The sequence below is a fragment of the Flavobacterium soli DSM 19725 genome (assembly GCF_000422705.1).
GTDB lineage: Bacteria > Bacteroidota > Bacteroidia > Flavobacteriales > Flavobacteriaceae > Flavobacterium > Flavobacterium soli.
On record NZ_AUGO01000013.1, the window covers coordinates 1 to 115,343 of the forward strand.

The 115,343-nt window shown below is 36.3% G+C and carries 98 protein-coding genes, 1 tRNA gene and 1 pseudogene; 54 read left to right on the forward strand and 46 right to left on the reverse strand.

Features of this window, described 5'->3' with window-relative positions; all coding sequences use genetic code 11:
- Positions 1-103 precede the first annotated feature (103 nt).
- The 4 genes from cas2 to G508_RS19615 all read right to left on the reverse strand — a co-directional run bounded on the left by cas2 (position 104) and on the right by G508_RS19615 (position 6,558).
- On the reverse strand, positions 104-451 hold the full coding sequence (gene cas2, locus G508_RS0113270) for a CRISPR-associated endonuclease Cas2 (RefSeq protein ID WP_026705782.1): 348 nt from the start codon (positions 449-451) through the stop codon (positions 104-106).
- Complete coding sequence (gene cas1, locus G508_RS0113275; RefSeq protein ID WP_026705783.1) at positions 444-1,340, reverse strand: type II CRISPR-associated endonuclease Cas1; 897 nt, start codon at positions 1,338-1,340, stop codon at positions 444-446. Before cas1 ends, cas2 begins: the two co-directional genes overlap by 8 nt.
- Positions 1,341-1,342: 2 nt before the next feature.
- On the reverse strand, positions 1,343-5,407 hold the full coding sequence (gene cas9, locus G508_RS0113280) for a type II CRISPR RNA-guided endonuclease Cas9 (RefSeq protein WP_026705784.1): 4,065 nt from the start codon (positions 5,405-5,407) through the stop codon (positions 1,343-1,345).
- 335 nt (positions 5,408-5,742) lie between these two features.
- Positions 5,743-6,558 carry a helix-turn-helix domain-containing protein gene (locus G508_RS19615; RefSeq protein WP_084625988.1) on the reverse strand — a complete coding sequence of 272 codons (816 nt, stop codon included), beginning with the start codon at positions 6,556-6,558 and terminating at the stop codon, positions 5,743-5,745.
- 494 nt (positions 6,559-7,052) lie between these two features.
- On the opposite strand from G508_RS19615, the gene G508_RS19620 reads away from it, so the two are divergent.
- From G508_RS19620 to G508_RS0113310, 5 genes and pseudogenes are all read left to right on the forward strand, one after another.
- On the forward strand, positions 7,053-9,485 hold the full coding sequence (locus G508_RS19620; RefSeq protein WP_157486029.1) for an immunoglobulin domain-containing protein: 2,433 nt from the start codon (positions 7,053-7,055) through the stop codon (positions 9,483-9,485).
- Positions 9,486-9,990: 505 nt separating this feature from the next.
- Positions 9,991-11,973: pseudogene (locus tag G508_RS20615) on the forward strand (Ig-like domain-containing protein); the annotation flags it as partial.
- Positions 11,974-12,872: 899 nt separating this feature from the next.
- Positions 12,873-17,924, forward strand: a complete 5,052-nt coding sequence (locus tag G508_RS19020; protein WP_169628040.1) for an Ig-like domain-containing protein — start codon at positions 12,873-12,875, stop codon at positions 17,922-17,924.
- Positions 17,925-17,985: 61 nt separating this feature from the next.
- Positions 17,986-18,915, forward strand: a complete 930-nt coding sequence (locus tag G508_RS0113305; RefSeq protein ID WP_026705786.1) for a PorP/SprF family type IX secretion system membrane protein — start codon at positions 17,986-17,988, stop codon at positions 18,913-18,915.
- 12 nt (positions 18,916-18,927) lie between these two features.
- Positions 18,928-20,868: an OmpA family protein gene (locus G508_RS0113310; protein WP_026705787.1), complete on the forward strand. Its 1,941-nt coding sequence runs from the start codon at positions 18,928-18,930 to the stop codon at positions 20,866-20,868.
- A gap of 196 nt (positions 20,869-21,064) precedes the next feature.
- Here G508_RS0113310 and G508_RS0113315 read toward each other — a convergent pair whose 3' ends face one another.
- Complete coding sequence (locus G508_RS0113315; RefSeq protein WP_026705788.1) at positions 21,065-22,426, reverse strand: GH1 family beta-glucosidase; 1,362 nt, start codon at positions 22,424-22,426, stop codon at positions 21,065-21,067.
- A gap of 309 nt (positions 22,427-22,735) precedes the next feature.
- Between G508_RS0113315 and G508_RS0113320 the strand changes: the two genes are divergently transcribed.
- Complete coding sequence (locus tag G508_RS0113320; protein ID WP_026705789.1) at positions 22,736-25,027, forward strand: GH92 family glycosyl hydrolase; 2,292 nt, start codon at positions 22,736-22,738, stop codon at positions 25,025-25,027.
- Positions 25,028-25,181: 154 nt separating this feature from the next.
- On the opposite strand, the gene G508_RS0113325 is transcribed toward G508_RS0113320, so the two are convergent.
- The 3 genes from G508_RS0113325 to G508_RS0113335 form a co-directional block, all read right to left on the reverse strand.
- Positions 25,182-25,841 carry an IS1 family transposase gene (locus G508_RS0113325; RefSeq protein WP_026705790.1) on the reverse strand — a complete coding sequence of 220 codons (660 nt, stop codon included), beginning with the start codon at positions 25,839-25,841 and terminating at the stop codon, positions 25,182-25,184.
- Positions 25,842-25,989: 148 nt separating this feature from the next.
- The gene (locus tag G508_RS0113330; protein ID WP_084625989.1) at positions 25,990-29,388 is read right to left on the reverse strand and encodes a DUF6443 domain-containing protein; all 3,399 of its coding nucleotides are present in this window, start codon (positions 29,386-29,388) and stop codon (positions 25,990-25,992) included.
- 5 nt (positions 29,389-29,393) lie between these two features.
- On the reverse strand, positions 29,394-29,576 hold the full coding sequence (locus G508_RS0113335) for a hypothetical protein (RefSeq protein WP_026705792.1): 183 nt from the start codon (positions 29,574-29,576) through the stop codon (positions 29,394-29,396).
- 1,102 nt (positions 29,577-30,678) lie between these two features.
- On the opposite strand from G508_RS0113335, the gene G508_RS0113345 reads away from it, so the two are divergent.
- Entirely contained in the window at positions 30,679-31,632 is a 954-nt protein-coding gene (locus G508_RS0113345; protein WP_026705793.1) for a hypothetical protein, read from the forward strand.
- 57 nt (positions 31,633-31,689) lie between these two features.
- Here G508_RS0113345 and G508_RS0113350 read toward each other — a convergent pair whose 3' ends face one another.
- The 3 genes from G508_RS0113350 to G508_RS19630 all read right to left on the reverse strand — a co-directional run bounded on the left by G508_RS0113350 (position 31,690) and on the right by G508_RS19630 (position 37,346).
- The gene (locus tag G508_RS0113350) at positions 31,690-32,505 is read right to left on the reverse strand and encodes a DUF4249 domain-containing protein (RefSeq protein WP_026705794.1); all 816 of its coding nucleotides are present in this window, start codon (positions 32,503-32,505) and stop codon (positions 31,690-31,692) included.
- A gap of 18 nt (positions 32,506-32,523) precedes the next feature.
- Entirely contained in the window at positions 32,524-34,899 is a 2,376-nt protein-coding gene (locus tag G508_RS0113355; protein WP_026705795.1) for a TonB-dependent receptor, read from the reverse strand.
- Between the two features lie 143 nt (positions 34,900-35,042).
- Positions 35,043-37,346, reverse strand: coding sequence for a hybrid sensor histidine kinase/response regulator (locus G508_RS19630; RefSeq protein ID WP_211223392.1), 2,304 nt, complete (start codon positions 37,344-37,346; stop codon positions 35,043-35,045).
- A 422-nt stretch (positions 37,347-37,768) separates the two neighbouring features.
- Here G508_RS19630 and G508_RS0113365 point away from each other — a divergent pair, with 422 nt between their 5' ends.
- From G508_RS0113365 to G508_RS0113390, 6 genes are all read left to right on the forward strand, one after another.
- A complete protein-coding gene (locus G508_RS0113365) occupies positions 37,769-39,922 on the forward strand; it encodes a TonB-dependent receptor (RefSeq protein WP_026705796.1) in 2,154 nt (717 codons plus the stop codon).
- Positions 39,923-40,054: 132 nt separating this feature from the next.
- Positions 40,055-40,684: a tetratricopeptide repeat protein gene (locus G508_RS0113370; RefSeq protein ID WP_026705797.1), complete on the forward strand. Its 630-nt coding sequence runs from the start codon at positions 40,055-40,057 to the stop codon at positions 40,682-40,684.
- A gap of 24 nt (positions 40,685-40,708) precedes the next feature.
- Positions 40,709-42,067, forward strand: coding sequence for a 2TM domain-containing protein (locus G508_RS0113375; RefSeq protein WP_245569872.1), 1,359 nt, complete (start codon positions 40,709-40,711; stop codon positions 42,065-42,067).
- An 11-nt stretch (positions 42,068-42,078) separates the two neighbouring features.
- Complete coding sequence (locus tag G508_RS0113380) at positions 42,079-42,393, forward strand: 2TM domain-containing protein (protein ID WP_026705799.1); 315 nt, start codon at positions 42,079-42,081, stop codon at positions 42,391-42,393.
- Positions 42,394-42,405: 12 nt separating this feature from the next.
- Complete coding sequence (locus tag G508_RS0113385) at positions 42,406-42,723, forward strand: 2TM domain-containing protein (protein ID WP_026705800.1); 318 nt, start codon at positions 42,406-42,408, stop codon at positions 42,721-42,723.
- A gap of 92 nt (positions 42,724-42,815) precedes the next feature.
- Positions 42,816-43,571, forward strand: coding sequence for a LytR/AlgR family response regulator transcription factor (locus G508_RS0113390; protein ID WP_026705801.1), 756 nt, complete (start codon positions 42,816-42,818; stop codon positions 43,569-43,571).
- 95 nt (positions 43,572-43,666) lie between these two features.
- Here the strand turns inward: G508_RS0113390 and G508_RS0113395 are convergent, their stop codons facing one another.
- The 3 genes from G508_RS0113395 to smpB form a co-directional block, all read right to left on the reverse strand.
- The gene (locus G508_RS0113395) at positions 43,667-43,849 is read right to left on the reverse strand and encodes a CsbD family protein (RefSeq protein WP_026705802.1); all 183 of its coding nucleotides are present in this window, start codon (positions 43,847-43,849) and stop codon (positions 43,667-43,669) included.
- Positions 43,850-44,007: 158 nt separating this feature from the next.
- Positions 44,008-45,054 carry a Fic family protein gene (locus G508_RS0113400; protein ID WP_026705803.1) on the reverse strand — a complete coding sequence of 349 codons (1,047 nt, stop codon included), beginning with the start codon at positions 45,052-45,054 and terminating at the stop codon, positions 44,008-44,010.
- A 63-nt stretch (positions 45,055-45,117) separates the two neighbouring features.
- Positions 45,118-45,570: an SsrA-binding protein SmpB gene (gene smpB / locus G508_RS0113405; protein WP_026705804.1), complete on the reverse strand. Its 453-nt coding sequence runs from the start codon at positions 45,568-45,570 to the stop codon at positions 45,118-45,120.
- A 147-nt stretch (positions 45,571-45,717) separates the two neighbouring features.
- Between smpB and G508_RS0113410 the strand changes: the two genes are divergently transcribed.
- On the forward strand, positions 45,718-46,404 hold the full coding sequence (locus G508_RS0113410) for an OmpW/AlkL family protein (RefSeq protein ID WP_026705805.1): 687 nt from the start codon (positions 45,718-45,720) through the stop codon (positions 46,402-46,404).
- An 81-nt stretch (positions 46,405-46,485) separates the two neighbouring features.
- On the opposite strand, the gene rho is transcribed toward G508_RS0113410, so the two are convergent.
- Positions 46,486-48,273, reverse strand: coding sequence for a transcription termination factor Rho (gene rho / locus G508_RS0113415; protein ID WP_026705806.1), 1,788 nt, complete (start codon positions 48,271-48,273; stop codon positions 46,486-46,488).
- A 185-nt stretch (positions 48,274-48,458) separates the two neighbouring features.
- Between rho and G508_RS0113420 the strand changes: the two genes are divergently transcribed.
- Together G508_RS0113420 and G508_RS0113425 are read left to right on the forward strand one after the other, a co-directional pair.
- Positions 48,459-48,872: a DUF4293 domain-containing protein gene (locus tag G508_RS0113420; RefSeq protein WP_026705807.1), complete on the forward strand. Its 414-nt coding sequence runs from the start codon at positions 48,459-48,461 to the stop codon at positions 48,870-48,872.
- 239 nt (positions 48,873-49,111) lie between these two features.
- Positions 49,112-50,338 (forward strand): O-antigen translocase, encoded by a 1,227-nt coding sequence (locus G508_RS0113425; RefSeq protein ID WP_051197653.1) that lies wholly within the window; start codon positions 49,112-49,114, stop codon positions 50,336-50,338.
- 309 nt (positions 50,339-50,647) lie between these two features.
- Here G508_RS0113425 and G508_RS0113430 read toward each other — a convergent pair whose 3' ends face one another.
- Entirely contained in the window at positions 50,648-51,553 is a 906-nt protein-coding gene (locus tag G508_RS0113430) for a glycosyltransferase family 2 protein (RefSeq protein ID WP_026705809.1), read from the reverse strand.
- A 49-nt stretch (positions 51,554-51,602) separates the two neighbouring features.
- Here G508_RS0113430 and G508_RS0113435 point away from each other — a divergent pair, with 49 nt between their 5' ends.
- Together G508_RS0113435 and G508_RS0113440 are read left to right on the forward strand one after the other, a co-directional pair.
- Complete coding sequence (locus tag G508_RS0113435) at positions 51,603-52,694, forward strand: glycosyltransferase (protein WP_026705810.1); 1,092 nt, start codon at positions 51,603-51,605, stop codon at positions 52,692-52,694.
- Between the two features lie 9 nt (positions 52,695-52,703).
- Entirely contained in the window at positions 52,704-53,099 is a 396-nt protein-coding gene (locus G508_RS0113440) for a sugar 3,4-ketoisomerase (protein WP_026705811.1), read from the forward strand.
- A gap of 3 nt (positions 53,100-53,102) precedes the next feature.
- On the opposite strand, the gene G508_RS0113445 is transcribed toward G508_RS0113440, so the two are convergent.
- Genes G508_RS0113445 through G508_RS0113455 form a run of 3 tightly spaced genes read right to left on the reverse strand, consistent with a single transcriptional unit; the run spans position 53,103 to position 55,886 of the window.
- The gene (locus G508_RS0113445) at positions 53,103-54,044 is read right to left on the reverse strand and encodes a glycosyltransferase family 2 protein (protein ID WP_026705812.1); all 942 of its coding nucleotides are present in this window, start codon (positions 54,042-54,044) and stop codon (positions 53,103-53,105) included.
- 1 nt (position 54,045) lies between these two features.
- Positions 54,046-55,152 carry a glycosyltransferase gene (locus tag G508_RS19030; protein ID WP_051197642.1) on the reverse strand — a complete coding sequence of 369 codons (1,107 nt, stop codon included), beginning with the start codon at positions 55,150-55,152 and terminating at the stop codon, positions 54,046-54,048.
- Positions 55,153-55,202: 50 nt separating this feature from the next.
- Positions 55,203-55,886, reverse strand: coding sequence for a cell division ATP-binding protein FtsE (locus tag G508_RS0113455; protein WP_026705813.1), 684 nt, complete (start codon positions 55,884-55,886; stop codon positions 55,203-55,205).
- A gap of 190 nt (positions 55,887-56,076) precedes the next feature.
- On the opposite strand from G508_RS0113455, the gene G508_RS0113460 reads away from it, so the two are divergent.
- The 9 genes from G508_RS0113460 to G508_RS0113500 all read left to right on the forward strand — a co-directional run bounded on the left by G508_RS0113460 (position 56,077) and on the right by G508_RS0113500 (position 65,934).
- A complete protein-coding gene (locus G508_RS0113460) occupies positions 56,077-59,094 on the forward strand; it encodes a tetratricopeptide repeat protein (protein WP_026705814.1) in 3,018 nt (1,005 codons plus the stop codon).
- Positions 59,095-59,127: 33 nt separating this feature from the next.
- A complete protein-coding gene (locus G508_RS0113465; RefSeq protein ID WP_026705815.1) occupies positions 59,128-60,924 on the forward strand; it encodes a TonB-dependent receptor in 1,797 nt (598 codons plus the stop codon).
- Between the two features lie 78 nt (positions 60,925-61,002).
- Entirely contained in the window at positions 61,003-61,455 is a 453-nt protein-coding gene (locus G508_RS0113470; protein ID WP_026705816.1) for a hypothetical protein, read from the forward strand.
- Positions 61,456-61,685: 230 nt separating this feature from the next.
- Positions 61,686-63,302 carry an asparagine synthase B gene (asnB, locus tag G508_RS0113475; protein WP_026705817.1) on the forward strand — a complete coding sequence of 539 codons (1,617 nt, stop codon included), beginning with the start codon at positions 61,686-61,688 and terminating at the stop codon, positions 63,300-63,302.
- Between the two features lie 211 nt (positions 63,303-63,513).
- Entirely contained in the window at positions 63,514-63,663 is a 150-nt protein-coding gene (locus G508_RS20140; protein WP_157486033.1) for a hypothetical protein, read from the forward strand.
- Positions 63,664-63,692: 29 nt separating this feature from the next.
- Complete coding sequence (locus G508_RS0113485) at positions 63,693-63,917, forward strand: hypothetical protein (RefSeq protein ID WP_026705818.1); 225 nt, start codon at positions 63,693-63,695, stop codon at positions 63,915-63,917.
- 157 nt (positions 63,918-64,074) lie between these two features.
- The gene (locus G508_RS0113490; RefSeq protein ID WP_026705819.1) at positions 64,075-64,926 is read left to right on the forward strand and encodes an aldose 1-epimerase family protein; all 852 of its coding nucleotides are present in this window, start codon (positions 64,075-64,077) and stop codon (positions 64,924-64,926) included.
- Positions 64,920-65,471, forward strand: coding sequence for a GNAT family N-acetyltransferase (locus G508_RS0113495; RefSeq protein ID WP_026705820.1), 552 nt, complete (start codon positions 64,920-64,922; stop codon positions 65,469-65,471). The genes G508_RS0113490 and G508_RS0113495 overlap by 7 nt, the downstream gene beginning before the upstream one ends.
- Positions 65,472-65,523: 52 nt before the next feature.
- Positions 65,524-65,934 (forward strand): hypothetical protein, encoded by a 411-nt coding sequence (locus tag G508_RS0113500; RefSeq protein ID WP_026705821.1) that lies wholly within the window; start codon positions 65,524-65,526, stop codon positions 65,932-65,934.
- Positions 65,935-66,067: 133 nt separating this feature from the next.
- Here G508_RS0113500 and G508_RS0113505 read toward each other — a convergent pair whose 3' ends face one another.
- Positions 66,068-66,304: a VF530 family protein gene (locus tag G508_RS0113505; protein WP_026705822.1), complete on the reverse strand. Its 237-nt coding sequence runs from the start codon at positions 66,302-66,304 to the stop codon at positions 66,068-66,070.
- Between the two features lie 56 nt (positions 66,305-66,360).
- Here G508_RS0113505 and G508_RS19035 point away from each other — a divergent pair, with 56 nt between their 5' ends.
- On the forward strand, positions 66,361-66,840 hold the full coding sequence (locus G508_RS19035) for a SixA phosphatase family protein (RefSeq protein ID WP_084625991.1): 480 nt from the start codon (positions 66,361-66,363) through the stop codon (positions 66,838-66,840).
- 45 nt (positions 66,841-66,885) lie between these two features.
- On the opposite strand, the gene G508_RS0113515 is transcribed toward G508_RS19035, so the two are convergent.
- The 6 genes from G508_RS0113515 to G508_RS0113540 all read right to left on the reverse strand — a co-directional run bounded on the left by G508_RS0113515 (position 66,886) and on the right by G508_RS0113540 (position 72,250).
- Entirely contained in the window at positions 66,886-68,016 is a 1,131-nt protein-coding gene (locus tag G508_RS0113515; RefSeq protein ID WP_026705823.1) for an endonuclease, read from the reverse strand.
- Between the two features lie 97 nt (positions 68,017-68,113).
- A complete protein-coding gene (locus G508_RS0113520) occupies positions 68,114-69,328 on the reverse strand; it encodes an RsmB/NOP family class I SAM-dependent RNA methyltransferase (RefSeq protein ID WP_026705824.1) in 1,215 nt (404 codons plus the stop codon).
- 80 nt (positions 69,329-69,408) lie between these two features.
- The gene (locus G508_RS0113525) at positions 69,409-69,777 is read right to left on the reverse strand and encodes a four helix bundle protein (protein WP_026705825.1); all 369 of its coding nucleotides are present in this window, start codon (positions 69,775-69,777) and stop codon (positions 69,409-69,411) included.
- A 105-nt stretch (positions 69,778-69,882) separates the two neighbouring features.
- Complete coding sequence (locus G508_RS0113530) at positions 69,883-70,410, reverse strand: KdsC family phosphatase (RefSeq protein ID WP_026705826.1); 528 nt, start codon at positions 70,408-70,410, stop codon at positions 69,883-69,885.
- Positions 70,394-71,155 (reverse strand): Rossmann-like and DUF2520 domain-containing protein, encoded by a 762-nt coding sequence (locus tag G508_RS0113535; protein WP_026705827.1) that lies wholly within the window; start codon positions 71,153-71,155, stop codon positions 70,394-70,396. Before G508_RS0113535 ends, G508_RS0113530 begins: the two co-directional genes overlap by 17 nt.
- A 198-nt stretch (positions 71,156-71,353) precedes the next feature.
- Positions 71,354-72,250 (reverse strand): pirin family protein, encoded by an 897-nt coding sequence (locus tag G508_RS0113540; protein WP_026705828.1) that lies wholly within the window; start codon positions 72,248-72,250, stop codon positions 71,354-71,356.
- A gap of 305 nt (positions 72,251-72,555) precedes the next feature.
- On the opposite strand from G508_RS0113540, the gene ccsA reads away from it, so the two are divergent.
- Complete coding sequence (gene ccsA, locus G508_RS0113545; RefSeq protein ID WP_026705829.1) at positions 72,556-75,708, forward strand: cytochrome c biogenesis protein CcsA; 3,153 nt, start codon at positions 72,556-72,558, stop codon at positions 75,706-75,708.
- Between the two features lie 144 nt (positions 75,709-75,852).
- On the opposite strand, the gene G508_RS0113550 is transcribed toward ccsA, so the two are convergent.
- Both G508_RS0113550 and G508_RS0113555 read right to left on the reverse strand, forming a co-directional pair.
- Positions 75,853-76,650 (reverse strand): anti-sigma factor, encoded by a 798-nt coding sequence (locus G508_RS0113550; RefSeq protein WP_342662969.1) that lies wholly within the window; start codon positions 76,648-76,650, stop codon positions 75,853-75,855.
- Positions 76,647-77,177 (reverse strand): RNA polymerase sigma factor, encoded by a 531-nt coding sequence (locus G508_RS0113555; protein ID WP_026705831.1) that lies wholly within the window; start codon positions 77,175-77,177, stop codon positions 76,647-76,649. Before G508_RS0113555 ends, G508_RS0113550 begins: the two co-directional genes overlap by 4 nt.
- Positions 77,178-77,362: 185 nt before the next feature.
- Here G508_RS0113555 and G508_RS0113560 point away from each other — a divergent pair, with 185 nt between their 5' ends.
- A complete protein-coding gene (locus G508_RS0113560) occupies positions 77,363-77,956 on the forward strand; it encodes a glutathione peroxidase (protein ID WP_026705832.1) in 594 nt (197 codons plus the stop codon).
- A 93-nt stretch (positions 77,957-78,049) separates the two neighbouring features.
- Here G508_RS0113560 and G508_RS0113565 read toward each other — a convergent pair whose 3' ends face one another.
- Positions 78,050-78,547: a GNAT family N-acetyltransferase gene (locus G508_RS0113565; RefSeq protein WP_026705833.1), complete on the reverse strand. Its 498-nt coding sequence runs from the start codon at positions 78,545-78,547 to the stop codon at positions 78,050-78,052.
- Between the two features lie 98 nt (positions 78,548-78,645).
- On the opposite strand from G508_RS0113565, the gene menD reads away from it, so the two are divergent.
- Positions 78,646-80,301, forward strand: a complete 1,656-nt coding sequence (gene menD / locus G508_RS0113570; protein ID WP_026705834.1) for a 2-succinyl-5-enolpyruvyl-6-hydroxy-3-cyclohexene-1-carboxylic-acid synthase — start codon at positions 78,646-78,648, stop codon at positions 80,299-80,301.
- Positions 80,302-80,306: 5 nt separating this feature from the next.
- Here menD and G508_RS0113575 read toward each other — a convergent pair whose 3' ends face one another.
- A complete protein-coding gene (locus G508_RS0113575) occupies positions 80,307-80,567 on the reverse strand; it encodes a DUF2024 family protein (RefSeq protein ID WP_026705835.1) in 261 nt (86 codons plus the stop codon).
- A gap of 61 nt (positions 80,568-80,628) precedes the next feature.
- Positions 80,629-80,862, reverse strand: a complete 234-nt coding sequence (locus tag G508_RS0113580) for a hypothetical protein (protein ID WP_026705836.1) — start codon at positions 80,860-80,862, stop codon at positions 80,629-80,631.
- A gap of 100 nt (positions 80,863-80,962) precedes the next feature.
- Here G508_RS0113580 and pdxR point away from each other — a divergent pair, with 100 nt between their 5' ends.
- The 5 genes from pdxR (at position 80,963) to G508_RS0113605 (ending at position 86,288) form a co-directional block, all read left to right on the forward strand.
- A complete protein-coding gene (pdxR, locus tag G508_RS0113585; protein WP_026705837.1) occupies positions 80,963-82,378 on the forward strand; it encodes a MocR-like pyridoxine biosynthesis transcription factor PdxR in 1,416 nt (471 codons plus the stop codon).
- Between the two features lie 69 nt (positions 82,379-82,447).
- On the forward strand, positions 82,448-83,275 hold the full coding sequence (locus G508_RS0113590) for a hypothetical protein (RefSeq protein WP_026705838.1): 828 nt from the start codon (positions 82,448-82,450) through the stop codon (positions 83,273-83,275).
- A gap of 573 nt (positions 83,276-83,848) precedes the next feature.
- Positions 83,849-84,715 (forward strand): alpha/beta hydrolase, encoded by an 867-nt coding sequence (locus G508_RS0113595; RefSeq protein ID WP_026705839.1) that lies wholly within the window; start codon positions 83,849-83,851, stop codon positions 84,713-84,715.
- A 3-nt stretch (positions 84,716-84,718) separates the two neighbouring features.
- Complete coding sequence (locus G508_RS0113600) at positions 84,719-85,693, forward strand: hypothetical protein (RefSeq protein ID WP_026705840.1); 975 nt, start codon at positions 84,719-84,721, stop codon at positions 85,691-85,693.
- Positions 85,694-85,763: 70 nt separating this feature from the next.
- Positions 85,764-86,288 (forward strand): hypothetical protein, encoded by a 525-nt coding sequence (locus tag G508_RS0113605; RefSeq protein ID WP_026705841.1) that lies wholly within the window; start codon positions 85,764-85,766, stop codon positions 86,286-86,288.
- 207 nt (positions 86,289-86,495) lie between these two features.
- Here the strand turns inward: G508_RS0113605 and G508_RS0113610 are convergent.
- Positions 86,496-86,570 (reverse strand) — tRNA-Pro (locus G508_RS0113610).
- A 158-nt stretch (positions 86,571-86,728) separates the two neighbouring features.
- Between G508_RS0113610 and trxB the strand changes: the two genes are divergently transcribed.
- A complete protein-coding gene (trxB, locus tag G508_RS0113615; RefSeq protein WP_026705842.1) occupies positions 86,729-87,676 on the forward strand; it encodes a thioredoxin-disulfide reductase in 948 nt (315 codons plus the stop codon).
- A 51-nt stretch (positions 87,677-87,727) separates the two neighbouring features.
- On the opposite strand, the gene G508_RS0113620 is transcribed toward trxB, so the two are convergent.
- The 6 genes from G508_RS0113620 to G508_RS0113645 form a co-directional block, all read right to left on the reverse strand.
- On the reverse strand, positions 87,728-88,564 hold the full coding sequence (locus tag G508_RS0113620; RefSeq protein WP_026705843.1) for a GIN domain-containing protein: 837 nt from the start codon (positions 88,562-88,564) through the stop codon (positions 87,728-87,730).
- 65 nt (positions 88,565-88,629) lie between these two features.
- Positions 88,630-89,364, reverse strand: a complete 735-nt coding sequence (locus G508_RS0113625) for a head GIN domain-containing protein (RefSeq protein ID WP_026705844.1) — start codon at positions 89,362-89,364, stop codon at positions 88,630-88,632.
- Between the two features lie 2 nt (positions 89,365-89,366).
- Positions 89,367-91,109: a PspC domain-containing protein gene (locus G508_RS0113630; RefSeq protein WP_026705845.1), complete on the reverse strand. Its 1,743-nt coding sequence runs from the start codon at positions 91,107-91,109 to the stop codon at positions 89,367-89,369.
- A gap of 6 nt (positions 91,110-91,115) precedes the next feature.
- Positions 91,116-91,445 (reverse strand): PadR family transcriptional regulator, encoded by a 330-nt coding sequence (locus G508_RS0113635; protein WP_026705846.1) that lies wholly within the window; start codon positions 91,443-91,445, stop codon positions 91,116-91,118.
- A gap of 51 nt (positions 91,446-91,496) precedes the next feature.
- Positions 91,497-92,252: a GIN domain-containing protein gene (locus G508_RS0113640; RefSeq protein ID WP_026705847.1), complete on the reverse strand. Its 756-nt coding sequence runs from the start codon at positions 92,250-92,252 to the stop codon at positions 91,497-91,499.
- A 110-nt stretch (positions 92,253-92,362) separates the two neighbouring features.
- Positions 92,363-92,815, reverse strand: coding sequence for a DUF4870 domain-containing protein (locus G508_RS0113645; RefSeq protein WP_026705848.1), 453 nt, complete (start codon positions 92,813-92,815; stop codon positions 92,363-92,365).
- 142 nt (positions 92,816-92,957) lie between these two features.
- Here G508_RS0113645 and G508_RS0113650 point away from each other — a divergent pair, with 142 nt between their 5' ends.
- Both G508_RS0113650 and G508_RS0113655 read left to right on the forward strand, forming a co-directional pair.
- Positions 92,958-93,410: a DUF4442 domain-containing protein gene (locus G508_RS0113650; RefSeq protein ID WP_026705849.1), complete on the forward strand. Its 453-nt coding sequence runs from the start codon at positions 92,958-92,960 to the stop codon at positions 93,408-93,410.
- A gap of 116 nt (positions 93,411-93,526) precedes the next feature.
- Positions 93,527-94,438: a TIGR01777 family oxidoreductase gene (locus G508_RS0113655; protein WP_026705850.1), complete on the forward strand. Its 912-nt coding sequence runs from the start codon at positions 93,527-93,529 to the stop codon at positions 94,436-94,438.
- A gap of 54 nt (positions 94,439-94,492) precedes the next feature.
- Here the strand turns inward: G508_RS0113655 and G508_RS0113660 are convergent, their stop codons facing one another.
- Positions 94,493-95,152, reverse strand: a complete 660-nt coding sequence (locus tag G508_RS0113660; RefSeq protein ID WP_026705851.1) for a YceI family protein — start codon at positions 95,150-95,152, stop codon at positions 94,493-94,495.
- Between the two features lie 295 nt (positions 95,153-95,447).
- Between G508_RS0113660 and G508_RS0113665 the strand changes: the two genes are divergently transcribed.
- From G508_RS0113665 to G508_RS0113715, 11 genes are all read left to right on the forward strand, one after another.
- A complete protein-coding gene (locus G508_RS0113665) occupies positions 95,448-96,026 on the forward strand; it encodes a nucleotide exchange factor GrpE (protein WP_026705852.1) in 579 nt (192 codons plus the stop codon).
- Positions 96,027-96,097: 71 nt separating this feature from the next.
- Positions 96,098-97,228: a molecular chaperone DnaJ gene (gene dnaJ, locus G508_RS0113670; protein WP_026705853.1), complete on the forward strand. Its 1,131-nt coding sequence runs from the start codon at positions 96,098-96,100 to the stop codon at positions 97,226-97,228.
- A gap of 187 nt (positions 97,229-97,415) precedes the next feature.
- Complete coding sequence (locus tag G508_RS0113675) at positions 97,416-98,336, forward strand: ABC transporter ATP-binding protein (RefSeq protein ID WP_026705854.1); 921 nt, start codon at positions 97,416-97,418, stop codon at positions 98,334-98,336.
- Positions 98,337-98,341: 5 nt separating this feature from the next.
- On the forward strand, positions 98,342-99,646 hold the full coding sequence (locus G508_RS0113680; protein WP_026705855.1) for an ABC transporter permease: 1,305 nt from the start codon (positions 98,342-98,344) through the stop codon (positions 99,644-99,646).
- Between the two features lie 3 nt (positions 99,647-99,649).
- A complete protein-coding gene (locus tag G508_RS0113685) occupies positions 99,650-100,489 on the forward strand; it encodes a mechanosensitive ion channel family protein (protein ID WP_026705856.1) in 840 nt (279 codons plus the stop codon).
- Positions 100,490-100,668: 179 nt separating this feature from the next.
- A complete protein-coding gene (locus tag G508_RS0113690) occupies positions 100,669-101,832 on the forward strand; it encodes a sigma-54-dependent transcriptional regulator (protein ID WP_026705857.1) in 1,164 nt (387 codons plus the stop codon).
- Positions 101,833-101,924: 92 nt separating this feature from the next.
- Positions 101,925-102,572: a DEAD/DEAH box helicase gene (locus G508_RS0113695; protein ID WP_026705858.1), complete on the forward strand. Its 648-nt coding sequence runs from the start codon at positions 101,925-101,927 to the stop codon at positions 102,570-102,572.
- 40 nt (positions 102,573-102,612) lie between these two features.
- Positions 102,613-102,831 (forward strand): putative signal transducing protein, encoded by a 219-nt coding sequence (locus tag G508_RS0113700; protein ID WP_026705859.1) that lies wholly within the window; start codon positions 102,613-102,615, stop codon positions 102,829-102,831.
- A gap of 5 nt (positions 102,832-102,836) precedes the next feature.
- Entirely contained in the window at positions 102,837-103,361 is a 525-nt protein-coding gene (locus G508_RS0113705) for a GNAT family N-acetyltransferase (protein ID WP_026705860.1), read from the forward strand.
- Between the two features lie 8 nt (positions 103,362-103,369).
- The gene (locus G508_RS0113710; protein WP_035694796.1) at positions 103,370-104,179 is read left to right on the forward strand and encodes an alpha/beta hydrolase; all 810 of its coding nucleotides are present in this window, start codon (positions 103,370-103,372) and stop codon (positions 104,177-104,179) included.
- A gap of 129 nt (positions 104,180-104,308) precedes the next feature.
- Positions 104,309-105,943 (forward strand): ABC-F family ATP-binding cassette domain-containing protein, encoded by a 1,635-nt coding sequence (locus tag G508_RS0113715; RefSeq protein ID WP_026705862.1) that lies wholly within the window; start codon positions 104,309-104,311, stop codon positions 105,941-105,943.
- A gap of 137 nt (positions 105,944-106,080) precedes the next feature.
- On the opposite strand, the gene G508_RS0113720 is transcribed toward G508_RS0113715, so the two are convergent.
- The 6 genes from G508_RS0113720 to G508_RS0113745 all read right to left on the reverse strand — a co-directional run bounded on the left by G508_RS0113720 (position 106,081) and on the right by G508_RS0113745 (position 111,048).
- Positions 106,081-106,737, reverse strand: coding sequence for a carboxypeptidase-like regulatory domain-containing protein (locus G508_RS0113720; protein WP_026705863.1), 657 nt, complete (start codon positions 106,735-106,737; stop codon positions 106,081-106,083).
- Entirely contained in the window at positions 106,734-107,675 is a 942-nt protein-coding gene (locus tag G508_RS0113725; RefSeq protein ID WP_026705864.1) for a hypothetical protein, read from the reverse strand. Before G508_RS0113725 ends, G508_RS0113720 begins: the two co-directional genes overlap by 4 nt.
- 2 nt (positions 107,676-107,677) lie before the next feature.
- Entirely contained in the window at positions 107,678-108,178 is a 501-nt protein-coding gene (locus G508_RS0113730; RefSeq protein WP_035694798.1) for an RNA polymerase sigma factor, read from the reverse strand.
- A 156-nt stretch (positions 108,179-108,334) separates the two neighbouring features.
- Positions 108,335-109,339, reverse strand: a complete 1,005-nt coding sequence (locus tag G508_RS0113735; RefSeq protein ID WP_026705866.1) for a LamG-like jellyroll fold domain-containing protein — start codon at positions 109,337-109,339, stop codon at positions 108,335-108,337.
- A gap of 201 nt (positions 109,340-109,540) precedes the next feature.
- Positions 109,541-110,128, reverse strand: a complete 588-nt coding sequence (locus G508_RS0113740; protein ID WP_026705867.1) for a phospholipid scramblase-related protein — start codon at positions 110,126-110,128, stop codon at positions 109,541-109,543.
- Between the two features lie 77 nt (positions 110,129-110,205).
- Entirely contained in the window at positions 110,206-111,048 is an 843-nt protein-coding gene (locus tag G508_RS0113745; protein ID WP_026705868.1) for a DUF6929 family protein, read from the reverse strand.
- A 159-nt stretch (positions 111,049-111,207) separates the two neighbouring features.
- Between G508_RS0113745 and G508_RS0113750 the strand changes: the two genes are divergently transcribed.
- Positions 111,208-112,086 carry a PPK2 family polyphosphate kinase gene (locus tag G508_RS0113750; protein WP_026705869.1) on the forward strand — a complete coding sequence of 293 codons (879 nt, stop codon included), beginning with the start codon at positions 111,208-111,210 and terminating at the stop codon, positions 112,084-112,086.
- 70 nt (positions 112,087-112,156) lie between these two features.
- Positions 112,157-112,777 (forward strand): hypothetical protein, encoded by a 621-nt coding sequence (locus G508_RS0113755; protein ID WP_157486034.1) that lies wholly within the window; start codon positions 112,157-112,159, stop codon positions 112,775-112,777.
- A gap of 172 nt (positions 112,778-112,949) precedes the next feature.
- On the opposite strand, the gene G508_RS0113760 is transcribed toward G508_RS0113755, so the two are convergent.
- A complete protein-coding gene (locus tag G508_RS0113760) occupies positions 112,950-113,489 on the reverse strand; it encodes a hypothetical protein (protein WP_026705871.1) in 540 nt (179 codons plus the stop codon).
- Positions 113,490-113,754: 265 nt separating this feature from the next.
- On the opposite strand from G508_RS0113760, the gene G508_RS0113765 reads away from it, so the two are divergent.
- Both G508_RS0113765 and G508_RS0113770 read left to right on the forward strand, forming a co-directional pair.
- Complete coding sequence (locus tag G508_RS0113765; protein WP_026705872.1) at positions 113,755-114,198, forward strand: GNAT family N-acetyltransferase; 444 nt, start codon at positions 113,755-113,757, stop codon at positions 114,196-114,198.
- Positions 114,199-114,200: 2 nt separating this feature from the next.
- Positions 114,201-115,274, forward strand: coding sequence for an alanine racemase (locus tag G508_RS0113770; RefSeq protein WP_026705873.1), 1,074 nt, complete (start codon positions 114,201-114,203; stop codon positions 115,272-115,274).
- The last annotated feature ends 69 nt before the right edge of the window (positions 115,275-115,343 follow it).

A 115,343-nucleotide genomic window follows, 5' to 3' on the forward strand; every position in this document is an offset into this window, starting at 1 on the left:
TGTTTGATATGTTGGTTGTTATGGGTTATTGTAGAAAATGAAAAAGAATAGGTATTATTTCTTGTAATGCAAGTGAGGAACTATTTTTTGAATTCTACTAGTTTTAGAACAATTCTAATTGTTGAGAAGGTTTATCCGTTTCTACAGGTTTTTTGCCATAAAATAATTCCATCATCCCAAATTGCTTATCGGTTATTTGCATCACGCCAATTTTACCATGTTCGGGGAGATTATTTTTTATTCTCTTAGTATGCACTTCGGCATTTTCTCTACTGGCACAAAAACGCATATAGATCGAGAATTGAAACATAGAAAAGCCATCGTCCAATAATTTCTTGCGAAACGTACTGGCAATTTTACGCTCTTTGCGTGTTTCGGTGGGCAGATCAAAAAACACTAATATCCACAAACTTCTATATTGATTTAGTCTGGTGTAATGTTCGTCATACATAAACGGGGTATAAAATCTTTCTTGCACTTCCTTCAAAACATTGATGTAATGAATTTGTAGTTCGACTCATTGCCACCATCAAAGGGCTTTGTTTTCCGTCAATTAGCACATCAATAGAAGCGATGCTCAACAATTGTTTTTTTATTTCAACTGTCAATTCCTCTATTTTATCTTCTGTTTCCATGATGTGGCAAACTATCAAATCAACAAAAGGTCTGTAAGGTTCCATAATGTCATCTGCCAAACAATAGGCATTGTATTTGTTTCGGTGAAAAATTCCTAGTGTTGGTAGCATTCCAGAACTTACAAGGGCCCTAGCTGTAATTCCTCTTAAAATGGCATAGCCGTAATTTAATAGATTGTTTGGAGGTAAACCTTTTTGTTGTCTGGTAAATCCTTCAATATCAAATAATTTATCCCAATAATAAACCGCAGCCCTTGCTTCGTGATTTAAAGCATCACCCGAAGTTACTTCTTTTGCCCAAAGTTCCATCTTTCGCATCGGAATTCCTTTTTCCCTGAGTAAACCAGCCTGATTGGTAATTTTGCTACTGATTGTTTGTTGCCACAAGTTTTTCTTTAAAGGTAGGGAAGCTTCAATTTGATGCCGAAAGCGTTCGGTTTGTTCGGTATGACCGCTCAAGGGCATTAACAAACCAATAGGTAAGTGGTATTGGTCACAATTGATTAAAGCTACATTGTTATGGGTCAGTTTTTCGAGTAAGCCATTGGTAATGGTAATTTGTTGGTTTTCCAAAACGATGACACCAATATCTTCTATAGCAACAGTTTTGGTTTCTTGTTCCTTGTCAGGATAAGAAACTACTAACTGCTCATTTTTTGTGCTTAAATAAGCAGGGTTGCCGAAGAAAAGGGTTCGTTTTATCATAACTAATATTCTCCTAATTGAACGATCTTACCTAAATGATTGATGCGAACTTTTATAATTCCTTCAAAATAAGGAAGGCTTTTAATAGACTTATAAGTTTTGTCTTTTAATTCTTTTACATCATTTATTGTCGTTTCTAAATGATGTCTAAATACATAATCTCTAACGGAAGCGCTCCCATATTCAACTTTAGAAAATTTCTGGACTCTGAATAAATTCTTACTTATCAATTCTTTGCTTATAAGATTATATAAGTCAAATTCTTTTGGATTAAATCCTTCGGAAGGAAATATAAAAAACTCATTTTGTTTCATAGAGAATAAGAATTTCCAACCTTTTTCGTGATTTTTATTGATAATAGATAATCCTAGATTTTTACGAGTTATAGCTTCAAAAAATGAAATTACTTCGTCTTGTAGATTGCCTTTTTCATCTCTGTAAATAGCAACGTGATGGTTGTTTCCAGTACTCACAAAATCAACAGGAATTGGGTTGTTGTTTTCGTCTAAAATTTCATTACCAAAATGGTCTTTTTTAGTATGTAAAGCTTGTGCATTGCTAACTCCACTAATTGTTACTCGTTTTATGGCAATTCCTTTCTCTTTGTTTTGCCAAATTGGGTTTTCGTCAAGGTTTGCAAACGCTTTTTTGGGGTCATTAGCAAATTCATTCAAACGGTCTTGAAGAATGGTTTTTAAGCCAACATCAATTACTTTGTCGATTTTAAAATCAGGTGTTATGTCTTTCCTGATTGTATAATCGGCTTCTAGCCAAACTATTTTGACTTTTTCGGGAACTACAATGGTATCTTTTAGACTAATATAAATAGGTGTTTTGTTCAAAGCATTTTTTCCTGTAAACGCTTTTTTAGGATCGTTGCCATTTTCTTGTAATCTTTTCGATAAGGCTTCTCGATATTCTTTTTTTGCAACTTTTTGAATATACTCTTCAGTGAAATTTGCATTCACTTTTTCTTCTTTGGTAACATACTGTTGTAGTTTCCCATAAACTGTTTCTTTATGCAACTGTCCTCTCGGTGTCAATTGAATCTTCTGATTAGTTCCACCACTTTTTTTAGTTATGTTTTTATTTTTGGTAACTACTTTATTTTTTGCTTTGTAGGAAATCAAAATACCTTCAAGTTGTTTTTTAGCTTCTTCTCTAAAGTTTGGCATTGGTTCAATAAATCGAAGTTTGTTATTCTTGTCTCTTCTCAAATATTTTGTTTCAATTCCAAAAACTGAACTTGCTTTTTTATCGCCTTGTGTTTTTGCATTTAGATTATTCAAATACTGAATATAAGCTGGTTTAGTAAAAGCAACCGTTATGGCATCCATTGCATGATGTCGATGGTCATTTCGTTTTGTCCAATCTTTAATTTTGTATAAGCGTTCTCCGTTTTTACCTTCTTCAATATGGGTTAAACCCAATTTGTCGTATTTCTCCCAATTGAGTTCTTTCATCACATCAACTAATTCCCAATCTTCACGAAGTTTGTCAGTTACGCTACCAATTGTTGCAGTGACATTTCTGGAAACTTCCAATAAAATTTCTTTAGCTTTCTTAGCAATGTATTGTGTTTCTCTTAATTGACGAGCAATAAAATCTTCTGGAATTTCATTGTCAGCCATCAAAAGTTTATTCTGTTTAGTTTTGCTAATTTTTCCAAACAAACTCTTTACCCTTTTTTCGAACTGGTCAAATTCTTCGAGAGATAATTTTTCTTGTAAAAAGGAATAAGCTGTTTTATTATTTTTATCAATGTTTAATTGTCGCTCACAAATAGTTTTATTTGAAAAACTATCATCAAATAAACGTGATTTGGGAATGATATGTTCAATATCATAGTCTTTTGTAAACAGTCTTGATGGTTCTATTGGTTTTCCTGTATACAATGAAATTCCATCACATTCTTTCCAAAGTTTATAGCGTATAATGTCATTTCGGGTTACACGATGGATTCCAAACTCGGAATGTAATAATTTCCTGATTTGCTCATGTTCTGCCGTACTTTTGTTAATTGCTTTTGTCATTTCGCTTCGTTGCTCATTGTTGTTTTTTAACTCACGAGCAAGTTCGACACGAATTTCATCAGGTTTCCCCATTGTTGGGTCGGCAATAATGGCATTAATTACATTAATCATTTGATTAAGAATTTTCTCTACCACAGGATTTCTCAAACTATTTTTCTTGATTAAATCTAATGTGTCTTTTAGAATTCTTTCATTATTTTGTTCTGTCGTTAATGATGATGAATGGTTGTAACCAACTAAGAAGCAAGCTTTGTCATAAATATGTCCATCCATCAAATGGGGTAATATTTTTTTTATGGCTTTGGCACTCAAACTTCCATAATCTGCTTGTAAATTTATATTTAAAAGAAAAGGAATGTGATTTTCTTTGAAACCAAATTTGCTAATCAAGCTTTTTTTCAAAAAATCATCTTCTTCTGCTGAATATAATAGATGCCACAATTGATAATAAGGTTGTTTGTCGAAATCATTACCTTGAATATTAGAGTCAAAATCTAAAATACCAGTATTGATTTCTAAATCTGAAAAAGCAGATTTGATAATGTTTTTTATATCCTTAGTATCAAGTTTTGAAAAGTCTAGTTCGTCATAGCCCTCTAAAATTAATATTTTTTCAAATGCTTTATAGATTGATGTATTAGTTCTGTTTCCTTCAATTTTTTTGAAATTAACAGTATGTATACCTTTCTTTAGTTCACAAAAAGTTAACATCTGAATATCTGTAATACTTTCTTTTAACTGCAATTCTTTTGCAATTATTTGCTTCAATTCTTCGCTCAATTCAAATATCTCTTTCGTAGTTTCATTTTTAACGACAACATTATTCAAATTCTGCCAAATTCTGAATTCTTGAAATAATGGAGACGATTTAGGAATGGCTTTATGTCCTTTTTCAAATTCGCAAAAACTTACCAGATGTTTTTGAGATTTCAATTTTCGTTGGTAGAAAATGGTAATATCTCGAACTTCAGATTTTAATTTTTCATCTAATTCAGTATGAAATTTCGACTGAGTTTCCCATATTTTTTCAAATTCATCTAAATAATCCTGACGGTAAAAAACTTGATTTTTTAGTTCGGCATGTGCGTTTTTCTGAAGTTGCTTGTATTGAAATTGGCCAACAGTTTCCTGATTGAAATATAATTCCTTGCTTCGGTCGCTAATGGCACCAAGATAACCGCTAGATTGATTAATTTGATTATTTATTTCAGTTATAATAAATGCCAAAATCTTCAAATCCAGTTCATTTGCCAAAGCCTCATTTCTCCATTTGTAATGTTGTAATTTTGTTTCTTCTCTTGTTCCTTTATTTTCGGCAAGAGGAATATTTAATGTTCTTGAGAAATGTTGAGAAGTAACAGTTCTGGTTTTACCTTGAATGTATTCAAGAAGCTTATCATTGATTTGATCAGAATGAAATTGATTTTGAAAACGCACAATTTTCTCTAATTCCTTCTGTAAATCAGAACGGTAAAAATCAGGAATGAATTTTCCACCATTGGATAAAGAATTATAAACCCATTGTCCAGGAGTTAAATTGTTTTCAAAAATTTCTTTGGCAATTTTCATTCCGTCTATTGCATCTCCTTCTTCAGCTGTTTTTGCTTTTCTACTGCTTTTATAACCGCGTTTTTTGTTGAGCATTAATAATACCTGAACCAATTCTTCCTTAGTAACAAATTCTGTTGCGGATTTTGCTCTTAATTTATAAGATGAAAAAGTTGTTGCAGAGCCAGTTTCGGCATAAATAAAATCATTGGGTATGAATTTTATTTCAGTAAAAATTTTCAACAATGCATCTCTTCTTTGCTTAAAACGTTGCAAACCTCTTCTTGCACCACGTTTTAATGTTCTATCTGCATTTATAGAAATTGTATTGCCTTTTTTAAAATCAGCTTCTTCATCAGTAGTAAGAGGAACAATACGAACTCCAGTATTTATAATAGATGAGGCTTCGTTTTCATTCTCAGCTTCATTAATAAAAGCCCAACCTATCGAGTTAGTCCCCAAATCCAATCCTAATATTTTTTTCATAATTAAAGATTTAATTTCGCAATTTAATTCAAAAAAAAATAGCAACATTACGGTTTTCCTCATTCCAACATTAAAAATAATGTTGTAGTATTGCAGTACAATTTTGAAGCAATTCACAATAAGGATTATTCCGTTGTGAAAACATTCAAAGCGGCTTCAAAAGGGTCGCTTTTTTTATTGCATTAAATCCAAATTTAAATTACGGAAAACCTCATTTTCAAATTAGCATAAAAAAAATACCCTGAATTAGTTCAGAGTATTTACTTGTATCGTGTTAAGGGAGAACTTTTGATTTTAAAACAATAGTAATTTTTGGATGTTTTCGTCGATGTTAATTATGAACTAGTTGAAGGGTTTTCATTCTTTCTCTTGGACAGTTGTTCCATAAAGCACGAAGGCGACATTCCAACAATCGATTTGAATACTGCCGTAAATTTACTATGAGAAGAGAAGCCACATTCGTTGGCCAGATAGCTAATCTTATAGTTGAGGTAGGCATGATTGGATTCCATTTTTCTGATAATGTAATGGATCCTCAACTCGTTGATATAACTATTGAAATCTTTCTTTTTGTACTTATTGATAACGTAGGACAAATACTTCGTGTTGGTTTTTAATTTTACCGCCAATGCCGAAAGATTCAGGCTTTTGTCCGTATATTTTGTACCTTCTTCAAAGTGAATAAGCTTTTTCAGCAATTCTTCCTTCACCTCGTTTGACATTAATTTCTTTTCACACTCTTCTGCTAGCGGGTCAATATTTTCTCCATTTGACAATTGATGCTCCATTCCAAATTCAGCATTAGGATCATCAATCAGTGAATGAATCCGGCTTTTCTTTTTATAATTAATTCGTTCCAATAATATAACGGATAGTACAATGAGGGAAACATAGATCAGCAGAAAGTAGAACTTACTGTTTTCAAGCAGCACGGCGGCTGCAATACATTGAAAATGTTCGGGGAAGGAGCACGTTATGGGATCGGCCCCACTAACATGCTTGTAGGTGTCTTCTGGAATTTCCTCTGCCACCTTAAAAAGGATATTAGTAAAAAAATCGACCTTTCTTAAAAAACCACCTAAGGCATTCAAATCGGTATTAATTAGCATCGCACTAATTGACTGGAAAACTGGGGTAATGTTTACTGTCATAGTTTTTTGTTTAATCAATCTATTTAAATTATTTAATTTCTATCAAAAACGACTCATTTACTCCAACTACAACGTTGTAGTTGTTTCAACTTGAATGGTAAAAATTTAAATCTGCTTCTTAGGTTGTTTACGCAAATTTCATTACTAGAAACTTATTGAAACGCATTTTGAAAATAGTTTCCATTTTTAACTAACAATGAATGAAACGAATATAGAAAAAATTAGGGAGAATTCCTGTTTAATATAAGGAATAGACTGACAAAAAAAAATACAAATCATTATCTCTTAATTAACAACTGTTTATCAATGATTTAGTAGTTGTTTTCACCTAGTAGAATTCACGAATTCTGATAGTCCAAAAAACAAAGACACCTAAATATTGCTCTACTTTTACATCAAGATTCCTTCTTTTAACCCCACCCAACAAAAAAAAATATAACCCAAGTTACCCCTTAAACTGAGTTATAAATTTTAAAAAAATGTATTCTATGGTAATGAATTCTACCCTCCAAAAATCCAAGATTCTTTTATTATTATTGTTTTTTGCGTTTCTCCCTACACTCAGTGTAAAAGCGCAAACAAGAATCTATGCCACCTCCATTACTTCACAAAGTGAAGTGGACGACTCGGCAAATGCTATTGATGAAAATATGACAACGAGAGCCCGAATTAGGGCAAGTTCAGGTGTAGCTCTAGGTCTAGGAGCCTACTCGGGACACCTTGAAATTAAATTTGATGACGTTCTAGCGGCAAACACTACCAGCTATGTTAAGATAGCCACCGACGACAATCTGCTACCGTTCCTATTAGGTGGGGGCCTTGGTGGATTGCTTGCAGATGTCGGCGGTGTAGTGCTTGTTGGCAATCAAGAATTCACTGTGCAAGCTAAAAATGTGAACACAGTGGTACTGGAAGGCGAAAGCTCGGACAGTTCTGACTTTGATGGCAATAGCCTCAGGGTAGTGACAAATGCGGCTGGAGAGTATTTTTTGGCCATCACGCCAAGTGCACCTTATGATCGCATCCGCCTTACTAATGAAATCGGATCTCTTCTAGGATTATTCAATATACGTCGACTCGATGTGTATGAAGCCTATTATGTAGAGGACCCTGCCAATTGTGGTACAGCAGCTTTCACTTCTTTTAGCGGATCAGGAATAACTTTGGATCTGCTAGAACTTGCTTCGGCAGGAGTTGAAAATCCTGAATTTGCGATTGATGCTAACCCCGCTACTCATTCTACTTTGAGCCAAGGGATTCTTGGTGTGGCAGCTTCTATAGAACAAACCGTTTACTTTGAAGGGCTTTCGGATGTTTCAGACCAGTATGCCGTTCGCCTTCGATTAGCTCAAACTTTAGTCGATCTAAATATTGCAAATAACATAACTGTAACGGGCTTTAACGGAGCAAACCAGGTTTTTAGTTCTAATTTAGGTACACTCTTGACGCTGAATTTGCTTTCTCTTCAAGGAGATGAAATTATGACTATTCCTGTAAACCCGGGTGTTCCAGTAGATAGGATCAGTGTTCGTTTTGCATCCTTGGTAAGTCTGTCAGCCTTGCAAAATCTTGACTTTTTTGGCATAACCAGAACACCTGGGCAACCGTTGATTACGGATCCAGCTACAGCAGATGCTCAAGTTTGCGAAGGCGAAACAGCGTCACTATTAGCTGATACTCCTGTTGGAAATGAATTGCGTTGGTATGATGCTGCAACTGCAGGAACATTATTGGAAACAGTAGCGGCAGGTGCTCCATTTGTTACGCCATCATTAACAAATACTACAATCTATTATGTTGCTTCAGCAAGAATTGGGTGTCCTGAAGAATCGGCTAGAGTAGCCGTTACGGTTACTGTAAATTCAGTTGCTACGCCAACAACTACTGATACTACTCAGGATTTTTGTTCCTATACGCTTCCAACTCTTGCCAGTTTACAAGTAAATGAAGGAGATTTAGTTTATTATGATGCTGCAACAGCAGGAAATCTTCTTCCTTCAACCACTTTATTGGCAAATGCGACAACTTATTATGTAGCTATCGCTGATGCCGGAACGGGTTGCGAAAGTACCGTTCGATTAGCGATCACTGTTAGCCTTGCCGACTTATGTAGTACAAATGTTACCGCAAAAATGATGTTGCAAGGAGCTCTTTTTGGAGCAGGTGGTGGACTTATGCGTGACGATCTTCGTGTGAAAGGATTGATTCCTTTGGCACAGCCTTACAGTAGCTCACTAAACGAACGCTTTACCCATGTAAATGGAGGAGGAACTGAAACCACGACTCAAGCTGTGCTTGATGCTAACGATGGAACAGGTGATGCAATTGTGGACTGGGTTTTCCTTGAGTTCAGAGAAGCTGCCAACAACCAAAACATAGTGAGAACAGTATCGGCACTTTTGCAAAGAGACGGTGATGTAGTAGCTGCTGATGGTGGTGCTTTAACAGTTGACCTTCCAGGAACATTCCTGATTGCCATAAAACACAGAAACCACTTTGGTGCACTTTCTAGTACGGCTGTAACGGTAACAAATGCAGCAGTAACATTGGATTTTACCACATTAACAAATGATGATTTGTTTTCAAACCCAGGTTTTTCTGGACAAGTGTCGATGACGACAATAGGAGGGAACAAGGCTTTGTACTCCGGTAATGCCAATTTTGATATCCGTATCAAATATGATGGCGTAGCCAATGACCGACAAATGACGGCCAGCCAAGTGCTATCCCACCCAAACAATACGGGCTTGATTTTAAATTTTGCCAATGCTGAAGGATACTATTCAGGAGACATCAATATGGATGGAGTTGTATTGTATGATGGTGCCAATAACGACAGGCAACTGATTTTGAATACGGTTTTAACCTATCCACTGAATCTCAATTTGCTGACAAATTACAACGGACTGCTTGAGCAGATGCCTTAAAGAATTTATAGAGAAAAAAAAGTTTTACCCCACCAACCCCAACCTTTTATAAATTATGAAAAAAAATATCCTGAAGGCTTTCCTAATGGTTATTATGCTATTTGGAATACAGCAAGCAAATGCTCAGCAAATCGAACTTAATGTAACTTTCAATCCTTCCATGTGCCACTATGAGGTGTATGCAAGACCTGATTTTACACAAAACAATTTTATTTTGGCAGGAGGGAGTCAAGTGACCATCTTACTTCCTAGTAGTGTTGATAATTCTTCTGTTCTAATAACAAATGTCAACGGAGGTCCTTGGTCAGATAATTCACAGGTGTATGCTCCAGCAGCATTACCTGCAAATGACTTTCATGCCTTGTCAACCAATGGTTCTACAGTAAATTTCGTTACTGGCGTAGAGCTATTGTTATTTACTTTCGAACTTCCAGGCGGCTCTTGTTGTGCTGCGGGAGTAAGGTTGTTTAACAATACGACCGATCCCCAATCAAGTGACCCAGGCATGGGAGGCGGAGATTTTAACAATTATGTCGCCAATGCCTTGTCGCTAAACGATCTTTACTTAGGGAATTATAATAACGGCGGTACTATTTGTGATCCGTGTCTTATAAATCCCGTTGCAGTTCCTACAACTACTGACCCGACTCAGGATTTTTGCCTCATAGATGCACCAACCTTAGCCGATTTGCAGGTAAATGAAACCAATATTAGATGGTATGCAGCTGCAAGTGGAGGAACTCCATTGCTAAATACTACGGCTTTGGTTTCTGGAACGACCTATTATGCTGCACAATTTGAACTTATTGATGATTGTGAAAGTGCTACACGTTTGGCCATTACTGCCACAGTTGGTAATGCTGCAACTCCAACAACAACCGATACTACCCAAGATTTCTGTCTTATTGATGCTCCAACTGTAGGAAACATTCAAGTGAACGAAGCTGGAGTAATTTGGTACACAGCAGCAACAGGAGGATCGGTCGTGGCAAATGCTTCTGCTTTAGTAAGCGGTACTACTTATTATGCTTCGCAAACCATTGGCGGATGCCCAAGTGCTACACGTCTTGCAGTAACCGTAACGGTGAATAATGCTGCAACTCCAACAACAACTGATACCACTCAAGATTTTTGTCTTATAGATAGTCCAACTGTTAGTGACTTACAAGTAAACGAAGCAGGTGTGGTTTGGTATACAGCTGCAACAGGCGGAGCTTTAATCGCTGGAAATACCGCTATAGTAAGCGGAACGACCTATTATGCTTCGCAAACCATTGGTGGATGTCCAAGTGCTACTCGTCTTGCCGTAACGGCAACAGTAGGAAACGCTCCAACGCCAACTACTACTGACTCTACTCAAGATTTTTGCCTTATTGATGCACCAACGGTAGGGGATATCCAAGTTAATGAAACGGGAATAACGTGGTATAGTGCCGCAACTGGCGGAGTTGTTGTAGCCAATGGAACAGCTCTATCAAGCGGAACTACCTATTATGCTTCGCTAACAGATGCTGGTACAGGTTGCGAAAGTGCTACACGTTTAGCGGTAACCGTAACTGTAGGAAATGCTACAACTCCAACAACTACTGATACTACACAAGATTTTTGTCTTATAGATGCTCCAACAGTGAGTGATATTCAAGTGAATCAAGCTGGGATTACATGGTATACTGCAGCTACAGGCGGTTCAGTAGTAGCTGGAAATACAGCCTTAGTTAGCGGAACAACCTACTATGCTTCACAAACCTTAGGAAGCTGTCAAAGTGCTACACGTTTGGCAGTAACCGTAACGGTAGGAAATGCTGCAACTCCAACAACAACCGACACTACCCAAGAATTTTGTCTTATCTTGAATCCACTTGTTAGCGCTATACAAGTCAATGAAGCTGGAGTAACATGGTACAATGCCGCCAATGGAGGTTCGGCTGTAGCCAATAACACACCTCTAGTAAATGGAACTACCTATTATGCTTCGCTAACAGATATTGCTTCAGGTTGTGAAAGTGCAACTCGTCTAGCTGTAACGGTAACGGTAGCCAATGCGACAACACCAACAACTACTGACACTACACAAGATTTTTGTCTTGTAGATAACCCAACGGTGAATGATATTCAAGTTAATGAGGCAGGGATTGTTTGGTTTACCGCTGCAACTGGCGGTAGTGTAGTAGCAGGTAATACAGCTCTTGTGAGTGGTACAACTTACTATGCTTCTCAAACAATTGGCGAATGCGAAAGTGCTACTCGTTTGGCTGTAACGGTAACTGTTGGAAATGCTGCGACACCAACTACAGACAACCCAACACAGCAATTCTGTTCTTATAATAACCCAACATTGAACTCAATAGATGTGAATGAAGCAGGAGTAATCTGGTATGCAGCAGCTACTGGAGGAACAGCACTTGCAGCAAACACACCATTAGTAAATGGAACAACCTATTATGGCGTTTTGGTAAACCAAGGTTGTGAAAGTGCAACTCGATTAGCCGTTACGGTAAACCTATCGAACCTGTGTGATGTGACACTAAATTTAAAAGCCATGTTGCAAGGGGCTCTTTACGGAACATCAAACGGATTGATGCGTGATAATTTAAGAACATTGGATCTTATTCCGCTCAACCAACCTTACAGTAGTGCACTCAACATGAGGTTCACTCATGTAAATGGAGGTGGTGCTGAAACGACAACATCGGCAGTTTTAAGCGTAAGCGGAGGAGCTGCAATTGTAGACTGGGTATTCCTAGAATTTAGAGAAGTTGCCGCTCCACATTCGGTTTTTAAAACGGCATCTGCTTTATTGCGTCGTGATGGAACTATCGTGGCTGGAGATGGTGGAGCATTAGTAATCTCTAATCTTCCAGAGAATTTCCTAGTAGCAATCAAACATAGAAACCATTTCGGAACCATGATAGCTGAAGCAGTAACGGTAGAAAATAATACTGTTACGCTTGATTATACAACAATGGATAGCAATGACTTTTATGTCCTTTCTGGAACATCTGCCGGAATTCCAAGTGTAAGTATAAGTGGTATGAATGCCATGAGAGCTGGAAATGCAAATTTTGACCGTCGAATCAAATATGATGGGGTTAATAATGACCGACAGATACAAGGATCCCAAGTGCTTTCGCATTCAGGAAATTCAGGTAATGTATTGAATTATGCAGGAGCCGAAGGGTATTTTTCTGGAGATATTAATATGGATGGAAAAGTACTATATGATGGTGCTAACAACGATAGACAAATCATTTTGAATATAGTGGTAACCTATCCGATGAATACTGGAACACTTGCCAATTATAACGATTTGGTAGAACAGATTCCTTAATTGGATGACCATTTTACAAAATGTTTGATATGATAATTTTAACTTTTATAAAAGTGCGTATGAAAAGTTTTATACTTAAAATGCTAATCCTAGGACTAACGTTCTTTGCTGCGATAGATTTCTATTCGCAAGATATAGACCTTACCCTAAAGTATATACCCGAAACCAACCTGTATGAAGTATATGCTCGTCCTGATTTCAGCCAGAACAATTTCTTCTTGGCTGGAGGTAGTCAGATTACCGTAGTACTTCCTGCTTCAGCACCAGATACCGGGTTGGCAGTAGTTTCAGTTAATGGTGGTCCATGGTCAGATAATTCACAGGTTTATGCTCCTTTGGCAGCAACCACAAGTGATTTTCATGGAATTGCAACTAACGGTTCACAAGTTAATCTTGTAACGGGAGCCGAATTGTTACTTTTTCGTTTCTCATTAGCTGCTGGTTGTGTACCAGGAGTGAGAATCTTCAACAATGCCACCGATCCAGGTTCAGGAGCTCCAGGTATGAATGGAGCAGGATTTGGCAATTATGTTGGTAATGTCTTTACATTAGAAGACCATTATGGAGAAAATTATAATAATTCAGGTACAGTATGTGGTCCTGTAGATGACGATGGGGACGGTGTCAATCAAGGTGTCGATCCTGATGACAATGATCCTTGTGTACCAAATCCTAATTTTGCAACCTGTGATCAGGATAACGACGGATTAACCAATCAGGAAGAAATTGCCATTGGTACAAATCCAACAAATCCAGACACCGATGGCGATGGAATAAACGACGGAACCGAAGTATTAAATGGTTCAAATCCTTTAAATCCATGTGATCCAAATCCTGCGAATCCAGCTTGTGTGGTAGATCCAGAAGTTGAGTTTACCATCAAGTTCAACCCAGTGACGTGCACCTATGAGGTATATGCATTACCAAACTTCACCCAGAATAATTTCTTTATTGCTGGTGGTAGCCAAATTACAGTGGCAATACCATCTCTTGCAGGCAATCAGCCTTTAGTGATTACAACCCTTGCAGGAGGTGTATGGACGGATAATTCGCAAGTTTATGGACCAGGAGCTTCTCCTTCAAATGATTTCCATGCGATTTCTAGTGATGGTTCTATGATCAATTTTGTTCAGGATACTGAGATTCTATTGTTTACGTTCCAATTGCCAGGAGGTGTTTGCTGTTTGGAAGGTGTAAGGCTTTTCGAAAATGATACAGATCCTGACTCTTCCGATACAGGAATGAGTGATGGAGATTTTGATAATTATTTTGCCAATATCTTTATCATGGATAACTTCTATGAAGGCAACTATAATAACGACGGACTTCTTTGTGATGAGTGCCAAATCAATCCTTTAGCACCACCGACAGCGACTGACGTAACCCAAGATTTCTGTGTGATCAATGCTCCAACATTGGCTTCTATCGTATTAAATGAAACCAATATAAGATGGTATGCTGTAGCAACTGGTGGTCTATTACTTCCAATTACAACGCCACTTGTAGACGGTATGGTGTATTATGCAGCACAATTTGATCCTTTGAATAACTGTGAAAGCGATACAAGATTGGCGATCACGGTAGCTGTAGATGACGCTCCAACACCAACTACAACCGATACTACCCAGGATTTCTGTCAAGCAGATGCTCCAACGGTAGCCGATATCCAAGTAAATGAAACAGGAGTAACCTGGTACACAGCAGCAACAGCCGGAACTGTAGTTCCAGCAACAACTGCCTTGGTAACAGCAACAACTTATTACGGTTCATTAACCGATGCCGTAACAGGATGTGAAAGCAGTATCCGACTTGCCGTGACGGTAACAGTAGGAAACGCTCCAACACCAACTACAACCGATACTACCCAAGATTTCTGTCAAGCAGATGTTCCAACGGTAGCCGATATCCAAGTAAATGAAACAGGAGTAATCTGGTACACTGCAGCAACAGGTGGAACCATAGTTCCAGTAACAACTGCATTGGTAAGTGGAACGACCTATTATGCTTCTCTAACCGATGCCGTAACAGGATGTGAAAGCAGTATCCGACTTGCCGTAACGGTAACAGTAGGAAACGCTCCAACACCAACGACGACGGATACTACCCAAGATTTCTGTCAGGCTGATAACCCAACGGTAGCCGATATCCAAGTAAATGAAACTGGAGTAATCTGGTATACTGCAGCAACGGGTGGAACTGTAGTTCCAGCAGCAACTGCATTGTTAACTGGAACAACTTATTATGCAACACTAATCGATGCAGTAACTGGATGCGAAAGCACAACCAGATTAGCAATAACGATAACTGTTGGCGATGCTCCAACACCAACTACAACCGATACTACCCAGGATTTCTGTCAAGCAGATGCTCCAACGGTAGCCGATATCCAAGTAAATGAAATAGGAGTAATCTGGTACACTGCAGCAACAGGCGGAACCGTGATTCCAGCAACAACTGCCTTGGTAACAGGAACAACTTATTACGGTTCATTAACCGATGTCGTAACTGGTTGTCAAAGCAGTATCCGACTTGCTGTAATAATTACAGTAGGAAATGCTCCAACACCAACTACAACCGATACTACCCAAGATTTCTGTCAAGCAGATGTTCCAACGGTAGCCGATATCCAAGTAAATGAAACAGGTGTAGTTTGGTACACTGCAGCAACAGGCGGAACCATAGTTCCAGCAACAACTGCATTGGTAAGTGGAACGACCTACTATGCTTCATTAACGGATGCATTCACAGGTTGCGAAAGTGCAATACGATTAGCTGTTACAGTAACAATCGGTTCGGCTTCGACACCAACTACGAATGATGCAACACAACAATTCTGTGCTGTAAACAATCCAACTATTGCTGATATTCAAGTAAATCAAGCAGGTGTAGTTTGGTACAATGCTGCAACAGGTGGAGCACCTCTTCCAGCTACAACACCATTGTCAGATGATATGACCTATTATGGAAGTCTAACGGTTAATGGATGCGAAAGTACTACCCGACTTGCTGTTACAGTAACGATTGAGCAAGGTATCACCCCAACAGCTCCATCAACTTCGCAAGTGCTTTGTAGTGTTGATAATCCAACAGTTGCAACTATTCAAGTAGATCAAAACGTAACATTCTACTCTGCTGCAACAGGTGGTTCAGTGATTGCTGCTACAACACCAATTATAAGCGGAACGGTTTATTATGCTTCTTATATCGATCCTATTACGGGTTGTCCAAGTGCTACACGTCTTGCAATTACTGTAACATTAAGTAACGGCACGACACCAACCACAACCAGCACGACACAATCATTCTGTGAAGCCGATACACCAACAGTAGCGGATATTCAGGTGAACGAGCCGGGAGTGACCTTCTATTTGTCAGCATCTGGAGGAGCACCATTGGCACCTGCCACAGCATTGCTAGACAATACGGTATATTATGCAAGTATAGTGGACGCTTCTGGCTGTGCAAGTAGCACAAGATTGGCCATAACAGTCAACATTGATGATGCTGCAACCCCAACAACAGACGATACAACTCAGAATTTCTGTCAAGCAGAAGTTCCAATAGTTGCTTCAATACAAGTAAATGAATCAGGTGTTCTTTGGTATACCACTCCAACAGGAGGAACTGCTTTAGCTCCAACCGATGCATTAGTTTCTGGAACTACTTATTATGGAGCACTAGGATCAGCATCAGGATGTGCAAGTGCAATTCGTTTAGCTGTTATTATCACAATAGGTAACGGACAAACACCAACCACAGACAATACGATACAGGATTTCTGTTCGGCTACTAATCCTACAGTTGCAGATTTACAAGTGAACCAATCCAATGTAAGTTTCTACACGAGTGCAATTGGAGGAATCCTGATTGCAGCAGATGAACCTTTGATAGATGGCGTAACCTATTATGCTTCTTATATCGATCCAATTACAGGATGTGAAAGTACTACAAGACTTGCCATTCAAGCGAATGTTAGTAGCGGAACAACGCCAACTACGGTTTCTATAACACAGGAATTCTGTGAAGGAGATGCTCCAACTGTAGCCGATATTCAAGTAAATGAAACTGGCGTTACTTGGTATGCCACCCCAACAGGTGGTACTCCATTGAATCCTGCCACTTTACTATCAGATGGTATGACCTATTATGCTTCAATTGTAACCAATAATTGTCCAAGTGCTATCCGACTTGCGGTAACGGTAACAGTTTATGAAAGTTCAGTAGCTACTATTTCAGGTGGTGGTGCTACAACTTGTTTCGGTACAGAAGTGACCTATACAACAGAGAGTGGCAATTCTGGATACATCTGGGATGTAGTAGGAGGTGATATAGTTGCTGGAGGTACGACTTCAGATGCTACCATTACTATTGCCTGGAATATTGAGGGAGATGGTTTTGTAAGTGTTTCCTATACGGATATGAATGGATGTGATGGTATCGCTTCGGCAATATTAGATGTAAATGTAACCAGCTGTGCAGATATTATGATCTCTAAAACTGTCGATGAGTTCCATCCAAGAATCAATGACAATGTCACCTTTACAATTTCAGTAACGAACACTGGAAGTAGCATCTTTACCAATGTTGTGGTAAGTGAGAATCTGCCAAGTGGTTACGAAATGATAAGTGTAACAGCTACAAATGGCACTTATGATTCTGGTACAGGTCTTTGGACAATACCAACCTTAATGCCAGGAGAAGTTGCCTTTATGCTTGTTGAAGCTACAGTTGTATTTGGTGGAGGTTATACCAATACGGCAATGATCTTATCTTCTTTACCTATCGATAGCAATACAGGAAATAATGAGGCCAGTGCTACAACTGAACCTGTATGTCTAACAGTATTCAACGAGTTCTCACCAAATGGAGATGGTACAAATGACTTCTTTATGATTGATTGTATTGAATTCTATCCAGATAATACACTTCAAGTATTCAACCGATACGGATCACCAGTATTTGAAACAAAAGGGTATCAGAACAATTGGGACGGTACTGCGAATGTTGATGGTGTCGTAAGGAGAAATGAAAAACTTCCAGTAGGAACCTATTACTATATCCTTGAGGTTGACGGCAAGGCAAAAACAGGATGGGTTTATATTATGAGATAACAATGAGGAAAAGGAGCAGTGGGAAACTGCTGCTCCAATTATCAAATAAAAAATATATTATATGAAAATCAATACCGATTTGAAAAGATATTTACTGGCAGGTATGCTCCTTGCGGTAATGGGTGTTAATGCCCAGCAAGAACCACAATATACACAATATATGTACAATACCTTGACCGTAAATCCAGCCTATACAGGATCTACAGGATTTTTAGAAGCATCACTTTTGCACCGTTCCCAATGGGTAGGAATAGATGGTGCTCCAAGTACCCAAGCCTTTACCTTGCATTCGCAAGCGTTTAATGAAAGGATTGGACTCGGATTCAGTGCTGTAAACGACAAACTAGGGCCATCAGAGGATCTTTACCTGGATGGTAATTTCTCTTACACGGTTCCAGTAGGCTATGAAGCAAAACTAGCTTTCGGTTTGAAAGCAGGGGTGAGGGTGTTAAATATTGATTGGTCAAAAGGGATTTACCATCAGGATGGTGACCAGTTGTTCAACAACAATATCAACAACAAGATAACGCCTTCGGTTGGAGCTGGTATTTACTACTATACGGATCGCTTCTATGCAGGACTTTCGGTTCCTAATTTTATCCGAGCTGACTATTATGATGATATCGCAGAATCTACCATTTCCGATAGATTGCACTATTACGTGATGGGAGGATATGTATTTGAATTGAACGATAACCTCAAATTCAAACCTGCTGTTTTGGGTAAGATTGTTTCGGGAGCTCCAATAACGGTGGATGTCTCGGCTAATTTCCTGATCAATGATAAGCTAACTCTTGGTGCTTCCTACCGTTATGATGATGCGGTAAGTGCCCTTGCAGGGTTTCAAATATCCAAAGACTTCTTTTTAGGTTATGCCTATGACTATTCTGTAACCGAGCTTAACAAATACAACGACGGATCACATGAAATTGTCCTCAGGTTTCAGCTTTTGCCGAAGTCATCCAGAATCAAATCGCCTAGGTTTTTCTAATACATCACTATCATGAAGAAAATATTATTTATAGCAAGTTTGTTCTTTTGCCTAGCCAATGTCTATTCGCAAAGGAGCTTAAAGAAAGCCGATAAACTCTTTGCCGATCTAGCTTATGTTGAGGCTGCCGCATCCTATGAAAAATACCTTGAAGGCGAAGATCAGCCGGGTATCAAAACGATGATGAATGTAGCAGATGCCTATTATTATACAGGAAATATGGCAAGTGCACTAAGATGGTATACGCGTCTGGACGAAGTTTTGAAAGGTAGCATGGACGACAAATACTTTAACCGATACCTCCAAGCTCTAAAAGCCGAAGGTCATCAAACGGAAGCTGATGCTTTATTGAAAAAGCGCTTGGAAACAAAAGGGGATCCGGTTGCCATTCAGCGTTTCATTAATCAGAAAAAGCATTTGGATAGTTTGAAGTTGGTTACCTCCAATTATACGGTGACGAATCTAGCTTCTAATTCAAACAAAGCCGATTTTGGAACTGCTTTTTATGGTGACCAAATTGTATACTCATCGAGTAAGGACACCCTGCAATTGGGCATTAAAAAGTATTCGTGGAACGACCAGCCTTATCTGGATTTGTATGTTGCCGACAGGAATGCATCTGATGGTAGTTTTTTTAATGAACAAAAATTCATTCCAAACAACCAAACACAGTATCATAATGCAACATTGACTTTCACCGCTGATCTGAAAACAGTATATTATAGTGCCAATAATGTCAAGAAGAACGACAAGCTCATCAATAGCAAAAACGGTACAAACAATATCGAAATCATCAAAGGTGATGTGGTCAACAACGAGCTGAAAAACCCGAAAGGCGTTTCATTTAACCACAAGGATTACTCCGTGAGCCATCCGGCCCTTTCGCCAGATGGGACCAAACTCTATTTTGTTTCGGATATGCCAGGCGGTTATGGTGATACAGATCTGTATGTTTCGCATATTTTTAGCAATGGATTATTGGGAACTCCAAAAAACCTTGGGCCAAAAATCAACACAGCAGGAAGAGAAATGTTTCCTTTTGTAAAGGATTCAATCTTATATTTTTCATCAGATGGTCATTACGGACTTGGTGGACTTGATGTTTTTGAAAGCAAAAAAATAAAAGAAGATGAGTTTGATGAACCGAAAAATATCGGACAACCAGTTAACAGCGGTTTTGATGATTTTGCCTTTATCATCGACAAGGATAAAAAGTTTGGTTACTTTTCTTCTTCAAGAAAAGAAGGAAAGGGCGATGATGATATTTATTATTTCACCAGAGTAGATCCTCCATGCAACCAATTGGTTTCGGGGAAAGTGACGAATATCAAATTCAAGATGGGTATTAACCAAGCCGATGTAAAAGCCTATGATAAATATGGCGATGTGGTAGCTTCGGTGCAAACCAAGGAAGATGGAACTTATCAATTGGAAGTGCCATGTGGTTCGACCCTTAAAATCGAAGCGTCAAAACCCAACCATACTTCTGCCGAAAAAGAAGTGATTACTACCAAGAAAAATGGTGAGGAAATTACCAATATCGACTTCGAGCTTTCTAATTATGCTGATCTCATCAAAAAAGAAGGAAATGTTGAAAAGGTGGATATCAATCCGATCTTCTTTGAGTACAACAAATGGGCAATCACTGAACAAGCAGCAGTTGAATTGGATAAGGTAGTATATATCATGAAAAATTTCCCTTCCATCATTATCAAGATCGAGTCGCATACTGATTCTAGAGGAAAAGACGAGTACAATTTGAATTTGTCTAAAAACAGAGCCCAATCTACCTATGATTATATAGTAGCAAGAGGAATTGAGACCAGTCGTATCGAAAGTGTGACCGGATATGGTGAAACCATGCTCAAAAACCATTGCACCAATGGCGTGAAATGTACGGATGAAGAACACCAAATCAACCGTAGATCAGATTTTATTATCGTAAAAAGATAATTTGAGTTTTAGTTACATAGGTTATTGGTTTGACAAATGTGAAAAGGCACCCGATAGGGTGCTTTTTTTGTTGAAAAGCTTGAGATTTTATTTTTTTTTAAAATAGCTTTTTGTATATATTTAAATAATTTAGGTACTAAAATTAATGCTGATAGACCATTAGTCTACCAGCAAATAAATAAGAGTAGTGTTCCTATCAAATAGTAGGATCTAAAAAATCCCGAAACCATAACCCGGAATCCTTGATGGTTCGCTTCTGGGTGTCAAAATCTACGTGAATCAAACCGAATCTAGCATTATAGCCTTCGGCCCATTCAAAATTATCGGTAAGGCTCCACACAAAATAGCCCTCTACAGTGCAACCTTCCTTTTTAGCCTTTAGAATTTGTTGCAAATGGTCTTGTAGGTATTGGGTACGTTCCTTGTCGTTTACTTTTCCATCAATGACCGTATCAGCAAAAGAAGCACCATTTTCGGTTATTAGAATTTTCGGCATTCCCTTGTAGCTGTTGAATTTTTTAAGGATATGATAGATGGCTTCTGGGTATATTTCCCATCCCATAGTGGTAAAAGGCATTCCTCTTTTTTTAGCAGGAACCAATGAAGCACCGATGTAAGGCGTTATAATTGAGTTTTTTACAACTTCTTTCGTATAGCATTGCAGTCCTATAAAATCAAAATCGAAAGACAGATTTTTCCTGTCATCCCCTAGGATGTAGCGATCGAGCCTGTTTAACACTTTCAGATCTTCTTGAGGATATCCCAGTCCAATAATAGGCTCTATAAAAGTCCTGTTCAGCAAGGTGTCTACCCGTGTTGCCGCTCTGATATCCTTTGGTTTCTGGCTGTAGGGCTCAATATGGGTACAAGAAAAAGTAGTTCCGATATTAGCATCTACTACGGTATTTCGAACCATTTTTCCACCAGCTGCAGTTGCCAAAGTTACATGATGCATGGCTTTTATATAATTCGTTATACCTCTTCTCCCAGGTGCATGAATACCCAAAAAATATCCAGCACCAGTAAATACGGATGGTTCGTTCATGATGATCCAATTCTTGACACGGTCGCCAAAGTACCTGGTGCAAACCTCCGTATATTCTGAAAACCACGACACACATTCCCTGTTGGTCCAGCCTCCTTTCACTTCCAAGGCATGCGGCAAGTCCCAATGATAGAGTGTAATCCAAGGTTCAATTTCGCATTCCAATAAAAAGTCAATGATTTTGTTGTAGTATTCGATACCGGCTTCATTTACAGGTAAGGTTCCTGTAGGCATAATTCTCGGCCAGCTGATAGAAAATCGAAAATTAGGAATATTGAGTTGCCGTATCAGATGGATATCATCCTTATAGCAATTGTAGAAATCACAGGCGACTAGAGCGTGATGGCCGTTTCTTATTTTACCTTTCTTGGCGGTAAAGACATCCCAGATAGAAAGTCCTTTTCCGTCAGCATCGTGAGCACCTTCAATTTGAAAAGCGGCAGTAGAAACGCCCCACAAAAAGTCTTCTCCAAATTGTTCCCTGCTGAAAATCGAGTTTTCTGCTTTACTCATTAAAGGCTACTTTCTGATGTTTAATGACGGAAACTCGATTGCATGGCCTTCAAAAAAAGCCATTCCTTAATAAACGTTATGAATTTGAGACTGAAAAATTTCATAATAGATTGTTTTTATCAAAATAACAAAACACAAGCAAATAAATCGTAACCGTTAAGTTATCAAATAGTTAACATGATGAGATTCCAAATTTCAAACTCCAAATTCCAAATCTCAAACTCTCAACCGACAACTGAAAACTGACCACTGGGTTCTTTTCCCTACTTTTGAATCCCAAAACCTATATAAACTTCAATCGAAAACCCCATGAAGAAAAGTTTGTCCTTCCTGTTATTCCTGCTATCATTTTTTACATTTGCTCAACAGCAGCTTTTTAAATATGTCCGCCCGATTATCGGAACCGAAAAAATGGGACATACCTATCCCGGGGCCACCGTTCCTTTTGGAGCCGTACAATTGAGTCCCGAAACTGATACCATTTCGTATGAACTCAACGGAAAATACAATGGCAAGGTCTATAACTATTGTGCAGGCTATCGCTATGAAGACAAGACGATTACAGGTTTCAGTCACACCCATTTCAGCGGCACGGGCCATTCGGATCTTGGGGATTTCCTGATCATGCCCACACAAGGAAAACTCCAACTTAATCCCGGAACGGCAGATGATTCCAAGAGTGGTTACCGTTCGGCTTTTTCCCACGACAATGAATTGGCGGAAGCCGGATATTACAAGGTCAAACTTGACGACCATAACATCCTGGCGGAATTGACAACGAGCAAAAGGGTTGGAATGCACCAATATACTTTCCCTAAATCTTCAGCATCACATATCATCTTCGACTTGATGTCAGGCATTTACCATTATCCCGAAAAAAATGTCTGGACCTATGTTCGGGTGGTCAATGACACATTGGTAACAGGTTACCGTCAAACCAACGGTTGGGCAAGAACCCGAACGGTTTATTTTGCCATGTCGTTTTCAAAACCTTTCAAGAAATACGGTCAGCAGAATTATGATGACAAGCAATCCTATCGCGGATTTTGGCGTAAGTTCGACCAGACCGAAAACTTCCCAGAAATAGCAGGTAAAAATATCCGAATGTATTTCGATTTTGATACTGAAGATCAAGAAAAAATAAAAATCAAATTTGCCCTTTCACCCGTAAGCCAGAAGAATGCCCTGGAGAATATGCAAACCGAAATACCCCATTGGGATTTTGAACAAGTGCAGCATGAGGCCCAAGCCGAATGGAACCGAGAGCTCAACAAGATTGTAATCAAGGCATCAGAAGAGGATAAAGTGAATTTCTATACGTCGATGTACCATACTTTTATCACGCCAACGGTTTACAATGATGTGAATGGCGAATACAAAGGTTTAGATCAGGAAATTCACAAGGCAGAAGACTTTACGAATTACACCACCTTTTCGCTTTGGGATACTTACAGGGCCCTGCATCCCTTTTTCAATCTGATACAGCCTTCACGAAACAATGATATGGTACATTCCATGATGGCACATTACGATCAAAGTGCCTTGAAGATGTTACCAATTTGGTCGCATTATTCCAATGACAACTGGTGCATGAGTGGCTACCACAGCGTTTCGGTACTTGCAGATGCCATTATCAAAGGTGTCTATAAGGGCGATCCTCAAAAAGCATTGGAAGCCTGTATCGTGACTTCGAACCAGCGGGATTATGAAGGTATCGGCTACTACATCGACAACGGATTTATTCCTGCCGAAAAAAGTGGCACCTCGATTTCCAATACGTTAGAATATGCCTATGATGACTGGTGTATTGCCCAATTGGCGAAGTACCTCAATAAGATGGATGTTTACGAAGAATACACCAAGCGTTCGGGAAATTGGAACAATAACTATGATACTGAAACTGGATTCATGCGAGCGAAATTAGCAGACGGAACCTTCAAATCCAACCCTGATGTCATGAGTACACACGGACAAGGATTTATAGAGGGAAATTCGTGGAACTATAGTTTCTTCGTGCCACATACGCCAGAACTATTGATGCAAAAGATGGGTGGCCCGAAAAAGTTTGCCGAAAGGCTCGACGAATTGTTTACCATGCAGTTGCCCGATGCCTTCTTTGCCGATACCGAAGATATTACCCGAGAAGGAATAATTGGCGGATATGTGCACGGAAACGAACCAGCACATCACGTGGCTTATCTCTACAATACCGCAGGCCAGCCTTGGAAAACACAGGAACGCGTGCGAATGATCCTGAAGATGCAATACAAGAATGCACCAGACGGATTGGGTGGCAATGACGACTGTGGTCAAATGAGTGCCTGGTATATCTTTTCGTCACTAGGTTTTTATCCTGTAGCTCCAGGTTCGGCAGACTATGCCTTGGGAAGTCCGGCGGTAAAGTCGGCGGTATTGCAATTGGAAAACGGAAAAACCTTTAGCATTGAAGCCAAGAACCAAAGCGATAAAAATGTGTATGTACAGAAAGTTTTGCTTAACGGAACACCGATTAAAGATTACATACTTCGCCATGAAGACATCGTAAAAGGAGGGAAGCTGGTGTTTTATATGGGACCGAGAATGTTTAATAGGTTTTTTTAGAAAAAAATCAATAAGTTGTAGCTCGTAGAATCTGCAATCACATCATTGTTGTCAGTAAATGCTATGTTGCTGGTATTATCGGTATTGAAATATATCCATTGTTCTTGCTCAGAATATTGTTATCGCTATCCTTGATAGATATTAGGATTTTCCTTTAACTCCAAAAATAAATCTTCAATACACAAACCAAAACCATCAAACTTTTGCTGAAGCATATAGTCCTGCGGTTTAGCCTTTTGATATGGGTTCTCAATGTCAGATTCTGCCTTTCAATATGATTTGTGCCGAAACGTTTAACAGAATGTAATTTTTCATCAATCAGATATTTGTAATTTTTCAACCTGTCAGTAAATATTTTTTTTGCTTCCGATAATTTTAAAGTTTTCAAAACACGGTTTAGCGTTTTATTGGTTCGCTTTCCTACATTAAAACTTACAACTTTTTTAGAATTCTTTTCCAAGGCATAAACCAGCCAGATAAAGTTTCGCTTGTTTCTGATATAAGTGCACATCTCGTCAACCTCATAGGTTTTTCCCTTATTAATAATGGGCTGTTGAATGCTCTTGGCAATTGCTACAATCCTTTTAAGTAATGTGGTAGTCGAAATTTTCAATACCCTTGCAGTGCTTCTTATTCCCAAGCCCTCTTTTGTTAATTGGATAATGTTCTGGTTGAGGTCTGACTTATAAGCATTGTAGCCATAGCAAGACTGTTGCCGCTTTTGACAGATACAACATTTATAACGTTGTTTCCCATTGTTTTGAAATCCATTCTTTATGCATTTACCATTACAAAAATTACATTTTATTTCCATGACCTATTTTGATACATTAAGATAGAAGAAAAGCATTTTTAGGTCTTATCCGACCTCAAAAATAGGAGAGGTGACCTGGTAGGTCACCTCTAATTGGTTTGGAATCTCAAAATAAACATTTTTTTTCAAGGAGTTAGAGTGGTGATTTTCAAAAACACCTAATCTGAAACATTACCTCTGCTCCAGAGCCCATTGCTTTACCAAACTGTTTTATATTTCCTGAACTATCAAATTTATTGGGATGCAAATGTACATCTGAAATAGGAGTACTTCCATTTTCACTTAATTCAGCACGTGCACTAGCCCATTCTTTTGAGCCAATTTCACCAGCCTTTGCACCAGTTACAATTTCCGACTCTCCATTTGTTCCTCTCATAAATCCTTGCTCAGTAAATGATTTATTTTCCGCATCATTATTATATATCTCACTCATTTTATCACTTTCAGAGTCAGAAAACGCACTTACTACCTGTCCTTTATCAATAGCACTTTGCACCTTAGATTCTTTTTCACTTTTTGTTAAGACCATTTTCTTATCCGTCTTGCCATCCTCAATGTGCTTAACATGTTTACCATTCAAATTATAAAAATCAGTCGGAGGTGTTGCAAACATTCCATCTGGGTCGACAAATATCATTGGATTATTATAACAGTATACATATGGAGACCATTTCCTACTTACCTCCGCCAGCGGGTCAATATTCATCCATCTTCCAATCGCAGGGTCGTAATTTCTTGCTCCATAGTCGTAGAAGTTAAGCCCCAGCTCGTCCTGATACTCCTTGCCGTTGTATTTATACTGATACTTATTCCGATGTACCTCGTCTATAACCGCATACCCCGTACCATCAGGATTTCGAACATAATCATGCCTACCATCCCCATAATTGGCATGCTTCATCCCAAAGGGATAATAATGATTCTCCTCAAGTATAGAAAGCACCGTGCTTCCCTTTGGCATCGTATAGCTAACCCTTATGTTGCCCAAATGGTCCATATGGTTATAAACATAGTCAAAATCCTTGCCATTGGTCACACTCACGTATCCTTCTGCTGTCGGAAAATGTTGCAATATTCCTCCAACATACTGGTAACCGCCCAAATAATCCGTCACCGTGTTGATTTGCTCGCTGGAGGATTGGTGGATTACCTGCTTGGAAACCTTCTGTCCCAATGCGTTGTAAATATAGGAAATAAATTTCTCACCCTGATCCACCTTGAAGTTAATCCTTGTAGGCAAATTCAGGTGGTTATACACAATCGCATCGATTCCCTTGTTCCAGTCCTGAACCATGTTGCCATTGGCATCATAGCCGTAATCAGGTTCTGTGACACCATTTGGGTTCTGCCCATCACGGAAACCATCCAAACTGTTCGAGTGGTCGATTACCTTGAGCAGCCTGTTGCGGCTGTATTGGTATTCGAGGTTGTCAATCTCATACACAGGACCCCCATCGGCATCAAGATAACCCGTGCGGAACATGCTGGTAATATTTCCATTACGGTCATAGCCCATCTCCTCATTATAAGATGCGGTATAGGGATCGATCAGTCCAGGCTTCTGATAATAGGCATCTGTCAAGCGATTCAAATCGTCGTATTCATAGCTGTACTTCCTTAACACATTCTCAGGATATGTTTTCCAATAGGTCTCTCCTATGTTGCCATTATACAAGGGCGTGCTCATGCCTTCCACTTCATTATAGCCTATCTTGAAAGCAAATAAGTCAGTAGGCAATCCACTCTCAGCCAGGCTTGCCGTGTTGTTAATCCCCTTGAGCCACCCACGGATGTTGTAGGTATAGTCCCCCTTCTGGTGTCCGTTCGGGGTAGTCGCTGGTCCACCGACACGCTTGTTCTTGAGCTGTCCAAGTGCGTCATATTCGTTCTTGGCGATCAGCTCCACAGGTCCCGCCGTACCCTGGAATGTAATCCTGTGGGTTTGGGTCAGGAGCCTGTCCTGTGCTGTATAGGTAAATTCCTCCCTTGTCAGCAGTTCGTCACTACTTGCCTGGCGCTTGAGGCGGGTAAGGGTATAGAGGGCCTTGCCTGTAAAATCGAGTTTTGCATCGGTATAGGTATAACCCCCAAGGTGGTTTGTGGTATGGGTCCTCACTGGCCTTGCCTTCTTGTCATAGAGGGTGTAGGAGGTCTCTCCCAACGTGGCTGTTGCTGTGGTGAGCACCCTTGCCCAAGATCCCGTTGGCATTCCCTTTGGCTTCTTGTCAGTATTGTTATAATGGATATGTTCCACACCATCCAGGCTTACAGAAAAGGCAGTGGGAGCGTTTGGAAAGCCGTAGGAGTCATAATAGCTTACCGTCAGGAGCTTGAAGCCCGAAGGATAGGTAGCTGTGGCATACCCGGTCGCAATATTGTCGACGGTCGAGGTGCCCCTTGCAAGGTTGGTGATGGCACCATTGTAGGAAATCTGCAGGGTGTTCCGTGTCGTGGAGCTAACGGTGGCCTGGTACCATCCCGTAATCACGGGGCGGCTGAGGGCATCATAGCGGGTCAGCATCCATCCCGAGGTGCCTGTCCCAAAGGGAGAATAGGCAGGCCCTGTCGCCACCACCCGGTCCAGCTTGTCATAGACGATGAACTCCCATTGCTTGCCTGGCAGCTTCTTTTCCACAAGGCGGTTGCGGGAGTCATATCGGTACTGGTAGCAAAGGTCATTGAGCAATCCGTTGATGTTTCCCGTGGCAAGCGGAGGAATCACATAGGTCAGGTTGTCAAACTGGTCATAGATATAGTAGGTGTCGTGGGGTGTCACGGTGCTGCCCACCAGGTTGTAGGTACGCTTGAGCACCACCTTTCCCTTCTTGTTCTTGAATTCCTCGGTGGTCGAGAGCTTGATATGGTTGGCCGGAACCGGCTTCCAGTTCTCGTCCCTGGTGATGGTCTTGTAAAGCTGGCCGGGATTATAGTAGGTTGTCCCTGCACCGTTAACCAATGCGATGTTATACAATGGGGAGCTAAAGCTGGGATGCAAGGTGGCGTTGGCCTTGAAGAGCTTCACTTCTCCGGCCACATTGGTCCCATACTCGAACTTGATGGTATTGTCGTCGTCATTTTCGTGGTCAACAAGCCAGTCCAGTCCGGGAGCTCCCTGCTCCATGATCCTGCCAAGTGGCGAGGCTTCCAATCGCTTCTGGCTGTAGGGGTTTGTGGTATTCTCATAGGCTGTCGTATTGTAAAAGGCCGATACGTTGGCCACTGCCGCTGTATCATAGGCCATGGTGGCCGTCTGTGCCGCATACGGAAGATAGTCGTGGGTCTGCCTGCCAAAGGCGTCATAGACAATAGGGGTCACGATATCCGTTCCCGTTCCAATTGCCGATTGCCTGTGGGCCACCTGCTGCATCGGCCTTCCAAGGCCGTCAAAGTAGGTGACATTCACTGCCGCCTGGGCAGCGGTAGGGCTTGCAGGAAGGACAGTAGCCGTTTCCTGCTTGTAGGTCACGCTCTTCACATAGTTCTGGTTCGTACTCTGCGACATTGCCATCACAGGCAGAAGCAATAGGGTATATAATAGCTTTCTCATGCTTCCTAGTTTTGTGTTCTGTAATGGTATTGGTTCTCGCTCAGGATATTGTTGTCCTTGGGATCGGTGATGGCAATGGCGTTATCAGGGGCCAGGTCCCGTCCGATGTCCTGTGCGAAAACGCTTATGGGAAGCAGTAGCAATGTTAGCAATCTTTTCATATTGTGTGTCTTATATGGTTTGTTCATTCCTGCATATTATCTTACAGCTGTGGAAAATTAACATAATATTTGTAAAACCTTAATAGGGATTCCGCAAAAATGCTACCCGTATTTCTACGCATTTTGAGGCTTTTTAACAGAAAGTGATGTTAATTTATTGAGGATAATGTAAAAATGGCTTTTTTGGAGGTTTTGAAACGCTGTGCTTTTGCAAACTTCCTGCAAAAAGTAAAAGACTTTTTTATACTTCAAGAATCCATTTTGTGACTTTGCGACTCTAAAAAAAAATAGGCAACCTACTTGATTAATAAATTGTTATCCCTCCCAAGAATACCAAAATAAAACTCCCCACCACTAGGGAAAACCCTATTTCTTTAACACAAATCTAACCAGTCCCCATCACAACAAATTACGGTTTTCCGTAAAAGCGGAAAATAAATTAAAAAGTAAGAATTAAAAATTAAAATCATAGTAGTAATAACTCCGTTGTGGCATTGGTAAAGCTTCCTATTAAAGTAGTAAAGTTATAAGCAATCTAACAGATTGATAATTGAGATTCTTTAGAAGATAGAACCATTTCTTTAAATCTGTGCTCAAGTGGCAAGCTTTAACGAAACGGTGGCAAGCTCTAACGAAACGGTGGCAAAGATTAACGAAACGGTGGCAAAGGTTAACGAAACGGTGGCAAGCCTTAACGAAATGATGCCAAGAATAACGAAATGGTAGCAAGGTTTAACGAAAAGGTAGCAATGAGTAATGAAAAGGTGGCAATAGGTAACGAAACGGTGGCAAGAACCATCGAAAAGGTGATCAGGTGCAACGGTGCAGTGCGGAGCTATAACAGGCTAAAACAATGCATTATTGAAGTGTAAAAATGCTCTAAAGTGTTTGGAAATCAGTTTAAAAAAGAAAGAACAAGAGTTGACTTGGTGATAGTTAGTGGCAACAAACAGTTGAATTATTGTGTTTTTAGTGTTGTTAAAGTTAATTTATTTCAATTAAATGTATTTGGTAAATGTTATTCATTTTTTGTAAAATAAAATAACAATATTTAGAAATAGTGTTGCGTTATGTGTTAAAATTCATTTAATTTGAATTTTACTAATAACAATTAAATACAAAAAATGCTATGAGACCAAAAAAAGTAGTACGCCTTTATTCTACAGATGATGCGTATATGACCGAAACAGCAAGAGTGACACACGGATTGTTTGAAGCTGATTTGCCGTTGTTTAAAGATTTTGACAGCACAATGGATAGCAACTATGCAAAAGATTTCCTGAGTGCAGTGATGCAGGCCGAAACTGTTGTAAGGGATAGTGCCGTAAAAGATCAGCAGGTGAGCTTGACCGAGGAAGTGGATGGAAGCATGGATGCAGCACGATCTGCCTATAGCGCGATGCGTTATTTTGTTACAAAAGCGTTTCCTACTAGTGCAGGGATACAAGGGGAATTTGGACTGAATGATTATCTGAAAATTAGACGCAATAGGGCTCAGATGGCTCAATTCCTGTTTGAAATGTATGTGGCTTGTAAAAAATATGAAAGCCAGTTGATGACAGCAGGCTGTAAGATCGATCATATCATGCGATTGGAATCGGTGAGAAACGATCTGTTGACCAAAAACACCAAGCAAAAATCCTTTTCAAAAACACGTCCTAAATTAACCGAAGACCGTATTGTGGTTTTAAACAATTGCTATTTGATTCTGACCGAGGTGATGGCTGCGGCTCAGGTGGTTTTTGAAAACGAATATGCCAAGAAAAATCAGTATGTTTTTGAGCATGCTACAAAATCGAAGGACAAGGACGAATATATAGGCGAAATAGCTCCTGAGCGAACCGATGTAATAGCGGTAATGGAGTATGATGCAAAAGCGAATTTGGTTTTTACTAATACAGGAAGCGTTTCGTTAACCTTTGCCTTGAGTAACTCAGAGGAGCTGGAAGGTGCAGAGGTCGAACTTTCAGCCGAAGCCACTATCACGAAAACCATGGGCGAACTTCTTGAGAATGCCACCAGAATTTTGGTGCAAAACCAAGACAAGACCAAACAAGGCAGCTATCGTGTAGTGATAGAGTAGCAGAAAAAAAACTCCCGAAGCAATTCGGGAGTTTTTTTTTGGGAAACCATCTATAATTTATTCAATCACATAATTCCGAGTATCCGTTTGCGAAAGCCTAAAATAGCCAAAAGCGGTGTCATCAGGAGTAGTAGTATTGAGGATATTGCCTTTGATTCTTGCAGGTGCGGTAGAAAAAGGTCCGCCACCACCTGCCACATCCAAGAGGAGGTTCATATAATTATAGAATTGCTCTGAAACGCCAAACAAGGTCACATCAAAGGATTCACCAGACTTTAAATCTTCATTAAAATAGACATCATTGAACTGGTTGCCCTGAAAAAATTCATCATCGCTCACGCCATAGTTGGGGATAGCCCCGAAAGAAGTGATGTATCGGAACATATAGAAATCATCAGTCGCACCATTATCCGTAAAGAACACATTGATCTCCACCGAATCATCCCCAAACGGTGCTTCTTTTTGCTCAATCTTATCGATGGGAACAACGGGCATCAGCTTCTCGGTAGCGGTATAGGTTTGCCCGCCCGTTACCACAGTGAGTTGGTAATTGCCCTCTACAACCGGGATAAAGCTGGTGCACACATAGTCGCCAGTTCCCGGGTTTTCGATAAAGTCAAAGACTTCGTTGGTGTCGGTGTTGGTTACAAAAACAGTTGCTCCTGTAACCTTTGGAACGGTTGGCTCATAATAGCCCGTTGTGGTGCTCAACTTGATAACCTGCTCATTTCCTGTAGAGCCCAATTGCCAATTGATTGAAGCATCTACCACCAGTTTTGGCTCGCCCGTTTGCAAATCAACATCAATTACCTCTTCGCAGCTTGTAAAGAAGGTGGCAATCAATAGAACGGCTATATATTTTAAGTTTTTCATTGTGTAGCTTTTTTAGGATTAGAATTTAAAATTGTAGCTGATACCCGGAACAATTCCGAATATCGAAAGACGAACCGCCTCATTCTTTCCTGTAAGTTCATCCTGACGGAAACTGATGGAAGCGGCATTGTTTCGGCCATAGATATTATAAATACTGAATACCCATTCGCTTTGCCATCCCTTTTTCTTGTCGGGTTTTGGCGTATAAGTAGCCGAGAAATCCAAGTGGTGGTAGAGGGGAAGTCGGTTTTCATTTCGCAGTCCATAGCTCGGCACCGTGATGCCTTCATATTGGTAATAGCCATTAGGATAGGTCACTGGCTGTCCAGATTGCAAGGCGAAGTTGGCTCCAAACGACCATTTAGGGCCTAGTTCATAAGCAGCAGTTACGGCAATATTGTGCAATTTGTCATAACCTGTCTTGTACCATTTTCCGTCGTTTATACCGGTTTCATTGGCATTTCTACCTGGCGTTTGTTGTTCGGATCGCGAGAGTGTATAGGAAATCCATCCGTTGAATTTTCCGGTATTTTTCTTGAGCATCATTTCCAATCCGTAGGCACGTTGCTTTCCGTACAGGACAATCTGCTCCATAAATTCGTTCCCAATCAAATCGGCACCATCAATATAGTCGATTCTGTTTTTTACGGTCTTGTAGAAGGTTTCCAGTTCCAGCGAATAATCATCATTGTGGAAATTCCTGAAATACCCCAAAGCTACCTGATCGGCAATTTGCGGTTTGATGAATTCGTCGCTTGGTGTCCAGATGTCCAATGGAGTAGGAGATGAGGTGTTCGAAATCAGCTGCAGGTATTGCACCATCCTGTTGTAGCTGGTCTTGATGGAGGAATCCTCATTTAAGGCATAGGAAATGGCAGCCCTTGGTTCGAAATTATCGAAGGAAGTAATGACTTCATTTTTATCATAATAGGTCGACCCGATTGGGGTAGCCTTTTCATAAATCTGGAAGGTTTCGTTGAAATTAACCGCCTGATTGTTTTCATATATATTGATGCTGGAATCGCCACCCAGACGGTAGAACATGCTGTAACGCAGTCCATACATCAACGAAAGTTTGTCGGTTAGGGTGTGTTCTGCTTCAATATAGGCGGCAGGTTCAAAAGCAAATTTCTTGGCAAAAGTTCGTTCATTGATACCCGAACTGGCTGTTAAAGGTTTTATTTCTCCCGGATTAAAGTTGTAATAAATAGCATTGATACCGTAGGCCAATTTCAATTTGTCCGAAACATAATGCTTGAAATCATATTTAAGATTGAAGTTCTTGATGCCCGATTCATATTGCATCCCGATAAAATCCAAATCCAAACCATAATAGTAATCACTGTAGATAAACGAAAGATTGGAGAACAATTTATCCGAAAACAAATGGTTCCAACGAAGGTTCAAGGTCGAATTTCCATAGACGTTATTGAAAACGTTGCCAATGTCAAAAACATCCCTACCGAAATAGCCTGAAAGATAGAGGTTATTGTTTTCGCTCAATTTATAGTTCAGCTTTGCATTCATATCATAGAAGTAGGCCGAGTTATCATTATCCGCCAATTTCAAGAACAGATGGGCATAGGAACCACGACCGCTTATAAGAAACGAACCTTTGTCTTTTACAATTGGTCCTTCGGCCAAAAGACGGCTCGAGATCAATCCGATACCACCGTTCATGTGAAATTCCTTTGAGTTTCCATCCCTTTGATAGACATCCAAAACAGAGGAAGCACGACCACCGAAACGGGCCGGAATTCCACCTTTATAGAGTTTCAATTCCTTTATCGCATCGGCATTAAAAACCGAAAAGAAACCAAAAACGTGTGAGGAATTATAGATGGTAGCTTCGTCCAAAAGGATCAAATTTTGATCGGCAGCTCCACCACGAACATTGAAACCGGAGGCTCCTTCGCCAGCATTGGTAACTCCGGGAAGTAACAGGATCGACTTCAAGACATCGACTTCACCCAGAACTACTGGCATTTTCTTGATGGTTTCCACCGACAATTTGTTGACACTCATTTCGGGCTTTCGGATATTGGTTTTTCCTTTGTCCGTAACGACTACTTCCTCCAGCTGTTCGCCATCGTTGCTGAGGGGAACGGATAGTTTCATGTTTTGATTGAGTGAAATTTCCTGGGTTACGGTTGGAAACCCTACATAGCTAATTTCGACAGTGTGGGTTCCTTTTGGCAAAGTCAGCGAATAGAATCCATATTCGTTTGTGGTAGTTCCGATCTTGAGTTCGGGGACATAAATGTTGACACCAATTAAGGTTTCATTGCTGGAAGCGTCTGAAATAGTACCGCTGATCGTGAATTTTTCTTGGGAAAAGGAGATTGATGTAAACAGAGAAAAGACAAAAATGAGGCATTTGAATTTAAAATCCATTGTAGTTGATGATGTTTTGATTGATTAGGTATGACGAATTAAACGCTTTAATCGAGCAGATGTTACATCATTTTGAAATATTTAACATTCTAAAAACTACAATAGCTATTTTGGAGTATAAGGAGTCCTAGTATTGGCGAGAATTAGTTGCTATATTTTTGTATGATTCTATAAAGTTCTTGTAGTTTGAACGGTTTCGAGATATAATCGTTCATGCCAAAGCTGATACATTTTTCTTTTTCTCCTGTCATAACATGGGCCGTCATGGCAATGATTGGAATAGCCTTGTTTACTTCGGCTCTTATGTTTTGGGATGCGGTGTAGCCATCCATTATGGGCATTTGGATGTCCATTAATACTAGGTCATAATGTCCATATCGGAGCATTTCAACTGCAATTGCACCATTTTCTGCGATATCTATAGCACATCCAAATCGAGTCAGTACATTTTTTGCAAGGAGTTGGTTTAAGGAATTGTCTTCTGCCAATAATATTTTGATCTCTCTGTCGAATTTTTCCAATTTCAAGATCGTTTCTAACTCTAATTTCTCGGTTTCAATTTTTAGATTTTCATTTTCTATTTTATAGGAAAGGGTAATCATAAATTCTGTTCCCTCGTTCTCGGTACTGTCAATTTTTATGGTTCCCTTTTGCATATGAACAAGGTTTTTTACAATAGACAATCCGAGACCACTTCCTCCAAAATCCCTGGTGGTTTCGGCACTTGCTTGAACAAATCTTTCGAAGATTTCATTTTGCATATCTTTAGGGATACCTTTTCCTGTATCTTTTACTGATAACATGATTGTGGCCAAATCATTTTCAATCGAAAGTACTGTGATCGTGACTTTGATGCTTCCTTTTTCGGTAAACTTAATTGCATTACCAATGAGATTGATTAGAATTTGCGTTAACCGTGTTGGGTCGCCAATGATGAGGTTGGGCATTTTTTTATCGATGGTAAGGTCAAAACTCAAACCTTTCTCATCGGCTTTAGCAGTAAACATTATCATTACTGACTGCATTAAATCATTTATCTTAAATGGTATCTTTTCTAAAAGCAACATTCCGGCTTCTATTTTCGAATAATCTAGGATATCATTGATGAGTACAAGCAGATTTTCGCCACTCGATTTTATATAATTGAGGTATTCTTTATTGGTTTCGTTCAGATCGTTTTTGTCAATTAGATTGGTGAAACCAATAATTGCATTCATAGGAGTGCGAATTTCGTGGCTCATATTGGCCATGAAGCGTTCTTTTGTTTTTGAAGCTTCGACAATTTTTTCTTCTAGCTCTTTTCGCTCCGTAATATCATAAATTATGGTAAGTCCGTATTTTTTATCCAAAACCTCAATCGTTTCAGAAGATAATAGACCTGCTTTTTTTATTCCCTTTTTAGTATAATAGGTGATTTCATAATTACTGAGTCGGCCTTTTTTTATGAGTAATGAAATTAGCTTTTCTCGGTCTTCCGGCGAAATCAATCCAAGCTCAACAGCTGTTTTCCCGGCTACTTCTGTCATGGTGTAGCCTGTTAGCTTAGAAAAGCCTTTATTGACTTCCAAATATTGTTTGGTATCAATATCAGATAAAATCATTCCAGCAGGATTCATGTGAAAAATCTTGAAAAACTTTTCTTCGCTACTTTCTAGTTCTTTTGTACGTTCCTTTATGATTTCCTCTAGCGAATTGTTTAGCTGCAAAAGTGAATCTTCGGCTTGGGATCGCTTTAAATCTATTCTATTCAAGTATAGGGCAGTTCTTCCAAGAATAATTAAAGTTACCAATATAAACGAAAGCATAAATAACGTGATGCCCAATTCTACTGAAATAGCACCGTATCTATTAGACAATATGTGAAAAAAACCAAGAAGAACAATTGCAATTGTAGAAATGGGAAAGATCTTTCGAACCACTATATTCCCAATCCTATTTCCAATAAAAAGCGACGTAATCCCATAATTGGGATGTAGCAGTGTGGCGGCAATAGAGGAGATAAAAAACAATAGGGCTGTAGGGATAGCCATCGATTCGAAACGAGTAAAGCTATGAAAAGCAGGTACACCATATAAATATCCAATGATTGCTATAAAAGAAATCAAGCTTACGATATGAAAAGCATATTGGGCACTACTTTTTAAAACCCTATTGTTTGACCGTATCATTAAAAAAGCCAACGAAAAAGCTGTAAAACTGAAGGAAGTTGTTCTTGACATTCTTCCTGGGAAGGGAGTATCTAGCAAGTGACCCTTGGTATCCTGCATTAACAATTCGTCGAGTACATAATCTACCTCAAATATGCTAGCTAAAAGTGTTGAAAAACCAATGGCAAATACCACAACGGACAATAGATAATAAAGCGTCACATAGAACCTTTCTTTTTGTATACTGGAAAAAAGTATCCATCCTAGTAGAAAAACACATAAAGCACTATTAAATTTCATAGTACTGAAGCCCGGTACCACGCTTTTTAAAATTTCAATATGAAGAAACCAACCCAATAGCACTGTTAAGCTAAAAAGTATGTTAACAAGTAATACTATCTTAATTACAAAATCAAATCTTGATTTTCTAGGATTTGCTATCATGTTTTAAAAGGAGCCTGAAAGACAATAGAGATTTGCTTCTATACAGCCAGCCAGCGGACAAAGTTAGTTTTTAAAATGTAGTTTTCAAAAAAAATAAGAATTCGATCTACTTAAATTTTTTGTTTTTGTTTTTTATTTTTATATACGTATAAGTTTACTGAAAAGTTTATTATGGAACTCGCTATAACGGTTCATCCTCAAAAATCTACAATTCAGTAATCATTACTTTTTTTTGCTTCAAATACTTCCCAACTTTGCTTCATCAAAAAAACATAATCATGAAAGGAATCTTTACTTTTTTATTTTTAATCGTTTCAATTTCAGTTTTTTCTCAAACCAAAATTTCGGGAAAAGTAGTGGACGAAAAAGGACTTCCGTTAGAAGGAGCTAACATTTTTATTGAAGGAACTTATGATGGAACGGCAAGTGATGCTGATGGAAATTTTTCTTTCACCACTACTGCAACTGGAACACAAATCTTGAAAATCACCTTTTTAACGTATGAAAGTTTTACAGAGACCTTTATAGTAGAAAATTTCAAATCGAAAACTATAAAATTAAAGGAAAGTATGAACAGTCTTGATGCTGTGGTCATCAATGCAGGAACACTTGAAGCGGGAGATAAGGCTCGGGTTTCGGTGCTGAAACCGTTGGATATCGTGACAACGGCGGGATCTGCTGGAGATATTATTGCCGCTTTGCAATCGCTTCCAGGGACACAAACCGTTGGTGAAAGTGGTCGTTTGTTCGTTCGTGGTGGTGAAGCCGATGAAACCCAAACCTTTGTTGATGGTCTTCGAGTGGCCCAGCCTTATGGTGCTTCCGCAAATAATATCCCAACTCGTGGTAGATTTTCTCCTTTTCTTTTCAGTGGCATTTCGTTTTCTACAGGTGGATATTCTGCAGAATATGGAGAGGCTTTGTCCAGCGTTTTATTATTGAATACTCAGGACGAACCGGTTCAGGAAGAAACCGATATCTCACTAATGACAGTTGGTCTAGGACTTAGCAACACTCAAAAATGGGAGAAAAGTTCACTTACGTTGAATACGGCTTATGTAGATTTGGCTCCTTATCAGCTTGCTGTTCCACAAGCCGTAGATTGGAACCGAGCTTATCAATCATTATCGGGTGAAGCGGTTTATCGCTATCAATTTAATAGTGGCTTGCTGAAATTTTACACCGCTTTTGAAGCTGCACGTTTCGATTTGAACCAAGAAAATATCAATACGACAGAAAAAAACAGAGTGAACCTGAACAATAATAATCTATACCTCAATACTTCCTTCAATGGCGTACTTGCTGGTACCTGGGACATTACAACAGGTTTGAGTTATGGCTATGGGCAAAATAAGATTGGTTTGGACCTTGACGATGTGGAGAATACGGAACATGCTTCTCATTTGAAACTGAAAGTCAGCAACAAATTTTCTGACCGTATAAAATTGTCGATTGGAGCCGATTATTTTATCACCCAATTTGATGAATCATTCAAAGAAAATTTGGGAGATAGTTTTTTATCAGGCTACGATGCCAATATTGCTGCAGCCTATTCTGAAATGGATATTTTTTTCTCTAAGAAACTAGCTGCAAAAGTAGGCTTCAGAGCATCAAACAATGATCTATTGGATGAGTTTAATCTTTCACCAAGAGCTTCGTTAGCCTATAAAACGGGAAAATTCAGTCAGTTTTCATTTGCCTATGGCGATTTTGTTCAGGCTCCACGTGCCGATTATTTGAAATATACCAGTCAACTGGAAACTGAAAACACAGCCCATTATATTTTGAATTATTCTTACAATAGACAGGGAAAAACGTTTAGGGCTGAAGCTTACTATAAAAAGTACAATAACCTAGTCAAGTTTGATACTCCAACGGCTCAATTCAATTCTGTTTATGAAAATTCGGGTTCAGGATATGCAAAAGGGTTGGATTTATTTTGGAGAGACAATAAAACATTCAAGAACCTGGAATATTGGATTTCCTATTCTTTTATTGACACCCAAAGGGATTATCGCAACTTTCCCATTCAGGCAACGCCAAGTTTTGTAGCCAAGCATACGGCTTCGGTTGTCACCAAATATTGGATCAACAGTTTACGTTCGCAGCTAGGATTGACCCACAATTTCAATTCAGGTCGTCCTTTTGAAAACCCAAACAAAGCAGGCTTTATGAATGGCAAAACCAAAGATTTTCATAACCTGAATTTGAGTTGGGCTTATTTGATGAGTCCTCAAAAGATTCTCTATCTCTCGGTTTCGAATGTTTTAGGAACCCAAAATGTTTTCGGATATGAATTTGCAAACACTCCAGATGCCAATGGTGTTTTTAACAGCAAACCAATAGTGCCAACAGCCGACCGATTCATTTTCGTAGGTTTCTTTTGGACCATCAGCAAGGATAAGAAAACCAATCAATTGGATAATTTATAAACCGTTACAGTTCATCCTTAAAAATTGACAATTCAGTAGGTTTTAATTTTATAGTACAACGTTCAAGCTTACTTTTGAACTGTAAATTAAAAGTTTCAATCATCAAAACACTAACAATCAAAAATTAATATCATGAAAAAAATTATCATTACCATCGTTTTATTTGCAACAGCATTAGTAAGTGCACAATCACAGTTTGAGCAAGGAATGGGAAAGGCATTTCAGCTTTGGGGCGAAGGAAAACCTGCAGAAGCTTCGGCAATGTTTGAACGAATCGCTTCGGCCGAAAAGAATTCTTGGCTTCCTAATTATTATGTAGCTTTAGTGAACACCACAACGGCTTTCCAGAGTTTAGGCGATAAGGAAAAAGTTGCCCCTCTATTGGATAAAGCTCAAGAAGCTTTGGATATCGAATTTATCAAGCATCCTGAAAATCCTGAAATCCTTGTAATGCAAGCGATGATTTATACCGCTTGGGTAGCATATGATCCGATGACAAATGCCATGAAATATTCACCAAAAGTGATGGAAATGTATGCAAAAGCTGGAAAGATCGCACCCGAAAATCCAAGGGTAGTTTTCGGTCAAGCCGAATTTGAAATTGGTGGAGCACGTTATTTCGGACAAGATACTTCGGCAATGTGTGCTCAAATTGACAAAGCAATCGGTCTTTTTGCTACTTTTAAACCAGAAACAGCTTTCCATCCAAATTGGGGGTTAGACAGGGCATTGGAAGCTCAAAAGGAATGCAATAAAAAATAAGAATAAGTAATAAAAAATAAAACAGTGCAAAAAGTAATCCAATATGTTTTCAAGACGGTAATCACGGGCTTTATTGTGAGTTGTGTTATCATGGGTATCATGTTTATAATAGAGGCATTGTTTGGAAGGAAATTTTCTTTGGATGCAGATCTTTTTGAAGAAATGGGCTACTATTGCTTGTATGGAATTGTTCTCACATTGATCAACTCGGCTTATTTTGATTATTTGAACCATAAAGTAGTTTGGGGAAATTATAAAAAAGTTAGAGTTTTAATAGGTGTTGTAGGAAGTATTACCCTTACCATTGGAGGAATTTTCTTGATCAGAATGTTTATGTCGGTAGTAATCTTGAAAAATACTTTAGAAAACTTTCTTTCAAAAGAATCTCCACGATTTTATGTAATAGCCTTGATTATCACAATGGTGATGAGCTTATTTTTTCACCTGATTTATTATTATAAGAAAGCACAGGAAAATAAAGTAAAGGAACAAAAAATCATTGCAGGAACGGCTTCTGCCAAATTTGAAAGCCTGAAAAACCAAATCGATCCACATTTCCTTTTTAATAGCCTGAACGTTCTAAGTTCTTTGATCGAAGAAAATCCCGATAATGCACAACGTTTCACGACTTCGCTTTCTAAAATCTACCGCTATGTTTTGGAACAAAAAGACAAAGAACTGGTTTCGGTTGAAGAAGAATTGGCTTTCGCCAAAACCTATATGAACTTGCTCAAGATGCGTTTTGAAAATAGTTTGTTCTATGAACTTCCTGCAAATGTTTCGAATCCAGAAGCCAAAGTGGTGCCACTTTCGCTGCAATTATTATTAGAAAACACCGTGAAACACAACGTGGTAAGTGAACAAAGGCCTTTGCATATCAGGATTTTGGACAAAGGTGATTATCTGGTAATTCAAAACGATTATCAAAAAAAGGAAGTCCTGCAGGACAGGCAAGGTGTTGGTTTACAAAACATCATCAACAGATATGGGATCATAACTAGCAGAAAGGTTTTGATCGAACAAAATGAAAAAGAATTTTCGGTTAGCATCCCGATATTAACTAAACAAATATCCGTTATGGAAACAAATAATAGCAACGACGAAAAAAATATGTATTTGAAGGCCCAAAAAAGGGTGGAAGACATCAAAGGGTTTTATGGTCACCTGAGTTCTTTTGTGATTGTTAATATTGGATTGGCGATTTTAAATTTAATTTCGAGTCCATCACATCTTTGGTTTTTTTATCCCTTGATAGGATGGGGAATTGGCCTTGTGGCACATGGCATGACGGTTTTCAATTATATGCCTTTTTTGAATAGTGATTGGGAGGAGAAAAAAATCCAGGAAATCATGCGAAAAGAAAAAAATAACAAGTGGAATTAATCAGTAGTAGTATGGAAAAGTATGATGAATTTGAAGAATATCGATATGAAAAGGCCAAAAGAAAAGCCAAGGAAATAAGAGGTTTTTATTATAATTTAGTTTGCTATTGTATTGTTATTCCTGTATTGATTTTTATAAATCTCACCTTTGTTCCACATTTTCATTGGTTTTGGTTTTCACTAATTGGATGGGGAACCGGTATTTTAGTACATGGAGTTTCAGCTTTTGAGTTAAATCCCTTCTTGGGGAAAAACTGGGAAGAAAAAAAGCTACAACAATTGATTGAAGAAGAAAAACGAAAACAAGCTAGAAAAAACAATAATTAAAACATAAATAAAATGGAAAATTTAACCGAAATCGAACGACAAAAATTTGAAAGAGCAAGAAAAAGAGTAAAATCTATTGCAGGATTTTATAAACACTTGATGGCCTATATTCTAGTAAACTTATTTCTAATTTCGATGAAATATTTTAAACTAGACCCAGGAGAAAATTTCTTTGAGTTTTCTACATTTTCTACCGCATTCTTTTGGGGGATTGGCTTGGCTTTTCACGCTGCAGGAGTTTTTGGAACGAATGTTTTCCTTGGAAACGATTGGGAAGAAAAGAAAATTGATGAACTAATGAAGAAAAATCAGGGGAACAAATGGGAATGAGTTCTTAGTGATCAGTTTTCAGTCGCATGACTTAATTATCAAATTATCAAATTATCTCATTGTCAAATCACCAAATTTTCAAATCACTAAAAATGAACATTATCATCATCGAAGACGAAAAACCAGCAGCAAGATTACTGCAACGAAAAGTCGAAAAATTAGGTTTGCAAGTCAATACACTTTTACATTCTGTCGAAGAAGCTTTGATTTGGTTTACAAAAAACGAGCATCCCGATTTGATTTTCCTCGACATTCAGTTATCCGATGGGTTGTCTTTTGAGATATTTGAGAAAATAGAAATAAAAAGTGCTGTAATCTTCACAACAGCTTATGATGAATATGCTCTAAAAGCTTTTAAACTCAACAGTATTGACTACCTTTTGAAGCCAATTGATGAAGACGAACTGGAAGTTGCTGTAGAAAAATTCAGATCCAGAACACCAAAGCCCGAAAACCTGCAGTTCGATTTTGAACAAATAAAAAAAATGTTGATAAATCCAGCCGAAAAGACCTATAAATCAAGGTTCACGGTAAAAGTTGGTCAGCATTTAAAAGTCATTACGACAGATGAAATTGAGTGTTTTTACAGCGAAAACAAAGGAACTTATCTTCATACAACTGAGAACAGAGACTACCTGATTGATACAACTTTAGAAGTTTTGGAACAAGAAATGAATCCGAAAGATTTCTATCGAATAAGTAGAAAATTTATCATTCCGTTAAAGTCAATCAAGGAAATAGTGGTGTATAGCAACTCTCGACTCAAGCTGATTTTGCCAACATATAAGGACGATGAGGTCATTGTTAGCCGAGAAAAAGTAGCTGATTTTAAAGAATGGATTTCATAAAAAAAAACTGCTTCAACATAAACTTGTAAATCAATACAAGCTAGTTGAAGCAGTCCGTTTTTTAGTTTTAGTCTTTCTAAGAAGTTACCTTCAAATTAATCAAACATCGATTTGATTTCTTTTTCAGTCTTTCCTAGTTTTTGTTGCAATTTTCCCCACATCTCTTGTTCTTTACCTTCTTCGTATAACAAATCATCGTCTGTCAAGTCGGCAAATTTTTGTTTAAGTTTTCCTTTAAACTCTTCCCAGTTTCCTTTAATTTCATTTGAATTCGGCATAGCTTTTAATTTTTAGTTATTAGTAAAATTCTTTTTCTAATACAAAGTTGGCTTTTTTGTAAATGAAAAGGTTATGGGATTTTTCTAAAAAGTTATAATATATTTTTTATAAAAGAAAACGCTCTAATTTTAGAGCGTTTCCAATAGAATATTTCAAATTACATACCAATAATAGAAATATATCTTTCGAGACTTTCTTTTTCAATCCTTGCAATAAATAATAAAAAATCTTCTTTGTTGGATGAAGTTTGTGCTTTCTCTAATGATTGATAATATTCCATTCTCGTGTCATAATCACCCTTGATGTTGGCAATGATGAAACCATGTGAAAGCAAAATCAAGTTCATGATTAATCGTGAAGTTCTCCCGTTTCCATCAATAAAAGGATGAATGGTTACTAAACGTTCATGCATTTCTGCAGCTAAAACCACTGGATGCAAAGATTTTTTATTAGATTCATACCAAAAAAAATAATCTTCCATTTGTTTCGGCACGATAAAAGGCTGAGGTGGCATGTGCAAACTACCTTTAATCATGACTTGAACTTTTCTATATCTTCCTGCATCTTCTGGATGAATTCCTCTCAAAATTAAATTATGAATAGACAAAAGTTCTCTTTCATTTAATATTGAGTTTTTTTCCATCAGATGCTTGATATAGCCAATCGCTTCTTGATGGTTAATCGCTTCGAGATGTTCTCTCATGCTTTTTCCCGAAACGGTCAAACCTTCATTAATGACCAAATCGGTTTCTCTCAAGGTTAAAGTATTACCTTCTATCCTGTTACTTTCAAAAGTATATTCTAGTTCTAGGGCTTGGGCAATTCTATAACTGTCAAACGCTCTAACTTTATCTAGCTTAGATTTTAGAGTATCAATTTCATCAAGGATTTTTTTTAGCGATTTTGAAACATTTTTTTTTGGCGTTGCATAATAGCGCATTTCTTGTTCAGCAACCATCATTGCTTTTAGGCCAAATTCTTCATTTCCTATTTCATAAAGGATTTTTTCTTTGAGCCAAGCCACCATTAAAGTTTCTAAATCAATTTCCAAGATCGATGCAAGTTTAATGACTTGATCGCGAGTTGGTTTTCGAGTACCAGACTCGAACTTGCTAACCAAAGCTTGATCGATTTCCAAAAGCATTGAAAGCTCTCGTATTTTAAGCCCCTTTTGTTCTCTTGCATTTTTTATTAGCTCCTTCATTTTTAATGACTTTATCGTTCATGACAAATTTAGTCATTTTTTTTTATAAAAAAAAACTTTTTATCAAAAAGCTTTTTTTATTCGATCAATATCTCTTTTAGTATCTTGTTCTTTGAGAGATTCTCTTTTATCATAGGTTTTTTTTCCTCTTGCCAATCCAATCTCAAGTTTGGCTAATCCTTTTTCATTGGTAAAAAGTTTAAGCGGAACGATTGTCAATCCTTTTGCTTGAACATTTCTTGCTAGGGTTTTGAGTTCTCTTTTTTTTAGCAACAGCTTTCGTTCACTTCTAGACTTATGATTAAACTGATTTCCAAAAGCATATTCTTCAATATAAGTATTGATAGCAAAAAGCTCATTGTTGGTAAATTCGCAAAAGCTTTCGGTAATGTTAGCTTTGCCCATTCGGATCGATTTTATTTCGGTTCCAGCCAAAACAATTCCAGCAGTATAGGTTTCGATTATTTCATAATCAAAGCGAGCTCTTTTATTTAATATATTGACCGTTTTTAGCATAGGATTGCAAATGTAGTGACTAATTGGTAAAACCGCAATCCAGAAAGAAAAATAGTCGATCAAATATTTTTTAAACAATGATTTTTGTCAGTTTTTGCTTTTTATTTCAGCTATAAATTTGAACTATAATTTAAAACCAAAATAAAAATGAAAAAAGTAGTTTTAGCTTTTATGGCGTTATCGTTATTAAGCATAAATTTTGCAAATGCACAAGAAGAAAACAAGACTCAAGATTTTAAAAAATGGCAAGTTAGAGTTAGAGGTGTTGGTGTAATTCCTACCGAAAGTGCAGAAATTGGTGTAATAGGTGGAGATGCAAACATCTCTAACACCTTCATTCCTGAACTGGATTTTACCTATTTTTTTACCAAAAATATTGCGGCCGAATTAATTTTAGGGACTACCAAACATGATGTGAAAACAGTAGGTTCGGATATTTCGGCAGTTGGCGGACCAACAAATGCTTCAGTCGATTTGGGGAGCGTTTATCTTTTACCGCCAACTTTAACATTGCAATATCATTTTTTCCCTACAGAAGAAAAAATATTTAAACCCTATATTGGAGCAGGAATAAACTATACGATTTTTTATAATCAAGAAGCTGGAAGTGTTGTTAAAGGCATTGAATATGAAAATGCTTTTGGATTTGCTGGCCAATTAGGATTCGACTTGATGCTAGACGACACGTTTTTTATAAATGTTGATATCAAAAAGTTATTCCTTTCTACAGATGTAACAGTTGATGCTTCGAATCTAGCAGCCGGACTTTCAATTCCGGCAAAAGTTGATATTGATCCTTGGTTGTTAGGATTTGGTGTTGGAATGAAATTTTAGATTTTTTTCAAAATAAAAAGTCCTTTATAAATCAACAGCGATTTGTAGAGGACTTTTTCTATTATTTCAAGTAATTATTTCTTAGTCATTCATCGAGATCAAGAATTCTTCATTGTTTCTAGTTTTCTTGAAACGGTCGTTGATAAAATCCATTGCTTCAACCGGATTCATATCAGATAGATATTTTCTCATGATCCACATTCTCTGTAATGTTTTCTCATCAAGCAACATATCGTCTCTTCTCGTACTTGAAGAAGTAAGATCGATTGCTGGGAAAATACGTTTGTTGGCAATTTTTCTATCCAATTGCAATTCCATATTTCCAGTTCCTTTAAATTCCTCAAAGATCACTTCGTCCATTTTAGAACCAGTTTCAGTCAAGGCTGTTGCGATAATACTCAACGAACCTCCGTTTTCTACATTTCTTGCAGCACCAAAGAATCGTTTAGGTTTTTGAAGTGCATTTGCATCAACACCACCACTCAATACCTTACCAGAAGCAGGCTGAACAGTGTTATAGGCTCTTGCTAAACGGGTAATTGAATCCAAAAGAATGACAACATCGTGACCACATTCTACTAAACGTTTTGCTTTTTCAAGTACAATATTGGCAATTTTAACGTGTTCTTGAGGTTCTCTATCAAAAGTTGAGGCAATAACTTCTCCTCGAACGCTTCTTTGCATATCTGTAACTTCCTCAGGACGCTCGTCTATCAAAAGTACAATCAAATAAACTTCAGGATGATTTGCAGCAATTGCATTGGCAATATCTTTCAAAAGCATGGTTTTACCTGTTTTTGGCTGAGCCACAATCATACCACGTTGCCCTTTTCCTATTGGAGAAAATAAATCGATGATTCGGGTAGAAATATTGCTTTGTTTTTCGGCAATTCTGAATTTTTCAGTAGGGAAGACAGGAGTAAGGTGTTCAAAAGAAATTCTGTCGCGAACCACTTGAGGATCATGTCCGTTGATTTTCAAAACGCGAACTAAAGGAAAAAATTTCTCTCCTTCTTTTGGAGGTCGAACTACTCCTTTTACGGTATCTCCAGTTTTTAGACCGAACAATCTAACTTGAGAATTCGATAAGTAAATATCATCAGGTGAAGCTAGGTAATTATAATCAGATGAACGGAGGAATCCATATCCGTCAGGCATCATTTCCAGGACACCTTCACTTTCTATGATTCCATCAAATTCAAAATCGGCATCACGGAAATTGTTTTTCTTTCCTTTAAAGTTTGGATTTTGGTTTCCATTAGGAGTCTGATTGCCGTTCTGATTTTGATTTTGATTTTGATTTTGATTTGGGTTTGGCTTCTGGCTTTGATTTGGGTTTGGTTTTTGGTTCGGATTCTTTTGAATCTTAGTTTCCGCTGGATTTGCAGTTTCCACTTTTTCAGCAGTAGGTTCAGCAGGTATTTTTTCTATAATGTTATCAACTTTTTCCTTTTGAATAGCGTTGTTAATCTTATTTTCATATTTGGCTTTGTTGAATTTTATAACTTTTCGTTCTTTTGGAACTTCTGGAGCGACTGGAGTTTCTTGCGTTACTTCTTTTGCAGGAACTTCTTTTTCTTGAACGGTCTCTGGAGTATTATTTTCAGCTTTCGAAAATAAATCTGAATTTTCTTGAGTGGTTGTAGCTGGATTCTTTTTTGCTGGAGCAATCCTAGCTCTTTTTGATTTCGTGGTATCTTCGGTAATTGTATTGTCTTTCGTAGCAACTTCTTGAGTTGCAACTTGGCGTTCTAAAATTTGAGAAATTAAGGTTTCTTTTTTAACGCCTGTTGCTTTTATTTTAGCCAATTTAGCTATTTCTTGAAGCTCAGCAAGCTTCATTTCTTTTAATACAGAAATATCAAACATGTAGTTTATTTGAATTAATTAATTTGGAAAGGTGGTTTGAGATATTGTAGTGCAATTTTTTCTAGTGCAACCCGTCAAAGAATGAAGTACTTAAGGAATTGCCATGCAATAATACGAATAAAATTTAATCATACAATAGTATTTTTAAAAAAGAAAATATATTTTTGTGCTAGAAAATTATAAAGATGCTTCAAAGAATACAAACCGTATATTTGCTAATTGCTTTAATCATTACAGGAGTTTTGCCATTCTTTTTCCCGTTGTGGACCATGAGTGATCAAAAAGATTTTTATTTTCTGTTTGATATCAAGTATGTTACTGCATTTGGCTTGAGCACAACATTATCGTTATTGAGCATTATTTCATATAAAAAAAGACAAAATCAGTTTGTTATTGGCCGACTGAATATCATATTGAATTTAATTTTATTAGGATTATTTGTTTACCGTTTACTAAAATTATCTGGAGAAGCCGTTACGGTTTCTGAGAAAGGTATTGGAATGTTCCTCCCGATTGTTGCTATCGTTTTTTTGGTCTTGGCCAATAAAGCCATCAAGAAGGATGAAGATCTTGTAAAATCTGTGGACCGATTGAGATAAACCTATAAACTTAGTTTATTAGTGCGAAGAAAAACCCAAGCGAAAGTTTGGGTTTTTTTTGGTTGAATAATTTATACTGTTCAAGAAATCTTCGGATGTTTTAATTCAAGGAAGTATTCTATATTTGTTTAAAATAAGATTTTCCCAAAGTACAAAATGATTTTAAACCACTCCTAAATTTGGAAATTATTAAAAAAATACTGCAATCACAATTATTCAAGATATCTTCCTTGAATAGTGTGAGTGTTTTGATTAAAATTGGGATTGGTTTGATTACTTCTAAAGTCATTGCGATTTTTATTGGACCTTCAGGAATGGCATTGATTGGAAATATGCGAAACTTTATGACCTCCATTGAAAGTATTGCTACATTGGGATTAAATGGCGGTATTATTAAAACTGTTGCAGAAAATAAGGACGATTCTGAAAAAATAAATAAAATACTTTCAACAATTTTTATAGCTTTTTTAGCCGTTGCAATCTTATTAAGCATTGTTTTACTTCTTTTTGCAGATTATTTTAATCATAAAATTTTTGGACAGAATTATCAGTATTCATTTGTTTTTAAGGTTTTGGCTGTTGCCATTCCATTTTATACACTATCAATATTTTTATTGTCGGTTATTAATGGTTTAGGGAAATTCAAGAATGTTATCTATATCAATATAGTGGGAAACATTATTGGGCTTTTGGTTTCTGTACTATTGATTATGTATTTCCAAACTCTAGGTGCTTTATTGGCAATAGTTATAACACCTTCTTTATTGTTTCTAGTAACTTTATATTTTATCAATAAAGAAATTTCCATTTTAAATATTTTACGAAAAAAAAATTTTGATTTTGCCGTTATAAAAGATCTTTCTTCATATTCTTTGATGGCTTTATTTTCGGGTATTTTTGGATCGTTAATTTATCTTGCAATACGTAAAAACGTTATTGCTACTGTGGGAATACAAGAAGCAGGCTATTGGGAATCGATAACGAGAATTTCGGGATATTATTTGATGTTTGCTACTACTTTGATATCTGTTTACTATTTGCCAAAACTTTCTACTTCTAAAAAGAACGAAGAGACTAGAGCTATATTTTTGAGCTACTTTAAAAATATACTTCCCGTTTTTATTTTAGGTGTAACAGTTATTTATTTTTTGCGGTTTTTTATAATCAAAATATTATTTACAAAAGAATTTATTCCTGTTGAAAACTTGTTTTTTTGGCAACTATCTGGAGATATTTTTAAAGTAGCTTCCTTTATATTAGGCTATCAGTTTATTGCTAGAAAGATGACAAAGATTTTTATCCTAACTGAAGTTTTTTCTTTGACCTTGATGTTTGCTAGTAGCTATTACTTAACATTTCTATTTGGTATTGAAGGGGTTGTAATGGCTCATGCTGTTACTTATTTTGTTTACTTTATTGTATTGGTTTTTTATTTTCGGAAAACTATTTTTTTTAAAAGAAATTGATTTCTCCTTGGCGAAAGTTAAGAGTTTTTAGATTATAATTATACTCTTTAAGACTATTATTAACGCTTCTTAAATTAGTATGCTAATGAATTAAATAAAGCTTCTTTTTTGTCTTAAAAAAGAAACTTTTTGTTTGCTGACCAACAAATTATCTAATTGTTATGCGGTTCAATTAAAATTGAGATTAATGAAGTAAATGAAATTTTAAATTTAGTAATGAATAAAATTTAATAATGCTAAAAAAACTTCAACATAATAATATTCAGTTTCACTCTTACAAGTAACAATAAAAGAGGATAGAAAAAATTTCTATCCTCTTTTATTTAGTATAAGCAGCCGAACTTTTATCTCTAACCCAATATATCTTAAACCTAAAAAAAAATTACCTGTCTTAATTGCTATTTTAGTTTCAAACCGAATTCTTTTTAAAATAGCTCTATGTTCTTCTTTGGATTGATTTAATTTTAACGCATTTTGCAGGATGTTGTAAGTTGAAAAACCTAATTTCCAAGTCTTCCTGTTCCATTTTCGTGCCCTGTAAGAAGTTAATGAAGTTTTTAATTCTCTTTTTTTTACGAGAATTGTATCAATAAAGTCAAAATTATAATAACGGGCTGTTTTAATCCAAAGGTCATAATCTTCATAAGCAAGGCTTTCATCGTATCCCGAAAAACGATCATATACTTCTCTTCTTACCATGGATGAAACCGAACAAACATTGTTTTGCATATTTAATAAGCCTTTGTATATATTACCTGATCTGTTTTCTTTTCCAGATGTATTAGTAGTGTAAATTTCAAAAAAGTTACCAATTGTGTTGTTACTTTCGTCAATTAACTCTAATCCTCCATACACAATTCCTAGATTTTCATAAGTAGAATTTTGAAATTGATTGATTTGTAATGCTACACAATTTTCCATCAAAACATCATCTGCAGCCAAATCAATAATATAATCTCCTTTGCTAATTTTTAGACCTTTGTTGAATGCTTTTGTATTTCCCTGGTTTTTTTTATTTGCAATAAATGGAATTTCTGGATGATTTTTTAGCCATTCGTTTATGACATTAACTGAATTATCACTGCTACTATCGTCTACAATAATCAATTCAATGTTTTTGTAGGTTTGATTAATAACCGAATTCAATGCTTCAACAACAAATTGTTCATGATTATAACACAAACAAATAATGGTTACTAGTGGAGTATTTTGCATAAATTCAGTTAAGTGTTTTATATTTGTTTACGAAAATAGGAATTCAAAAATGAATAAGGAAAAAACAGACTTTAAAATTGCAATCATCGGGGATTTTCTCGGTGGTGGTGGTGCGGAAAAAGTGCATGCAACATTGTCGGTCTTTTTTGAGAAGAATGGTATTTCGGTTCATAATGTTACTATTTTTGATAATGTTTCCTATGAATATTCGGGTGAATTATTGAATTTAGGTAAGATGGAAAACAAAACCATTTTTGATAAGCTCAAGAAAATTTATGTACTGAAAAAATATTTACGCAAACATAAAGTGGACCGTATTGTTGACTTTCGTTACCGTGTAAATCAAATCAATGAATTGTTGATGTTTTATTATGTCTATAATGCACCAGTTATTTATACCGTTAGAAGTGGAATTATTGAATTTTATATTTCTAAAAACAAAATAATTAAAAGTTTAATTTATAAAAGAGCAAAAGCAATACTGACTGTTTCTAGGAGGATTACGGAAGTATTACAAAAAGAGTTTGAGATTCCGGTAGTCACTATTTACAATCCTTTTGATTTAGAACGGATAGAACAGAAAAGCGATCTTTTTATTCCAGAAGAAACTCATTATGTAGTAGCTGTTGGTAGGATGAATGATCGGGTCAAACAATTTGATATACTTATTGAGTCTTATTCAAAATCAATTTTGCCAGATAGTGGTATAAAGCTTTTGATTTTAGGAGAAGGACAATACTTAAACGAATTAGAAGTATTGGTAGAACAAAAAAAACTAAAAGATAAAATAATTTTTAAAGGTCATCAAAAAAATCCTTATCCCTATCAAAAAAATGCGCTTTTCTCAGTTTTGTCCAGCCAGAATGAGGGTTTTCCTAATGTAATTGTAGAAAGCCTTGCAGTTGGCACTCCGGTTGTTTCTTTTGATTGTTTTTCAGGTCCAAATGAGATCATAACACACAAACATAATGGACTTTTAGTAGAAAATCAAAACCTACTGAAATTAACCGAAACAATGAACGAAATGATTGAAAATAAAGATTTATATTATTTTTGTAAATCCAATGCAATTGCAAGTGTTCAAAAATTTGCGTTAGAAAACATAGGGAAACAATGGTTGGATTATTTAAAATATACGTAAGTTAGCCTTATGAACATAGAGATCATAGAAATTCCTAAAAAAGAAGACTTTCGCGGTAACCTTGCCATTATAGAAAATGATACAGTTCCTTTTGAAATAAAAAGGGTATATTATCTTTTTGACGTTCCAAGTAGTTCGCAAAGAGGAGGTCACGCTCACAAGAATCTAAAGCAATTGCTAATTCCCGTTTCGGGAAGTTTTGATGTGGTCCTAAAAACGTCAAGCGAAATACAAAAAATAACGTTGAATAAACCAGATAAAGGATTGCTCATTCATGAAAATATTTGGAGAGAATTAGAGAATTTTTCTTCAGGATCCGTTTGTTTGGTTTTGGCTTCGGAAGTTTTTAGCGAAGAGGATTATATTAGAAATTACGACGAATTTTTAGAATATAACAAAAAATAGCTTTTAATAAGAAGTTACCCTCCAGCCTTTCAGTAATAAAAAAACTTTAACTTTTTTGATGCATAGTAAAATTGTTTTCGGCATTCGTATCAATATCCTTTGAGAAAAAGTCAGATTCTTAAAATCAATCGACTGCACTAATCTTCTAAATTCAGTTTTGTTACCGGCTAATTTGCAGTGCTTTGCTAAAACATAGCGTTCAAAATCAATATATTTTTTTAAAGTTGGGCTTTCTTTTTCCCAATCAATGTATTTATTCAAATCGGGAATTTTCTTGCCTTTGATACCGGAAGTGGTAATTTGATTTTCTGAAAAAATGGTGTAGCCTACTTCGGCACTATTATAAAAGGCCAGATCTGAGAAATTGTTTGCACGGATATTGAAATCTATGTCTTCGGAAAAATCTATGTTTTCATCATAGTATCCAATCTTTTCATAGAGGTCTTTATTGAGGCACAGGCTCGAATGAATGTAGAAACCTTGACCTGTATTTCTCTCAAAAAAATCAGTGATCAAATGATATTCATCCAATTTCAAACCAATTGATTTCACACTCGGTCTCATCAATAATTTATCTGGAAAAATCTCAACATAACTGGTAGCAAATAAGCTCACTTCGGGGAAAGTATCAACGAGAATTTTTATTTTCTCAAGAAATTGAGGTTTCCAGACATCATCTGCATCTAAAAAAACAACAAATTGTGCCTTTGCATTTCTAATACCAGTATTTCTAGTGGCCGAAAGTCCTTTGTTCTTCTCATGATTAATGAAACGAATTTTTTTGGAGTTAATCTCTTTTGCTTTTTCCAAACTTTTATCGGTAGAACAATCATTCACAATAATAATCTCGAAATCTTGAAAATGTTGATTCAATATACTTTTCAAAGCCTCTTGAATGTAGTTTTCTTTATTGTAGAGCGGAATTATTATGGAAAAGAAAGGCATATTAATTTTCTTTAAATATGAAGTCGAATAACGAATTCCAATTTTTGAAATCGGGAGTTTTTATTGAGGTATTTACGCAACTTTTAGGAAGCTTATTCTCTACATAATCAGTCATTAATTTTGCAAGTGTTTGTGGCTTTTGGGGTTCAAAATAATGCACTTTCTCATAAACTCCAACAGTTTCCTTTGCATAAAGCAAATCGATTGCAAAAATAGTTTTGTCAAATTGTTTGAACTCAGATAACGGCAATCCCCACGTTTCCAATCGGGAAGGAAATACTAATACATCAACAGTATTGTAATAGTCTAAAACTTCTTTACGTGACAACAATCCTATGCACTTGATTGCAGGGTATTTCTTGGTATATTCTACAATATAATTGGCATATTTATTCATGTTCTTCTCTAAAGTAAAACGAATTTCAATTCTTGATTGGATGTTTTCAGGCAGAAGAGTAAAAGCATCTACAATGTATTCAAAATTTTTGAACATTCTTGGGAAACTCGGATAGAAGAAATGAATCTTCTCAGGATTTAGGGTTGCTTTATAGATTGAACTTTTAACTATAATTTCGGGATGTGCAACTATTACATTGTCAATTCCGAACAACTGTTGAAAAGATGCTTTGATTGCATTTTGTTGTACAATAACTGCCGTATTACTTTTTATATTGATTTGATACAAATACTTATAAAACAAAGAAAACAGACAAATTTTGAATCCAAATCGCCAATCTTTCAAGGTAGGTTTAAAAAATGGAGTAGGATTGTGGCAATATACAAACTTTTTTTTAGCGAAAACATTTGGAGAAATATCGTGGAGTGAAAACCAAATATCAGCATCAAGCTGTTTGGATAATTTCTTAAAATAAAAGTATTCGTAATAAAGCCTAGTGAACCACGATTGCTTCGATTTTGGAAATTCAATGTAGTCAACATTAGGGATGTCAAACAAGGATTTGTTGTTGACAAGTGCAATAATTCTTATGTTTTTTCCGATATTGTAGTTTGATAAAGCATACAAACAATCCGTAATTATGGATAATAATCCGCTATTGGTCATGTTAATACCAGAAATTACAATTGTCTTTTTTGCAGTATCAATCAAATTAGGGATGTTTAAATTTTAAAAGTCAAAAAGAACAATTAACAGTAAAATTAAACGGTTCGTTGCACTACTTCAAAAATAGTCCCGTTTTCACATTTTAAAGTCTTAGAAGGGAATTTCAAGAGTACTGCATAATCATGGGTTGCCATAATAACGGTTTTGCCATTTTCATTGATTTTTCTTAAAACGTTCATGACTTCGGCACTCGTTTGAGGATCCAGATTTCCTGTAGGTTCGTCGGCTAAAATGAGTTCAGGATCATTGAGCAAAGCTCTTGCAATAGCAATTCGTTGTTGTTCTCCTCCTGATAACTGATGTGGCATTTTTTTAGAAAAATTTCGCATGTCAACTTTTTCCAAAACTTCGTCAATTTTGAGTTGCATCTCCTGTGCGTCTTTCCATCCAGTCGCTCTCAAGACAAATAACATGTTTTCGTTAATGCTTCTATCGGGAAGTAATTTGAAATCCTGAAAAACGATTCCAATTTTTCTTCTCAAATAAGGAATATTTTTTTCTTTCAAAGTAGCCAAATTAAAGTCAACAATGCTGGCTTGTCCTTCTGTTAGAGGCAAATCAGCATAAAGCGTTTTCATGAAACTACTTTTCCCGGATCCCGTTTTTCCAATAATATAAATAAACTCTCCTTGGTTAACTTCGAGGTTAACGTTGGATAAAATCATATTTTTTTCTTGATAAATGTTTACGTTTCTTAAAAAAAGTACCGGTTGTGACATATTTGGATTTGTTTTGCTGTAAAAGTACTAAGATAACGCTGGTATTCAAAATAAATTTTGAGGAACTTCGAGCAATTTGATTTTAACATAATCCTAACAACAAATCCTTTAAAACTTAGGCAACAATCCTAAAAAAGATGCGTTATACCAAAAGGAATTTGATATATTTGAATTTTAAAACCAAACCACCATGCATAAATATTCCTGGATATTGTTCCCGCTTTTAACAGCCGGAGTTTCCACCACAGTTTCTGCCCAAAAATCAGAAATTTATACCCATGATTTAAGAGATTTCAACCGAGCCATCGAGCTTTATAAAGACAAGCAATACCTTTCGGCTCAAATTATTTTCGAAGAAATAAAACAGCAAAATAACAGCCAAGAAGTTCAAGCGGATTGTGCCTATTATATTGCCAACTGTGCCATCCGACTCAATCAGCAAGGAGCCGATAAATTGATGGAAGATTTTGTTCGAAATTACCCAACAAGTTCCAAACAAAACCAAGCTTATATTGAAGTGGCACACTACTATTTTGAGCAAGGTCAATATCCACAAGCCTTGGAATGGTTTGACAAAGTAGATGAAAGCACTTTGAGTAACGATGAAATTGAAAAGTTCAACTTTCAAAAAGGGTATGCCTATTTTACTGCAAAAGATAAAAAGCAGGCTACGTCCTATTTCAACAAGGTTGCCAATTCTCAGGAATACGGTTCTCAGGCAAAATATTATTTAGGTTTTATTGCCTATGAAGCTGATGATTATACAGAAGCAACGAAGCAATTCGATCAGGTTTCGGGCGAAGAAAAGTATCAGGAAAAAATGTCATATTTCCAAGCTGATATGAATTTCAAGCTTGGGAAATTTCAGGAAGCAATAGATTTAGGCCAGAAAGCAATGGCGAAATCTAATGCTCAAGAAAAATCGGAGTTGAACAAGATTATTGGTGAAAGCTATTTCAACTTGAAGCAATATGATAAAGCAATTCCTTATTTGACCCAGTATAAAGGCAAAAAAGGTAAATGGAACAACACTGATTATTATATCTTAGGATATGCCTATTATCAACAAAAGGATTATGAAAATGCAATTGCTCAGTTCAATAAAATTGTGGACGGGAAAGATTTCGTAGCACAAAATGCCTATTATCATTTAGGCGAAAGCTATTTGAAAACGGATAAAAAACAACAAGCTCTGAATGCTTTCAAGAATGCTTCGGAAATGGATTTTGATTTGAAAATTCAAGAGGATGCCTATTTCAATTATGCCAAATTGAGCTACGAAATTGGAAATTCCTACCAGAGTATTCCTAGCGTTTTGAGTGCTTTTATAGACAAATATCCTTCAAACCCTAACAAGCCAGAGGTCGAAACGTTATTGATTAACTCCTACATAACTTCTAAGAATTATAAAGAAGCCTTAGTTTTATTGGAAAAAAATAAAAGTTTTGCCAACAAGCAAGCTTATCAGAAAGTTACTTTTTATAGAGGCTTAGAGTTATATACCGATGGAGTTTATCAAGAAGCTTTATCGATGTTTAAAAAATCAATTGCAGAGCCACGTGATCCGAAATTTACTGCAAGGGCTACATTTTGGAAAGGTGAAACCGAATATGTGCTTGGAAATTTTAGCGAATCACTGCTAAGTTTCAAGCAATTTGGAGGTTCGGCTGAAGCCAAAAACACGCCAGAATTCAAGAATTTTAATTATAATTTGGCCTATGCCTATTTCAAATTAAAAGAATATGATCAGGCCATTACTAATTTTCAAAGTTATATTGACAAAAGCAAAGATGACAAGGTTCGTTTGAATGATGCCTATCTTCGTTTGGGCGACAGTCATTTCGTTTCTACGAAATATTGGCCTGCAATGGAAGCCTATAACAAGGCAATTGATCTAAAAGGCGTGGATGCCGATTATGCTGCTTTCCAAAAAGCAATCAGCTATGGTTTTGTTGCCCGAAATGACAAGAAAATAGAGGACTTGAATAAATTTATTCAAGCTTTTCCAAAATCGCAGTACCGTGATGATGCCTATTTTGAGTTAGGAAATACTTATACTGCCGAAAACAAAGCCGACAATGCAATTCAAACCTACGACAAGCTTTTATCTGAATATAAAAATGGATCATATGCTTCAAAAGCGATTTTACGCCAAGGGTTGATTTATTACAATTCTAATAAATCAGAACCAGCATTGGTGAAATTCAAAAAAGTGGCTGCTGAATTCCCAAATACACCTGAGGCACTCGAAGCGGTTTCGACAGCTCGTTTGATTTATGTTGATGCAGGAAAAGTTAGTGAGTATGCAAGTTGGGTAAAAACGCTCGATTTTGTTGAAATTACAGATGCCGAATTGGATAATGATACCTATGAAGCTGCAGAAAAGCAATATTTGCAAAACAATGCGAAGCAAGCTATTTCAGGATTTACAGGTTATATTGCTTCATTCCCGAACGGTGTTCATGCCTTGAAGGCAAATTTCTATCTGGGCCAACTTTATTATGCCGATGGACTCGAAAACAATGCCGTTCCAAATTATGAATTTGTAGTAGCAAAACCAAGAAACGAATTTACAGAACAAGCTTTGGTTCGCCTGTCACAGATTCATCTGAAAACTAAAAATTATGACAAGGCTATTCCGGTTTTAATTCGATTGGAAACGGAAGCCGATTATCCTCAAAACATCACTTTTGCACAAGCCAATTTGATGAAATCTTATTACGATAAGGCTGATTATGCAAATGCTGTAACTTCTGCCGAAAAAGTGTTGGCTAATCCAAAAACGGATGATAAAGTGAGAAGTGATGCCCAAATTATCGTAGCACGTTCGGCAGTTAAAACCAATGATGAAGCCAAAACGAGAATTGCTTATGCTAAATTATTGACAATAGCTAAAGGAGAAATGGCAGCCGAAGCGTTATATTATGATGCTTATTTCAAAACAAAGGATGGTAAATTTGAAGAATCGAATAAATCAGTTCAAAAATTGACAAAAGATTATTCGGGTTATAAATATTTTGGTGCAAAAGCCTTAGTGTTGATGGCTAAAAATTTCTACGGATTAAAGGATAGTTTCAATGCGACTTATATCTTGGAAAATGTGATCAAGAATTTTACAGATTATCCAGATGTGGTCGAGGAAGCTCAAAAAGAGTTGACCATCATCAAAGTGGAAGAAGCTAAAACCAATTCATCCATCCAAAACTAATAAGCAATTATTTTAATTTTCAATTCGATCGAAATGACTCATAAAATCCAATATAAAATTACATTCATCTTTCTTTTGGCAGGTCTGCAAAGCACTTTTGCACAAAAAAAGGATGAAAACATAGGAACTGAAGTAGTGAATGTGGTAAAGCCTTACACCCCTACAATTTCTGATGCTTTCAAAGTAAAAGAAACGCCTGTTATTGAAGATGAGGAAAACACAAAGAAAGAAGAAATCCAATACAATATTTTCTCTTTTCCAGTCGCTTCCACTTTTACACCTTCAAAAGGTAGAGCGGCTTCTGTTGACAAAACGGCTCAGGAACGTCTTTATAAAAATTATGTAACGCTAGGTTTTGGAAGTTATGCTTCTGCGAATGCCGAACTTTTTATTACCGAAAATGTTAGTAATACGGACTATGTGGGCGGAATGCTACGTCATCAATCTACTCAAGGTAATATTAAAGATGTAAAATTAGATGACAAATTTTATGATACCTCTTTGGATCTGACGTATGGTAGCAAAAAGCAAAATCTTTCTTGGAATGCCGATATGGGCTATCAGCATCAAGTGTATAACTGGTATGGATTGCCTGAATTTTTCGGAAATAATTTATCAGAGGCTGATCAAAATACTTTGATTAATAGCATTAATCCGCAACAAACCTATCACAATTTTTATATTGGTGGACGAGTCAAAGCAAATGAAAGTTTCTTTAACGAAGGAACATTCAAGTACAATCGTTTTTGGGATGCTCTTGGTTCTGAAGAAAATAGATTTTACATGAAGCCTTCAGTAAAGTTGGACATTGCTGACAAAGCCATTACTGCCAATTTCACGGTGGATTATTTGAGTGCTAAATTCGATAAAAATTATCCCAATTTTGAAAATCCGGGAGCACCCGTTTTTGGGAATGAAAATTCGTATCTTATTTTGGGTGCAAACCCAAATTTTCAAATCCTTGAAGATGATTTGACGTTGAATTTAGGTGTTGACATTGTCTATCTTTCAACACTTAAAAGTTTAACCAATGGAGTAGATGCAGGTTCGGATAGCGACTTTTTTATCTATCCAACCGTTACCGCTTCTTATAAAGTAGTTGGTGATTTTATGATTGCTTATGCTGGAGCTGAAGGTGGCTTGACACAAAATTCCTATAGAGATTTTACCAATATCAATCCGTTTGTTTCGCCAAATACTTTCATAGCTCCAACAGATAGCCAATATGACATTTATCTAGGTTTGAAAGGAAAACTTTCGAATGCCGTTAGTTACAACGTTCGTGGTTCCTATTTAAGTGAGAAAAATAAAGCTTTGTTTTTAAGTCATGATTATTCTCAAGATTTTGATAATGAAGATTATGCTTATGGTAATTCCTTTAATGTAGTATATGATAATATGAAAACGATCAGCTTTTTTGGAGAATTAAAAGCCGATTTTTCTAAAAATGTAGCTTTTGGAATCAACGGAACTTTTGCAACCTACAACAATGATTTGCAAGAAGAAGCATGGAATTTACCGCAAATAAAATTAGGATCAAGCTTGGATGTGAACATCACCAAAAAATGGTTTGCTGGAGCGAATGTCTTTTTCGTTGGCGAAAGAATGGATTTCCAAATTGATCAATCGTTCACTGAAATTGGAAATAATAAAAAAACTTTGGATGGATATTTTGATGCTAACTTAAATCTAGGATACAAATACAACGAAAGGTTAACGGCATTTTTGAAAGCCAATAACATCGCCAATCAAGCCTATGAAAGATGGTTGAATTATCCAGTTCAGCAATTTCAAGTAGTGTTGGGAGCGAGTTATAAATTCGATTTTTAATAGAAAACTGTCACAAAATATAAAGTCACAAAGTTCAATATGCTTTGTGGCTTTATTTTTTAATGAAATATTTTAAGAATGACTTTTAAAGAAAAAGTAGTTGCTCATTACAAACAGCAAATTCAAGACAAGATCGATGTTTTTCAAGATATGATTACGGCTTTGACCGAAGACTCAAAAAATGATGCAAAAGGTTCGGCTGGTGACAAACATGAAACAGCTTTGTCGATGATGCATATTGAACAGGAAAAATTGAATCATAAGCTTCAGGAATTTCTAGAAAACAAAGCTGTTTTTTCAAAGATAGATTTTAACAGAAATACGGATAAAGTTGTCTTGGGAAGTTTAGTACAAGCCAATGAAAATTATTTTTTAATTAGTGTTGCATTACCCAAAATTAGTATCGAAGGAAAAACAGTTTTTGGTGTATCCCCACAATCTCTATTGGCAATCAAAATGTTAGGTAATGATTTGGGTTTTAAATTTGAAATCAATGGCTCAAATTATCAAATCAAACAAATTGTGGCATAATTTAAATGAATTCATAATTTCTACTTCTAAAATTTACATTCTTCACAAATCTATACTTTTTTATAATTTATAACCAAATGGCTTTTTTGGAAGTAATTTAAGTTTTTAATTTTTGTATAATATCTTTTTTTGGTTTCAATTTATAACTAAAATTAATATATTGGTTTTAATGCATAAATATAATCTTCAAATTTGCTTTATACATTAAAAACAAATTATACGATTAAGTTATGTGTGGAATATTAGCCATTATTGGGAAAGGAAAAGATGAACAATTAGTAAAAGCACTTTCTAAAAGAATGTCGCATAGAGGACCAGATGAAAGTGATTTGCATATCACCGAAAATGGACATGTTTTGAGCCATGAGCGTCTGTCGATAATCGACTTACATTCTGGAAAGCAACCCATAAAAGGTTCCAAAACTGCCTACATGATTCATAATGGGGAAATTTATAACCATCAGGAATTGAGAGAGGGTATTTTGAGCCACCACACCTTTAGGACTAAATCGGATTCTGAAGTTATCGTTCATTTGTATGAAGAATTTGGATATGATTTTCTAAATAAATTGGACGGTGATTTTGCCTTTGTTGTTATTGATGGTGATGATTTTATTGCTGGACGTGACCCGATGGGAGTGAAGCCTTTATATTATGGGCTTGACGAAAGAGGAAGGGTTTATTTTGCATCCGAAATGAAACCTATAACAGATCAATGCAAAACGTTTTCTACATTTCCTCCTGGACATTATTATACCCCAAAAACAGGATTTGTAAAATATTATAAACCTGAATATGAAGATTATAGAAAATCAGTACAAGATCTGGACTTATCATTAATCAGAGAAACGCTAACTGAAGCTACAAGAAAAAGATTAATGAGTGATGTGCCGATAGGAGTATTATTGTCAGGTGGCCTAGATTCCTCATTAACTTCATCAATTGCTGCTAGATTGTTGGCAGAAAAAGGAAAAAAATTAAGTTCCTTTTCAATAGGTTTGGATGCAGATGCTCCTGATGCAAAAGCAGCTCGAAAAGTGGCAGCATTTTTAGGGACTGATCACCACGAAATTCATTTTACTATCGAGCAAGGAATTGAGGTTTTAAGTAAATTGATTTGGCATTTGGAAACCTATGATGTTACCTCTGTTAGAGCAAGTACCCCCATGTATTTCCTTTCCAAAGCCATTACCGATAGAGGAATTAAAGTCGTACTTTCAGGAGAAGGTGCCGATGAAATCTTTGGAGGTTATTTGTATTTTAGAAATGCACCATCAACCGAAGATTTCCAAAAAGAAACTATCGAGAGGGTTCAAAAATTATTTACTGCCGATTTATTAAGAGCCGATAAATCGACTATGGCTCATGGATTAGAGGCTAGAGTTCCATTTTTGGACAAAGGCTTTTTAGATGTTGCAATGCTAATTAAGGCAGAAGAAAAGCAACCGAAAACCTATAATGGGATTGAAAAATATATTTTAAGAAAAGCATTTGACACACCAGAAACGCCTTATTTGCCAGATGAGGTTTTATGGCGTCAAAAAGAACAATTCTCAGATGGAGTAGGTTATAGTTGGATCGATCAATTGATTGAATATTGTTCAAATCAAGTAACAGATTTGCAAATGGATAATGCAAAAGAGCGTTTCCCATATAATACACCAACTACCAAAGAAGCTTACTTCTATAGAGACATTTTTCACAAATATTATCCTCAAGTTAGTGCTGCCCAAACCGTTAGGAAATGGATTCCAAAATGGCAAGAAAATCTAGATCCAAGCGGAAGAGCAAATACAGCTCACGTTCAGGCGGATCCTGAAATTGCAAAATCAAATAGTGTAGTATAGTTAGGTTTGTTATATAGTTTGTTTGTATGAAAGCGTTGAGAAGTCAACGCTTTTTTTTTATAATTTTTTTCAATATTGTTTTTCGGTAAAGTATTTATAAACAGAAGGCTACATTGCAAGGCTTTTTTTCTAACATTTCCTTAACACGGCCCCTCAAGCAACCTTTGAAGTTTATGCCATCTTAAGTGAAATCAATAAATTTTTAATTATTATGAAAAAGTTCAAATTGCAAGCAATTGCATTATTAGTGGTAGTTTCATTAGCATTTACTTCATGTAGTAATGATGATAATCCCGGTCCAAATGTTGTTTTGAAAGAAGCTTTGGTTACAGTTGTTACAGGACCCCAAAAGCTAATTTAAATCAGGAAGTAAATCTGTCTACAAGCTTTGTGGTAGAAAATAGCTGTGGAGCCTTTAATAAATTTATTGAAACTGCTGAGGATAATACTAAGACAATTACTGTTGAAGCAAATTATGTAGGATCGAATTGTGTGGCGACTCCAACTACCAAAACGGCAACTTACAAATTTAAGTCGGCCACAGCTGGAACTTACAATTTGAAGTTTAAAAAAACAGCTACTGAATTTATAACACATACAATAGTTGTAGAATAAGTATTTTTTGTTTTTGTTAATTGCGAAAACACTGAATGAAAAGCCAATGTTTTTTTATTTTGTCTCTTACATCTTTTCCAATGATTATTTTGAGATCAATAAGCAATTGTAGTTTCAATATTTTTTACATTTACATCAAATAAAAAATATAGATAAATTGAATATTGCTATAAAAAATAATAATCTTACTGCAACAATTAGTACTAAAGGTGCAGAACTAATTTCCTTGAGAAGTGACAAGAGAGAATTTATTTGGGAAGGAAATCCAGAATTTTGGGGTAAACATTCTCCAGTTTTGTTCCCAATTGTTGGAACTTTGAAAGATAATAGCTATAACTATTTGGGAGATAGATATTTGCTTTCCCGTCATGGTTTTGCTAGAGATATGGTTTTTGATGTAAAAGAACAATCCGAAGATAGCGTTATTTTTTCACTTCAATCATCTGAAGAAACTTTGAAAAATTATCCATTTGCTTTTGAGTTGCAACTTATTTATACCTTATATCTAGATAAACTTATACTTCAGTACAAAGTAATCAATAATGATAAAAAAGAATTGCCTTTTTCCATTGGAGCCCATCCAGCATTTGCCTTACCAAAAGATTTTAGCAATTATTCGCTTTCATTCGATGAAGATAATGAACTTGAATATTTCTTGCTAGAAAACGACTTGCTTTCAGATCGAACATCGCAACTCAATTTAAGTAAAAATAAATTACATCTCCATTATCCGTTGTTTGAAAATGATGCTTTGGTATTTAAGAAACTACAATCAAAAGCAATCACGATCAATGAAAATGAGCAACCTATCCTGAAAATTTCCTTTCACGATTTCCCAAATTTAGGAATTTGGACGAAAGTAGATGCACCATTTATTTGCATCGAACCATGGTTTGGACATTCAGATACGCCTAAAAATTCTGGAGCTATTATGGAAAAAGAAGGCGTGGTTATTTTAAAGAAAGATAAAATTTTCGAATCTCAATTTTCAATAGAAATAGTATGCTAACACTTGATTTTTTACCTTTCCCAGTCTTAGAAACCGAACGATTATTACTCAGAAGATTAGATTCATCAGATGTTAATGAAATTTTCGAGCTTCGGTCCAATCCCGAAACCATGAAATATATTCCTCGTCCATTGGTAAAAAACCACGAAGACGCTCTAAAGCATTTCAAAACAATTGATGATGCAATTAATAATAATCTAGGAATAAATTGGGCAGTAACCCTGAAAGGAAACCCTAAATTACTCGGAATAATGGGTTTTTATCGTATTCAGCCGGAGAATTTTCGTGCAGAAATAGGCTATATGATACTTCCAGAATTTAATGGAAAAGGCATTGTGTCCGAAGCCATCCCGAGAATATTGGAATATGGTTTTACGACCATGAAACTTCATTCTGTTGAAGCAGTAATCGATCCTGATAACATTGCTTCTGAACGCGTGCTAAAGAAATGCAATTTCGAGAAAGAGGCACATTTTAAAGAAAATGAATATTTTGATGGCAAGTTTTGGGATTCGGTGGTTTATTCGATTTTGAATAAAAAATAAAGCAACCTTTTTTATCAATTCACATCTTGAAATTATAACTTAACATATAAACATGAAAAATAATTTAATTAAAATGCTTTCTGGAACTTTACTTTTCGCATTGTTCTCTACAAGTTGTTCGCTTCCAGACGATAATAAGGATAATTGTGTTCAAGTCATAGGTGTTGCAACAGATGGAGTTGTAGGTCCAGTTGAAGCAACTATTGATCAGGAAATCACCTTAAATGTCACTTATAAAATTGCAGCAAGTTGTGGTGAATTTTATATCTTTAGCGAACAAACTGTTAGTTCGACTGAAAAAAAGGTTGCAATCCTGGCTACATATGATGTCTGCAATTGTAATAATGTTTACACAACCAAAACCCAACCTTATAAGTTTAAGGTGGCTACTGCGGGTGTATATTCCTTAAAGTTTGCAACTGAAAACAATGCATTTATAACACATGTTATTACGGTTGAATAACCATATTAAGTTTCAATAAAATCCTGGAAATCCCAGGATTTTTTTATTAGTCACAAGAAAAATTTAAATTTTAGGAGCGAATCGTTTGAGTGTAGAGTAAAACCATTTTCTGAAGCTCGGGCTAGTTAAAAATCTATTCGCCCTTTGGAAACTTCGGAAGCGTCCGGATGTAGAGATTTTCGACCTTCGTTCTCGCCCAATCCGTTTTTCTAAGAAACGTTAAGCTCGATTTTATACTCGGATTATCAGTAAAACATTTAATCTTGATTAGTTCTCCCAGAGTATCAAAACCATAAAAAGAAACTAATTGCTCCAACATTTTTTGAAGCGTAACACCATGTAACGGATTGTTTTTCGACTGATTTTCCATCCAACAAAGGTAAGGAATTCAAAAATTAATTAAATTTATATCCAATATAAAAAAACATGAAACAATTCTATATTTTCCTATTCGGAATATTATCTCAAAACATAATGTCCCAAACTGAAACCACAATCTATCTAATTCGGCATGCTGAAAAAGCCGATAGTTCACCCAATACTGAGCTTTCAGCCGAAGGAAAAAAACGAGCAAATGATTGGGCAAATTATTTTCAATTGCAACCAATAGATTTCATCTACAGCACACCATATATCCGAACTCAAAGCACAGCATTACCAACAGCCATTTCTCAAAAAAAAGAAATTATTGCCTATAACCCAAGCGAACTAGATTTAAAAAAAATAATAGCTGAAAATACAGGTAAAACCATACTGATTATAGGACACAGCAACACCATTCCAAAGCACATCAACCAACTCCTCGGTGAAGAGAAATATCCTGAAATTCCTGAAAATGAGTTTGGAAATCTTTATTGTATCAAGGAGAAAAAAGGTGTCATTTCTCACTCTTTAACTAAAATATAAAAGCCGCATCTTTCGAATCGGCTCAATATATGAAAGTGTAAATTCTTAATTGATAATAACCTTTTTAGTTATCGTTTGAGTATCCGAACTTAATCTTAGGAAATAAAATCCTTGAGATAAATTCTCCAACGTATAAACATTGTTTGAACTGTTAGGATTTTTAATTTCTTGCATGATTTGACCATTAACGTTAATCAACTGAATTTCATCCAAGATCACTTCAGAGTTGATATTGATTCTATTGTTGTTTGATGGGTTTGGATAAACCATAACGTTTGCAAGAGTATCAAATTGTTTTGTACCCAACAATGCCTCAACTGTAGCACATTGTGTTGTCCAGATATCACACACATAATCAGGATTATCGATATATGGATTTCGATTGCCTTGATAGTCATAAATGGCATTATTCTGATCAATTTCCTTTTGAGAAACAGGATCTTCAATATGCCATTTTATCAAAAGTAAAAGAAAATTATCCGAAAAAACTTTATTATTTGTTCCGTCAAACATCGATTTTACTTGAGTAGTAGCAACATTTGCAGCGGTGTAAAAGCCAGCCATTTGTGTTTCATATCGTGTCGCAAAATAAAAGAATGATCGTGCAACATCTCCTTTGAAAGCATCTATTGGTTCAAAAACAGTTCCAGTAAAACTAGAAAAAGATGAAGATGCCATCGAACCTTTTTTAGAACCATTTTGAGAAGTATAACTAGCTGTTCCCACTTCACCAAAAGGAAAATTTCCTCTTGCTCCATTTACAGATCCATCAGACGGAACTACATGAAAAGGGTCATTTTTCATAGGACTCCCTTCATCGAAATAGGATTGAGCAACCAAATGTTCTCTATTATAGCAATCACCCTCACCATTATAGTTTCCACATTGGTCTGAAGTTGAAGTATAATTATAAGGATCAGCACTCGTAGGGTTTTCAGAGTAAATATCTAGTACAGTATTATCATCTTCATAATAATTGTCCCGAAAAGCACTTTCTGTATAGAGATTCCAAAGTGAGTTATATCCTTGATCACTATGACCATTTGTAATAATGTTTCGCAACTGTGTTTTTAAGGTATATCCAGTTCCTGTTGCATTATTGTAATAATTAGGAGGTGCTTGAGAAAATGCAAAAGCAGCAAACAATAACAATAATAAGGTGTAATTTTTTTTCATCTTCATAAATTAAGGGAAGCAAAAGTAGGCGATTATTTTAATCAAAATATTTTTTTAACATCTAATTTGAGATCTGTTAGAAAAAAATATTCTTGAATTATGCTTTTCGCTCTAACAATGCCATATAAAACCCGTCAAAACCTGATTCTGAAGCTAGGATCTTAGCGTCTTTTACAAAGGTAAAGTTTTTACCATTTTCTGTGGTTAAGAAATGCTTAACTTGTTCTTGATTTTCAGATGGTAACACCGAACAAGTTGCATAAACTAATTTTCCACCTGGTTTAACGATTCTCGAATAGCTTTCCAGAACCTCTGCCTGAACCTTACGGATATTGTCAATAAACTCAGGTTGCAGTTTCCATTTTGCATCTGGATTTCTTTTCAAAACCCCTAAACCGCTACAAGGTGCGTCAATCAAAACCCTATCTGCCTTTTCCTGAAGTTTTTTAATAACTTTCGTCGAATCGATAATTTTATATTCGATATTGAAAGCTCCATTTCTTTTGGCTCTCAATTTCAGTTGCTTCAATTTACTTTCATATAAATCCATAGCAATCAACTGGCCCTTGTTTTCCATAAGTGAAGCCAAGTGTAATGTTTTCCCACCGGCACCAGCACATGTATCAACTACTCTCATTCCTGGTTTTACATCTAGGAAAGCAGCCACTAATTGTGAATTGGCATCTTGAACTTCAAAAAAACCTTCCTTGAAAGCATCTGTCAAGAACACATTTGCTCTTTCTTTCAAAACTAAAGCGTCTGGCTGGTCTTTCAGATAATCAGTTTCAATATCTAAATCCATTAAGATTGCTCTTAATTTTTCCTTCGTAGTTTTCAAGGTATTTACCCTTAAAATCACTTTTGCAGGTTGGTTTTGAGCTGCAATTTCTTTAGACCATACTGCTTCGCCTAATTCTTGTACACCCACTTCATCCATCCAATCTGGAATAGATTCTCTAAACACTCTGTTTTTAGAAAGCTCATCAAAGCGTCCTTTTATTTTTCGTTCAGGAGTTCCTTCAAGTTGTCTCCAATCAGGAATTGGATAACCTCTCAAAACAGCCCAAACGGCAAATACCCTCCACAAATCATCTCGGTCAAAAGGTTCTTTAACATCAGCAATTTCGCTGTATAATCTCTTCCAACGTACTATTTCATAGATGGTTTCGGCAACAAATTTTCTATCGTGGCTTCCCCAACGTTTGTCTTTTTTCAAGGCTCTTGCCACCACTTTATCAGCATATTCTCCGTCATTAAATATTGCATTCAATGAATCAATCGTGGTGTAAACTAAATTTCTGTGTAATCTCATTTTATATAATTGAGGTGCAAAGGTATTACTTTTTGTTAAGTAATCAGTGTTCAGTGTTCAGTGTTCAGTTTTTGTAGAGGCTAAATTGAAACACCAAACTTTTGTGGATTTAAAATCATATAATTAATAATTCTGCCAACTTCATCACTTTCTCTAATCAGTTCATCAAATAATTCCTCACTGATATAGTCGCATTTGAGAGAGAATTCAAGCCAAACTTGAGTTTCAGAGTTTTCGGCATCACAGTCAGTAAGCTTGCTGTGAAAATTTTTAGGATATATTCTTTTTCTGTATGCTTCAGCAATATTTGCAGATACACTTCTTGAAGATCTTCTTATTTGGTCGGTTAGTGAATAAATTTCTTCTTTCGGAAAAGTTTTGGTAATCTCAAAAATTCTCATTGCTAAATGAAAAGATTTTTGATAGGCTAATAATTCTTGAAATCGCATAGAATGTTATTTATAATTTTAGACAAAATATATCACTGAACACTGAATACTGAACACTGAATACTGAACACTGAATACTGAACACTGAATACTGAACACTGAATACTAATCGTGTTTTCCATTAAAGTAAGTAGTCCATTTCCCTTGAACTTTCATAACCTGTTCAATAACATCACGAACAGCACCCTTTCCACCTTCTTTATGGGAAATATACGTCGAAATCCCTTTAATTTCAGGGCTTGCATCTTGAGGACAAGTCGGTAAACCAACCAATTGCATCACGTGATAATCAGGAATGTCATCTCCCATATATAAAACCTGTTCAGGCTTAATGTTCAGCATTTCGGTATACTCTTTAAAGTTTTCAACTTTGTCCGGACAAGCCAAATGGATATCCTTGATGCCAAGATTTTGCAAACGAATTCGAACACCTTCATTGCTTCCGCCCGAAATAACGCAAACATGATAACCGCTTTCAACGGCTGCCTTCATTGCATATCCGTCACGGATGTTCATTGTTCTGAGCATTTCGCCAGTAGAAGTAATATGAACAGAACTGTCGGTTAGAACGCCATCAACATCAAAAATAAAAGTCGTGATGTCGTTCATTAATTCCTTATAACTTTTTGCCATTGTCTTGTATGGATTGTGTTAGTAATTTATATATGTTTTTATGATTTTCATCTGACAAAAAATTCAGATGCGATTCGATAGTAGTTTTGTCGTTTCGTTTTGCAGGACCAGTTTGAGCCTCATTTGGCGAAAGCGACATGATTTTATCAGCAGTTTCTTTTATCAAAGGTTGTAAAATTTCAAAAGGTACTTGATTTTCATCACAAATAGCATTGCCAATTGCATAAAGATGATTGACAAAATTATTAACGAATACTGCCGAAACGTGCAATGACTTCCGTTGTTCTGAATTAATCATAAAAACCTTATCGGATATCGAGTCGGCTACTTTTTTCAAGATATTGTAATCATCGTTAAATTGGCTTTCAATGCAAATCGGGATGGTTTTAAAATCAACTTCTTTGCCTTTTGTAAAAGTTTGCAAGGGATAAAAAACACCTTTTCTATTGTTGTCGTTCAAATTTTCCATCGAAGCACTTCCAGAAGTATGCACCACCAATCGATTCTTGAATGGCAATTGCGAGGAAACTTCTACAATAGCATCATCTGTAACAGCAATTATATAAATATCGGCTTCCGCCAAATCATCAAAGCGGTCTGTAATTTTATCAATGGAAATGAGATGTGAAACAGATTCTAGCTTTCGCGAAAATACCTGAACCACTTCTATATCAGGATTTTTATTGAAGGCCAAAAGCAGATGCTGGGCTACATTGCCCGAACCGATAAGGGTTATTTGTATCATCCGACAAATTTATTCAAAAAATAGGACTTTAAAGAGTATGCAAGTACGTTTACAACAATCGGATGAATAAAAATTAGACACGAATTGCAATAATCTACACTAATTTACCTGTCAAAGTCATCTTCGTGAAATTTCAGAGTATATATTTTCGTGTAAATTACTGCAATTCGTGTCTTTATAATCCGTGATAATCTGTGTTTACTTTTTAATATTAAAATTTGCCGATTGTTCAGGCAACGGTACAAACTCAGTTTCACCTGGAACTTTCGGAAACGTCTGGTCAAGCCATCTTTGTTTAGCATCTTCAATCAATTCTTTTGTTGAGGCTACAAAATTCCAATAAATGGTTCGTTCTTCAGGAAAAGGTTCACCTCCAAAGATGTAAATCGTAGTGTTTTCATTCATTTCAAATGAACAAAGTTTCGAGTCATTTGCAATCAGGATTTGTTTTGGGCCAAAATTATTGCCTTCGCTTTCGATACTTCCTTCCAATATGTACAAGGCGCTTTCGCCAAACAAATCATCGCCCAAGCTAACGGTTTGCTTGGTAGTAGATTTTAATTCTAGAAAATAAAGCGGACTATAAACAGGTACTCCCGATTTTTTGCCGAAGGCTTCACCAGCAACCAGTTTTATGTCTATTTCGCCAATCTTCCAATGCGGAATGTCTTTTTCTTCAATATGAAAAAACGACGGTTCCATCTGCTCAAGATGCTTTGGCAAAGCCACCCATATCTGCAATCCATGGAGCGATTTGTCAGAATTTCGAAGATATTCTGGTGTTCTTTCAGAATGAACGATGCCCTTTCCGGATGTCATCCAATTGACAGCTCCCGGTTTTATCTCTATTTCAGAACCTAAGCTATCACGGTGCATAATACTTCCCTCGAAAAGATAGGTGAGGGTTGAGAGCCCGATATGTGGATGTGGCGGAACATCAAAGTTCTCATATTCGGTTAATTTTATTGGTCCCATGTGGTCGATAAATGCAAATGGACCAACCATTCTTTTTTCGCGGAAAGGCAATAAACGCCCTACCATAAAGTTACCGACCACGTTTGGTCGCTCTTCTATAATGAGTTTGATGTTTGACATTGTAGTTGTTTTTTTAGCAGTTCAAATATAAGAAAAATTGTTGTGGGTAAGGGAGCTTTTAGCTATCGGCCTATAGTGCAATTACCTGATGGTTGTTGTGCTGCTTCTTAACTAGATTGTGAAAAAAGATTGAAGAGGGCTGATAAAATTTGGCGAAAGCCTTAAAAACATTCATTTTGGCTTTAGGTTTCATAATTTTTGTGTAGTTTTTTATGCTTTTTTTAAGAATATCCGAAGAAGCATAATGAAAAGATTGCTAACATTTTTGTGTATTTTTGCACCACTAAAAACAATCTCCACTTCTCATGGATAATAAAATACTTTCTCTTCTTGCTTCCTTCTTTTTTTCCACTCGCTTAATGGCCGTCTTGTTTCTCGGTTTTGCATTGGCGATGGGAATTGGAACTTTCATTGAAAACGAATACAATACGGACACTGCCAGAATATTGATTTACAATACAAAATGGTTTGAAGCGATAATGTTCTTTTTCTTTGTGAATTTCTTCGGAAACATCAAACGTTATCAATTGCATAAGAAAGAGAAATGGGCAACTTTGATGCTGCACTTGGCTTTTATTTTCATTATTGCAGGTGCTTTTGTAACGCGTTATATCAGTTATGAAGGGATGATGCCAATACGCGAAGGAGAGGCTTCCAACCAGATTTTTTCGGATAAAACTTACTTGACTGTTTTTGTAGATGGTGAATATAAAGGTGAAATGAAGCGTAAGACTCATGAAGAAGATTTATTGCTTTCGCCTGCAACAAGCAACGATTTTTCTATTAAAGGTAAATTCGACCAATTGCCTTATGAGATAAAATATGAGAATTTTATTATGGGTGCTGTTGAAAAAGTTGAGGAAGATCCAAATGGAATTACGTTTTTAAAAATGGTAGAATCAGGTGGCGGAACGCGTCACGAACATTATTTAAAAGAAGGCGAAGTACAAAACATTCACAACGTTTTATTCTCGTTGAATAAATATACTGCTGGAGCCATCAACATCAATACCGAGGGAGAAACTTATACCATTAAAGCCCCTTTTGAGGGAGAGTTTATGCGAATGGCCGATCAATTCAAAGGAAGCGTTGTGAAAGATACAACCCAACAATTGATGATGCGTTCGCTTTATAATTTAGGTGGAGCACAGTTTGTTTTTCCTGAACCAGCAATTAAAGGTAAAGTTGGATTTGTATCCAATAATGACTATAAAGATAAGGTTACCGATGATGCTTTAATCGTAAAAATTATTGCCGAAGGAGAAGAAAAAGAGGTAACGCTTATAGGATCAAAAGGAAAAATGGGTACGCCACAATCATTTACATTAGGAAAGCTAGATTTTACTATTTTCTACGGAAGCAAGGTATACGAAGTACCATTTAAAATTCAATTGAATGATTTTATTGCTTCTAAATATCCGGGAACTGAAAAGAGCTACTCGGCTTATGAAAGTCAGGTTACGGTTATAGACGGTAAGGAAAAATTTGATGCCAGAATTTTTATGAATAATGTCTTGGACTATGGTGGTTTCCGTTTTTTTCAAGCTTCTTTTGATCCAGATGAAAAAGGAACAATACTTTCGGCTAATCACGATTTTTGGGGAACTTGGATTACTTATATTGGTTATTTTATCTTGTTTTTTGCCATGATGGCAATTTTATTTGACAAGCATACTCGTTTTGCCGATATCAAGAAGAAGTTAGAAAAAGTAAAAGAGAAAAAAGCAAAGCTTATTACGGTTATACTGTTGTTTTTGAGCTTTAGTAGTTTTGCACAACAGCATGAAGGCCATACGGATGAAACAAGACAGGCGGCCGAAAAATTCATCAACGAACGTATTGTTGACAAAGAGCACGCCGAAAAATTTGGACGTTTGGTGATTCAAGATGCTGGTGGAAGAATGAAACCGGTGAACACGTTTTCGTCTGAATTGTTGCGAAAAGTAAGCAAGCGAGACACATATAATGATATGAATTCCGATCAGGTTTTCCTTTCGATGACACAATATTCTAGGGCTTGGTTTGAAATTCCGCTGATTTTTATTGATAAAGGAAATGACAGTATTAGAAAGATAATTGGGGTAGATAAAGGTCAAAAACTGATTCCTTTTAGAGCATTTTTTGATGCAGAAGGCAATTATAAATTATCACCTTACCTGGATGAGGCCTATAAAAGTGCAGTTCCAAACAAATTTCAAGACGATTTTATTAAAACAGATAGAAAAGTAAACCTTTTGAATTCTGCCTTGAGTGGCAGCATTCTGAGGATTTTTCCGGTTCCTAATGATGAAAACAACAAATGGGTTTCCCACATGGAACTTCACGGTGCAGGTTTTAAAGGAATGGATTCGGTTATGACCAAGCAGATTCTTCCGCTATATTTTATGGCTTTGGATTCGGCTAGAATTACCAAAAATTATAAAAATGCTGATTTCTATTTGGATGGCATGCATAATTTCCAAAAAAAATACGGTAGCAAGGTAATTCCAAGCGACGATAAAATTTCATCTGAAATAGCCTATAATAAATATGATATCTTCAAGAAGTTATATTATATGTATATGCTAGCGGGATTATTGATGCTAATCTTTACTATTGTAAACATCCTTTTGGAAAAGAAAGCCATCCGAATAGTAATGAATGCTTTTCATATTCTGATTGGCTTTTTCTTTTTCTTGCATACACTTGGATTAATTGCAAGATGGTATATTTCGGGTCATGCACCTTGGAGTGATGCTTATGAGTCTATGATTTATGTGGCTTGGGCGACGATGTTTTTTACTTTGGCATTTGACCGAAAATCTAAATTAACAGTAGCTTCAGGAACTTTCGTAGCTTCAATGATCTTGATGATTGCACATTGGAACTGGATGGATCCTGCTATTGCAAACTTGCAACCGGTTTTGAATTCTTATTGGCTGATGATTCACGTGGCGGTTATTGTGGGGAGTTATGGGCCGTTTACCTTAGCGATGATTTTGGGTGTTGTTTCCTTGATACTGATGTTGTTTACTAACGAAAAGAACAAGGCAAAAATGAATTTGAACATTCAAGAAATTACCTATATCAACGAAATGGCCTTGACAATCGGTTTGGTCATGCTAACGATTGGAAACTTCCTTGGAGGACAATGGGCCAACGAAAGTTGGGGACGTTATTGGGGTTGGGACCCAAAAGAAACTTGGGCCTTAATTAGTATTATGGTATATGCCTTTGTAATTCACGCTCGTTTCGTTCCGTTATTCAGGGGGAAATGGACGTTCAACCTGATGAGTATCTTAGCGTTCTATTCGATTATGATGACCTATTTTGGAGTGAATTTCTATCTTTCGGGATTGCATTCCTATGCAAGTGGAGACCAAGTGGTGACACCTGTTGAGTTTTACTATTCGTTGGGAATTTTGACCGTGTTGGCTAGTTTTGCTTATTTTAAGCATAAGAAATATTTGAAGAAATAAGCTTCAAAGTTTAAACACAAATTCCACAGACTTTCACAAATTAATATATGCAAAAGGCTCAACATAAGTTGAGCCTTTCTTAATTTAAACCATTAAGGAATTAAGTTTCATTAAGTCTTTAAATCCTTCAATCTTTCAATCAATTTACACCTTTCCTAGCGTATATAATTGTTCCAAAGTAGGACTAACACTTCCACCAGCTGGTTCTAGTGTAATTCCAAATGCCTCGGCTTCTCCTGTACTGTTTACATTGAACAATCTAGCTTCATTAGCTTTGAAATCTTCAAGAAGACCAATGCTTGTTGGCGTAAGCGGATTAAGTTTCAAGGCCCAAACCTGATACACCATGCCTTCTGGAGGTTCTGGCAATCCTGCCGCATCGATATAAACCGCTTGAGTTTCTTTGTTCCAATATACTTTCGCTTTGGATTCTGGCGAAACAGCTTGTCCTCCTAGAGCAACAACAGTGTTGTTATCATCACGAATAATGGCCAAGACGCTTTCGGTTTTTTGCTTGTCAATTTCAAGTGAGTTGAGTTCTTTTTCAAGATCCGAATTTTCAGCTTTTACAACTACAACTTCCTCTTTCACAGCATCCAGTTGAGTATATTGATATCCAACCCCAATCATCAACACAATTGCAGCAGCCCATCCAATAAATAGGGCAACATTGCTTCTTGGTTTCATTTCTACAACACCTTCCTCAACACCATGCTTGGCTAAAAGTTGAGTACGGATTCGGTCATAGTTTGCTGCCGAAAGATAAGGTGACATGCTAAAGGATAAACTGATTACGGCTTTCTCTATCGACAAGATTTCGGCCTTAATTTCAGGATATTTTTCAGCCATGGCACTAACTTCCTCAGTCTCTGTATCGCTTAGAATTCCAAAAACATAGAGTTCTAAAATTCCAGATTCGATATATTCTCTCGCTTCCATCATACTTGTAAAAAGGTTCTTAAATCGTTAATGCAATTTCTGTTTTGTGTTTTCACAGTTCCAAGTGGTATTTCCAATTCTTCCGAAGCTTCCTGCTGAGTATATCCTTTAAAGAATAAAAGATTGATAATCTTGATGCATTTTGGCTTGAGCTTTTTTACGAACTCTTGAATTCCAATGGTGTCAATCATGTTTGATAATTTGTTACTGTCATCTAACAGATGTACGAAATTATCGGCCGATAAGTTTTTTTGCGTGTTGTTAAATCCTTTAGAACGAAGTTTGTCGATAGCAGTATTTCGAGCGATGTTGAGAATCCAAGTAAAAAAGCGGCCCTTACTTTCATTATAACTTTCGATGTTTTTCCAGATTTTCACAAAAACCTCTTGTAGAACATCTTCTGACTCCTCATGATTGCGAATCAGGTTGTAAATTATTCCATAAAGATTCTTGGAATACATGTCATATAATAAGGTAAAAGCTTTGTCGTCCTTCTTGAGGATCAAAGGTAAAAGTTCTTCCTGTGTCATAGAATTTTGGGTTTTGTATTACAAACTTATGGATTTGTAAGTAATAAATTTAACATTTTTAGAACTATCTTTATTTTTGGACTTATAATTTAACAATTGTTGAACAGAAACAGGGGTGTGTTTTTAACATAAAATTGCAAGTCTGAAATGGCATAATCCGTAATTTTATCAAAAATATCCCAACAATGAAAAACATAATAATCACAGCGTTTGTACTCTTAAATTTGGTTGCTTGTCAAGAAAATACAGCACAAAATAAAAAGACAACTATCGCAAATGAAAAAAGTAAAGAAATGACAAGGCAAAACCTCTACCAATTTAAAGTAACCGATTTATCTGGAAATGAATTTGATTTTGCTTCCCTAAAAGGCAAAAAAGTAATGATTGTCAACACTGCGTCAAAATGTGGATTGACACCTCAATACAAAGATTTGCAAGCTATTTATGATCAATATAAAGATCAAAATTTTGTAATTGTAGGCTTTCCAGCCAATAATTTCATGGAACAAGAGCCAGGAAACAATGAGGAAATTGCTACTTTCTGCGAAAGAAACTATGGAGTGACTTTCCCTATGATGGACAAGATTTCGGTAAAAGGAGATGATATGGCACCGATCTATCAGTTTCTAACACAAAAAGATAAAAATGGTGTTCAAGATTCAGAAGTAGAATGGAATTTCCAAAAATACCTGCTAAACGAAAAAGGCGAAGTAGTGAAAGTAATCTCGCCAAGAACTTTGCCAACAGATAAAGAAATTGTGGATTGGATTAAGGCATAGTTGGCAGTGTTCAGTAATCAGTGTTCAGTAATCAGTATTCGGTTTATCGCAATATAGTAACTGACCACTGATTACTGACCACTGACCCCCTGCCTACTTTAAAAGGAGTTGCATCAATGAAACATCAAGCCATTGATCGAATTTATAGCCAGCTTGTTCAAGTATTCCAACTTCCTTGAATCCGAATTTTTTATGAAATTCAATACTTCCAGAGTTTGAAGCATCAATAACACCAATCATAGAATGGTAGTTTTGTTCTCTTGCTAAATCAATCAATTTTTGCAAAAGTAACGTTCCGATTCCTTTGCCAATGGCATTTTCAGTAACATAAACAGAATGTTCTACGGTAAAACGATATCCAATTTTTACTCTAAAACTGCCAAAAGTTCCAAAACCCATCACCTCATTATTTTGTTCGGCAACCAGTACAGGAAATCCAGAAGCTTGTTTTTCCTCCAGCCACGATTTTTGCTCTTCCAACGTTCGTGCATCATAGTCATAAATGGCAGTTGTATTCAAAATGGCGTGATTCACTATTTCCAAAATAGCAGCCAAATCTTTAAAAGTAGCAGGACGGATTTTAATTTCCATTGGAATGTAATATTTGCTTCAAAATTAAGAAAAACCTACTTGAATTACAGGAAATCCCTCAGTAACTTTGTAACTTTGTAGTTCAGAAAAAATAGAAAATGATCTATCCCAAAATACCTTTAGCACAAAGCATTATCGAAATTTGTGCCGCAAAAGGATTAACCAATATCGTGATTTCCCCAGGTTCGCGAAATGCACCACTCACGATTGGATTCGTGAACAACCCAAAATTCAAATGTTTTAGTATTGCCGACGAACGTTGTGCCGCATTTTTCGCCTTGGGAATTGCTCAGCAAACCAAGCAACCCGTTGCAATTGTTTGTACTTCAGGTTCGGCTTTACTGAATTATTATCCAGCTTTGGCAGAGGCTTTTTACAGTCAGATCCCGCTTGTAGTGATTTCTGCCGACAGGCCACATGACAAGATCGATATCGGCGATGGCCAAACGATCCGTCAGGAAAATGTGTTTGCAAACCACATTTTGTATAATGCCAACTTGCACGAAGATGCTTCCGCAGAAAATGATTCGAAAATCAACGAAGCGATCCATATTTCTTTGACACAAAAAGGACCGGTTCACATCAATGCTCCATTCGAAGAACCTTTGTATGAAACCGTTGACGCACTTTCTATAACAATTTCCGCTTCCGCAAATGAACAGCAGCCGACTCCAATTGGGGATTTGAGTCATCTTGTAGAAATTTGGAACTCTGCTTCAAAAAAAATGATTTTGGCAGGAGTAAACGATCCAAATGTGATGGACGAGGCGATTATTGAGCAATTAGCAACCGATCCTTCCATAATTGTCTTGACCGAAACGACTTCTAACTTGCACCATCAAACGTTTATCAATAACATCGATACGATGATAACGCCTTTTACGACAGAAGATTTTGAAAATTTCAAACCTGAAATTCTCGTAACTTTTGGCGGAATGGTGGTTTCAAAGAGAATTAAAGCATTTTTAAGAAAATACAAGCCACAACACCATTGGCACATTGATACATTGAGGGCTTATGATACTTTTGGAGCTTTAACAGAGCATATAAAAGTTGCACCACAACGTTTTTTTACTGCTTTTTTGCCCTTGAAAAAAGAAATAAAGAGTGATTATTTCAAGAAAGGTCAAGACCTAAAAACCTTCCGAAAAGAGAAACACGACCTTTATTTGTCCAAGATTCCGTTTTCTGATTTTACGGTTTTTAATAGCGTGATTTCGGCTTTGCCAAAAGAAAGTCACTTGCAAATCAGCAACAGTTCTGCCATTCGATATGCTCAACTAATCGACATCGATCCGTCAATAGAAGTCTATTGCAATCGTGGAACTAGCGGGATTGATGGTAGTACTTCAACCGCAATTGGAGCGGCTTTCGCCAATACAAAACAGACAACTTTCATTACGGGAGACATCAGTTTTTTATATGATAGCAATGCACTTTGGAACAAATATATTCCGTCGAATTTCAAAATTATCATCATCAATAATGGAGGAGGAGGTATCTTCAGGATTCTTCCCGGTCATGCCGAAACACCTGTTTTCAATGAGTTTTTTGAAACATCACATTGCTTTACTGCCGAACATCTTGCTAAAATGTATGGTTTTGAATACCTGACAGCCAGTAACGAAACTAAACTTTCGGAGGCATTATCAGCTTTATATATACAAAATGAAAAGCCTGCAATATTAGAAGTCTTTACACCAACTTTAGATAACGACAGGATTCTATTGCAGTACTTTAAGGAATTGGTATAAAGGTTTTAGCAACCTTCCATCTCAATAATATAATACCCCTTTTGAGTAACGCTTGCTTCAATTTCTGGAGAGGCCTTGTCAATGTGGCAAAATCGGCATTCTTTGGAGGTCAAGGGCTGGTTTTCTTCGTCTTTGGATACTAGAAAATCTTTCCCAAAACGGTGGATGGTTTCTTCATCCTTGATGGTATCTGGAGCCACAATGTCAAAATGCATTATTGTTCCATCTTTGCGGGTTACATAGGTATCCCAAACTGCTACTTGCATAATTTTATTTTTTTTAAATGATTAATAATGCCCTGCGAATAATTCGCAGGACATCTTTTCTTTACGCTTTTACGTCTTCCATTGAAGCACCAAAGTTGATGTGCAATACATTTCCTGTTGGCGTTACCAAAGCGGGAACGGATTGTACACCTGCTTTTTCTGCTTCAGCGATTCTTGATTTGTCGTCTCCTAAATGCACTACTTCAATTTCAGAAGGATTGATAAGCGATAATAGGTCGTGTTCTGCACTAATACATACTGGGCATCCAGCGTGGTAAAAAATTGATTTTTTCATTTCTTTTAATTTTAATAGTGTTATTATTAATTGTCATACAAAAGTATTGTACTTTTGGACTGCTGTAATAGTCCAGAAAAACTATAAAATAGTAGTCCAGATGATTAGACCTTGGCAACTTCAAATAGAACTTAATTTTCATTGTGAGAAACCTCTTTTCTTGCAAATTACTGATGCTATTATCAACGCGATCAAGAGCGGAAAATTAAAACAAGGCGAGGCATTACCGGGAAGCCGACAGCTTGCAGAGCAATTAAAAGTAAACCGTAATACGATTGTCAATGCTCTTGACGTACTGCTTTCAGAAGGCTGGCTGATTTCAAAGGAACGAAAAGGGACTTTTGTAGCCGATGTTCTTCCGAAAGCCAATAAGCGAAAGATAATTGCTTTAAATGACAATGGTACACAACAAAAAACGGTGAAAAATTCCATTGTGTTTGATGATGGTTTGCCCGACAGCAGGCTTGCGCCAATGAAGGAATTGGCTAGAGCTTACAGGCAGATTTTCAACAGGAAATCGCGTTGGCAAATGATGGGCTATGGTGATGAGTTGGGTGATCTGGATTTTAGAACGGCCATTATGCAGATGCTCAATTTCAAGAGAGGAATGAACATTGAAGCCTCCGAAATTTGTATTACCAGGGGAAGTCAGATGGCGATGTACCTCACAGCACATTGCTTGCTAGAAAAAGGCGATTCCGTACTCATCGAAAACCCAGGTTATAAACCAGCGTGGCAAGCTTTTGAAAGCGCTGGAGCCAATCTGCTTCCTGTTTCCGTTGATAATGAAGGGGTAAATATTGAAGAAATTGAACATTATTTAAAAACCAATAAAAAGATAAAGGCAATCTATACCACGCCACACCATCAGTTTCCCACGACAGTTACCATGAGTTTGCAAAGGCGTTTGAAATTGGTGGCACTTTCTAACAAATATGGCTTTACGATAATTGAGGACGATTACGACAATGAGTTTCATTTTTCCCATCGGCCTATTTTCCCGATTTCGAGTTTCGAAAACGCCCACAACTTTATCTATATCGGTACTTTGAGTAAAATTGTGGCACCGGCATTACGGATTGGTTTTCTGGTCAGCAATAATAGTTTTATCAATAAAGTGGGCAATCTTCGCAAGCTTATTGATGTTCAGGGCGACAATATTATGGAACAGGCTGTTCTGCAATTAATCAATGATGGAGAGGTAAAACGTCACCTCAAGCGAACATCAGCAATTTATAAAGCAAAGCGGGATTATTTCGAGACGCTACTGAATGAACATCTAAGCGATAAGGTAACGTTTGCAAAACCTGATGGCGGACTGGCATTCTGGCTAATTCCAAAAACAGAAATGGACATCTTTAAAATCGCAGAAAAACTCCAACAGCAAGGCATCGGACTCATGACTCCTGACAAATTCAGTTTCAACGCCCCGATAAATGGTTTCCGATTAGGCTATGCATCATTGTCCGAAAAGCAATTGGAAGAAGGTATTGTTGCAATTTCGAGGTTGTTGTAAATTCTCAAGGATTATATTTTTCATACTTTAAATCAGTATGCTCTAAAATAAATCAAGAGTTTTTTTTGCGTGATTGAAACAAATAACAATTCTACTGCACCCGAATACATTTTTTTAGTATGTTTGAAATACAATAAAAGAATATTAACCAAACAACCAAAACAAATGACAAACCATCCAACGGGTAATAGCATCAATGTCTTCAATCTGAACGAACTTATAGAGAACATCAAAACCCTCGATAAGTACATGCCCAGCAAACTCGCACTCCAGCTTCCACAACTGCAACAACTCTACAGCAAAGGAACCTGGCACTTAGAAGAAGTCCTAAAAAAGAAAAATACTTGGTCAATTTGTGTAGATACGCGTCAAGAACGCTACAAATCTCTCGGAGCTTTCTGTTCCCGTATAGTAGGTATCATGTCTGGTACAAATGCTTCTCCGGCAGACATAGAGAATGCCAAGAGCATCGTCAAGAAACTTAAAGGAATCCGCCTCCATAAGCCCAACAAAAAAGACATTCCCAATCCCGAAGACCCAGAGGCAAAAAAGGAACGCTCTATCTCCAGGGCCAGTTTCGATAGCATGTACGAATGCTTTGCCGATCTTGTAAGCCTTCTCAGCATGACCGAAGGCTATGAACCACTAAACCCTGAGTTTACACTTGAGGCACTCGAACTCCTCAAAGACCAGCTCCTCCAAGCAAATTTCAGCATTGATACCGCCATAGCAAACATCAACACCGCCAGAATCAACCGCAACGAGTTTCTCTACACCGAAGAAACAGGCCTCGTTGACATAGCATTGCATGCAAAAAAGTACATCAAGGGAGTTTATGGCGCTACAAGCCTAGAATTTAAGGACATCAACAAGATACGTTTCAAAAACTTCCGATAAAATCCCCATCCTCACAATACCAAAAGCTTCGTGTTCTGTCCTGCATCAGAGCAACACGAAGCTTTCTTCATTTCTTCCACACATAAATATAAATAAAGTAATGGGCCTGCCCGAGCTTCGTTTCAGCACAGCTATAGATAAGGTATAGTGTCATCCCGAGTTTGGTCGAGAGACAACATCAACATTAAATCTTTCAATATATACTATGAATATTTTAATATATACTATATAGTAACAAATATATTGTATGAAATAATCAACGTATAATATGAAGTAACTAATGTATACTATAAAAGTCTGAATATATAGTATGGAGTTATAAATGTATAGTATAAAGTTTTAAATATATACTATAGAATTTATAATGTATACTATAAATAAATCAATATATACTATGAAGCCTTTAATGTATACTATAAAAAAATAAGTTTCATTTTTTAAAATCCTTTGCCCAACTTCAAATTTTCCTATAGTCACATTTCAATTTTTAAATCCTTACATCTTTCAATCACTAACGTCTTCCTTCTCCCAACCTAAATCCTTATCTTTACCAAGAACACAAAACAATACCCGATGAAAAAGCTTCAAATACTAATCTTCACAGCTCTTTTTGCTACCATCTTTTCCGCACAGGCCGCCAAAGTCGATAGCTTAGACATTTATAGCACTGCAATGGATAAGACCTATAAAGCAGCAGTGGTACTCCCAAATTCCTATACAAAAAGCAAGACCAATTATCCTGTAGTATACCTCCTTCATGGGGCCTACGGACATTTTAGAGATTGGCTCAAGAGTACTCCAGACAAGATGTTGGTGCACAATCTTGCCGATCAATACAACATCATCATTGTGATGCCCGAAGGTGAAAATTTCAGCTTCTATCTCGACAGTCCCGTTAATAAAGGAAGCCAATTCGAAACTTATATTACCAAGGAAGTCATCCAAAAAATTGACAAGACCTATCGCACCATTGCAAACAAAAACGGTCGTGTCATTACCGGACTTTCAATGGGAGGTCACGGAGCTTTATATCTTTCAACACGTCATCCAGAGCTTTTTGCTGCAGCAGGAAGTATGAGTGGAGCCGTCGATATGGGAAGCATCAGAAACCGTGATACGCCCGAAAAAATCAACCAATTGATGGCATCCGTTTTTGGTCCAGAAGGTGCTTCGCAGGAAGTCTATGATTCGCATGCTGTTCTTGGAATGGTACATAAAATCAAGGCCAATAATCTCCCGCTGATGATCGATTGTGGTGTCGATGATTTCCTAATCGAACACAATCGCGAACTACACCGCCGAATGGTGTATGCAAAAATCCCACACGATTATACCGAACGTGCTGGAGCTCATACTTGGGAATATTGGGAAAACGCTTTACCTTATCACATCTTGTTTTTCGATAAAATCTTCAAGAAAAACGGTGTTGCAGTACAATAAAACATGAAAAACTATTTTCTATTTCTACTTTTTATAATAAGCCTTTCGGCAAAAGCACAACTCTCGGGTTGCACGGACGTTTTGGCTAAAAACTACAATCCGTCAGCTCTTTTAAACGACGGCAGTTGCCTGTATGAAAAAACAAAAATAGAACCCGTTTTCTCCATAACACTTTCTGATACTCTCAGGGAAACATCGGGATTGGTGTATTTTGATAATCAATTGTGGACTCATAACGATGATACCGATACACATCTTTATGCACTTGACACCATCGGAAAGATTCAAAATCAATTTTCTTTAAAAGGCGTTAAAAATACCGACTGGGAAGAAATTTCGCAAGACAGTGCCTATCTTTATGTGGGTGATTTTGGTAATAATTCCAAAGGAAATCGGCAAAATTTACACTTACTAAGAATCGAAAAAATGTCGCTCAAGGCAAATAATCCGCAGATCGACACCATCTCGTTTTCCTATTCCAATCAGCCTGATTTCTTTCGGCAAAAGCCCAATACTACTGATTTTGATTGTGAAGCATTTATTGTCAGTAACGACAGTATTTATTTGTTTACCAAGCAATGGACAACTAACAAGACAGCTTTATATGTTCTTCCAAAACTTCCAGGAAGTCACATTGCTAAATTCAAATCTGATCTGGAAGTCAACGGATTGATTACAGGGGCTACATTCTTGGAAGAAAAAAGGCTACTCGTTTTATGTGGCTATTCAAAAAAGTTGAAGCCTTTTCTTTATTTGCTATCCGATTTCAACAACAATGATTTCTTTTCAGCCAATAAGCGAAAAATCGACCTCGCTTTGCCTTATCATCAAGTCGAAGGCATTGCCACTCTAAACGGTTTGGAGTATTATATCTCCAATGAATATTTTCGGCTACAGCCAATTATCAACACTTCACAACAATTGCATCAACTTGATTTGAGTCCTTTTCTTGAACTTTTTATGAGCCAAAATCATTAAATTTATCTTAAATCTTTTTTTTTGGTTTGGTTTTTGGAATACATTTATAAATCAATAAATTCTTATAAATATGAAACGTATATTTTTACTTTTAGCAGTAGTGTCCATGACAGTTTTTCAAAGTTGTGAAGGTGATCCAGGGCCTCCGGGAAGAGACGGACAAGACGGAATTTCTGTAGAAAGCGAAGTTTTTGAACTTCAAAACGTAAATTTCCAGCTGAATAACAATAATGAATATGTTATTTTTCGTGATTTGAATCCTGTAATTTTTGATTCTGACAATATTCTAATTTATAGATTGGCAGGAACAATTGATCCACAAACACCCATCTGGCAATTGATTCCAAGAACTTTATATCTAAATGAAGGTGAATTAGATTATGACTTTGATTTTAGTGCTATCGACTTTACAATCTATGCAGGAGGAACTTATAACCTAGCAACAACTCCACAATTTATTAACAACCAGACTTTTAGAATTGTAATCATTCCTGGCTACTTTTCAAGAGGAGGAACAGTAGTAGATTTTGAAGATTATGATGCGGTAATTGATGCATATGATATTGACGACAGTAATGTTAAAATTCTAGAATAACGGATATTGAAAATTCACAAATTTTGGTCAATTCAAAATAGTTATATAAAGAAGCCGAACAGTACTGTTCGGCTTCTTTTGTATAGTAAGATTAGATCCTTCGAACTTCCCGTCCTAAGGGGATGCGATAACTGTTCTCGATATTCTATAAAAATAGTAAGTAGTGTTTTTTTATAAAAAAGCCGAACATATCTGTTCGGCTTTTTGTCGGGGTGGCAGGATTCGAACCTGCGGCCTCCTGCTCCCAAAGCAGGCGCGATAACCGGGCTACGCTACACCCCGAAAGCGGATGCAAATATAGAATTAAAATTAGTTCTACCAAACCAAAATCAGAATAATATTTGACTATATTATAATTATTAAAACTAATCAACAATTAGGAATTATTTTTTATTAAAAACATACATTTGCATTCTCAAAACAACAAAACAATTTACGACATGTCAGATACGATAGAAAAAATAAAATGTCTTATTATAGGTTCTGGTCCTGCAGGATATACGGCAGCAATTTATGCAGCTAGAGCTAATATGAATCCGGTTCTTTACCAAGGAACTCAACCTGGTGGACAGTTAACAACAACAAATGAAGTAGAAAATTTCCCTGGTTATGTTGATGGTGTAACGGGACCAGAAATGATGATACAATTGCAACAACAAGCTCAACGATTTGGAACAGATGTTCGTGACGGATGGGTTACAAAAGTAGATTTTTCTGGGCCTATCCATAAAGTTTGGGTAAATGAAACAAAAGAAATTCACTGTGAGACTGTGATTATTTCTACAGGAGCTTCCGCTAAATATTTGGGAATTCCATCAGAACAGCATTATCTTCAAATGGGTGGTGGAGTTTCTGCTTGTGCGGTTTGCGACGGTTTTTTCTACAGAAATCAAGAAGTTGTAATCGTTGGAGCAGGAGATTCTGCTTGTGAAGAAGCACATTATCTTTCTAAACTTTGTAAGAAAGTAACGATGCTAGTGAGAAGCGAAAATTTCAGGGCTTCAAAAATCATGGCAGAGAGAGTTAGAAAAACGGAGAATATCGAAATTCTTTTAAATACCGAAACTGTTGAAGTTATTGGTGATGGACAAGTAGTAACAGCCGTTAAAGTTTTAGATAAAACAACTAAGGAAGAAAAAACAATTCAAGCAACTGGATTCTTCGTAGCAATTGGACATAAGCCAAATACACATATATTTAAAGACTATTTGGATCTGGATGAAACAGGTTACATTAAGAATATTCCTGGAACTTCTAAAACAAATGTTGACGGAGTATTTGTTGGTGGTGACGCTGCTGATCATGTTTACCGTCAAGCGATTACTGCTGCAGGAACAGGTTGTATGGCAGCTTTGGATGCAGAAAGATATTTAGCTTCTTTAGAATAATCAGAAGTAAAGGTTATAAAAAAATCCCAACTGCGAAGTTGGGATTTTTTGTTATTTCAAAGTCTTTTTTTGAAGTGAAGCATTACCTGCAAATTGTTTCATTTCTATTTTTGGATCACCATATAAGTAGACCTCACAGCTTCCGGAAGCATCCAAGTTTAAAGAAGTTTCTACCATAACAGTAGCATTTGTGTAACCTTCGGCAATAAGTTCACAATTTTTTGAGGCCAAATTTTTACCCACAAATGTCGTGTTGTTGTCCAAACGAAGTTTTAAATCAATCACATCACCTTCAATAGTTGCTTTTGATTTTTGATACATATCGAACTTCATTTCAGTAGCCGAAATTAAGGCCTTCATCTGTGCATTTTTGCTCAATTCGATTTTAACGGCTTCTGATTTTGCATTCAATTGTATTTCAGATTTGTCATTTCCAACTATAGTCAAAGCCTTTGCATTCGTATTCAGATACATTTTTGCATTTTCATAACTCTTGAAGGTCACTTCTTCTAGATTAATTTCTTCTGGACCTTGAATTATAGCATCATTTTTAGCTTCTGCTAATTTAAAATCATCCGTATATATAACTCTGATCGTGAATTTCTTGTAGCCAAGGATTTGCTTTGCAGAAGAAAGGATCAATGTTCCTCCATTATATTTTAGATCAATTGCATCGTGAAGATTATCATCGGCCTCAAGCTCTAAACCGCATTTGTCACCTTTTATAAGAAAGATTTCCAAATCATCTAAGATTTCGATAGCTGTAAAACTTTGAACTTCCTTTTGAGCAATTGTAACAATTTTAGAACCTTTTACCTTTTCTTTTTTCTGGCTAAAAGCCAAAGTAGAAATGAATACTGCAACTAGTAAAAATGCGATTTTTTTCATGGTTTGTATTAGTTTTGGTCAAAAATATAAAAAAAAACATCAGCCATGGCTGATGTTTGATTAAATTATTCTTTAGAAACGCCTCCGCCTGAACTTTCTTCTTTGGTAAGCGTTTTAGGTATGTTTTTATATCCTATTGAACTCCCGCTTGAAGCTTTTCCGTCAAGGCTCAAAATTGGATTGACCGTTGTGCTACTCCCGCTTGTGGATTGTGATATTACGTCATTTGCCAATAAATCAGAAGCGTCTAAGCTACTTCCGCTTGACGAAGAAGTTTCAAGTTTAATTGCTTTTCCAGAAACTTCGGCAGTGCTTCCGCTGGTAGTTTCAATTGTGATATGATCGGCTTCAACTTCTATGTCTATTTCACTTCCACTGCTTGATTTTACAGCAATATTTTCAGTAATTAGCTTGTTTTGGCTTTTTATAGTAGAACCGCTGGTTGTTGAAAGTCCAGCAATGACAGGCATTTTTACAGTTATCTTCGGAGTTTCATTAGAGGAATATCCTTCGCTTGATTTTATATACAAAACACCGTTTTCAACTTTTGTAACGATGAGTTCCTGCAAATTATCATCGGTTTCTACTACAACTGATTTAGTATCGGATTGTTCTACAAGAACTTCAACTCCTGTACTTACTTCAATAAATTTAAAATCCTCCGAAATGTTACGTGTTTGCTCAACAATATTTCCGCTTCCTTGTTTTCCCTCAACAAAATTAAAATTACAGGAAGTAAAAAAGAAAGCAGTTGCAAGTAGTAAGGTTGCTTTTGTCCAAGTTGAAATGTTTTGTTTCATGATTATTTGTTTTTAATGATTACGCCATTTTCATCTATTGTTAGTCCTTTCTTTTTGGATGTTACGGTTTCGGTTCGGATAATTTCTTTTCCGTTTACCTCCAAGATTACTTTCTTGATGGTATCAGAAGAAGTTTCAAGATTTTCATTCTCAACATCACCATGTTCGTTTTCGTATGCAGGACAAGTCAGGCATTTTACTTTAGTTTCTTCAACTTTGTAAAGATAATCAGCTGAACTATGATGCAAATTAAAAAACTCATTATCAGAATTGTCTCTGTCTCTAAAGGCTTCATCCGCTTTAAACAATATTCCTTCTGGCAAATACAAATTAATTTCTACTTCCTGATTGCGGAATTTGTTTGAAGCTTCAGTCAATAAATAATTGTCTAAAATTAATTGATTTCCTTGTAATTTGTATGCGTATTTGATTTTTTCTGCAGATTGTTTTGCAGCTGACAATGATTCTCCATCGGCTTCTTTTACAATTTGAATGTAAGCTTGTTTTTCATCCGTTTTCATGATTTTAATCCTTACATCGCTTGAAAAAATCATTTCGGTATTGGTAGAATCCTGAACCAATCGGTGGCTGTCATAATCATAAATATCATTTGCGAAATTTTCATTGTACTTGAATTTTATCTGTAAAGTATCCGTCGGATTCAATTGTAATACTTCTTTTTTAACCATTTTTCCTTCAAATGCAAATTGCGTAGCTTGTTTGATTGAAAGTGCAATAATCAATGCAATCGAAATGATCCAAAGTGCTAAAAAGGTATAATGGAATACATTTCCTAAAGATTTCATGTTCGGAATCAATAATTTGAAGCCCAAAACCATCAGGTAGAAAAATGGAATTCCAACAGCAAACAACATTAATAAACCAAATGTCCAAACAGGATAATCCGTATAATTTCCGGCATCAACAAAATCACTCCAAGGAAATTCGATGAAGGCTGTCGTTCCCAGTGTGAAGACTCCAACTAAGAGAAAGAAAAGTGTAGTTAAACCTCCCATGATCAACATCACACCTAAAATCTTTGCAAAAATCTTAAAGATGCTCATAAAAACATTGCCTACGTTTTCTACAACTCTATCGGCTCCCGTTTTTACCTGGTTTCCCATTTTGTCATAATTTACATTTTTAAATTTTTCGGAAACGCTATCAAATTCTTCTCTTACTTTTTTTTCAATATTTGAAATGTTTACAGGTTCTCCTGTCATTTCTAGTTTTTCAGATGTCGTAACGGCTTCTGGCATCACGATCCAAAGGATGATATAAGCCAAGATTCCAGTTCCATAAGCGAAAACCAAAATCAAAAGAATAACTCTTAACCAAACTTTGTCGATTCCAAAATAATGACCCAAACCAGCCAAAACACCGCCAATCATTCCGCCATCTTTATCACGGTATAATTTTTTTATAGGTCGGGAAGAATAATCAAAATTGGTGTTTTTTTGCTGAAATTCAGCTTCTTCGTTATCAATTCTGTAATCTTCTGGTTGTCCCATAACGGCAATAACCTCGTCCAATTCTCTTAAATTGATAACCTGCTTGTCGTTTGTGTGTTTTTCTGCAAAAAGCTCAGCGATACGCATTTCGATATCCTTGATGATTTCGTCCTGACCATTAGAGTTAGAAAGCGAACGTTTTATAGCTTCAAAATAGCGTGTCAATTTTTGGTATGCATCTTCATCGATATGAAAAAACATTCCACCTAGATTTATATTTACGGTTTTGTTCATGACTATTTAGTTTTGGTTTGTTATGATGTTTACAGCGTCAGATAATTCTGTCCAAGTGCCGTTTAATTCGTTTAAAAATGTTTGTCCAATTTCGGTTAGTCCATAATATTTTCTAGGCGGTCCCGAAGTAGATTCTTCCCAACGATAGTTGAGCAATCCGTCGTTTTTTAATCTTGTAAGCAAAGGATATACTGTTCCCTCCACCACAAGCAATTTTGCGTTTTTCAAGGTGTCCAAAATTTCAGAAGTGTAGGCATCTTTTTCTTTCAAAACAGATAAGATACAGAACTCTAAAACACCTTTTCGCATCTGGGCTTTTGTGTTTTCAATGTTCATAATATGCGTTTAAATTTAATTAAAATTTTCATTTTGTGGATTTTATTCTGTTTAGTCCATTGCAATTAGCGTTGGTCTTTTATATTTTTTTGTATCAGTTAAAAACTCTTGTTGAATGTTTACTTTTTTTGGTGACCCAAAATAAGTAACCTTTGCATTATCAGTGGCATTTACATCGATATTATTATGGCTCGTAATCATGACAATTGAATTATCTGAATACACTTCAGCGTTCTCTGTCAAAAAATTTTTAGCGTTGCAATAGGCTTTTGAGGCCGATTTGATAATTGCTTTTTCAGTATTTCCAGAGATGTTCACTTTTGAATGGCTTTTAAAATCTCCAATGAAAGAAGCTGTTTCGATCCTGCCATTGAATTCAGTATTTTTCCCTGTTTCAATATTTGTAAGACCTTTCGATTTGAAGTAACCTTTAAAATAAGCTCCTGATTCAAGTGCAATAGAAATATTTTCTGTGTGGATGGTATTTTTAAATATGATCCTGGATTTAGAGCTGGCTTTGAATGATTCGACATCTTTGGCTGCTATGTAAACCATTACATTTTTTACTTCCTCTTTTGCAGATATTCTCAAAGTTTCTCCGTCAACTTCAGTGATAATATTCGTTAGGTTTCCTTCATCTGCTTCAACTAATATCGAAGCTTCTTCCTGTGTTTCCTTGTAGCTTAATTCAATTCCGGATGCTACTTCAATTTTTGAAAAGCTTTCAGCTTTCCTGGTTTCCGAAACCTGGGCCTGGCATAACAACGCTGTCATGAACATGGTTACTGTGATGATTAATTTTAACATGATTGTTCGTTTTTTTGATTGATGATTGATTAATGATGATTTTTTGATGATGATTGAAACTCAAGGGTGATTAATCCTTTTGCTGATGTAAAGTTTTTATTTCATAAGATTTATTTTAAAAAATTGATGGTCAAAGGGTATTTATAATCGTATCCATTTGATGTTTTTACTGCTGCATAAATAATCAGGAAAAACTCAAGTATTTTTAAAAGGATAAATAGGCAAATTATCACTATTGCTGTAACTAATAATCCCGAAATTTCTGTCATGTTGAAATCTTCGATAAAAAAATCACCATGATTCACGTTTACATATTTAGCCTTGCTGAAAACGCTAACAAAAAATAAAGGCACTGCAACTAAAGCCATTAAAAAAGAATACATAAGCAAGCTTAAATTAAAATTGATCGATTGTTTTCCTTGTGCATCAATATAAGTTGATTTGTCTTTTGATGAACTCCAAATAATGATTGGAAAAATAAAATTTCCAAAAGGAATAAAGTACTGGGATAGAGCACTCAAGTGTATCAATGTTGCGGTTGTTTTGCTGTTATTTGTTTCCATGATTAAAAGTATATAGTAATTTCTTATGCAAATATATGGCTAAAAGAAGCTACCTTGTTTCGCATAGTACTAATATTTAACAAAAAATTAACAAATTGAAATCTCGAAAATAAATCCTATTTTTACTAAAAATCCAATGATTATGAACTTTACAGCAGGAAATCTCAATAAATTCTTATTTTTCAAATTGCCATCTGCTTTTTTATCTGGAGTGCGTGCTAAAGAAATTAACGAACACCAATGTGTTGTGTCTGTAAAACACAGATGGATCAATCAAAATCCTTTTAATTCCATGTATTTCGCTGTTCAAGCGATGGCAGCCGAACTCACAACTGGAGCTTTGGTAATGCTACATATCAAAAAAAGCGGAAAAAAAATCTCAATGCTTGTCGCCAATAACAAAGGCAATTTTACCAAAAAAGCGACAGGAAGAATAACATTTATATGTAAGGATGGCCATCTGATAGAAGAAGCTATTCAAAGAACGATTGCCACAGGCGAAGGCCAAACTTTCTGGATGAAATCAATTGGAACAAATGAGCAAGGTGTTCAAGTTTCTGAAATGGATTTCGAGTGGAGCATTAGGGTGAAGTAAAGATGAAGATGCAAGACGGAAGTTTTTATTCTCACTTAATCACAAGTTAAACATACCCTAATTAACATTTATTTTCATGGCTTGGGTTGTAATTTTGAAGAACAACACGACAAGCAATGAAGATATTAATTACAGGAGCAACAGGTTTGGTAGGGAATGAATTGGTTTCGCTGTTGTTGCAAAACGGAGAAACAGTCCACTATCTTTCCACTTCTAAGAAAAAAATAGAAAGTCAATCCAACTTCAAAGGATTTTATTGGAATCCTCAACAAGGCATCATTGATGAAAACTGTTTCATTGGTGTAGATGCCATTATTCATTTGGCTGGAGCCAATATCGGAAAGCGATGGACTCCAAAATACAAGCAAGAAATAATCGAAAGCAGAATTCTATCCTCAAATTTGCTTTTCAAAGCTTTAAAAGATTTTCCACATCAAGTAAAACAAATCGTTTCGGCTTCGGCAGTGGGGATTTATCCCGATGATTTAAAGAAATTATATACCGAAAGCGAAAAGGAAGTAGACAATTCATTCCTCGGAAACGTCGTCGTAAAATGGGAGGAAAGTGTCGATAAATTCAAACTTTTGAATATAAAAGTATGCAAATTAAGAACAGGTTTGGTCTTGTCCAGCAAAGGTGGAGCCTTGATGGAAATGCTAAAACCCATAAAATTTGGAATGGGAGCTCCGTTTGGATCCGGTCGTCAGGTGCAATCCTGGATCCACATTCAAGACTTGACCGAGATGTATTATTTTGCAGTAAAAAATTCGTGGCAAGGAACTTTTAATGCCGTGGCTCCAAATCCTGTACCCAATAAGGAACTCACAGAAGAAATTGCAATAGCTGTCAAAAGGCCCATAATTATTCCATCTATACCAAAGTTTTTAATGAGTTTTGTTTTGGGTGAAATGCACATCATGCTTTTTACCAGCCAAAATGTAAGCTCACAAAAAGCATCCGACAACGGCTTCGTCTTCAAATATAAAATCATCGAAAAAGCGCTAAGTCATCTTCTGACTTTGGCATAAAAAAAAAAACTCCGCGAACGGAGTTTTCTCAAATATAGTAAGATGAATTAATAACTATTTTGTAGCTTTTACAGTAACTTTAAGCTCGATATCATCGTTGATAAATTTATCTTTCAAGTCATCTTGCAACGATTTTGAAGCATAATTTACACCCCATTCTGTTCTGTTGATTGTAAAAACATCACTAGTAACAGTAACTCCTGTAGCATCAGCCACAACAGTAGCAGGGAATTTCACGTTTTTAGTGATACCTTTCAAAGTCAAGTTTCCTTCAATATTAGTTTTTCCTTCAGCAACAGTAGCTTTCGTGATTTCAAAAGTTCCAGTTGGGAATTTTGCAGTGTTAAAAAAGTGGTCTTCACCAGCTTTATCTCCAGTACCTTTCAAGTGAGCTTCTAAATCTCCTTTTCCATCCGCTTCAGTCAAATCAGTAACCGTGATGCTTGTCATGTCAATCGTGAATTTTCCACTCTCTATTACATCACCATTAACTGTCACTTCACCTTCAGAAATTGCAATAGTTCCAGTATGTTGTCCCGCAGGTTTTTTACCTGTCCAGTTAATAACCGAAGCAGCTTTATCTACTTTATAAACAGCAGATGATTCAGTTGCAGTTGCAACAGTCTCAGCCTCAGTATTTTTGGCTTCTTTTTTACATGCAACTGTCAAAGAAAGAGTTGCTAAAACAAATAAACTTAAAATATTTTTCTTCATAATATTGTTTTTTAGTTTCACAAACTTACTTCAATCAATTGCAAAACCTTCTTAAAAATATATTAAAATATCATTATCATTAGAAGCGAATCAAAAGGCATTTTTGTCCCGAAGCTTCGGGACATATTCCCGCCTTCCACAATAGTTTTTGTTCTGAACTCCAGAACAAAAAGCTATTTGCTCCAGTCGGGGCTAGATGATAAACTGTCGGGGATAAAATAAAACCATGAAAAAAAGCGTGACAATTTGACATTTTCAAACAAATGGCAATACTTTTGCAACACAAGAAAATGCAATGAAATTTAAAAACATATTCAAAAATACACCGAAAATGACTACTGAAAATACTGAAAAAGATCAGGAACTAGACGATGCAACATTAGAAGCAAATGCAAACGGAGAACAGCTCATCGTTGAAGAATTAAGTATTGAAGAACAACTGACAAAAGATTTGGCAAACGAAAAAGATAAATTTCTTCGTCTTTTTGCCGAATTCGAAAACTATAAAAGACGTACCTCAAAAGAACGTATGGACTTGTTTAAAACTGCTAACCAAGAAGTATTGCAAGCCATGTTGCCAGTTTTGGACGATTTTGACAGAGGAATGGCAGAAATTAAAAAGTCTGACGATGAAGCTCTTGTTAAAGGAGTAGAATTAATTCATGAAAAATTAAGAAGTACTTTGGTGTCAAAAGGATTGGAAGAAGTTGAAGTTCGTTCAGGCGATGCCTTCAATGCCGATTTTGCAGAAGCTATTACTCAAATCCCAGCACCTTCACCTAAATTAAAAGGTAAGATTGTGGATGTAATCGAAAAAGGATACAAACTGGGAGACAAGATTATCCGTTTTCCAAAAGTAGTTATCGGACAATAATACTGTTTATTTTAAGACCTAATAATTAGGCCAAGTCTTAATTCTTAATTCTTAAATCTTAATACAAAAACATGAAAAAAGATTTTTACGAAATATTAGGTATCACAAAAAGTGCCGATGCAGCCGCGATAAAAAAAGCATATCGTAAAAAGGCAATCGAGTTTCACCCTGACAAAAATCCGGGAAACAAGGAAGCTGAAGAAAATTTTAAACTTGCTGCCGAAGCCTACGAAGTTTTGAGCGATCCTCAAAAGAAAGCGAAGTACGATCAATATGGTCATCAAGCTTTTGATGGAGCAGGTGGTTTTGGCGGAGGTCATGGTGGCATGAACATGGATGACATCTTCAGTCAGTTTGGTGATATTTTCGGAAGCGCTTTTGGTGGAGGCGGAGGATTCTCTGGCTTCGGTGGAGGTGGAGGCGGTCAACGTCGTGTGAAAGGAAGTAACCTTCGAATCAAAGTAAAGCTTACTTTGGAAGAAATTGCAAATGGAGTAGAGAAGAAAGTAAAAGTAAAACGTAAGATTCAGGCTTCTGGAGTTTCCTATAAAACATGTTCTACTTGTAACGGTCAAGGACAGGTAATGCGTGTTACCAACACTATATTAGGTAGAATGCAATCGGCTTCAACTTGTCCGACTTGTGGTGGTTCGGGTCAAATTTTAGACAAAAAACCAAACAATGCGGATTCTCAAGGAATGATTCTGGAAGACGAAACTGTTTCCATCAAAATTCCAGCAGGGGTTGTAGACGGAATGCAATTAAAAGTTTCCAATAAAGGAAATGATGCTCCAGGAAATAACAGTATGGCAGGTGATTTGATTGTTGCAATCGAAGAAATCGAGCACGAAACATTAAAAAGAGAAGGCGAAAATCTTCATTTAGACCTTTATATTAGTTTTGCGGAAGCAGTATTAGGTGTTTCTAAAGACATTGATGCAATTAACGGAAAGGTTAGAATAAAACTCGAAGAAGGAATTCAATCAGGCAAGATTCTACGATTAAAAGGGAAAGGAATTCCTAACATAAACGGTTACGGAAACGGTGATTTATTGGTTCATGTAAACGTTTGGACACCTAAAACTTTATCAAAAGAACAGAAACAATTTTTTGAGAAAAATATTACAGATGAAAACTTTATTCCACACCCAGAGAAGAGTGATAAATCTTTTTTTGAAAAAGTTAAAGATATGTTTTCATAATTAAAAAAATATTTTTACATTTGGACTTTACTAGTTTACTAGTAAATTCTTTTTCATAGCAATTTTTCCCATCCTTGTGCAAATAAGGGTGGGTTTTTTTTTGTAACACTTTTTTCTTTTCGCTACTAATTGGCTACATTTACACTTTAGAGCTTTAAAAGCCCAATAAAATCAATTCATTTAAAATATGAGCAACATACTTGAAGTCAAGAAAGTCGTCAAACAATATGGCGATTATACCGCACTTAACGAGGTTTCAATAACAGTACCAAAAGGAAGTATCTATGGACTTTTAGGTCCAAATGGAGCCGGTAAAACTTCCCTAATCCGAATCATAAATCAAATTACTTTGCCAGATGGCGGCGAAATTTTGCTCGACGGAGAAAAATTAAGCCCAAAGCATGTGCAATCCATCGGCTATTTGCCAGAAGAAAGAGGTTTGTATAAATCGATGAAAGTGGGAGAACAATGTTTGTATCTGGCTCAAATGAAAGGTCTTTCAAAATCCGAAGCCAAAAAACAGCTCGATTATTGGTTTGAAAAATTCGAAATCCAAAGCTGGTGGAACAAGAAAATCGAAGAACTTTCAAAAGGTATGGCACAAAAAATCCAATTCGTGGTAACGGTGCTTCATCGACCTAAATTATTGATTTTGGATGAACCGTTCTCAGGTTTCGATCCTGTGAATGCTAATTTGATTAAAGATGAAATCATCGAGCTGAACCGTCAAGGAACCTCCGTAATCTTTTCGACACATCGTATGGAAAGCGTTGAGGAAATGTGTGATTATATTGGTTTGATCCATAAATCGAATAAACTAATCGAAGGAAAACTCAACGATGTCAAAAGAGAATATCGAACAAACAGTTTTCAAGTAGGGATTCTAACCAGCAACGTCGAAGGTTTGATGTATGATCTAACCCAAAAATTCACTGTTGGTCAAGCCGATTTCAAGTCACTAAACGAAGATTTGAAACTCGAAATCCAATTAGGAAATGCCACTTCAAACGAATTGCTTCACATCCTGACCCAAAGAGGACAAGTAACCCATTTCGTAGAGAAAATCCCAAGTGTAAACGATATTTTTATTCAAACAGTAAGCAAATAAATCAAATGAGCATCCTAACCTTAATTATAAAAAGAGAGTTCATCGCCAAAGTGCGAAACAAATCGTTCATCGTGATGACCTTCCTGAGTCCGTTGCTTTTTGTCGGGCTGATTGCTTTTGTCAGTTATTTGAGTACAATGAAATCTGACGTCAAAGAAATTGCCGTTCATGACGAATCCAATCTATTTGTCCAAAATTTCAAGAATTCTGACGAATACCATTATCTGAATCTCACGGCAATCGATCTAAAAACACTAAAGGACAGCATCGTTTCGGAACGTTATGAAGGATTGTTGTATATCCCAAAAATCGACGACAGCAAAACACTTTCCACCAAAATCCAGTACATTTCAAATGACAGTCCAAGTATGTCGTTTATCGAAGATTTGGAAGACATTATAGCACAAAAACTAACGACTTCTAATTTCCAAAAAGCAGGATTGGATACCACGGCAATCAAAAACGCCGAAGCAAAAGTAAGCATCAACCTCACTAAATCCTCAGGAGAAGAAACCGTAAAAGGACTCAACGAAATCAAAGTTGGAATTGGAGCTGCATTTGGCTACCTTATTATGATGTTCATCATTATCTATGGCAACATGGTCATGCGAAGCGTCATCGAAGAAAAAACGAACCGCATCATCGAGATCATCATTTCATCGGTAAAACCCTTCCAATTAATGATGGGAAAAATCATAGGAACTTCATTAGCAGGAGTCTTGCAATTTGCCATCTGGGCCATAATTGGAGGAGTGTTATTCTTTGTAGTATCGTCACTTTTAGGAATCGAAATGAACTCAACCCCTACAGTTTCCCCAGAAATGATGGCAGGAACAAAAGCCGATTTTGCTGTGAAAGCACAACTTTACATCAATGAATTATTAAACCTTCCAATCGCAACTTTGTTCATTTCCTTCATCATCTATTTCATCGGAGGTTATTTCCTTTACAGTTCCATCTATGCCGCAATTGGTGCTGCTGTCGATAACGAAACCGATTCGCAACAATTCCTTTTGCCAATCATTTTGCCATTAATGTTAGGGGTTTACGTTGGGTTTTTTAGTGTTTTGAGCGAACCTCACGGAACCGTAGCAACCGTATTCTCCATGATACCGCTAACATCGCCAATCGTGATGCTAATGCGAATTCCATTCGGAGTGCCATGGTGGCAGCTATTGATTTCCGTGCTTTTATTGTTCGGAACGTTCTTTTTCGTCGTGTGGTTTGCCTCAAAAATCTACCGCGTCGGAATCCTGATGTACGGAAAAAAACCAACCTGGAAAGAATTGTATAGATGGTTAAAATACTAATGAATGGAACTATTTGAACAACTCAAAGAAATATTTGGCTTAAGCCTAATCAAAACTAAAGAAGTAAACTTCACTTTAGGAGCTTTGATTGCTTTGCTTTTTGCTTTTTTTGCGACGTCATTTATTTTAAGATTCATCAGAAAATTTGTTACTCGAAAACTTCCCGCTGATGACCGAAACAAATTTATTAGCATCTTTCAGTTTATTCAGTATGCCGTTTATATTTTCGTATTGATGTTCACCCTGAAAGCTTCAGGTGTTGATGTTACCGTACTTTTAACCGCTTCGGCAGCCATTTTCATCGGACTTGGATTTGCATTACAACAACTCTTTCAAGATTTAATTGCCGGAATTTTAATCATCTTGGACCAAGCTTTGCACGTTGGCGACATTATCGAAATCGAAGGAAAAGTGTGCCGTGTCGAAAAAATAAGCCTTCGTTCTACCATCGCTGTTACTCGAAATCAGCGTGTTATGGTTATTCCCAACCACAAGTTCATGAGCGATATCCTTTTCAATTGGACACAAAAAAGCAATATAATTCGTGAAAATGTAGAAGTTGGAGTGGCGTATGGTTCTGATACGCAATTGGTTAAAAACATATTAATAGAATGTGCCAAAAACCATACTAGAATTTTAAATGAGTATGAACCCATAGTAATGTTCGAGAATTTTGGTGATTCCTCACTCGATTTTGCCCTCTATTTCTATATCGACGACGGATTTACCGTTCCAGCAATCAAAAGCGAACTCCGTTTCGAAATCGATCAGCAGTTTAGAAAACATAATATATCAATACCATTTCCACAAAGAGACGTACATTTATACCAACAAAATAGTTAGGAGCGAAACGCTTGGGCAGAGAATGAAACCATTTTCCTGCTGCAGCAACTCGCTTTAAAACTGTTAGTCACAGTTTTAAGAGCTCAAACAATTGCAGCATCAGGGCTAGAAAGCCAATCATAAAACCTAAACCGCCAAATTAAAAATTTTAGAACCAGAACCTAGAACCCACAAAAAAAATGAGCAAAATACTAATCATAGAAGACGAAGCAGCCATCCGAAGAGTATTGACCAAAATACTTTCCGAAGAAAACGACACCTATCAAGTCGAAGAAGCCGAAGACGGTGTTTCAGGTTTCGAAAAAATAAAAAATAACGACTACGATTTGGTGTTATGCGACATCAAGATGCCAAAAATGGACGGAGTAGAAGTTTTAGAAGCGGTAAAAAAAATAAAACCCGAAATCCCAATGGTCATGATTTCTGGGCACGGAGACATGGAAACTGCCATCAACACAATGCGACTTGGAGCTTTCGATTATATTTCAAAACCACCTGATTTAAACCGACTTTTGAATACCGTTCGAAATGCTTTGGACAAAAAGCAACTCGTAGTTGAAAATAAAATTCTAAAAAAGAAAGTCAGCAAGCAATATGAGATGATTGGAAATTCGGACCCCATCAATCTCATAAAAGAAATGATTGAAAAGGTATCCAAAACGGATGCAAGGGTTTTAATCACCGGACCAAACGGAACGGGAAAAGAATTGGTTGCCCATCAATTACACGAAAAAAGCGAACGCTCCAATGCACCACTTATAGAAGTAAACTGTGCCGCAATCCCATCAGAATTGATTGAAAGTGAATTATTCGGACACGTGAAAGGTGCTTTTACATCAGCCGTAAAAGATAGGGCAGGAAAATTCGAAGCTGCCGATAAAGGAACAATTTTCTTGGATGAAATTGGCGACATGAGTCTTTCTGCTCAAGCAAAAGTACTTCGTGCTTTGCAGGAAAGTATGATAACGCGAGTTGGAGCCGACAAGGATATAAAAGTAGATGTACGTGTTGTTGCTGCAACAAACAAAGATTTGAAAAAAGAAATCGCAGAAGGTCGTTTCCGTGAGGATTTATACCACCGACTTGCCGTAATTTTAATTAAAGTTCCCGCTTTGAATGACCGTCGGGATGACATACCTTTGCTCATCGAACATTTTGCCATAAAAATCGCCGAAGAACAAGGAAATGCAACCAAGGTTTTCTCCAAGGAAGCTATCAAATTGTTACAGGAATACGATTGGACAGGAAATATCCGAGAATTAAGAAACGTAATCGAAAGGCTAATCATTCTGGGAGGAAACGAGATTTCTGAAAATGATGTGAAGCTTTTTGCGAGTAAATAAATTTGAATTTAACGATTAAAAGATTTAAAAATTGAAAAATTCCTTGCGAATCTTTTAATCATTAAATCTTTTAATTTTTCAATAAATAAGAAATGCAATTAAAAAAAATAAACCCAAATCTTCAACAGGCTTTGATTGAAAATGGTCTTGAAGAAGCCAACGAAATCCAACAGGAAACTTTTTCAACCATAAAAAGTGGTGCCGATTGCGTGATTGTAGCTCCAGCAGGTTCGGGAAAAACAACGACTTTGGTGATCAGCGTGATTCAAAGGTTGGAAAAGGAATTCCAAGAATCGCCTAGAGCCTTGATTTTTGTGCAAACTAAAGAAAAGATGCATGAAATGCGTGAGCTTTTTGCCAAATACGGGAATTACACCAATTTACGTGTTTATGGCGTTCACGATAAAGGTGATATCGATTTTGACAAGAACCATATTTCACTTGGAATTGACGTTTTGATAGGAACTCCCAACCGTTTGAGTGATTTGTTTGCTTCAGCAGGTTATGACATCAATCAATTAAAAATGTTTATAGTAGAAGATACGGATGAATTGTTGCGTTTGCGTTTCGATACCAAAATTGCACGAATTGCCGAAGCCAAGAAAACACAATGTATCTTCTTTACAGAAAATGTAACGGAAAGAATCGAAAGTTTTGCAGACAGAATCATGATTGAGCCTTTATGGTTTGAAATGGATGAGGAAGAAGACGAGGACGAGGATGAAGAAGAAACAGAATAGTTTTCAATAAGAAAAAAAATAATAAGTAATAAAATATCTCATGGGATTAATAAAAATATTTTCAGGAAGCGAAATTTTAGCTAAAAATTTACAAAACAGAATTGAAGCTGCAGGAATTGATACCGTTATAAAAGACAACATTCAGTCCGCTAGATTGGGAGGTTTTGGTAATTCAGATTTGGCAGTTGAGGTTTTCATCCAAGAAGTTGATTTTGGTAAAGCCAATTCTATTATTGAAGAATTTAGAATGAGCATCTAGTAGAAATGTGCAAGTATATTGAAACCGAACGATTGCTTTTAAGGGAACTTTTTCCCTCGGACGATTTGGGTATGTTTGAACTCGATTCTAATCCCGAAGTACATCGCTATTTAGGTAATAATCCTGTAACAGATATTGAACAATCACGCGAAATAATTGCCAATATTCGAGAACGGTATCTAACAAGAGGAATTGGTCGTTGGGCTGTAATTCTGAAGGGAACAAATGAATTTATTGGATGGTCGGGATTAAAGTTGGAGAAAGATGTCAACGGTCATGACTATTTTTATGACCTTGGTTATCGCTTTATTCCAAAACATTGGGGAAAAGGTTATGCCATCGAAACTGCAAATGCTTTTGTGAATTATGGTTTCAACACGCTAAAACTAGATACAATCAATGCTTATGCTGATGCAAGTCACAAAGCTTCAAGAAATGTTTTGGAAAAAGCCGGATTTAAATACATCAATACTTTTGAGTATCAAGGTGAAGAGGAAGTTTGGTATGAGATAAAAAATCCAAATAAATAAAAACAGTTATGCAGAAACTCAAATTTATTGTAATAACATTTTGCAGTTTATTTGCTATTCTTTACCTAATTATTCTTTCCTATTTATACTTCAATCAAGAAGATTTTATTTTCCAGCCCGCTAAACTTAGTAAGGATTATAAGTTTCAATTTGATGAAAAATTCGAAGAGTTAAAAATTCGTTCTTTTGATAATATCAATCTTAACGGCTTGCTCTTTAAAGCTGAAAAATCAAAAGGATTGATTTTCTACCTTCACGGAAATGCAGGAGCCCTTGATAGTTGGGGAAATATAGCCAATACTTATACTGATTTAGGATATGATATTTTTATATTGGATTACAGAGGTTTCGGTAAAAGTGGGGGTGAAATAGAGAGCGAAGAACAGTTTTATAAAGATGTAACTTTTGCATATAAAAAGATGCTGTCTCAATACCCCGAAAATAAGGTTATTATTGTCGGTTATTCCGTTGGAACAGGACCAGCAACTTATTTAGCATCGACAAACAATCCTAAAGTACTTATTTTACAAGCTCCTTATTATAATTTCTCCGAAATGGCTGATAGTCGTTTTCCTTTCCTGCCGGGATTTGTTCTTAAATATAAATTTGCAACCAATCAGTTTATTCCAAAGGTCAAAGCCCCAATCTATATTTTTCATGGTGATAGGGATCAGGTAATTTCTTTTAGTAATTCAGTTAAACTTCAAAAATTGCTAAAACCATCAGATCGATTTTTTCCACTTAAAAATCAGGATCACTTGAATATAAACGACAATATTGATTTTATAAAAGAATTAAGAATAATTTTGAAATCGTAGAAGTAAGTTTTTAGTTTAATTAATGAAATAGATTATTTCAATAGTATCAATTACTATATCTTTGCACCTTCAAAAAATCAGCAGCTTTTAGTTTTCCGACTTCCAGCTTCTAACTTCTAACTTTTTACGATGATTACAGTTAACGATATTTCAGTACAATTTGGTGGTACTACACTTTTCAGCGATGTTTCTTTTGCCATAAACGAAAATGATAAAATTGCCCTAATGGGGAAAAATGGAGCGGGAAAATCTACACTTCTAAAGATAATTGCTGGACAAAGTAAGCCTTCAACTGGTAATATTTCGGCACCAAAAGAAGCTATAATTGCCTATTTGCCACAGCATTTGCTTACTCAAGATGGTGCAACTGTTATGGAAGAGGCCTCAAAAGCATTTGGTGAAATCTTCAAGATGAAAGCCGAAATTGATGAGATAAATGAGCAACTAACGGTTCGTACTGATTATGAATCAGATGCTTATATGAAATTGATTGAGCGTGTTTCGGATTTAAGCGAAAAATTTTATGCCATTGAAGAGGTAAATTATGAAGCCGAAGTAGAGAAAATTTTGGTTGGTTTAGGATTTGAAAGAGAAGATTTTACACGTCAAACATCAGAATTTTCGGGAGGATGGAGAATGAGAATCGAATTGGCAAAGATCCTTTTGCAAAAGCCAGACTTGATTTTGCTGGATGAGCCAACCAACCACATGGATATCGAAAGTATCCAATGGCTTGAGGATTTCCTGATCAATTCTGCGAAAGCGGTTGTAGTAATTTCACACGATAGGGCATTTGTGGATAACATTACAAATCGTACTATTGAAGTTACAATGGGAAGAATTTACGATTATAAAGCTAAATATTCACATTATCTAGAGCTTCGAAAAGACAGAAGAATTCATCAGCAAAAAGCTTATGATGAACAACAAAAAATGATCGCCGATAACCAGGCTTTCATCGATCGTTTTAAAGGGACTTTTTCTAAAACGGATGCGGTTCAATCGAGGGTAAAAATGCTCGAAAAATTGACAATTGTTGAGGTTGATGAGGTGGATACTTCTGCTTTGCGATTGAAATTTCCACCAGCGGTTCGTTCAGGTCAATATCCGGTTGTGGTGAAAGATTTGACCAAATCGTATGGGGATCATTTGATTTTTAAAGATGCCAATATCGTAATTGAACGTGGTGATAAAGTAGCTTTTGTAGGCAAAAATGGGGAAGGAAAATCAACGATGATCAAAGCCATTATGAAAGAAATTGAAATCAATGGTGGTTCGGTAGAAGTTGGTCATAATGCTCAAATAGGCTATTTTGCTCAAAATCAAGCTTCACTTTTAGATGAAAATGCTACGATTTTTGAAACCATTGATAATATTGCAGTTGGAGAAATCCGCACACAAATAAAAAATATTTTAGGTGCTTTTATGTTTAGTGGAGACGACACGACTAAAAAAGTAAAAGTACTTTCTGGAGGAGAAAAAACACGTTTGGCAATGATTAAATTGTTGTTGGAACCTGTAAACTTGCTGATTCTGGATGAGCCTTCGAATCACTTGGATATGAAAACTAAAGACATCATCAAGGATGCACTTCGTGATTTTGATGGAACTTTGATATTGGTTTCGCACGACCGTGATTTCCTAGACGGTTTGGCTACAAAGGTTTTCGAATTCGGAAACAAGAGAGTGAAGGAACATTTTGAAGACATCAACGGTTTCTTGGCTCATAAAAAAATGGAGAATTTGCGTGAGATTGAGAAATAGTTTTTAGTGATTAGTTTTCAGTGATCAGTATTCAGTTACAGATTGTAATTAAAAACCATTAAAGTAGTAATGTTATTAAGTTTCTCACTTAATGTTTCTTATTACCTTAATGGTTTTACTAGTTTTAAATTTTCGAATTATCTAAATATTCTATCCCATAGCGATCTTTTATAAATGACAACTTCTCCAATTAAGGTTTCATTGCTAAAAAGTTCAACCTGAATTTTATCTTCTATTTTTTTTATTAGAATTTCTTTAGTTTCCATACCAATATAACTAAATTCTAAAATCAAGTCACTTGCTTTAATGTTTTTAGGCAACTTGATCGTAAAATTTCCATCCATATCTGTAGTAGTTTTGATATTACTTTCTTTTAACTTTACAGTTACACCAGGTAGAGGAAGCTTGTTTTCATAAACTTTTCCATAGAGTGTAATTGAATCATTGGTAAATTTAATACTACTTAAACTCTTTGTATCATTAGAAATAATCGTAGAATTTTTTATAACAGTAGTTTTAGAATGCACACTATTTGAAAAACTAAAAATAGAAGCTAAAGAAATAAATATTCCAATTTTTCTATAAGGGAATGAATATTCTTTTGCAGGTTCTTTTTTTATTCTTCCGCAAATTTTTCCTTCAATTTTAAGTTGCTTACTAATTTCAGAACTTGAATTATTGGTAAAGTCATAAACATTTTTATTACAACTTTCACAGAATTTTCCTTTATCAGTTGGTGTCATTTGGTTCCAATCTTCAAGACAAGGTTTGGGTACAGTAATCACTTTTCTCATTTCTTCAAAGGCTTTCCATTTTTTGTACTAATAATCACAACCCCTTTTTTACCCTTTTCGCCATAAGCAGCTGTAGCTTCCTCTTCGAGCAAAATTTTAGTCGAGATAATCTCTTGTTTGTCCAACGGATAATAAGGACTGGTTGGGTTTTTGCCAAAAAGTTCTTCTTCAGAATATTCCGTTCCGTTGATGACGTATAAGGGTTCTGTTAAAACTTTAATCAATTCAACTTCTTCGTTTTGCGTGTTATTTTTCTTTAAAAGCGTGTCCAAGTTATCATCATTTCGGTTTACAACAGCTTCTCCATCAACAACCACAAGAGGATTTGGCTTTTTTACAACTTGCTCTTCTGTAAAACTATCATTTTTTCTTTGTTTTTGAACAAAACTGCTTTTCACACTAACAGCATCATAAGTAGGCGGATTGAAGTATCCAGCACTTTTTTCTTTTTTGCTATTTTGGAGAACTCCAGCTTTATCGGTTTCAAAAGATTTGGTAGCAGGTTCTTCAAAAAGTTCATCGGCAGTTGCTGGAGTGTGATTTTCTACTACAGTCACAGCTTGTTCCGTCACCATTTTATCCTGAATGATTTCTTTGGCTTTCGCCGAATTTACAATGTTTGGATTCGCTTCTTGTTGTTCATTTTTAATAATTGGAGTTTCCGTTTTTATTGTTTCTATTTCTTCATGTACCACTGCGTTTTCTGGAGTAATAATTTCTGAATCCTCTTTAAAAAATTGATAACCTAAAGTAAAAAGCAATAAAAACGAAGCAGCAATCGCTATTTTTTTCCAAAGTCTATTTTCGTTTTTGAGTACCTTTTGGTCGAGTTTGTCTTCAACCCTTGCCCAAACTTTATCCATAGCAGGAAAGTCTTTGCCTTCGGCTTTTTGTGAAGCCTGTTGAAATTGTTTATATAATGTATCCTGATGTTCCATTACTATTTTGCTTTTTGATAATACAGATTATTTACTAATTCTTTTAACTTGGTTCTGGAAACATTCAATTGTGATTTAGACGTTCCTTCAGAAATCCCAAGCATTGCAGCAATTTCCTTATGCGAAAATCCTTCAATGGCAAAAAGATTGAAAACCGTTTTGCAACCTTCAGGGATATGATTGAGCAATTGCAGCAAATCTTCTTCGTCTAGAATAGTTTCCTCTGGCGTTTCCAGTTGTGGTTCAATCTTCATATCATCTATATAAATGTTGAAGTTGACTTTTTTCTTGAGTGTCAAAAGGCATTGGTTAACCGTTATTTTTCGGGCCCAAGCTTCAAAAGCTCGAACTTCCTTTAACTGGTCCAGTTTGGTGAAAATAGTATAGAAAGCATCGGCCATCACTTCTTCTATTTCCTCCTCCTTTTTGAGATACCGCTTGCAAGTTCGGTAGAGCTTTGGTGCCATAAACTCATACACCTGTCGCTGGGAGCCACGATGCATTTTTTTGCACTCTGTTAGTATTTTTTCGTCTATCACAATTGTTGTTTTTTATATAGAGTGTTTTTTATAGCCAAAGGTTGGGAAAAGGTATAAAAAAATAAAACAAAAAGCTTATCGGGAAGGATAAGCTTTTTGAAATAGGGTATAGGCTGGCGATTATTGTTTGATAAACTTTATAGTTTCACTCTGATTTATGATGGCAAAATAAACGCCACTGGTTAAATCAGCCACATTCACTGTAGCTGTTTGTGATTTTATTTCTTCTTGAGTAAGGATTACTCTTCCTGCCAAGTCAACAATTTTAATGGTATTGATTTCGGAGAAACCAGAAAAATGAATTTGGCTTGAAGTGGGATTTGGATAAATAGAAACTTTAGACGTCATAAAATTGTTGGTCGCCAACTCTTCTTCACTTCCCCAATTGGAAGTAGTTCCAGTTAAGGCAAAATTATTCAATGTGCCATTGAGCGTTCCCATTTCGTTTGTTAGGGTAGTTAAACCTGCATTAGAACCATAGGCTGTTCCTTGATTGAATTTGTAATACAACTTAAGATCGGTTTCGCCTTCAGGTGCTGCAATTTCTCCATTGTTATACATGATGGTGCTAATATCGGTTCCGGTAAGGGCTTTGCTCCAAAGACTAACTTCGTCAATATAGCCTTGATGGTAAAAATTAAACGAGCTATATTGTATGTTCCCGATTTTAAATGTCGAAGAATTGGATGCAGGAACACTACCTGATGCAGCAACCGATGCTACTTCCTGATCTCCCAGATAAAGCGTTAAATAGGATCCGTCATATACCAAGAAAAAGTGGTTCCATTCCTCCAACACCAATCCATCATAGGTTAAGGTATAGCCAACTCCACTGGAATTTCTAAACCTTGCCTCAACTTCGGTGCTTGTTAATTGAATGAGATAAAAATCAAAATTAGAATCATTTCGATAGCCTGCAAATCCATTGAATGCTGGAAAGCTTGGACTGTCATTTTTTGGAAATACTTTGCATGACATGGATATTGTCTCACTGCTGGATAGTAGATTGCCAGAACCAGCTACAGTAACATTGTCATTGACACCATCAAAATCAAGGTAATTGTTTTGTGAAAAACCAGTATAGGCCGAAAATGTGAATAGAAGTAAAAGTAGTTTTCTTTTCATAATACATTAAATTTAGGGGTTTTTGTTTAAACCAAATTTAATGTTTTTATACTACATTGGTTAATTTAAAATTAAATATTGTTAATTATTCACAAAAAATTAAAAATAAGTTGTTAAAATAATTTAATTAAAAATTTTAATCGTCAATAAAGTTAAACAGTTTACAGTTGTTGGGAAACTGTAAACTGTAATTAAAACTATTTATTCTTTAAACACCATATCGATACACATCACAGCGGCAAGAATCAATTGGCGAACAGCGTCGTCTGGTTTTACATTGTCATGGATTTGAAGTACATAATTATCGGCAGAAGTGAAGAGCTCCCGACCCATTCCGGCCCATTTTTTACTCACATGAGCTAACTCTGTACTGTCTTTCATAAACTTGAAATCCCAGCCTGTCCACTTTCCTTGAAGTGTACATACAGGTCTTCCATCTTTATCTTCGATGTTGAATTTTCCGCCAAAAGAAAAGAACTGCTGTTTGAACAAGCCAATCAAACGGTCTTTTTCATCGAAGATCTCTACATCCGAACGCAAAATAGTGAAGCCTCTTTTGACACTAATAATCTTTTCGCCTGATGTGGTTTTGATTTCCAGATGAAACGGCGTCATTCGTTTGTAATCGGTAAAGCGAAATAATTTAGTAAAGAAACCAAGATTATCTTCTCGGGTTGTCATGATCATCTGGTTGTTTTCCGGATCATAAATGTCAAAGTTATTGGCGGCCTTGAACATCCCAATGTGTTCTTTTACTAAAAATAGATTTTTGTTTAAAATTGGATGCATTGTTTTTTTTGGTTAAAAGTTATTTGTTAATCATTATACGTGACTGCTGTAAACTGCGACTGTAAACTGACCACTGATCACTTCTTCAAAGTAAGCTTGTAAATGTCAGATTGTTGCACGTCAGAATCTTTGTCTTCACACAAAAGGAATTCGAGTGTTTCTTTGTTGTTTTTATAAAGGGTGAGTCCTTCAAATTTATGTTCGTTGGTGATGGTTTGTTTTAACTTGATTTTCATGGTTTTGGTGTTGATACTTCCGATGATGCTTCCCAAAACGGCTCCGTCTTCATAAGTGGATTTTGAATCTTCGGCTGTGGCCAAAAAATAAAGGGTATTTTCCACCAAGATGGCATCGGTGAAAGTGGTTTGGACACCTTTTATTTTTGGAAGTTTATACGAATTGTAAAGGATTGTAAATTGATTTTCGAGATTTTTTCCTGAAACCGTAAAAACACCATTCTGACCCTTTTCGCCATTGCCTCTCTGGAAGAAATACCAGTTTTCGCCATCAAAAACACTTCCTTCGATATTGAAATCCTCGGGTTTAATTTCAGCGAAATATTGCATGGAAAGATAAAGATCGGTGAGGTCTAAAGTCTTTATGGGGTTTTTATTGTAGGTATTGAATTGCACCATTTGGTTGCGATTTTCGGTAGAGCCTGAACCAAAAACGCAAAGGTCTTCGCCAAATGGGGTAATGGATTCGAAATCGGGTTTTAGTTTTTTCGGAATGTTTTCTTTTGGCAATTCGGGATTTTCTAGGAGAATATGTGCATCGAGTTTTTTATCGGTCATGCCATATTCATAAAGTACTTTGCTGTTGTCGGAAATTAGAAAAAGCGAATCATTTTTGAAGAATAATCCGGAAGCAGAGCCAATGCCAATGATTTGGAACAAGAGTTCAAGTTGAAATTTTTGCATGATGGTGTTCTATTTTTAGCCCCGATAGTAGTGGAAATCCTTTTCTTTTTTTCTTTAAAAAAGAAAAGATTGCAACGGATAGCGGGATTAGCTCCTTTAAAAAAAAAATATTTTGTTTTCGAGTTTAAATATATACATTTATGTAAAACAAATGGAGCTATGAAAAATATAAATTTAGAAGATTTTAGGGTTGTGGAACCTATGGAGTTAAAAAACAGGCCAACGAAAATTGAGGTTCCTATCGATGATGAGAAAAAGGAGAAAAAGCTAGCCAAGGTTCGGAACAAGATGAGTGAGTTGCAGGACACGATGTATGCCCACAATCGCTATGGTGTTTTGATTTGCCTTCAAGGGATGGACACTTCGGGGAAGGACAGCTTGATTCGGGAAGTTTTTAAGGAGATAAATCCGAGAGGAGTGGTGGTGCATAGTTTTAAAACACCAAATTCGACCGAATTGGAGCATGATTATCTTTGGCGACATTATATTGCCTTGCCGGAAAGAGGAAAATTCTCTGTCTTTAATCGGACTCATTATGAAAATGTGTTGGTGACAAGGGTGCATCCCGAATATATTTTGAATGAAAATCTTCCAGGAATTGAAAAGGTGGAGGATATCAAGGATGAATTCTGGGAAAAGCGTTTTGAGCAAATCAATAATTTTGAAAAACATATTACCGAAAACGGAACGATCGTCTTGAAGTTTTTCCTGCATTTGAGCAAGGAGGAACAAAGGGAACGTCTTTTGAGACGCTTGGAAGAGGGAAAACACAACTGGAAGTTCTCGCCTGGAGACTTGAAAGAACGCGACGAATGGAACGATTATCAAAAGTTTTATCAGGAAGCGATTAATAAATCTTCTACAGAAAATGCTCCGTGGTTTGTAGTTCCTGCTGATGATAAAGAGTTGGCACGTTATATTGTGGGGAAGATTATCCTGAACGAGATGGAAAAATATACAGATATTAAAAATCCGGAATTAGACGAGGAAATCAAGGAAAATATCAAGCATTATATTAATGAGTTAAGTAAAATCTGAGATGAGTATTTTCGATCGAAAGACAAAAAAGAAAGATATTGAACAATTTGGAAATAAAATTGCTGAATTGTTGGAATATGAAGTGCCTCAAATTAAAGTTGCAATCGGACTTTCTGAAATTTATGGTATTAGTTTTGTCCAAAAACCAAAAGGAATTTATATTTCTCGTGGCTATAAACCAAAAGAGTTTGAAATAATAAGCAAAAATCATAAAACTTGTTTCAACCTGACAGGAATTTCTGTTTTAAACAAAAAAGAGAATCGTTATCAACAAATCAAACTCTATTATCAATCTGACGGACTGACTAAAATTGAGATTGAAGATCCAGAATATTTCCATAAGATATTTGACCTAAAACAAATTCAGAAAAGCAAAATTGAACTTAAGTATTTGAAAATAGAAAATCCTGATCAAAAGGCAACTGAAAAAATATTAAAGTCATTGAGTAAAGATCAAATTGACCTATTGGAATTAGATTATACATTTGAAATTGAGTTTGACAAAAAACTGTTTTACACGATTTTGGATATGGAAGATGGAAATTATATTGCTGTAGATAAAAAAGGAAAAATATACAGACTGAATCATAACCAAGAAGAACAAGTAAAATTGATTGCAAATAAACCAACTGACTTTTTTGAATTTTACAGTGGACAGAAAAGCGAACTGGAAGATATAATGTATAAATAAATAAAAAAGTTTACTAAACCGTGTTAAATCCGCAACAATCCATATCCATCAAATGTTTAGCTAGCTAGTTTTAATTAAAAATTTGTACAAGGCTTTATATTTGATTTCATAAAAAAAAACCTGATTGCAAATTCACAATCAGGTTTTTGGTTTTCATAGCAATTTTTCTTTTTTATAGTCGGAAACCGTAGGCAAGACGCAAAGCAAGTTGTCCTACACCTTTGTCGCCATCCACATTCACGAAATCTCCGTAGTATTCATAACGCAAACTCAAATCGATGTATTTGTTGGCATAACCAATTCCAGGCGAAAGGATTAAGGTAGTCTCATCATAGTCATTTGTTACTGCAAAACCAGCACCAACTTCTCCTAGAAGATAAAATTGGTCTTCCCAGATGAATCCTTTGAAACCTGCCTTTACAGGAATAAACCCTAAATCTTTAACATCGTTTCCAATAAAAAGATTCGTAAAACCTGTAGTCAAGGTGATAGATGTTCTTTTTGATAAATCATATTGAAGTCTTGCATCTGCACCAAGTGCGAAATCATAAGGATCTTCAAATACATATCCTGCATTTAAACCGAATCCTAAACGGAAACCTTGATCATAATTTTCAGCCGCTTCAGGTAATGTCGCTGGTTCTTGTGCGTTTACATTTCCTGCAAATAGCATTGCAATTGCAACTGCTACTAATTTAAATTTTGTTTTCATTGTTTTAGTTTTTAATGTTAATCTATCTCTTGCTTTACTAGTATAATTCCTAACAAAGCACAAGGCAAAGATAGTTTTGCACTTTTTAGAAAGAGTTATGGAATTTAGGGATATTGTTATATTATTTTGAGAAAGAGCAATTGACCGCTTTTTTCTAAAAGTTTATATAAGAGACGCTAAGCCCATTTTAACAAAGTTTAACGCCATCTTTTTGCCTAAAAAGCTTAAAAAAGCGAACTTGTAATTAATTATAAAAATGTAAAAAATGATAGTGATCGAAAAATTCAATCCAACTACAAAAATTGAAAGCCATTTGCAAGAAGAAATTCTAGATTTTCTTTTTCATAATTTAGAAGAATATGGTGACCCAAAAAATGATATTGAGGAGGCCATAAAATATGCCTTGAGCGATGAACCCAATAAAGGAGGTTTTGTGATTGCTGCAAAAATGGATTCGGAGATTGTGGGTGCGGTTGTGGTAAACGAAACAGGAATGAAGAAATATATTCCCGAAAATATCCTGGTCTATATTGCGACAGATTGTAACCAACGCGGAAAAGGAATTGGAAAACAGCTCATGATTGAAGCAATGGAAACCGCAATGGGAAGCATCGCTTTGCATGTTGAACCTGATAATCCAGCCAAGAAGCTGTATGAAAAGCTAGGCTTTACTAACAAATACCTTGAAATGAGGTATTCAAAAAACTAAAGATGGCCTTTATAACTCTCGAAACACAAAAACTCAAAAAGAATTACCACTACCTAGATTCTTTTTTTAATGATCACGGTATAGAATGGTCCATTGTGACCAAAATGCTTTGCGGTAACAAGAAATACCTGCAAGAACTACTCGATTTGGGCATCAACCAATATTCAGATTCCAGGATAAGTAACTTGAAGATGATCAAGCTCTTGAAGCAGGATGCCGAAACCATCTATATCAAACCTCCTGCAAAGGGCGTGATCGAAGAAGTCATTACCTATGCCGATATCAGTATGAATACCGATTTTGAAACCATCCGGATGCTATCCGAAGAAGCTTTAAGGCAAAATAAAATCCATAAGATTATTATCATGATCGATCTGGGCGAACTTCGTGAAGGCGTGATGCGTGATGATTTTGTAGATTTTTATGCTACCGTTTTTCGAATGAAGAATATCGAAGTGGTGGGAATAGGAACCAATCTTTCCTGTCTATATGGCATTTTGCCCAATAACGACAAGTTGTTGCAACTTTGCCTTTATAAACAGCTCATTGAACTCAAGTTCAACGTGAAAATTCCCTATATTTCAGGTGGTTCTTCCGTTACCATTCCGTTGATCGAGCAAAAACTTTTGCCAAAGGATGTAAATCATTTTAGGGTAGGGGAAACGCTCTTTATGGGTACCGATGTTTACAATAACAAAAAGTATGATGAACTGGAAAACGATATTTTCAAGCTGTATGCCGAGATCATCGAATTATATGAGAAACCTCTAATTCCGTCTGGCGAAATGGGTCCGAATCTGGAAGGTGACACCGTTACTTTCAATCAGGAAAATGTAGGCAAGACGACCTATCGTGCCATTATTGACGTAGGTTTGCTTGATATCGACATCAAGCATTTTGATCCAACGGATACCGAAATTAAATATGCCGGAGCGACTTCTGATATGGTGGTGCTCGATTTGGGTGAAAATCCAAAAGGCTACAAAGTGGGTGACCAGATCGAATTCACGATGGATTATATGGGAATCGTGAGGATCATGAACTCTAAATATATTGAGAAAAGGGTGTTGAATTAATTTTTTCTCCTAAAAAGCAAATCCCTTTCAGTTTTGAAAGGGATTTTTTTTATGGCTTCTTATACTCAA

What these genes read in the sequence shown, in the direction of transcription:
- G508_RS0113715 (WP_026705862.1), top strand. Translation starts at nt 104,309, where the DNA reads ATGATTACAGTTAACGATATTTCAGTACAATTTGGTGGTACTACACTT.
- trxB (WP_026705842.1), top strand. Translation starts at nt 86,729, where the DNA reads ATGTCAGATACGATAGAAAAAATAAAATGTCTTATTATAGGTTCTGGT.
- G508_RS0113760 (WP_026705871.1), bottom strand. Translation starts at nt 113,489, where the DNA reads ATGAAAACAAAATTTAAATTAGTAGCAGTTGCAATTGCAATGCTATTT.
- G508_RS0113735 (WP_026705866.1), bottom strand. Translation starts at nt 109,339, where the DNA reads ATGAAAAGAAAACTACTTTTACTTCTATTCACATTTTCGGCCTATACT.
- G508_RS19615 (WP_084625988.1), bottom strand. Translation starts at nt 6,558, where the DNA reads ATGACAGTAAACATTACCCCAGTTTTCCAGTCAATTAGTGCGATGCTA.
- G508_RS0113705 (WP_026705860.1), top strand. Translation starts at nt 102,837, where the DNA reads ATGTGCAAGTATATTGAAACCGAACGATTGCTTTTAAGGGAACTTTTT.
- G508_RS0113595 (WP_026705839.1), top strand. Translation starts at nt 83,849, where the DNA reads ATGAAAAAGCTTCAAATACTAATCTTCACAGCTCTTTTTGCTACCATC.
- G508_RS0113770 (WP_026705873.1), top strand. Translation starts at nt 114,201, where the DNA reads ATGGCCTTTATAACTCTCGAAACACAAAAACTCAAAAAGAATTACCAC.
- G508_RS0113765 (WP_026705872.1), top strand. Translation starts at nt 113,755, where the DNA reads ATGATAGTGATCGAAAAATTCAATCCAACTACAAAAATTGAAAGCCAT.
- G508_RS0113445 (WP_026705812.1), bottom strand. Translation starts at nt 54,044, where the DNA reads ATGCCTTTCTTTTCCATAATAATTCCGCTCTACAATAAAGAAAACTAC.
- G508_RS0113465 (WP_026705815.1), top strand. Translation starts at nt 59,128, where the DNA reads ATGACTCATAAAATCCAATATAAAATTACATTCATCTTTCTTTTGGCA.
- G508_RS0113725 (WP_026705864.1), bottom strand. Translation starts at nt 107,675, where the DNA reads ATGGAACATCAGGATACATTATATAAACAATTTCAACAGGCTTCACAA.
- G508_RS0113315 (WP_026705788.1), bottom strand. Translation starts at nt 22,426, where the DNA reads ATGAGTAAAGCAGAAAACTCGATTTTCAGCAGGGAACAATTTGGAGAA.
- G508_RS0113640 (WP_026705847.1), bottom strand. Translation starts at nt 92,252, where the DNA reads ATGTTAAAATTAATCATCACAGTAACCATGTTCATGACAGCGTTGTTA.
- G508_RS0113380 (WP_026705799.1), top strand. Translation starts at nt 42,079, where the DNA reads ATGGAAAAGTATGATGAATTTGAAGAATATCGATATGAAAAGGCCAAA.
- G508_RS0113335 (WP_026705792.1), bottom strand. Translation starts at nt 29,576, where the DNA reads ATGAACAAACCATATAAGACACACAATATGAAAAGATTGCTAACATTG.
- G508_RS0113305 (WP_026705786.1), top strand. Translation starts at nt 17,986, where the DNA reads ATGAAAATCAATACCGATTTGAAAAGATATTTACTGGCAGGTATGCTC.
- G508_RS0113685 (WP_026705856.1), top strand. Translation starts at nt 99,650, where the DNA reads ATGGAACTATTTGAACAACTCAAAGAAATATTTGGCTTAAGCCTAATC.
- G508_RS0113555 (WP_026705831.1), bottom strand. Translation starts at nt 77,177, where the DNA reads ATGACACAGGAAGAACTTTTACCTTTGATCCTCAAGAAGGACGACAAA.
- G508_RS0113540 (WP_026705828.1), bottom strand. Translation starts at nt 72,250, where the DNA reads ATGTCAAACATCAAACTCATTATAGAAGAGCGACCAAACGTGGTCGGT.
- dnaJ (WP_026705853.1), top strand. Translation starts at nt 96,098, where the DNA reads ATGAAAAAAGATTTTTACGAAATATTAGGTATCACAAAAAGTGCCGAT.
- G508_RS0113665 (WP_026705852.1), top strand. Translation starts at nt 95,448, where the DNA reads ATGAAATTTAAAAACATATTCAAAAATACACCGAAAATGACTACTGAA.
- G508_RS0113495 (WP_026705820.1), top strand. Translation starts at nt 64,920, where the DNA reads ATGCTAACACTTGATTTTTTACCTTTCCCAGTCTTAGAAACCGAACGA.
- G508_RS0113330 (WP_084625989.1), bottom strand. Translation starts at nt 29,388, where the DNA reads ATGAGAAAGCTATTATATACCCTATTGCTTCTGCCTGTGATGGCAATG.
- G508_RS0113620 (WP_026705843.1), bottom strand. Translation starts at nt 88,564, where the DNA reads ATGAAAAAAATCGCATTTTTACTAGTTGCAGTATTCATTTCTACTTTG.
- ccsA (WP_026705829.1), top strand. Translation starts at nt 72,556, where the DNA reads ATGGATAATAAAATACTTTCTCTTCTTGCTTCCTTCTTTTTTTCCACT.
- G508_RS19620 (WP_157486029.1), top strand. Translation starts at nt 7,053, where the DNA reads ATGAATTCTACCCTCCAAAAATCCAAGATTCTTTTATTATTATTGTTT.
- G508_RS19020 (WP_169628040.1), top strand. Translation starts at nt 12,873, where the DNA reads ATGAAAAGTTTTATACTTAAAATGCTAATCCTAGGACTAACGTTCTTT.
- G508_RS0113470 (WP_026705816.1), top strand. Translation starts at nt 61,003, where the DNA reads ATGACTTTTAAAGAAAAAGTAGTTGCTCATTACAAACAGCAAATTCAA.
- G508_RS0113505 (WP_026705822.1), bottom strand. Translation starts at nt 66,304, where the DNA reads ATGGAAAATCAGTCGAAAAACAATCCGTTACATGGTGTTACGCTTCAA.
- G508_RS0113395 (WP_026705802.1), bottom strand. Translation starts at nt 43,849, where the DNA reads ATGCCGAATTCAAATGAAATTAAAGGAAACTGGGAAGAGTTTAAAGGA.
- G508_RS0113600 (WP_026705840.1), top strand. Translation starts at nt 84,719, where the DNA reads ATGAAAAACTATTTTCTATTTCTACTTTTTATAATAAGCCTTTCGGCA.
- G508_RS0113410 (WP_026705805.1), top strand. Translation starts at nt 45,718, where the DNA reads ATGAAAAAAGTAGTTTTAGCTTTTATGGCGTTATCGTTATTAAGCATA.
- G508_RS0113435 (WP_026705810.1), top strand. Translation starts at nt 51,603, where the DNA reads ATGAATAAGGAAAAAACAGACTTTAAAATTGCAATCATCGGGGATTTT.
- G508_RS0113535 (WP_026705827.1), bottom strand. Translation starts at nt 71,155, where the DNA reads ATGATACAAATAACCCTTATCGGTTCGGGCAATGTAGCCCAGCATCTG.
- G508_RS0113720 (WP_026705863.1), bottom strand. Translation starts at nt 106,737, where the DNA reads ATGAGAAAAGTGATTACTGTACCCAAACCTTGTCTTGAAGATTGGAAC.
- G508_RS19035 (WP_084625991.1), top strand. Translation starts at nt 66,361, where the DNA reads ATGAAACAATTCTATATTTTCCTATTCGGAATATTATCTCAAAACATA.
- G508_RS0113370 (WP_026705797.1), top strand. Translation starts at nt 40,055, where the DNA reads ATGAAAAAAATTATCATTACCATCGTTTTATTTGCAACAGCATTAGTA.
- G508_RS0113420 (WP_026705807.1), top strand. Translation starts at nt 48,459, where the DNA reads ATGCTTCAAAGAATACAAACCGTATATTTGCTAATTGCTTTAATCATT.
- G508_RS0113325 (WP_026705790.1), bottom strand. Translation starts at nt 25,841, where the DNA reads ATGGAAATAAAATGTAATTTTTGTAATGGTAAATGCATAAAGAATGGA.
- G508_RS0113575 (WP_026705835.1), bottom strand. Translation starts at nt 80,567, where the DNA reads ATGCAAGTAGCAGTTTGGGATACCTATGTAACCCGCAAAGATGGAACA.
- G508_RS0113385 (WP_026705800.1), top strand. Translation starts at nt 42,406, where the DNA reads ATGGAAAATTTAACCGAAATCGAACGACAAAAATTTGAAAGAGCAAGA.
- G508_RS0113520 (WP_026705824.1), bottom strand. Translation starts at nt 69,328, where the DNA reads ATGAGATTACACAGAAATTTAGTTTACACCACGATTGATTCATTGAAT.
- G508_RS0113660 (WP_026705851.1), bottom strand. Translation starts at nt 95,152, where the DNA reads ATGAAGAAAAATATTTTAAGTTTATTTGTTTTAGCAACTCTTTCTTTG.
- G508_RS0113655 (WP_026705850.1), top strand. Translation starts at nt 93,527, where the DNA reads ATGAAGATATTAATTACAGGAGCAACAGGTTTGGTAGGGAATGAATTG.
- G508_RS0113350 (WP_026705794.1), bottom strand. Translation starts at nt 32,505, where the DNA reads ATGAAAAACTTAAAATATATAGCCGTTCTATTGATTGCCACCTTCTTT.
- G508_RS0113650 (WP_026705849.1), top strand. Translation starts at nt 92,958, where the DNA reads ATGAACTTTACAGCAGGAAATCTCAATAAATTCTTATTTTTCAAATTG.
- G508_RS0113390 (WP_026705801.1), top strand. Translation starts at nt 42,816, where the DNA reads ATGAACATTATCATCATCGAAGACGAAAAACCAGCAGCAAGATTACTG.
- G508_RS0113630 (WP_026705845.1), bottom strand. Translation starts at nt 91,109, where the DNA reads ATGAACAAAACCGTAAATATAAATCTAGGTGGAATGTTTTTTCATATC.
- G508_RS0113430 (WP_026705809.1), bottom strand. Translation starts at nt 51,553, where the DNA reads ATGCAAAATACTCCACTAGTAACCATTATTTGTTTGTGTTATAATCAT.
- G508_RS0113525 (WP_026705825.1), bottom strand. Translation starts at nt 69,777, where the DNA reads ATGCGATTTCAAGAATTATTAGCCTATCAAAAATCTTTTCATTTAGCA.
- G508_RS0113560 (WP_026705832.1), top strand. Translation starts at nt 77,363, where the DNA reads ATGAAAAACATAATAATCACAGCGTTTGTACTCTTAAATTTGGTTGCT.
- G508_RS0113355 (WP_026705795.1), bottom strand. Translation starts at nt 34,899, where the DNA reads ATGGATTTTAAATTCAAATGCCTCATTTTTGTCTTTTCTCTGTTTACA.
- G508_RS0113730 (WP_035694798.1), bottom strand. Translation starts at nt 108,178, where the DNA reads ATGCATCGTGGCTCCCAGCGACAGGTGTATGAGTTTATGGCACCAAAG.
- G508_RS0113320 (WP_026705789.1), top strand. Translation starts at nt 22,736, where the DNA reads ATGAAGAAAAGTTTGTCCTTCCTGTTATTCCTGCTATCATTTTTTACA.
- G508_RS0113645 (WP_026705848.1), bottom strand. Translation starts at nt 92,815, where the DNA reads ATGGAAACAAATAACAGCAAAACAACCGCAACATTGATACACTTGAGT.
- G508_RS0113440 (WP_026705811.1), top strand. Translation starts at nt 52,704, where the DNA reads ATGAACATAGAGATCATAGAAATTCCTAAAAAAGAAGACTTTCGCGGT.
- G508_RS0113605 (WP_026705841.1), top strand. Translation starts at nt 85,764, where the DNA reads ATGAAACGTATATTTTTACTTTTAGCAGTAGTGTCCATGACAGTTTTT.
- rho (WP_026705806.1), bottom strand. Translation starts at nt 48,273, where the DNA reads ATGTTTGATATTTCTGTATTAAAAGAAATGAAGCTTGCTGAGCTTCAA.
- G508_RS0113710 (WP_035694796.1), top strand. Translation starts at nt 103,370, where the DNA reads ATGCAGAAACTCAAATTTATTGTAATAACATTTTGCAGTTTATTTGCT.
- G508_RS0113400 (WP_026705803.1), bottom strand. Translation starts at nt 45,054, where the DNA reads ATGAAGGAGCTAATAAAAAATGCAAGAGAACAAAAGGGGCTTAAAATA.
- cas9 (WP_026705784.1), bottom strand. Translation starts at nt 5,407, where the DNA reads ATGAAAAAAATATTAGGATTGGATTTGGGGACTAACTCGATAGGTTGG.
- G508_RS0113680 (WP_026705855.1), top strand. Translation starts at nt 98,342, where the DNA reads ATGAGCATCCTAACCTTAATTATAAAAAGAGAGTTCATCGCCAAAGTG.
- G508_RS0113310 (WP_026705787.1), top strand. Translation starts at nt 18,928, where the DNA reads ATGAAGAAAATATTATTTATAGCAAGTTTGTTCTTTTGCCTAGCCAAT.
- G508_RS20140 (WP_157486033.1), top strand. Translation starts at nt 63,514, where the DNA reads ATGAAAAAGTTCAAATTGCAAGCAATTGCATTATTAGTGGTAGTTTCA.
- G508_RS19630 (WP_211223392.1), bottom strand. Translation starts at nt 37,346, where the DNA reads ATGAAATTTAATAGTGCTTTATGTGTTTTTCTACTAGGATGGATACTT.
- G508_RS0113530 (WP_026705826.1), bottom strand. Translation starts at nt 70,410, where the DNA reads ATGGCAAAAAGTTATAAGGAATTAATGAACGACATCACGACTTTTATT.
- G508_RS0113745 (WP_026705868.1), bottom strand. Translation starts at nt 111,048, where the DNA reads ATGCAAAAATTTCAACTTGAACTCTTGTTCCAAATCATTGGCATTGGC.
- G508_RS0113690 (WP_026705857.1), top strand. Translation starts at nt 100,669, where the DNA reads ATGAGCAAAATACTAATCATAGAAGACGAAGCAGCCATCCGAAGAGTA.
- G508_RS0113500 (WP_026705821.1), top strand. Translation starts at nt 65,524, where the DNA reads ATGAAAAATAATTTAATTAAAATGCTTTCTGGAACTTTACTTTTCGCA.
- menD (WP_026705834.1), top strand. Translation starts at nt 78,646, where the DNA reads ATGATCTATCCCAAAATACCTTTAGCACAAAGCATTATCGAAATTTGT.
- smpB (WP_026705804.1), bottom strand. Translation starts at nt 45,570, where the DNA reads ATGCTAAAAACGGTCAATATATTAAATAAAAGAGCTCGCTTTGATTAT.
- G508_RS0113740 (WP_026705867.1), bottom strand. Translation starts at nt 110,128, where the DNA reads ATGCATCCAATTTTAAACAAAAATCTATTTTTAGTAAAAGAACACATT.
- cas2 (WP_026705782.1), bottom strand. Translation starts at nt 451, where the DNA reads ATGTATGACGAACATTACACCAGACTAAATCAATATAGAAGTTTGTGG.
- cas1 (WP_026705783.1), bottom strand. Translation starts at nt 1,340, where the DNA reads ATGATAAAACGAACCCTTTTCTTCGGCAACCCTGCTTATTTAAGCACA.
- G508_RS0113345 (WP_026705793.1), top strand. Translation starts at nt 30,679, where the DNA reads ATGAGACCAAAAAAAGTAGTACGCCTTTATTCTACAGATGATGCGTAT.
- G508_RS0113750 (WP_026705869.1), top strand. Translation starts at nt 111,208, where the DNA reads ATGAAAAATATAAATTTAGAAGATTTTAGGGTTGTGGAACCTATGGAG.
- G508_RS0113635 (WP_026705846.1), bottom strand. Translation starts at nt 91,445, where the DNA reads ATGAACATTGAAAACACAAAAGCCCAGATGCGAAAAGGTGTTTTAGAG.
- G508_RS0113460 (WP_026705814.1), top strand. Translation starts at nt 56,077, where the DNA reads ATGCATAAATATTCCTGGATATTGTTCCCGCTTTTAACAGCCGGAGTT.
- G508_RS0113625 (WP_026705844.1), bottom strand. Translation starts at nt 89,364, where the DNA reads ATGAAACAAAACATTTCAACTTGGACAAAAGCAACCTTACTACTTGCA.
- G508_RS0113580 (WP_026705836.1), bottom strand. Translation starts at nt 80,862, where the DNA reads ATGAAAAAATCAATTTTTTACCACGCTGGATGCCCAGTATGTATTAGT.
- G508_RS0113515 (WP_026705823.1), bottom strand. Translation starts at nt 68,016, where the DNA reads ATGAAAAAAAATTACACCTTATTATTGTTATTGTTTGCTGCTTTTGCA.
- G508_RS0113700 (WP_026705859.1), top strand. Translation starts at nt 102,613, where the DNA reads ATGGGATTAATAAAAATATTTTCAGGAAGCGAAATTTTAGCTAAAAAT.
- G508_RS0113455 (WP_026705813.1), bottom strand. Translation starts at nt 55,886, where the DNA reads ATGTCACAACCGGTACTTTTTTTAAGAAACGTAAACATTTATCAAGAA.
- asnB (WP_026705817.1), top strand. Translation starts at nt 61,686, where the DNA reads ATGTGTGGAATATTAGCCATTATTGGGAAAGGAAAAGATGAACAATTA.
- G508_RS0113365 (WP_026705796.1), top strand. Translation starts at nt 37,769, where the DNA reads ATGAAAGGAATCTTTACTTTTTTATTTTTAATCGTTTCAATTTCAGTT.
- G508_RS0113675 (WP_026705854.1), top strand. Translation starts at nt 97,416, where the DNA reads ATGAGCAACATACTTGAAGTCAAGAAAGTCGTCAAACAATATGGCGAT.
- G508_RS0113695 (WP_026705858.1), top strand. Translation starts at nt 101,925, where the DNA reads ATGCAATTAAAAAAAATAAACCCAAATCTTCAACAGGCTTTGATTGAA.
- G508_RS0113550 (WP_342662969.1), bottom strand. Translation starts at nt 76,650, where the DNA reads ATGATGGAAGCGAGAGAATATATCGAATCTGGAATTTTAGAACTCTAT.
- G508_RS0113565 (WP_026705833.1), bottom strand. Translation starts at nt 78,547, where the DNA reads ATGGAAATTAAAATCCGTCCTGCTACTTTTAAAGATTTGGCTGCTATT.
- pdxR (WP_026705837.1), top strand. Translation starts at nt 80,963, where the DNA reads ATGATTAGACCTTGGCAACTTCAAATAGAACTTAATTTTCATTGTGAG.